The following is a 115,343-nucleotide window of genomic DNA, read 5'->3' on the forward strand; positions in this document are numbered from 1 at the left end:
GTGGCGATACAGGGTAGCTCAGTAAGCCCCGGCCGGAATAATGTTCCCCTAATCAGTGTGCCCGCCGGTAATAGTGGCGGTGAAATCCGCACTAACGCGAACGGTGACCCGATCGGCCGGTTGGTGCCGGGCGGTATCGTAAAACCGGGCCAAACGTGGACCGGGATGGACGCCGGCGGCGTAGGAGAACGCACATATTGGCTAGTCGATCCCACAACCGGCCAAAAAACCAAGATAGGCACGATTAATGGGGCGTGGCCTAAGCGGCATGAAATTAGGTCTCTAGATGGCCGGTATTGCATACCTTTCCGGTGGGAAGGACCGCATAAAGTCGAAGGAGATTTGAAGATTAGCCAAGTATGGCCGGCGGGGGCGGCCTACCCAGTATTGCGCACTAGCGGCGATAGCCCCGCGCAACCGTTTACGGTCCACGCAGTCCCTGAACCAGAGTCGCGCAACGCTTGGATGGAGCTTATTCGCCGCCGCGCCCCGGTCATGATCATCCATTCACGGGCGGCGTGCCACCGGCCCGAATGCCCCCTACTGGAAGATGGTGGGTGTTGGCTTGCGCAAATTGTGGCCGCCCCTCGCGAGATGAGCGCCCGGTTCGATCGGGGCGAAGAAACATACCAACTGGATTGCGTCCCGGTGGACCCCGCCTCACTCGTCGGTTTATCGGGCGGGATTGCCCCGAACGTTTGGCGGGACCTACCCCGGCTAGGGACCGTGGAGCGGCTACGGGCGGCCCGGTCTACATGGCGGGATGTACTCGAACACCCAATTCCGTAAGGAGGTGAAACATGATTTTAGACCCTTCAAGCTCCACGAACGTGGTCACTGAGCTTGTGGTTTGGTCATACCCGGAATACGAGACACACGTTTTCACGCCCACTAAGGGCACTATGACCGCGAAAGCGCTTACCGAGGGGTGGGGCGACTATGTGCTAGATGTGGCCGTGCCTCGCGAAAGCGGTGGGAAAGATTGGCTCCCTACCGGCCCTGAATCACTCCTCGCCACGGGCAATACTGCGACCGTAAGGCAAACGATTTCCCAGGCCGGTAAGCTCATCGTGTTTGAGTCTCCTCATTATCGGCTTGATTCGTGGGAAGAGGACGGCCCGGAAATTCGCCTATCGGGGCACGGTTTCCTATCCTGCTTGCGCGACCACGTTCTAGCAAAACCGGTACAGGTAGCCAGGTCTTCTACGTGCCTCATGGCGCTACGCGTCACGCTGGAACTCGACAACCTCGCGGTGCAAGCCCCCGATGGTGTAGGGAATGATCCGGTTCCTGATGGGTGGGTGATCGGCCAAAAACGAGACCAAGCAGTAGCGGATTTGTGTTCGGCGGGGCGCATGGTCATACGCGAAAAACTCGGGGGCATTGTCGCGCTACCCGCGCCAACCATAAAAACAAGCCCCGACGTGGTTTTGAGAGATGGTACGGGCGGGACCGTGGTTTCAGCCCCTTCAGGCTTTGAGCGAGCGAAACGGCCTAATCATGTGGTGGTGTCGGGTAGTTCGGATGGGGTGGAATTTGCGGCCGAAGCATACGAAACCGATGGGCCTTTTAAGCCGGCCCGCTATGGGTGGGTAAGCGTAGAAGTATCAGGCGATGCAGTTAGTTCCGAGGCTCAGGCGCTGCTTGTGGCGCGTGCAGAGCTACGCAGGCGCGGCGCATACTCGGAGCTAGTGCGCGTCCAGTGCGTAACCGATTGGCGGATAAGCCTCGACCAGACGGTTGCAATTCATGTTGATGGGCGTACGCGTGTGGGCATCGTAACCGGCGTGGAAATGCCTATCGATGGGCTTGGGTTGATGAGCGTGGAGGTGGCTTGCGGATGAGTGTTCTTGACGCATATTCGAATGAGTTTAGGAAACCGGCGGCGCGTCCAATACGCACCGCCGTTTTTATTGGGACTCTCACGGAAGATGAAAGCACGCGCGGCCTGGTCGAGGTGGATTATGCGGGGGCCCAATTACGGCTACCGGCCTTGCCAGGGAAATATATTCCGGGCGGGTTGGTTTATGTCGATGTGGATGGTTCCGGGCGGCCCCGCCGGGTAACGGGGGCCGCGTCGGATAAGGCTGTAGGTGATGAGTCTTTAGAGCGGGCCGGCTTCTCCCCCACTACTGAGACGGTGACCGTTCATAAAACGCTACTCCCTCAAGATTTAACAGCTGATGAAAAGGCTGTGTTGGAGGCGTTTCCTGGTGAGATGGAGGCGGCTAATGCGCGGCTTGAGGCGGCACGGACCGAACTTACGGCGGCCGGTGAAAAGACTGTTGCGCGAGTTGCGGCACTGGAAGGTGAAGTCCGTGCAAATGACATGAGCGTGCGCACCAGCCTATCGGCGTATGTGGGTATGTTGGGTGATGTGCAGGTGCTCGCGTCCCAGGCTAAGGCGGCGGCAGACCGGGCCGAAAACGTAGCCACAAATGTACAAGCAACGCTACCTAAGCACGTAGACAAGGTTGCCGAAAACCTGTTTTCGCGGTCTTCGATGTTCGTGCGCTCAAATACGGCACCTACCACCATGGAAGAACGTACGCTGTGGTTTAACACCGCTGACGGACTTCCCTACATCTACGATAGTGAAGCCAAAAAATGGGTAGTGCTAGAAAATTCGGCGGTCCAAGCGGCCGCTGCGAAAGCCGATGAGGTAGCCAGTTTGGCGGCTACCGCGAAAGAATCTGCTAACGCCGCAAATAATCTTGCTACCCAAGCAAAACAGCTTAGCGAAACCGCGAAGACTGACGCGGATAAGGCGAATGCGGCGGCGGTTGCGGCGCAGTCTAAAGCAGAATCTGCCACGGCGCAGGCGGTTTCTGCGCTCGCGGAAGCACAAGCCGCAAAAACCTTGGGCCAAGATACGGCGCGTGATGTTACGGCGGCGAAGGACCTGGCTGATCGGGCGGCCGCTGACGCACTCTCAGCACGGAATATAGCGGATACGCTCACGGGTCAAATGAGCACAGCTCAAGGCCTGATTACTCTCGCCTACCGCAACCCGAATACGGGTGATGGGGCGGGTAAAAAAGACGGTTCCCTATGGTATGTGTTTTCTGGGTCCACGCCGATGCGGGCCTACGTTTGGCGCAATGGTTCCTGGCAGACCATGAAACTAGGACCGGAATTCATCGGCAATAATGCGATTACGCGGGCGCATATCGCGAGCGCGGCTATCGGGTCAGCTCAGATTGCGGATGCGTCGATTACTAACGCTAAGTTAGGCAAATTGTCGGTGGCTTATGCGAATTTGCAAAAGGGTATCGCTGAAGAGCTGTGGACTAATGACCTGGTGGCTAAGGCCGCGGATTTGGGCCGGGTTACGGTTGCGGGCGGTAATCTCGTTTGGAACGGGGCCGGGGCGTATCAGGAAGACCTGGACGGGTGGCAATATTCGGCTACGGTGCCTCCTACCGACGGGGTGAAAGGCACCTGGTGGAAAAATAACCCTTCGACTTTGTGGGTGCGTGATATTCCGGTTCAGGCGGGCAATCAATACCGGTGGAACTGGTGGGATCGGGATATCTCTGCTAGCGCCACTTTTAATACTGCTGTTGTTTGGCGGGACGCTAACGGCCGGCAAATTTCGTACACGTACGTGGGCTATCACCGGAAATCGGCGGCAAATTGGTGGGAAAAGCGGGGCATAGACTTAACGGCCCCCGATCGGGCGGCTACTGTTTCCCTGCAATGGCGTAATTTTAATGGGGGCACCACGTGCTGGATCGGGGGCATCGAGCTACTCGCTAAGACTGGTGCAACCCTCATCCAAGACGGCGCTATTACTACTCAACATTTGACGGCGGGCGCTGTCACCTCGGACAAAATCACGGCCAATGCGATTACGGGTAAAACTTTTTTGGGTTCGAAGTTTTATGCGGCGTCTAATACGGGCACGTGGGATAACACGGTTTTGGACTCAACCGGGCTTCATGTTTATAAACAGGGTAAAGAGCAAGTACGTGTTTCTGCTGATGTAGAAACCGGGTTATCCGTACGCTCCCCGGTGCGAGATGAAATGATCCCGCTAGGCCACCATGTTTTCGGGCGTGAGTTTTGGGCTGAAGGTGAGGCGAAAGGCCTCAGCTGGCATTGGCAATTCCACGATTTCGAACGCAAGTTCACCCCACTAACCGCCGCAAACCTTGTTGGGTATACGTCGATGGTGAGCGGGGATCGGTATCGGGTGATTATGGGCGTGTATTTCAAGGATTCTCAGACCGGGCAGAAATTAGATGTTGGTTTGGCCCATAGTGTCGGTATTTATGCGACCACTATCCAGCAACCGATCACCCTGGTGCCGGGTAGGGAGTACACGGTCGGTATGCAATTCCGAGTGACCCACATGATCCCGGGATCGGCGCGTCAGCACGATGTGGGTGAGCCGATTGTTTCGCCGCGAATCGTGTGGATCGAACCATTATTTGGGTTTGCTTATCGAAATGGGAAATGGGTAAAAAGCTAAATTTAGGAAGGTGGCACGTTTTTTATGGCTACACAGACTGTTCTTAAACATACTATTCCGGAGTATGGGGATCCGGCGGATATGGTCGCCGCATTCACCGCGTTCAGTAACTCGGTGCACGCGGTTATTCCGGTCAACTCAGTGGCTGAGGCACAAAAAATTGTTTCCTCAGCGCCCGCGTCCGCATTCCCCCTATTTTTCTCAGTAACCCCGAAAAGATCAATATACGCGGCCTATGAAAAGACTGCTGGCCTGGAGCGAATCGCCGGCCGGCCAACCATCTGGGACGGCTCAATGCGCCAAACCAGTATCCCGCGTAATAAATGGCAGAATATCGGGTTGAATGCGCCGGTTAGGATTCGTGGCGATTTCAAGTTATCGGCGGATAATACGACTCTCACGCTCCCAGAGAGCGGGATATGGGCAATCAATACGCGCGCCCGGCTCGTCACATCGGTATCAAGCAATCCCGAACATCGTACGCTTCTGGAAATCCGGGTAGGCAGTGACGGATTCGCTTACCGTACATCTACTTCTGGAGAAGATCAGCTGGTTGTTAATTTTCAGAAATACCAATCGGCCGGGACTCGTATTTCAGTATGGCTTTACCAGAACATGGCCGACACTTTGGGCATTAACGGCGGGGATTTGTCCGCTGTCCTATTGGCCCCCGCATAATAGGTTTTCCAAAAAAATATGAAGAGAAATTTAGGAAAAATGAAGGGGGTCTTGTGGTGGTAAAAATACGCGGCCTGTGGGAACGTTTTCGCAGGTCAATAGCAGAACCCATAGCCGTAACCCTATTAATGGTTGCGGCTTATATTATTTCGCTCGGTATGGCCGCCACGCTCGTAAACGACATGGCCCTAACATTCCGCGCAATCAGCGTGGTGTGCCTAGCCGCGGGCGGGCTACTGGGAGCGGTCACCGCGGGGGGCGGAAAAGCAAAACCCTTCGAGCTAGTCGCCGCGGCCCTATGCGGATGCGGCTGGACCGTCTACGGAATCGGCCTAGCGGTGCTACGGTCTTCGCTTGATTTGCCGCAAGCCCGGGCAATAGTCCCGATCGTGCTGGTAGTGCTGTTTTTTGCGTGCAGGTATGCGCAGGTTTCTTTCCAGATGAGGGGCCGGGCTGAGCCGCAAGACGTGCGGGCGGCGCGTGAGGAAGCAGAACGAGAACGCGCCGAATACCTAACCATCGCATCGCAATTGCGGGCGGCGCAAAATCCGGGGGGCGCGCAAGCCGCATAAAACAATCTTTTTGGCGAATACGAAGGGAGGGTTGTGGCAGAATTCTACTCACAATTAATATTAGCTATCGTTTCCTGCTGTGGCGGGGTGATAGCCAAATCATTTTTGGATGCAATAGCGGCCCGTAAAGCAGAAAAGAAGGCACAACCTTCACCGGTCACGGTGGCGCGTGATGCGGAACGGCTCGCATGGCGAACCGAGGGCGCCTATTGGGAGCTTCGCAATGCGGCCCTACGGGCGGGGGTGAGGGAAAAGAGCCTACCTGCGGTACCGGACTGGCTGGAGACTTCAACATAACCACATCTTCCCCACATCTTCCCCATGTGTGAAGCTGTGGGGATGTTGTGGGAAGGGGATCGCAAAACGCTACCCCCCCTTTTTTCTCACTATTTCTCACTATTTCTCTCATGATTTCTCACTATCGAAAGGACACAAACAATAATGAGACTCACCAACTTAGCGGACATTCTTCGCGGCGCGGGCCTCGAAGTAACCGAAGTGGACGGGTGGCGCAATCGCGGGCACGCCGATTTCCCCACCACTCCTAAAACGATCGTCATGCACCACACCGCCGGGCCGGCGGCATCACGAAACGGCTCAGATTATCCGAGCTTGAGCACCGTACGAGACGGCCGGCCCGGTCTTTCCGGTCCACTCGCTCAGCTCGGTCTAGGTAGATCGGGCCGGTGGTACGTGATTGCCAGCGGCGTCGCCTGGCATACAGGCGTGACCTGGACCCGCGCCCAAAATAATTTTTACGCGATCGGTGTGGAAGCAGAAAACTCCGGTAGTGAGCCATGGCCGGCCGCTCAGCTGGATTCATATCGGCGCGGCGTGAAAGCCCTCGCCGATGCCTACGGGATTCCTTATTCCTCAGTGCTAGGGCATAAGGAGATTTGCAAGCCGGCTAGTCGCAAGCCGGTATGCCCCTCGATTGATATGGCCGCCTTCCGTGCATCCCTCTCATCCGGGGCTACCCCGGCCCCGGCCGCGAGCGCGGCCCCTGCACAGGCCCCGGCGGCTAGTGTTGGTGGGTATTACACGGGCCGCGTAGACGGCGTGCAAAGGGTTATCGATGGTGATCTAGGGCCGATGACCGTAAAAGGCCTACAGCTCTTGCTTCGGGATAAGGGTTATTACACGCAGAAGATCGACGGCACCCCGCGCGAGGTAGATGGCGATTTTGGTGGGCAAACGGTCAAAGCCCTCCAGCGGTGGCTACAGGACCGCGGGTATTACACGGAGAAGATTGATGGGACCCGGCGCGTAGTCGATGGTGAATTCGGGCCAATGACGGTGAAGGCTTTACAGCTTTATCTTCGCGATCGTGGGCACTATACGCAGGCGCTTGATGGTAGCCCGCGCGAGGTAGACGGCGATTTTGGGCCAATGACCGTGAAGGCACTACAGCACTGGCTTCAGCAAGCCAGCTAAACAAAGGAGGCTATTAGTGGAGCAAGTTACTTTGGAATTTGTGGCTTCCGCGGCGGGGGTCCTCGCAGTAACCCAGTGCCTGAAACAGTATTTTCCGGCAATACGGGGCGCATGGACGCTTCTCACGGCCCTGGTTTTGGGCGTGGTGGCTAACGGTGCGCTAGCCGGGTTCGGCGTGGCTAGCGTGCAGGACTGGGTGACCGCCGGCATTTTGGCGGGTCTTTCGGCGAGCGGGGTGGCGGCGACTGCCTCGAAAATCAACCCAGAGAACGCGAGCGTGTCGGAGGTAGATGGTAGCGGCGTACACGCGGCTACCCCGGCCGGGAATGTGGGGCGGCTTGCAAGCGTGGAAGACACTAGCGAGGAAAATACCGCGGTTGCTACGGAGGTCCGTGAGGCCGGAAAACGATCGGGCCGCCGCGCGGCAGAAAAATAACCCTCACAGGGAGGAAAACGAGATGGAAGAAAAAGTAGTGCCAGTAACAGAAAAAACCGAGTTTATCCCGAGCGGTGAAAAGCCGATTGAGAGCGGTGAAAAGCCGATTGGCGAACCTAAAAAACCTTATGAACCTGTGGACCCGATCGGTGAACCGGAAGGTGACCCTACCGGTGACCCGATCGGAGACCCCGCCCCGGCAGAAGTAATAGAGCCAGTGCTCTACCCGGGCGCGCCCGAGGGAGCAACTGTGTACGCCCCCGGTTGGGCGTCCACCGAAGGTGTGGAAGTACCGGAGCCTTCGAAGGAAGAAGCAAAGTTCCTCGATGAACTACCGCCCAATTTGGCGATTCTTTCCGCGCCCGGCCTGGAGCGGGTCCGTCAGGCCGTCATGAACGAGGACAAACGCCGCGAAGGCCTGGCTGAGCGTAAGGCCCGTGAGGCGATTACCCGGGCGGAACAGGCTAGTGCCCATGCCACGCCTGAAACCGCGCCCTACTGGCTCGATGGAGGTTTCTACCCTAAGGGCGGCTTAGTTCGGTGTGATGGGCGTTTGTGGAGGTGCCTGATCGAGGGCGCGCCATGGCGGCCGGGCGGGACCGGTTGGGAAATGATCGGCTAAACCGGCCCTTGCACACCTGGTTTTGGTGGGGTATCGTAGGGTGTATTCCCCGCGCTTGCGGGGGTAACCCAAAACGCGTATTCGCGGTTGGGTAAGGCGCGTGCCTCATATCATGCGCATTTTCCCCGCATGTGCGGGGGCAAACAAAAAGGGGTGTCAGTTTAGGCTTAGGCCTGGCTGACACCCCCATTTTTTGTGCCCAAAAGCGAAGGGACCGGCCCTGCACTCCCACCGAAGGCGGGTAGCGGAACCGGTCATGTTGCCCGTGAAGAGTTTGGTACGTCGTCTACTACGGTTTGGCGGGCCTTGAAAAGGATAGGAGCGCAATACAAGCAGGTAGATTTTCCTGCTAGTGGAGTGTGGAGGCTACCCGGGGGCAGTGAATGCACTGAAATCACTGGAAAAGATAATGAGAGTATTCGGCGAGATACCGCCACTTCGCCAGTGCTTTCACAGTTGTTTCAAACTGAAGAAAATGAAACCACTGGAAAGCACTGGGAAAACGGCCCTAACACGCCGAAAAGTCGAGGTGAAAACACCAGTGGAGTCAAATCTTCCTTAGCCCATTATGCCGCGTCTATGTCCAATCGGCTCGCAAGTCAGGGTTGCCTTCCATGGCTCGCGCTAACGCGGAAACATACCATTTTCGTGGAAGTGCCCGGTACAGGGTTGGGTCGCGGCGAACACTCGCCACACCAGGAGTTGAAGCCAACTCGCGTGCCAGCGCCGCGTGTTTTTCATCCAGGGCGTGTAGCTGTTCTAGCACCCCAGGGGGAATATCCGCCCCGTCAGCTTCCCACCTACGCACCGCCCGCGTGGTCACGTCCAAAATCTTGGCTAGGTCTATGGGGCTGAGATTCATGCGATGCCGAATAGCCGCAAACTCTAACCCGGTCATTTCGGGTAAGTCTTCAGGTTTTTCCATGAGTGCCACCTTCCAGGGGTGAATATGAGTGGAGGGGCCCGCCCTAGAGTGAACCCCTCCGGTAGAATTGGGTTAATCCCATACTGGCTCTTCGTAGTATCGCCAATTGGTATTACGGCCAAGCGACCACCCGCATATGTCGCTAACCGTGCCTACTTCATATTCCACACCTTCGGGGTCTTTTGACCCCCAGCCACTAGGGCCATACCAGTCTAATCTATCGAAGGAAAACGCGCGTTCGTATGCTTCTGCTCGCAGTTCTTCTGCTACTTGATCGCCATTTTCTTCGCTCTCGCGGTAGGCGTCTACGCACCGGTAGAAATTCTCGTTAAGGTAATTATATCCGTCTTTCAAGTATTCGGGTATTTCGAAGTGCGGGTGAGGAAGGTCGTCGGTAAACACTTCGAAAACTACATATCTGATGTCGTCGGCTAGGGTGAGTGCCTGATATGCGGCCGTATAGGGTTGAGTAATGGCCTTGCGGGGATCTACTTGCATTTCATGGCGGAATACCTTTTCACGGTTTTCGGCATCCATCTCTTCAGTAACCTCGGTGATTACATTGCCGTGCACCCTATCGGAGTAGAGGCGTACTTTCTTCCCGAAAAGCTTAGAAAGTAGTTGTTCTTCAGCGCCGCCTAAGTCCTCGATGTAGATGAGCGCGGCGGGGTCTACATCTGGGAAAAGTTTCGTGTACGGCGCGGTGATTTCGCGTAAATAGTCAAGATCGCACTCACCGCCGTGGATCAAGGTATTAATGAACTCGAGGCGGGCCGCCCGGCCCTTGCCGATCACTACCGGAGTGAGTCGCGGAAGAAAATTTTCCATCCAGTAATCGGTATCAAGTAGGTCGTTTTCGGTGAGATTACGGGTTGCAAGTTCCATTGCTTTGCCTTTTCTTGCTTGTGTTTCGAAATTTTTTTGAGGGGGGGGGATGAGGGGAGGAGTCTTTTTCCGGCCCCTCCCCTCGTGACCAATTTTTTCTAGAGTACTTCTAGTACGTCCCAGACGAACCAGTGTCCGAAAGAAGTGCTGTAAGAGCCGGCGTAGATGCTATCGTTGACGAGTTTCATGCCGCTTAGCTGGGCGATCCGCTCGGTAACCTCGTCAAGGTCGATAAAGTTGATTTTCTCAGGGTTAATAATACCGATTTTTTCAGCGGGAATGTCGATTTCCGGATCAAACTCGCCGGTTTCTAGCGTGTTCCCGTATTTGTCGGTAATCACCCAGGTTTCGCCATCGCGATCGATTTCGATACCGTAGTGGCCGCAGATGACCCAGACCTTCCAGGCCATGGTTTTCGCATCGTCGCTGACGTAGGCACCTTCTCCGAGGTTTTCGATTTCGAGGTCGCTCATCTCGCCTACGCGTTCGGTGATTTGGTCGAAGAAGTTCCAGTTTTCGCCGTTGAGGTCAACTTCGGGTTCGAAGGTTCCCTGCGCCCAGATTTCGCCGTCTTCGAATTCGAGCTTCCAAGTGTCGGTAGTAATTACGAGTTCCATTTTTCGGGTTCCTCCCCGGTTGTGGGCTAGGATTCTTTTCCTTGCCTTGTGGTTATAGTCTATCTCCTATCCCCACTTTACGCAACCCTGGTTACGTGAGATGTGTGTCACTCGTCCGTTTTGGTGGTCCTACCTAAAACTCGATCCACCATCTGCCGCGAAACGCCCGCCCGCTCGGCAATCTCACGCAGATAAAACCCCTCCCCGCGTGCCTTACAAAACAGCGCCGTGCGTTCTTCCAAAAGCCGCGAATATGCCGCCTCTGCTTCTCTCACCTTGCTCGCCAGTTCCTCAATTTCGCTAAGCACTGCTTCATCTCGCGCCATTGCTTTTGCTCCTTTCCGCTTTCGGGTCTGCTTGAACCCGCTTCCCGCATCTTTCCTACTGCTATCCATGATACGTAGCGCCCGCCCCGGCCCCCTGGCCCATCGCGCCCCTTTATTCGGTCATTCGGGCCGCGAGCTCACTATCACGATCCCGCCCCGAATGCTGATACACCATCACCGTACTTACGTCCGAATGGCCCGCTCTTGCCATTAGATCGGCTAGCGTAGCCCCGGCCTGACCGTAAAGCGTGAGTCCTGAATGCCGCAAATCGTGAAACCGGCCCACTGGCAAGCCCGCTTTTTTGCAGGCGTCACGATAGGCCCGCAAAAGCGTTTTGCTAGAGACATAGGCCCCGCCCATAGGCCCCCTCCACAGCAACGAGGCCGGTGGGGCGGGCGTGTAGGCCTGCAAGTGTTCTACTACGGTTTTTGCGGCGCGATCTGGGAGCGTGATCGTGCGATACCCAGCCCTGGATTTAGGCGGGCCGATCGTAATTTTCCCGCCCGGGCCGCGCTTCGTCGCCTCATCGACGCAGACCCGGGTCCCGTGTTCGGTGATGTCGTCGCGGCGTAGGGCAGCGATTTCACCAGACCTTAGGCATCCGTAGGAGCCTAGTGCGATAGCGGCCCGATATTCCGGGGCCGCCGCCCCTATCAGCGTGTCGAGTTGGGCCGCGGTATACGTAACCCGGTTGCCAGTGCCGGTAGGTCCTGGTTTGGCTAGAGCACCTTCAGGGAACGCCGGGACCGTGGCAAGAATGCCGGCCTTGCGGGCGGCAGCAAACCCGGATGAGAGAGCGAGCATGACGTTTGCGGCGGTGGCGCGGGCCCGCGTGTGGAGCAGGTGCTCCCACAACCCGGCAATATCGCTTTCTGTAACCTCGTTTAGGAGAGTGCCCGGGCCGAGGTTAGGGAGAATATGGGCCCGCCACTGGGAAATATAGGACCTGACCGTGTTAGGCGAGCGTAGCCCGCTTTCCATAGCCCTAGTGAGGTCTTCTACCCAGATCGTGAACCACTGCTCCAGAGTGGTGGAATATCTTTGCTCGGTGGGGGTAGTGATTTTGCCGCCCCCGGTAGGTTTCGCGCCCGGCTCCCACGTGCCCGCCTCTATCGCGGTTTGGATCGCTGATAGGTCTTTGCGTACGGCGGCCCGGGTAGACCTCGTAGGAGTGTAATAGGTACGACCCTCGATGCGGTAGCGGCCAAGGTATTTGCCGCCGCGTTTTATGAGGCTACCGAAAGTACTTCTTCCTGCTCTGCTCATCGGGTCTCCTTGCTACGGGGCCGGGGTTGCATTCGAAGTTGTAGCCCCGGTTGGTGTCCCCGAATGTATCCCTCACTATGCTACACAAACGCACATAGAGCAATATAGAAGCACATTCACGAATTAGGTGTTTATCCCAAGTTTTCCGCGTCGTCTCGCCGCAAACCGCATGAAAAAGCCACTCCCAGAAAATCTAGGAGCGGCTAACGCGGAGGGTGGGGGATTCGAACCCCCGGTGCGGGTTCACCACACAACGGTTTTCAAGACCGTCTCATTCGGCCGCTCTGACAACCCTCCCGGGCTCATACATACTATCTGTTTCACCGCGCGTGCAGGAAACCGCTCGGCACACACCACATTTGCGGCTAGTTTTCGAGGAGCGTTTCCAATGCGATGGCCAGCCCATCTTCCCAGATCGTGCCGGTAGAAACATCGGCAGCTTCCTGCACGAAATCGGCGGCCTGCCCCATTGCTACGCCCAGTCCCGCCCAGCGCAGCATATCGACGTCGTTCCCGCCATCACCCACGGCAACCGTTGCATGCGGCGGAAAACCGTACTCTTCACGCACTACCTCGCCCGCGGTGGCTTTCGTAACGCCGGCGCGCCCGGCATCTACCCACCCGCTATCCCACGACGAAGAAGCGATCACTTCAAGCCCATACAAGTTGAGACGATCCACGCGATCCTGTAACTCTTGCGGCCGCAAACCCGGGGCTACCATGAACATGCGAATACAGTCGTCAATGAACAACTCTTCGTAAGGAACATGCACACCGCGCTGTGGATGCAAAAGCGTAAACGGAAAACCGTCGGCAAGCATACGTTCCCCGAAAGCAGGTTCGACCGCGAAATATGCATCCGGGAACGCTTTGTGCATTTGATGCAAGGCATTTTCCAGGGCTGCTGGTTCGATCGTCGTAATGTTTGCGAGCCGCATGGAAACCTTCTGGCCACCGTCAGTAACCGCTTCATATGCTCTCCCTTCGACGCCGTTTATCGTTGCGCCTCCCGTAAGCACGGTTTCGTTGCCGTTCGAACAGATCATGACGGCGCTATCCAGGCCGAGCATTTCGGCAACCGGGTGGGCAGACATGCGGCCGCGCCCGGTAGCGATCACCACGTGCGTACCCGCATCCACGTGGGCGTGCACGGCCTCGCGCACGCGCTGGCGGATCACGCCGTCGTCCGGCAAAACCGTGCCGTCAAGATCGAGGAGAAGCATCAGGCCCGGGCCCGCCGCCGGAATTCCGGCTTGCTGGGCCGCCGCGCGGATATTGTTGGAAATTTCCGTCATCAACATTCTCACTTTCCATATTCGAGCGGTGCCGGCGCGATCTAAATCTAGAGATGGCCGGCAGTTCGGCATCTAGAAAGGGCCGGCAGTTCGGCATCTTCCGATGCACCACGGTACCCCAGGCCTGCCACCTGCGGCCCGCAAGTGCCAACACCGAATAAATTCGTGCTTGGTCTCACCTCCTCACGATGGAAACGCGCGCCCAAAAACAGGTAAACTCAGAAGGCCTGGCTTGTTAGAGCTGGTGTTCCTGGAGACGTGGGTGAGAGGCCGAAACCGCTTCCCTGCTAAGGAAGTAGTCGCGATGTGCGGCTCGAGGGTTCGAATCCCTCCGTCTCCGCCAGTGGCGCTCTTTTCGCCCCGCTCCTTCTGCGGATTGCCAAATATTATTTCCCACCCGGTACTATGGTCGTTTTACGAGCATAGCGAGGAGGTGGCACATGATCGGTTCAGTAGTGGACTTGGAAATTACAGACGTGGCTTTCGGCGGCGAATTTGTGGCCCGGCACGAAGCTGAGCTGGTTTTTGTGCGGGGCACTATCCTCGGCGAAAAAGTGCGAGCCCGCATCACTCACAAACGAAAACGCGGCTATCTGGCCACCGTTGAAGAAATTCTGCACCCCTCCCCCGCCCGCATCGAACACCCGTGGCCGCTCGGTTCCGTGGCCCAAACCGGGGCCGCTAACTACGGACATATAGAACTCACCGCCCAGCGTGCTATGAAAGCACATATGCTCCGCCGCGAACTCAAACTGGCTGGGCTTACATCTGGCTTAGGCGGTGCCAGCCCCGAGATGTTCACGGTAGATGCCGTTCCTGAGGCTGATCCTGCAGCCCCCGGTTGGCGGTATCGCACCCGCATCTGGGTTGACAAACTGGCCACCGGCGTCGGCATGTATGTACCGAACTTGGGCAAGCACGTTCCCCTTACGGAAATCCCCCTCGCCAGCCGCCGCCTGGAAGCGTTGCAAGTGTGCGGGAACGCGTGGGATGCGCTGGCCACAACAACGGAACCTTTTCACGTGCAACTCGTGGCGCCGAGCGCGAGCCCACCTTTGCTACTCGCCAATGGGCAAGCGTTTTCTGCGCCCGGGCAGCCAGCAGCGCCGGTTGTGCACGAAGTAGTGGAGTTTCAGGGCGAAAAGTTTTGGTACGAATTAGCGGCGGACGGTTTTTGGCAGGTGCATGAATATGCGCCCGCCTTACTCGTAGCGAGTGTGTTCGACGCCGTTAGCGTGACACCTGGCGATACGCTCGTGGATCTTTATTCGGGGGCGGGATTGTTTTCGCAGGTGGCTGCGGAATTGGTGGGGCCGGCCGGCAAGGTGCGGGCCTACGAAGGTAACGAGCTAGCAACCCGCGCCGCCCGTAAAAACCTCGCCGCCCACCCGTGGGCGGAAACATACGCCCTAACGCTTGATGCGCAAACAATTGCTGAGATAGTGCCCGGGGCCGATATTGTGATTGCGGATCCGCCGCGCGCCGGGCTGGGAGCCCAGGCGGCGGCGGAATTGGCACGCAGTTCGGCCACGCAAATTGTTTTAGTATCTTGTGACGCGCGTTCTATGGCACGGGACGTAACCGCTATTTTGCAGGCCGGCCGCCAACTCACCTACGCCCACGCGCTAGACATTTTCCCCAACACACACTTTGTGGAAACCGTCTGCGCCTTTGTGTAGTAGCAGTTGTGCTTTATGTGTTCGCGGTTGGGCCTGTGCCTAGCCACGGTTGCGCTTTACGTATTTGTGGTTGTGCTTTACGCGTTTGCGGTTGCGCTTTTGCGTAGCTGTACCGCGCCTGCCAACTTGCAGAGTCACTCGAGGTACCGAGCTATTCGGCGTAACCGAGTTATTCGACGTAGTTGACCTGCGTCGTCTTCTCCTTCGCTTCCGGCTGGCTTACCGGAATGCCGCACACCAAGGTGTTAATGAGGATGTGGTCGGAAGGAATACCGAGCTGGTCGAGGACGGTGCGGACACCGGCGTCATCACAGGTATCGCGGAGTTGGTTAACCCAGCAGGCACCAAGGCCGAGCGTTTGTGCGGCAAGCAGGATGTTTTGGCTGGCCAAACCTATTTCGCCAGGGCCAGAGTTGTTATCACGCGGCGTGGAGATGAGGATGGCGGCCGGGGCGTTATAAAGGTTGTATTCCTCTGCGCCAAGTGCTTTGCCCATGGCCTGGGCAAGTTCCTGGACTTTCGCGGCAGAATTGACGGCCGTGAACAACGTGAGGCTACGGTTCCGCGCGGTGGGCGCCGTGCGGCCAGCCTCCACGAGAGCGAGGAGCTTATCCTTTTCTACCGGAGTGGCGGCAAATTCACGCACCGAGGCACGTGATTGCATCAGCTTGAACAAATCGTCGTAAGTCATTGTTTTCCTTTCCTACCTATTTTTCTATTTTTTGGCACAAATTTCGTACTCGTAGAGACGGCGGCACCTTTGCCGGAGGAAGCCACCTGCTTATTGGAACCTGGCAGGCGCGCTGCTTCACTGTTTCTAAGCGTATCGATCTTGAGATGCGTGTAACTAGTTTTTTCCCGGGTAACGGAAGCTGCTCGCCAAAAACGTGCTATCGACCGGATAACACGGGTGGACTCTGGGCCCGGCTACAATCGTGAGGGGTTGAAGAGTTCGAGCATTTCTCGGCAAGTTTTCCAGCTTAGGTTTTCACGGTGGGACGTGTGGAGAAGAGTGTGAGATACGGCAAGGCCGCCAAATTAACATTGTCGTCCTTATTACGCTCATACTTTTGCAACAACCAAGCCGCCTGCGGAGTTTCCAACGCCAACTCAGCCGGCCCCAGCTTACGAGAATCCGTAAGCGTTGCAATATCCGTCATCTGATTAGGCCCCGGATCAGCATACAAAGCCTGGATACACCAAATCGGGTAAGCCTCAATCACTTCCCCATTAATCTGCGCCGTCTCCACATAATGCGGCCCTAACCGCAATGGGCCATACTTATTGACCCCCGTCACGTCGATCCCCCGACCAACCGAGGAATCCCAATCCGCCCGCGAACTAACCGGGCCAAGCATCGACGCAAACAACGTCAATACTGCCAATAAAGCGAGAACAACCCCGCTACGCCGGGAAGTACCACCCCCACGGTAAGCCAAATTCGGTATAATTACCCCTTAAGGAGTTGATTTACAATACGAACGCCAACCAAACTGGTTGGAAACAAGAAATCATCTTCTAGGACTGTGCGGCAGCGCCAACTACCGCACAGTCCGCCCTAACTACACAAACGCGTGGACAAACCTCCTCATTCTGTGCACCTAGCACGGCCACGTATTCCCAAACTCATCACCACAGAAGCTTCCCCCTTCGTTGCTTGTTTCTACCCATCCGCCGCTTTGTGCCGGAGCTGGAGCGGGGGCTGGAGCCGGGGCGGGGGCGGGTGGACGTGCTGGGCCGGGCTAGTTTTTAGGACCGGTCGGTTTGAGTGCCTTCCTGGGTTTGGTGCCATTGGTTGGCGTACTCAGTCGGTGGGATAAATCCTAGGCTCGAATGCGGATGATGCGTATTGTAACGCTCTGACCACAGTCGCAGGCAGTGCGACGCGTGGGCAGGGTCGTCGAACATCTCGTCTTCTAGCAGCTCGTCACGTAGCCGGTTGTGGAAGGACTCCACAAACCCGTTATGCCAGGGCATTCCCGGTGGGATGAACGCTTCGATAGTGTCTTGCTTGGCTGCCCATTGAGTCAGCTCATGGCTGATGAACTCCGGGCCGTTATCCATACGCAACACCCGAGGTCTACCACCACGCACAGCGGCTAAATTCTCCAGCAGGTCAATCACCGCAGTAGCGGTAATTGACCGAGCGACCTCGAAACCAACATGCTCACGGGTGAACTCGTCGATCACGTTGCAGATCTTGAAGGTTTTGCCTTGGTAGTCACTATCAAACTGGAAGTCCAGCGCCCACACTTGCCCCGGACACGCCGCTGGCTGCGTGCGGGGTGTTGGCACGGGCAAGCAGCGTCGCTTAGCAGCTTTGCGAGGAAAGACCCGCAGACCCTCCTGGCGCCACAGGCGGCGCACCACATCACGGCCACAGGTAAAGCCGGCCTGTCGGGCTTTCACCCAAGCGCGGCGATAGCCCCAGCGTCGGTACTCACCAGCGAAGGTGACCAGCCAACTGCGCAGAGCGGCGTACTTATCCGCGCTTGGCTCCTGGTGGCGTTTGCGGGCGTTGTAGTACGCCGCTCTGGAAACCCCGACGACCCGGCAGGCAAAGCGCACCGAATAACCCACAGATAGAGCGTAATCGATGGCTTCATACCTGCGTGCCGGGGTCAGAATTTTCCCTCCGCAAGCTCCTTCAGCAGCGCCTTTTCCAACTCGGCTTCCCCGAGTAAGCGCTTGAGCTTGGTGTTTTCTTCCTGCAGCTCTTTAAAGCGGCGGGCTTCGCTGCGGGACATGTTGCCGTACTGCCTGACCCAGCGATGGTAGGTTGCCTCGCTGACGCCAAGTTCACGGCAGACTTCGGCCACAGTACTACCCGAGGCCTTCAAGGCCCGGGCTTTCTCGAGCTTGGCCACAATCTGCTCAGGGGTGTGCTTCGAGAATTTCTTCATGATTACCAGTCTTCCTGCCCAACAGGGGCTGTCACGGAAGACACGCTCAAATCACATGGTCTATTTAATCCAGCCCAGGCCAGCCGTATCCAACCGGAAGGTATCAACCTTCCCGGTGAAAACCTCAGTCTGCTTTACCAACGCCTCAAGATCGCCCCTACGAGTATTCGTCAACGTTTCAAAAGCGTCACATTCCTTACGATTAGCACACTTGACCGGCTCTTCATTCGCGTGAGCAGTAGCCTTATCAAGGGCGGCACTAAGACTCGCAAGGGTTTCCTGACCCTCATCAGACTCTGCAAACCCATCCGTATGCGGGGCCGGCTCATCACCAGTAATAAGCGCAAGCGCACCTTGCGCGGCCGCAATAGCCGTATCAAGCTCACTCTTTTGGGCCGTGAACGTCTCAATCAGCGCCTTATTATCACGCTCAAGCGCATAAGACTGATAAGCAAAGAACCCGCCGGTACCTGCTAGGACAATAGCGAGAACGATGCAGGCCGTAATGGCCTTTGCTTTTTTGGACTAGCGCTTCGGGTTGAAACGACTGGGCTTGCTTTTAATGGTGATCGGGGTTTCCCGATCACGGGGAGCTGTAGCGCCATCAGAACTAACACCATTCACGTCACCAGCGTTCATGAAGGCCCTCCTTTGAGTCTGGATGCATAAGTTTGTTTTTATCGGATTCTATTTTAGCAACGGCTCTGCGCATGCGTAGATAGAGCGCCAGAACCATTCGGCTGATGGTACTACGAAGGAAGCACCTCGCGCGTGCAGAAAAGGTATAAACATTACCTAACTACGAATTTTACGCAAAAATACATCCACGCGTATGGATAAGAGATCCCACTAAGGACACCCCGACAACCCGGGCAGGAAATACCTCCGCGCGTGCGGAGAAGAGGCACGCGTTGCCGATCCGGAAAAGCTTCTGCAGGAAATACCTCCGCGCGTGCGGAGAAGAGACATGACCGGCGATTTTATCGGCCGTCCGCCTGGTTTTCGTTAATTCTACCAGGACGCGAAGCAAAAAGCGTTAAGCCGTCGAAGTCCAGCGTCTGGCATGCCCGCCGCCCACTCGTTTCAATTCCGAATCCCTGCTCACGGGAAGAATCGTTGTAAACCAAAACCGTGGAACCTACTCCGGTTGCACGCTAAGACGTTCCCATAGCCGTTCCACAACACTGAGCGAAATGACGCCCACATAAAGCCCTGGGCTTGCTTCGGAAAGGAATCTGCTCACATACCCATGTATACGCTCGGGTACTGCGACGAGTTGAAGAACCGCAAACATTATTCTTCAGCCTCTTAGCGCGCGGGCCTAGCTTGGATACCTACCGGTCGGATATTCAAACTCCATAACTACATAAATCCATAACTCTGATTCTGCCCACGCCGGGTGGCGTGGGCAGAATTACTTGTTCAACCTTGCTGACCTTGCTAAACTCCTGGGAGGGTTTGGGAAACTGTTTCTAACCCGCAATTTTTTACATCGAGGTTTGCGTTTCATTCGCGTGGGCGTAAGCACGCCCCGGGCGCGATATTTTTCTTCCACACATCTACGCGGCCTTAGCTCGCGTGCCTCGCCGCCATGTACAAAACCAGAAAATCAACTCCTTACATGCGCGTGCACTCATCAAAGAACACATAAACATATCAAGGAGGAACCATGCGGACTTATACCCTTGGGGAATTCTCAACAATGGATGTGGAAAAGATTTACGACCACTTCGGGGTAGACGAATCTGGCGTCACCACCCCGCAGGTCGAACCACTCAGAAAGGAATTCGGGAGCAACACTTTCAGTTCCCAACGCGGCCCCTCCCTATGGAAACTCATTCGCGAGTCCTATTGCGGCCCGTTTTCGATCATTCTCTTCGTCCTCGCTATCATCACATTCCTAACCGATTTCGTATATGCGCCGGCGGGAGAAAAAGACTTTTCTTCTCCCCTGATCATCCTGATTATCCTGATCATCTCGGGGACGATCTCACTAGTACAATCCGTACGCTCCCATAAAGCGACCGCGGAACTAGAAAAACTAGTCCACGTAACCGCAGCCGTCTATCGCGATGGCGAATACCGCGAAATCCCCACCGAAGAAATCGTATGCGGAGATCGCGTCAAACTCGCCGCGGGAGACATCATCCCCGCCGATATGCGGCTCATACACACCAAAGACCTCTTCGTCTCCGAATCGGCACTAACCGGCGAATCCTACCCGGTAGAAAAAGTAGCCGAACCACGGCGAAGCAAAATACGACGTAGCCGTAATAAACTACCCACAAGCGTGGGCGGCCAAAACTCGGCCGAAACCGAGGCACTAGCCAGCCCTGATACCGTTTCCCAGCCGGCTAATGATTCCGGCGCTAATCACCCGGTTCACGCTTCCAGTGCCGACCAGCCGGCGAATAATTCCGGCGCTGACCAGCCGGAAAACATTGCCTATATGGCATCGAATATTGTTTCGGGCGCGGGTATCGGCGTCGTCGTTCGTACTGGGGAAAACACGGAATTTGGGGACATCGCTTCCCGGCTTTCCGGACACTCAGAACCCACCGCCTTCGATATTGGCCTGGACAAAACTTCGCGCCTGCTGGTTAGGTTCATGCTGATAATGACCCCCGCGGTGCTGCTCGTAAACGGGCTCTCCAAAGGGAATTGGACCGATGCCTTTATTTTCGCGGTTTCAGTGGCCGTCGGGCTCACTCCGCAACTGTTGCCGATGGTGGTTACCACGAACCTCGTGAAAGGTTCCGCAACCCTCGCCCGGCGAGGAACGATTGTGCGCAACCTGAACGCCATACAAAACTTCGGCGCCATGGACGTACTTTGTACCGACAAAACTGGCACCCTCACGCAAGATGAAATCGTTCTAGAACGGCACCTGAACTGCCACGGGGAAGAGGACCCACGCGTACTCCGCTACGCCTACCTCAACTCCTACTACCAGACCGGGCTAAAGAACCTGCTGGACAAAGCGGTAATCCGTGCCGCGGAAGATGAGCTAAACATCGACCGGCGCAAATACACCAAAGTTGACGAAGTCCCCTTCGACTTCAACCGGCGGCGCATGTCCGTAGTTATGCGTGATGAGGCCGGCCGGACCGAACTTATTACGAAGGGTGCGGCGGAAGAAATGCTGGCCATTTCCTCCTTTGTGGAACTGGACGGGCAAGTCAAACCGCTTACGGAAGGCATCCGGCAAATGGTGCAGGCAAAAGTACGCCGGCTAAATGAAGACGGTATGCGTGTGCTCGTGCTGGCACGGAAAGACAATCCGCCGCGGGCCGAGGAATTTCAGCTTTCTGATGAGAGGGATATGGTGCTCATCGGGTATCTGGCTTTCCTCGATCCGCCAAAGAAATCCGCGGAAGCAGCGATCGCGGCCCTGCACGAAGCAAACATTGAAGTAAAAGTGGTTACCGGAGACAATCTCGAGGTCACCCGTACAGTTTGCCGCCAAGTAGGTATCCATGACCAGCGGATCATTTCCGGGGAAGAACTGGCCGCTTTGCCGCGTTCCGAATGGGCGGAAGCGGTAGAGAAGCACAATATTTTCGTGAAAATTTCGCCCGGCCAGAAAGCCGATATTGTGGAGCAATTGCGCGAAAATGGCCATGTAACCGGATTCCTGGGGGATGGTATTAACGACTCTCCGGCACTGGCTAAAGCCGATATCGGCATTTCCGTAGACACCGCGGTAGATATCGCGAAAGAATCCGCAGATATTATTTTGCTGGAAAAGGATCTTACAATCCTGGAACGTGGCGTACTTTCCGGCCGGGAAATCTTCGGCAACATTATGAAGTACATCAAGATCTCGGTTTCTTCCAATTTCGGAAACGTATTTTCGATCTTGGTAGCCTCCTTGTTCTTGCCTTTCCTACCGATGTTGCCAACCCAGATTCTGGTACTCAACCTGATTTACGATATTTCGTGCATGTCAATCCCTTGGGATCGCATGGACCGCGAATACTTGGCGCACCCAAAACGTTGGGACGCTTCGGATATCAAGAATTTCATGGTTTATTTCGGGCCGGTCAGCTCGATTTTCGACTGCATTACTTTTGCCGTCCTCTACTTCCTGATCTGCCCGGCAATCATGGGAATGCCCTTCGGCCAAGCCGCCGGCACGCCCGCAGAACTCGGTTTCGAATCCCTATTCCACACGGGCTGGTTTATCGTCTCGCTGTGGACGCAAACCTTCGTGCTGTGGACCTTGCGCACCGAAAAGCTGCCGTTTATTCATTCCTGGCCATCTTTCACAATGTCCGTTATTACCTGCTTGGGAGTAGCCTTCGGCACCGCCCTGCCCTACACGGCGCTCGGCAACTACTTCAAGCTTTCCCCGCTGCCCGGTTTTTACTACTGGTTGCTAGCCGCCGTACTCGTCGGTTACTTCGTGTTGGTTTCCTTAATGAAACCCGCGTACGTGCGTAAACACGGCAAACTCTTGTAGATAGGCATTTCCGGGGTTTTAGGTACCGGCTTGGTCTGTGGAAACACAGCCCGGGCCGGTACCTTTTGTTTTTCTAGCCACTACCCACCGGCGCTTTCGCATAAAAACTGCCGACGCCGCCGCCGATCCTTTCGCTTTACGCCCGCGTCGCGGCGTCGCGGCGTTGCGGCGTCGCGGCGTTGCGGCGCTTTCGCATAAAAACTGCCGACGCCGTCGCCGTCGCTTTGTACCGCCACCGTCACTTTGTGCAGATGCTGATGCTGATGCAGATGGCCTCGCGGCGCCTCGTTTTGTTAGACGGCCCCGCGCGAGATGAGTGCGTCTCCGGTCATTTCGGCGCGGCGGAAAACTTTCACCACGAGGGCGACGCCGAACGGCACCAGCGACCTTGATCCGCGCGCGTTCTGTGCTTCGCGTATTTTGCGGATTTCTGCCAGAGCAATTGGAATCATGCGCATGGCCACGAGCAAGGTTATGCGCACCCGATCCACATCAAACCGGCGCAGCCTGGCTAGCGGCCGCACGTACCACAGGGCACCTTCCGCTAGATCAAGACTTCTGGTAGTCGCATTCACCCAGGTGGCGAGCAGAATAACCGCGGCCAAACGAGCCGCCAAAACATGGGTTTCGGCAAGCGTTGCGCCGAATTCCCGCGCTCCTTCCGCGCCCCCATTCGCCCGCCCGGTTATTAGCAGCGGCACCAACCGCCCCGCGTACGCGCAAGCAATAATAATTGCCAGTAAAACCAGGCCTTTGCGGAGCCGCGCCCACAGTTCCCGCCGGGATTCCCGCCTGCCCGCCACTGCCTGGGCTTTCCTGTTCGCCGTGGCGGCTGCCGGCGTTGATGTTCTTGCCGGTGCCCGCGCACCGCCCTGCTCCGGCCCGGCCTCAGGCTGTCCCCCGGCGCTTCCCTGATCCGACCCGGCCTCGAGCTGCGCCCGCCCCGCCACCAGCGGAAACACCGGGGCCAAAATTGTAGCGGCCCACAGTCCACTGACCAGACCAAACACAATTACGGCCGGAAGCGGCGGCAATAACATGGCCAGTAATGAAACCACTGCCGTGAGGCCGATTACCCAGCTTGCCCGCCTCGCCGCCGCCAGTTCCCGCGCTGCGGATCGTGCTGAACTGGCCGCTCCCCCGCTAGCATTTGCCACTACGCCACCTCATTCACGTAGTAATCGACGGCCCGTGCAGGTTCGGCGTCGTACACGATCTGCCCGGAATTGACCACAAAAACACGTTCGCACACATCCAGCAAATCAAGTTGGTGGGTGGCGAGCACGAAATTTTGGGTGAGAGAACCGAGAAGTTCCCGGAAGCGGCGACGATTGCGCAGGTCAAGCAGCGTGGTGGGTTCGTCGAAGACGATCGTGTGCGGGTCGGTGGCGAGCACCGCCGCGAGCGCGAGTAGTTGTTTTTCGCCGCCGGAAAGTGTGTGGCAGAGGCGGTCGCGCAAATGGGTGATGCCGAGCCGCTCCAAGATTTGCAGGGCGCGCGGGGTGCGTTCGCTTCGTGGCAGGTCACGCAGGGAAAATTCGACGTCTTCTAGCACGGTGGGGAGCAGGATTTGTGCGTCCGGTTCGGAAAAAAGCATCGCTACTCCGCCGCGCATGCCGGTTGTTTGGCTCGCTTGGCTGGCGCTTACCGTTACCGTGCCGACGCCGGGTTTCACGATTCCGGCAAGTAGGCGGCAAAGTGTGGATTTGCCGGAACCATTCGGGCCGATTATGCCGATTCGGCGCGCTTCGGAACGCAAACTAAGCGGGCCCAAAATGCGGGTTTCCGGGCTAGTTGATGAGCCGGCGAAAACTTCCACATTGCATAATTCGATCATTGTGCCCGCCCGCTTTCGTGTTTTTGGCCGCTCTCCTGGTCCTGCTTGTTCTCATGTGCCAGCTTGCTCTCCTGGGCAAGTTTGCTCTCCTGGGCAAGTTTGCTCTCCTGCGCCAGCCCGCTCGCGCCTGGCGCGGCCGTCGCCACGGGCGTGGCCAACGCAGGTATTTTTGCTGAACTTTGCTTCGCATTCTCGAAAAGATCTGGCATGACGCGGTGCACGCCGCGGGCAATCATGGCCGCGAGGACGGCTTTTACGGCGTCGAACGGAACAAAAATTCCGTTCGCAACAAAAGCCGCAACCCACTCCATGCGCAAGATTAGGACCATTCCTACAGTTCCTGTTACGTACATAATGAGTACGCCCACCGCGCCGGCAAGGATGTACCACAGCAGTTCCCTGAAAGCCTCGCCGCGTTTTACTTGTTTCTCGCTTCGTGCGCGGGCTCGCGCGGCTACCCGGGCGCGCGCGAACTGTACGATAAGACCCGTCACGTAGGCGGCGATCACGTATCCGACCAGGTAGCCGGCGGTAGGGCCAGCGAAAACGCCGAGGCCACCGCGCCCGCCGGTGAGTACTGGCAGGCCAATCGCGGCGAGCACCAAGAGTAGAAGCACCGAAGCGGTACCGCGGCGCGGGCCCAGCAACATGCCGGCAAGAATCGGGCCGGCAGCCTGCAAGGTGATTGGAACGGGGATCATGGGTGCGGGAATCGGCGGCATAATGCCGAGGGCTGCGATTATGCCGGTCATGGCCGCGGTTAGCGCGAGAGAGCGTGCATTCATGTGAACCAGGGTAGCCGGTGGAAAACATTGATTAATGTGTCACTCGTTATGGTAACGCCGAACCTTCTGCGAAGTGTGTTACAACCTAAGCGCGCCACCGCCTATGCGCTCCGCATCGCCACTTAGTTTCCGGTGGAAGCTACGGTTTCGGTTCCCCTCTTTTCCAGGGTTTCCCTCTCTTCCCGGGTTTCTGTGGCATCGGCGGGCTTGCTGGGTGTGGTACCCGCGGGCTTGCCAGCTGCAGTAATGGCAGGCTTGCCGATGTGGCCGGCAAGGTATCCGCGCAGGCCATGCGGAGAGCAGACCCAAATAATAAGGAAGACCACGCCCTGCGCCACCACCACGGAAGCGCCCGAAGGCAGGTCGAACCAGTACGAAACATAAAGCCCGCCCAGCGCGCACAAGCAGGCGAACACCGGAGCGATCCATAACATCCGCTGGATCTTCGAGGTCATTAGGAAGGCGGCCGCGCCCGGCACAATCACCAGCGCAATAATCAGAATCGCCCCCACGGCTTGCATTGCAGTTACCACGGTGAGCGCTAAACAGACCAGCAGTAACGCACCAATTGCCCTTGTGGATATCCCGATTGCCCGCAAATGGGTCCGGTCAAAGGCATAAGCCGTAATATCGCGCCGCTTCACTAGCAGTAGCACGAGCGCGAGCGGCGCCAAAATCAGCACCTGCTTCATATCGGAATTCGTGATCCCCAGCAGATCCCCGAAAATCACGTGGTTCAGATCCACATTTGAAGGGTTGATCTTGATTAGAATCAGCCCGAGCGCGAACATGGCCGTAAAAACTGCTCCCATCGACGCATCTTCTTTCACCCGGGAAGTCCCGCGCAACAGGAAAATGAAAAGCACCGCGACGATCGCCGCTGCCAAAGCCCCTACCGAAAACGGCACGCCCGCAATATAGGCAATTACCACACCCGGCAAAATCGCGTGCGAAAGCGCATCCCCCATTAGCGACCAGCCAATCAGAATGAGCCAACATGAAATCACCGCACACACCGCGGCCGCCACCAGCGTCACCGTGGCTCCGCGCACCATGAACGGATGCGTCCACATCTCCCCGAAAAGCCAATACAGGTTCTCCATGCTCACGCCTCCCTACTTCGATTCCCGTGCCGTGCCAGTGGTTTGCGCCGTGCCAGTTGGCTCCGCCGTGGCGATAGCTTGCCTTGCATCGGTTGCCGACGCCGCACTGGTTGCCGACGCCGTAGCGGTTTCCGCCCGGGCCCCACTGGCCTGCAAGGAAGCTAGGCCCTGGGCGGTTCCTTTCCGCCAGGCGGTGGTTTCACTTGGCGTCATGCCAAATGCCGGGCCTAAGTTTTCTGGTAGCAAAGCTTCGGCCACATCGCCGTGGAAAATCACGCGACGGTATAGCAAAAGCGCCTCATGGCATAAGTTCGGAAGCTCATAGAGGTCGTGGGTGGCCACAAATACCGCCCGGCCATCCTGCACGAGCTCACGCAAAATCCGGGTGATCATGAGCTCGGAAGGTTTATCCACACCCGCGAAAGGTTCATCGAGCAAAAGTAGGCGTGCTCCTTGTGCAATAGCCCGGGCAATAAACACGCGTTTGCGTTGCCCGCCCGATAGGGAGCCGATCTGCCGATCCGCAAACTCGCTCATTTCTACGATTTGCAAAGCCTCGGCCACGGCCGCGGCATCTTCGGGCCGGGTACGGCGCAACGGCCCCATGTACCCGTAGCGGCCCATGGTCACTACGTCCTTGACGGAAACGGGAAACATCCAGTCCACGCCTTCGTTTTGCGGCACATAGCCAACCAGGCTTGCTTTGCGTGCTTCCGGGGCGGGCCGGCCAAAAATCCGTACCTGCCCGGAATGCCGCACCGCCCCCATAATTGACTTCATGAGCGTAGATTTCCCGGAGCCATTCATGCCTACTAGCCCGCAAATCTTGCCGGCTTCAAGCTCAAAGCTCACGCCCGTCAGCGCTTGCACTCGCCCGTAGCTCGCCCGCACATCGCGGACCTCTAAGGCCTTCTCCTTCATCAACTCATCCCCACTCGAATAACGCTTTTCTGTGCCCTAGCCGCGCTGGTCACTTCTCGCAGCCCGTTAACTTACTGGTAGTGGAATGCGCTTCCCGCGCTTATTACTTCTCGTGGCCCGTGCCCGTTACTTCTCGCGGCCCGTGCCCGGCGTTTTTTCGCCGCGCAAACCGGCGGTGATTAAATCGGCGTCGTACCGCAGAAGATCAAGGTAGGTAGGTACGGGACCATCGGTCTCAGACAATGAATCCACATAAAGCAAACCGGCTACCGGGACGCCCGTATCTTCAGAAACGGAGGCCATTTTGTCATCAACCGTAGTTTCGCAGAACAGCGCCTTGACGCCCGAATCGCGTACGAAGTTCTCTAGATCGGCCTTCGCACGCGGGCTGGAACCACCCTCAGAATTGACTGCCCACAAGTACTTTTCGGTCAGGCCTTGGTCGCGCGCCAAATAGCTAAAGGCACCCTCACAAGTCACCAAGGCACGCTGCTCGGGCGGCACCGTGGAAAGCTTTTCGTCCATTTCGGTGGAAATCTCACCGATTTTCTGCTTGTACTTTTCGCCGTTCTCCCGATAGGTATTCGCATTGTCCGGATCAAGCTTTACAAATGCCTTGACGATGTTATCCACATAGATTTTTCCGTTTGCGGGGCTCATCCACGCGTGCGGATTAGGGGCACCTGCGTAATCACCATCCCCAATCGGAATCGCTTCCACACCTTCCGAAAGCTCGGCTACTTCCGCCGGCGAGTTTTCCACATATTTATCGAACCAACGCTCTAACCCCAGGCCGTTGGTCAAGATTAGCTGCGCACCTTCCCCGCGCTTTATATCTTCCGGAGAGGGCTGGAAATCATGAATCTCCGCACCCGGCACAGTAATCGATTCCACACGTAACAAATCGCCAGCCACATTCCGGGCCATATCGGCAAGCACCGTAAACGAGGTCAAAACCAGCGGCCGGGAATCTTCCTTATCTCGGCTCGCGCCCATGTTTTTCGGGGAACACGCGGTGAGCGCGCTGGCGAGTACAGCGGCGAGTAAAGCCGCAATGATTGCTTTGATTTGCCTACGCAAAGTTGTGCGCGCAGTGCTGCTAGTTGTGCGCGTGGTTGTACTGGTAGGTGTGCGCGTGGTGCTGGCTGCCTGAAAAGGAGTGCGTGAGTGTAATGCCATGCGCGGAACTATAGTTCGCCTTACCTAAGTATTCAATTACGGGTGCCCGAAATTTTCCACAGGCCACATTCGGAAGGCTTAGGTTGCGGTGGGCGCGCCACCTTTCACCCCATCACCGGGCGGCAGATGGGAAAGCCTCAGTTGCAGTGGGCGCGGGCAACGGCGTCGCCGGAAAACGAAGCTAATGCAACTAACAAAACCTGACACCGGTACGCTAAGGAGTATGGCTGAAGAACCGGATTTCCGAGAGCTTGCTGCCGAAATTGATTCGATTGCACGCAATGCTCGCCTTGACTCCTTACCGGCTACACCCGCGAGCCCGGCGTACATCGTTAACACCTGGCCGCGGCTAGTTAAGGCATGCCAGACGCAACTGGAAACCGACGTACTTTTCCGCCGCCTCGTCTTGCCGATTGCAATCGGGCCGCTCGTGGATGGTGTGGAAGTGCGGCCCGCCCGCGAACCATTTGGGCGCATTTGCTATGGAATTTGGTTCCGTGTTGCACCGGCCAGCCAGGTAGATTTGGGGCGCCTAGCAAAGTGGCTGGGCGAAACTTTCACTTTCGGTTCGGTTCGCGTGCATAACTCCAGCGCTTACCTGTTTGTTGGTTTGCGCGCGGATGATCTTTCTTTCTCCCGCTTTTCTTCGATGGTGAAGTTTGTGCTCGTGGCCGGGCTTGATGCGCGCGCGATTTTCGTGCAGGGACTCGCCGATGTGCCGCCGGTCAAAGGCGAGCATTTTAGCGCCGAATGCATCGCTTTCGCCGCCGATAACCTGGAAACTATTCGCGGGGAAACCGGCGAATCATACGAAACTTCCACCGACTACTACGACGAGTATTACGAAGCTTATGCGGCCGGTTTTTCCTCTACCTCTAACTCCGGGGAAGCTCCCCACAGCTCCAGCAAAGCTCCCCACAGCGCGCCGCACCAGATTAGCTTGCAACCTTTCGCTTATTCGGGAATGGGCGATCTGGATAAACGCGTGATTTCTTGGGAAGACATTATTCATGGCCGCGAGGGCGATCCGAAAGAACTCCAGTTCGGTTTCCAGCTGTACGTAGATGCTTTGAGCCAACAAGTGCCGGTAGCGGTTTCGCGCAATGTTTTGCCTTCTGGCGAGGATTCGATTTACCTGGTGACGCCGCTTGAGGAGGCACATCCGCTGGAAGTGCGTTTCGCGGCGGAAGCGGCAGCGGGGACGGCACTGACCGGCGTCGTAGTATTGCAAGGCCAGATTTTTGCCATGCACGCCCTGGAAATTGCGGGCCTGCCCCTGCGCACAATCGCCGAACAGGTGACCACCTTTGGCGTGGAAAGCGTGCAGATCGCTTCGCGCCTGCGCGAACGCCTCGCGGACTTTGAAGGACATGAAGGACTCGGAAGGAACCATGACCTGGACTAATACCAATAACGACGCCGCCCACGCACGCGGTAACCACGCGGGTGCCCCACTAACCGAAACACCACACTTCGACCCCACCGAAACCAGCACCGCGAAACTGGCGGAATGGTCGGAATTGCGCGCGGCTCTGCATGAAGCCTTTCCGGATGCGGTAGACGACGCCGGGGCGCTACGCCTGCAAGTAGATGGCGTACCCGTGACGGTTTGGCTCGGGGTTTCCGGAATGCGCCATGGCGGCAAGGTAGTACACGCGGCCGCGCCAATTATCAAAAGCATTCTTACAGCTGGCACACCGGAGCCTGGCAGCCTTGACGCAAACGCTGCCGCGCCCGGCGCCGCCACTACTACCGCCACAGAAACTAGTGCTGCGGCCGAAACCAGCAATGCGCCCAAAACCGGCACGGCGGGTGGAACCTGTGCCACGCGCGAAACCGATGCCGCAACCGAAACCGGCACGGCGGGCGCTACCACTAACGAACCCGACGCACGGTCCGGCAGCCAGGCCGCGCATCCCCACGCGAGCAGATTGCTAGAGAAACTTGGCATCGATCCGGAGGGTCCGGACTTGGTGCAGATCGTGCGCCTGGCCGAGAATTTGCCGCTGGGCGGGGTACGGCTTTTGGGCAATCGGCCCCATCTGCATTTTTCGGTGCGGTTCCCGGTATCCGCTCACTGGTTGGCGGCCGCGATTCGGCTGCTAGTTACGCAGACCAAGGCCATATCGAAAGAAGCCTTAGAGTCATAAAACAGCCCTTGTAATGAGACATCCTTAGCAGAGCAACCGGGTAGCAAAACCGCCCGGGCCGCAAACGGCCCTGAGATAAGAAGCCCGGCGGCAAGAGGCCCAGCGGTAAGAAACCCGGCGGCAAAACGGTTTTGGGTAGAGAGAAACGGCCGCAGTGGAAGCACTCGCGGCTGCGCGAGCAAACAGAATACGGAAAGCAAAGACCATAGATGTTTAAAAAATTTAGAGAAAAGCGGCGCCGCGAGCGCGAGGAAAACCGCTCCAATTTCGCGGAATTACCGATCAAGAATGATTCCGACCTGCGCGAATTTCTAGTCACCCGGTTCCGGGCGAAACAACAGGAAGACGGCGTGCACTATGCCTTCCGGGTGGTATGGAAATCTGATGACAAGTCCCAAGCAGTGCTTGCCTCCTACGCGCCCGTTCCCGAGCTCGGCGATCTCGCTTATTTCACGGCGCCGCTGGTCGATGGTCCGACGGAGGGGGTACTTCGCAGAATCATGCAGGAAAACGCCCGCCTACTGGAAGGCGATCTGGTGATGTTCGAATCGATGCTTGCCATGCGTATTACCGTCCCCCTTGGCGAGGTTACGGGCTCGCAGCTGTATAGCCAGTTGCAGCATTTCGCGGCCGGTGCCAACTCGATCCGGGAACAGTTCGCCGATGAAGTCCAGTCACCCTCCCTCACTTTCGGGTACTGATTCTCGATCTTTTGGCGCGGCTGGTGGGTTCGGCATTCGCGCCATCTTCTGGCCAGGGATGTTTCGGATACCGGCCACGCATATCCGCCCGTACATCCGCGTAGGGGCCGGCCCAAAAACTAGCCAGGTCATCCGTGATTGCCACCGGTCGTTTCGCGGGAGATAACAATTCCAAAGTGATCGGCACTTTTCCGCCGGCAATGCACGGCGTTGCTTTCCACCCGAACGCCTCCTGCACCCGCAAACGGACGGTAGGGCGCGCCCGCGAATAATCAATTCGCCGGTTCTCCCCGGTAGGAATCTGGATCGCCGCGGGTGCATATTCGGCGAGCCGCGCGGCTTGCTCCCATGGCACAAGCCGCATCAACTGTGCCGCCGAAATCGACGCAAAGCTCCCGCCACGCACGAACTCATCCAATTCCGGCCCAGCTAATTCGTCTAATCTAGCGGCCAATGTTTCACGTGAAACATTCGGCCACGGATCCCCTAAAGCGTCATGCAAAAATTGCAGACGCTCGCGCAATTCTGCCCCTTCCCGCGAAAACTCAAGCGGCAAAGAACCATCCGCAACCGCTTTTTCCAGCCACGCCCGCGCCGCCTCGCGCGGCACTTTATCCACGGTTCGGCGGCGTAAGTGGATCGCTCCCAACCAGTCGTTTTCTTCCGCGCGCAGGCGTTTGCGTTTACCTTGAGTTAGTTCGACGTCGGTGGTGGTTCGCGCCATGTTTTTCCCGGCTTGCAAGGCATCGGCTTCCGCAATGGGGATCGCGGCGCGAATCATGGCATCAGCCCGGCCTGGTGAAGTGGTCAAAGAAGAAATCGCTAACCATTCCTCGCCGATGAGCGGTGAATCTTCCGGGAGTACCGCGCCCGCCCCGCCCGTGAGCACGTAGCGCGCGGAGGGCCGCGCGGGGTTGCTGCTCGGCCGGGCCCGGGCAATCCGGTCCGGGTAGGCAGCGGCCACGATCAACGCCGTCGCATCTACCTCCGAAAGCGGCGCGGAGCTAGATCTATCCGCAGCCCGGGAGCCGGTCCCACCAGCGCGCTGAATTTCTTTTTCTAAACGGGAGGTTTGCTGCCGCCATTCGCGAGCCAGATGCGCTTGGCTTCCTCCCCGGCTCCCGCCACGGCCGCTGCCTCCGCCTTGCATTACGCGCCGCCAGGAACTTAGATCTGCTCCGGGCAGGCGCGGTTCGAGAGCCAGCATGGCGCCGATTTGGGCGGCGCGGCGCGGGCCGATACGTGGGTCAGCGGCACCCGTGAGCACCCCGCGCGCAATCCGCACATCCATCGGCATGCGTGCATACACCCGGGCTTCGGGCAAAGCCTTACCTTCTGGCCCCAGCAAACCCAGGTCTTGCAATACTCCTTCGGCGGCTGAAAGTGCGGGCGCGGGCGGCGCGGTAAGCAACGTTAGTCCTTCCCCGCGCGGGGTTCCCCACACGGCCATTTGGAGCGCGAAATCGGTGAGGTCCGCCGTCGTTATTTCGGGAGCGGCTTGATCGGCCAGCCGCGCCCAGGTCGATTCGGCCATCACCCGGTACACCGTGCCCGGGCCGAGCCGCGCCGCCCGGCCGGCGCGCTGTTCACCTTCTGCCTGTGACTCCAAAACAGTCACCAAGCCAGAAATACCGCTCGCATAATCCGTGTGCGGGCGGCGAGAAAGCCCGGAATCAACCACCACGGAAACTCCTGGCACCGTCAAAGATGATTCCGCTATAGAAGTGGAAACAATAATCCGCCGCGGCGCTGCCTGCCCGCCGCCGGCCGGCACTTCCTGCTGTTGTTTGCCCGTCACTTGCGATTCTTGCTTGCCCGGATTTTCCGGCGCGGAAAGCACATAGTCTTGCGCGGCCGCATCCAAAGAACCGTGCAATTGTAGAACTTCCACGGCCTTGCTGGCACGCACCTCGCTGGCGAGCACCTCGCTGGCAAGCGCCTTGCCGGCAAGCAATCCGGCCACGGTTTCCACTTCCCGCCGGCCCGGCACAAACACCAAAATATTGCCCGTGGTTTCCGTCAGCGCCCGCCGCGCGGTAGCCGCTACGTGGCCCAAAAACTCGCGCCGCACCCCGATCGCCCCGTCGCGTCCAATCGTGCCCAGTGGTTCTGCACCGCGACCGGGCGCCGCATAACGTACCGCGAGTGGATAAACCTCACCCTGGATTCGCACCGCTCGCACACCGGAATCGCCCGTTTCAGTTTCGACACCAACGTTTCCGCCATCCTCGTTGCTACTAGCTTGCGGCTTCGCTTCTCCTTCGCGCGTTACAGCGCCCTCGCTAGGTACACCGCCCTCGCTGGTTACGCTACCTTCGCTAGGTACACCGCCCTCGCTGGTTACGCTACCTTCGCTAGGTACACCGCCCTCGCTGTGTGTACTGCCCTCACTGGGTGCGCTGCCGGCAGCACTCTCGGTTTGGCCCGCCGCGCTTGCGGCTTCACCCGCCGCACTTGCCAAGCATTTTGTAATTTCGGCGGTATTCAAGGTGGCAGACATAGCTATAAGCGCTAGATCCGGGCGCAAAGCGGCGCGCACGTCGAGTGCAAAGGCCAGCGCAATATCCGCATCGAGGTGGCGTTCGTGGATCTCATCCAAAATTATGGCGTCCACTCCGGGCAGTTCCGGGTCTGCTTGCAAACGCCGTACCAGCACACCCGGAGTAACCATTTCAATCTGTGTCTGCGCGCTAGTACGGTTCTCCCCGCGCACTGCAAACCCCACGGTTTTCCCGATCGGTTCCCCCAAAAGGGCGGCAATCCGCCGAGCCGCGGCCCGCGCGGCCACGCGGCGTGGCTGCATAACTAACACCCGGGTTGCTTCCCGCACCGGTCCCGCTTGCGTCTGGGAAAATGCCGGCGCCGCTTTATCCCCAAAAAGTTCCGCCGCACCCGGATCGCCTGCCACCCAAGTGGCAACCAGCGGGGGAATCAGTGTGGTCTTCCCGGTACCGGGCGGGGCCTCAATAACGGCAAGCCCGCGCGATTCTTCCAGCGCCTGCCACACGTCTGCCAACTGGGTGGCGACCGGCAAAGCAGGAGGTTCACGAAGCAGATCACATAAAGAACGCGGCATTACTCCATGCTATCGGGTAGCGCCCGACTGTCGAGTGGCCGAGTGGCGCCGCTACCGGGTCGCGGTGCACCGTCAGGTGGCGCAGCGCTGTCAGGTGGCGCCGCTGCCGGAGCCGTATTACCGGGTGGGTCGTATTATCGGGTAGCGCCGTGGTCGGTGAGGTAGGCGAGCACGGCCCGCACGCGCCGATTCTCCTCCCCCGGTTCCATGCCGAGTTTCTGGAAAATACTGGCCACGTGCTTGGAAATCGTTGCCCCGGAAAGGTACAGCTTTTCGGCCATTTGCGAGTTGGAAAGCCCCTCGGCCATGAGCGCCAAAATTTCCATTTCCCGTTCCGTCATCTCCGCCAAGCGCGAGCGCGAACCGCGCATTAATTCCCCGGCCACTTCCGGATCGACGACGACGCCGCCCGCCGCCACCACATCCAGGGATCGCATGAAGTCCGCAACCCGGGCCACGCGGTCTTTCAGCAGGTAGGCAAGCCCGCCCGTAGGTTCTTCTCCGCTGGTCGCCACTCCCCCGGTATTTCCGAATCCCCCAGCATTCCTGAAACCGGAGGGGTCAAAAAGTTCGCGTGCATAGGCCGGGGCCACGTATTGGGAGAGGACCACGATGCCAATACTGGGATGGGCGCGGCGGATTTCCACGGCGGCCCGCAAACCGTCGTCGGTCATATTTGGCGGCATTCGCACGTCCGTAATAATCACGTCTACCGGTGTTTCGGCTACGGTGGCGAGCAGTTCGGGCGCGCTTGCCACCTGGGCGCACACCTCGTGTTTGCGCCGTTCCAAAATGCCCACTAAACCTTCGCGGAACAAAGCCGAATCATCTGCCACTATCACCTTCATTATTGCCTCTCCTGCCTGCGCTTTGCGGCGCGGGTTCGCACTTGGACGCACTGGTAACGCGCTTGCCTCAACTATCGCTATTCTCCCGGATTTCGTGCCCTTCTTGGCGGGCGCGAGACTCGCCGGCTACGCCAAACTCGCCGCGTTGTAACAGCAAAGGAATACGGGCGGCAACCACCGTGGGCCCGCCCGGCGGGGAGGAAACCGTGAGAGAACCGCCAAAGGAGGCCAGTCTTTCCGCCAAACCGGCCAGACCGCCACCTTCGCGTAAGACGGCGCCGCCCGGGCCGTCGTCGCTCACCGAGACCACCAAGTTATCCCCGGCCGTCAATAACACCACCACGTGGGCATCGCGCGCGTATTTCGCCGCGTTCGTGAGGGCTTCTGATGCGGCGAAATATCCCGCGGCCGTCACCCCCTCCGTTATTTCCGGCAAGGGTTCGGGAACCACTAATTCCACATCCAAAGGTGAAGTTTCTGCAAGGTCGCGCACGGCAGCTTCCAAACCCAGATCGGACAGCACTTTGGGGTGGATTCCGGCCACGGTACGCCGCAAAGCACGCAAAGCCAGTTCGGTGCGGTCTTGCGCGGAGGCCATTAAACTGCGTGCTTCCGCCAAACTCTCCCTGAAATCCGCCGTCAAATCCGCATCCGAGGCGGGCGCACTCCCAATTGCCGGAGGGTTTTCCAAGACCGCCTGGCCGCCACCCGCTTCAGACTGCGCGACAGGAGTGTTTTGCGCGGCTGCGGTATCCTGTGTGGCCGCTTCAGAATGCGTGCCCGCGGCGGCCCGGGCGGCATCGCTGGCCTGAGCTGCGGCTTTCGCCTGGGTGGCCGCCTTCGCCTGGGTGGCCGCGTCCGCCTGGGTGGCGGCGTCGTCCAAAATGAGCGCGGCTTCGCCCACGTCGATTGATGCGGCCACGAGGAACTGTTGGGCGCCGTCGTGCAGATCGCGTTCGATGCGGCGCCTTTCAATTTCGAAGGCGGCTGCCACCTGGCGCCGCGCGGCGACGTCGTACCCGTATTCGGCAGCGGAAACGCTCCACGTGGAAGTTTCGCGCTGCCGGGAAAACTCGCGCGCACTATTTCGCGCACGCACCACGCACCACACTGCGGCAAGCCAGCTGAGACCGACGAGGATTAGAAACACCGGGTAGCCGTAACTGCGCAATCCAGCGCAGAGCAGCAGAAACCCGAACAGTGAGCAGAACCCGGCTCCCGCCCCGTATAAGAACATGCACCACGACGATTTACGCAGTGCGCACCGAGAATTACGCATGCATCTCCCTCCTCACCCGCGGCGCAAAAGGCACAGGAAGCGCAGAAGGTGACGGCCAAATGGTCATGCCTTTATCTTCTCACTTGCGCGGCACAGATACTGAACGGCGCGGATACTGCGCGGCACAGGTAGACTCAGCTCTACCTTATTGCGATACTCAGGGCCGTTCCGCCGGTCCGGCCCGCGCGCCAGAATCGAAGCATGACAACACAAACATCAACGCTCCACACCGCGAGCCTTATGAAGAATTTTGGGAAGGTGCGCGCCCTGCGCGGGGTGACGCTCGATATCCCCTCCGGCCAAACCGTGGCCATTATGGGGCCTTCCGGTTCCGGTAAGTCCACCTTGTTGCACTGCTTGGCGGGTATCATGGCCCCTTCGAGCGGCACCGTCTTTTTGGGAAATACTGAGATTTCCGCGCTTTCCGATGCGAAACGCTCCAAGTTGCGGCTCGCCCGCATGGGTTTCGTGTTCCAAGACGGCCAGCTCATCCCTGAATTACCGGCGCGCGAAAACGTGGCCGTGCCGCTCATGTTAGGCGGGACGCGGCGCGGGAACGCCCTAAAGGTAGCCGATGAGTGGCTGGCCCGGCTCGGCGTGGATCGCGAGCGCAAGCGCCGGCCCGGGGAAATGTCTGGTGGGCAGATGCAGCGCGTGGCTATCGCCCGTGCCCTGGCCGGCAGTCCCGCCGTCGTTTTCGCGGACGAACCTACCGGCGCGCTCGACCAGTCCACCGGGCACGAGGTCATGCAGATTCTGACGACGACGGTGCGCATGTCCGGTGCCACGCTCGTCATGGTGACGCACGATCCGAAGGTCGCCCAATGGTGTGATCGGCTAGTGGAAATTCGCGATGGTGTGGTTCACGCCGATTCCCAACCGAACGCTGCGAACGCCCCAGAACAACCTGGCCAGCCCGGCCAACCGAACGCGGCGACTCAGCAAGCTGCGGGAGGCCAGCAATGAACACTTTGAAATTAGCGCCCATGCTCACCGCCGGGCGGATCAAAGCTCGGCAAGGTGACGGCTGGCTAGACGTGTTAGCCGTCATTACCTTCGCCATTTCAGCAGCTTTAGCTCTCACGGTGGCGGGTGGCGCATGGATGTTTTACGGCTGGTATACCGATCCGAGCCCGGAGATTGCGCAAGGTTTCTTGGAAATCTCCGGCACGGCAGAGCTTAGTGGAGACATCGCCGCCCAAGCGGACTCCGTAAAACTTTGGGCCCTACAGTACTTTATTCTCGCCGGTTTTGCTTGCGGGCTTTTGGTAGTACCAGTGTTTTCGCTCGGTTCTTCCGCTGCCCAGCTGGGTGCTGCTGGCCGGGCCCGCCGCCTGGCGTCCTTGCGGCTGGTGGGTATGACGGGCGGGCAAACCACTCTCATGACCGTGGCCGAAACCGTAGTGCAATGGGTAATCGGCGCGACTATCGGGAGCGCTGCTTACCTCGCAACTTTGCCGCTATGGCAACACGGCTCCTTTGTGGGGCAAAGAATTATTTGGCAACACATGCTTCTACCCTGGTGGCTATTCGCGCTCATTTTGCTGGCGTTGCTCTTGATCGCTGTGCTTTCCACGGTCTCCGGTCTGCAGAAAGTGCGCATCTCCCCGCTCGGGGTGGCCCGCCACCAAAGCTCGGCGGCTTTGCGCTGGTGGCGTCTGCTCGTTTTGGCTCTCGCTATCATCATATTCATCGCATATATGTTGAAACGCGGAAGCTACCAAGAAATAGGAACCTGGGTAATTATAAGCCTGACGTTAGCGGGCGTAATTGCCGGTATTACAGTTGCCGCGCCTTTCATTATTCAGGTACTGGCCTGGCCTCTCACAAAAGTCAATAGCGTTCCGGTGCTCCTTGCGGCCCGCCACATTCTCGATAACCCGCGTGCCATATGGCGTACGGTCAGCGGTATTATTCTGCTCTGTTTTATCGCTGGTTACACTTCAATAAGTTCCGTAGCTTTCACCAAAGACGGCGTTACCCGGGGCGATCTCTGGTTCCTCCACGATATTCGTTTTGGCGTGCTGATTACCTTGACGGTTGGCTTCGTGGTAGCGGCGATTGGGATTCTTATCAACCAGGCTTCCGATATTTTCGATCGGGGCCGGCAAACCCAAGCTTTGCGTTACTTGGGTTTCCCCACGCGAATCTTCTCTGCCACACGGCTGGTACAAAGCTTCGGACCGCTCCTAGTATGCGCGATTCTATTCACCACCCTGGGCCGCTGGCTCGCTAGCTTTATGATTCCGGCCAGTAAGAGCGACTACATTGAAAGCGATAACCTGGTGGTACTCCTCGCGGTATTAGGTATCGGTTTGGCCATGTGCCTGGTGGCTCTGCTCGTGGTGGCCCCGCTAGAAAAGCGCGTGGTCTTACGCCAAGGGCGACAAAACGACTAGCCACCGACCGCGCATGGTACTTACCACCGACCGCGCATGGTATTTACCGCCGGGCCGCCGGGAGCATAGTACTTACCATCGGGCCGCTGGGAGGAAGTTTTCCTGCCGGCGGCCCGAGTGTACGCCGCTGTTAACGGAGCATTTCTAGAGGCAGATACCACAGGCGCACACCGCCGGTTTACACCCTTAGTCCCACTTTCAAGTGATAATGTGGCTAGAGAATGTTTTGGGTATCGCATCGTCTCGAAGTTGTGACGCGCGTATCCGCCCAAGCAGGACGTGCGGCTAATATGATTGAGGCGTTTAACGCCGAGTTGTGCACTAGGAGTTTCTCGGTGTGTAAATGCAGTTCGCCTGCGATTGAGGAGTAGAGGAATGGACCAAATCCGCGCGGCCCTCGTGTATTTTTCACGGGGCGGGATGTCGATGTGGTTTACCGGGACGGCGGTTCGTCAACCTGGCAATACGGAACGGTTGATGCAGCTTGTCAAGGACGAACTTGAACGCGGCGGGGCTTGTGCAACCCTCGACACTTATCGAATCCTGCCGGCTGATCCTTACCCGGAAGATGTGGACGAAGCAAAAACGCGGAACTTCGCGGAACAGGATGACCACGCCATGCCGGAAATCGCCGAACCGGTACCGAGCTTGGCCGATTATGACGTGATTGTCTTGGGCTTCCCCGTGTGGGGCGATAGCGTGCCGCGGATTATTTCTTCTTACCTCTCCCAAGCTTCAGTAGGAGAGTCCCTAATTTTGCCTTTCGTTACGTGGTCCTTGAGCCCGCTGTGCGTGAACATTACCGGCACGATCGCGCTCGTGGCGCCCGATGCTACCGTTGGCCTGCCCATGTACATCCGCGGTGAAGACGTAGAACGCGAACGCACGCTCGAACACGTGCATGAATGGCTCGAAAGCGCCGACCTAACTTCATAAGCCGCACTGATTTCTAAGTCGGACCAACTTCCTAACGGAAGCTGGCCCGACTTTCTAGCGGAACCTGCCCGGCTCGAACTGCTAGGTGCAAAACTGCTTGGCGCAAACTGCCCGATTCGAACTGCTTAGGCGCAAACTTTAGCGCCGCCCACGCTGGTCCCGATTGCGAGATACCCAGCGCGGGCGGCGCTTTGTTACCTTATTTACGGCGTGCTACTGCTTATTTGCGGCGTGCTACCGATTAAATACGGCGCACTACTTGCTTATTTACGGCTCGCTACAGCCAGTGCTGGCGCAGTTCGGCCGGGTCTGCCGCTACTAGCTGGGCCGGCGGCACATCGAAGAGCGTGATTGCACCCGTGGCACCCGCCGCGGCCATGCGGGCCACGGCCCGCGCGGAAGCAGCGAGTACCGAACCCGTAAATTCTGGGTTCGAATCTAGTTTGAGCTCGCCATGTACCACCTGCGTGGTTCCCGGCGTCGTCTCCCCGATGCGGATCACGTGCCCGCCGTGCGGCATACCCGTATGATCCCGCGCAAATTCGGCTTCCGAAATGAAGTTCACTTCGGTCTCGTAGGGAGCGAAATAGTCGGGCATGGTCACGATCGCTTCGCGCACCGCATCCGCATCGGCACCTTCTTCGAGCACTACGAACACTTGACGGCGATGCTTTTCCGCCGTGCTCAGCTCCAGCTTTTCGCCCGCGAGGATGCGCTGCATATTCTCTTCCACGGGGAGCGTGTACTGTACCGCGTGCTTCACCCCGGAAATCCGCCTTACCGCATCCGAATGCCCTTGCGAAAGGCCCGGCCCCCAGAAAGTGTAGGTTTCCCCGGCCGGCAAGAAAGCCAGACCATAGGCGCGTTGCAGGGAGAAGAACCCAGGATCCCAACCCGAAGAAATCAGGGCGAGCGTGCCATGCTCCTTGGCGGTAGCGTCCACGGCCGCGAAATGCGCGGGGATATGCGCGTGGTTATCGAAAGAATCGACCACGTTGAAATGCTCGGCTACCTGCGGAGTTTGGGTTTCCAGATCGGTTGCGGAACCGCCGCAGTTAATAACGACGTCGATCTTGCCCACCCAGCTGGGTAGCTCGCGCAAAGCCACCACGGGAGCACCAGCGGTGACCACAGTTTCCGGGGCGCGGCGCGTAAATACCGCCAGCAGCTCCATATCTTCGGCATGGGCGAGAGCTTTTTCCACCCCGCGGCCCAAATTGCCGTACCCGTTAATTGCTACTCGGATCTTTCCCATAATGGCAATGCCCCTTTCTTCTGTTTCCGCAAAGCGCGGTGCCGGTGACGAGAAGAGCGTAATGCCTTCACGGGCCAGCGCCCCGGAGGCCAGCATATTTTGAGATATATCCGGAGCATATCTACACTTCGCGCTGCTATCGGCCCGTCACTTTTCTGCTTGCGCCGCCTGTGCCATCTGGAAGACCAATTCCCGGGCCGCGGCACACACTTTCTCGGTTTGCGTGCCCGCACTTACCTGTTTGAAACCGTCGTAAATGATGGCACGGGTGAATGAGGTCCAAATATCCGGATCTGCCGCCCCTATATCTTTCCACGCCATCTTCAGTTGCTCACTGAAGAAATCGTGCACGCGATCGACGTCTTTTTGTGCCTCAGAACGCCGCGCTTCAGAAACCGGTTTGCCGTGCGTGCTACGCATCAAACCCATGAGCCAGCCGTGTGAGGACCGCGTGCCTGATTGCCTAATGCAAGCCACCACGAGCGTAGCTAAACGTTGCGCGGGTTCGGCATCCATGTCCACGTGTTGCATGACTTCCGCCCGCCATTTGGGCACGTTCCGATCCAAAACCATGAGGCGTAAATCATCCACGGAATCCACGTAGCGGTAAATTGAGTTGCGGGCAATCCCCGCTTTGGCAGCTACCGCGCCGGCGGAAAGGGCGCGCGGACCTTGCGTACGCAAAATTTTTTCCGCCGCTTCTACGATGCGGTTTGTCATCATTTCCCGGTGCTCACGCACCGTCGGAGCTTCGATTTTCGGCATCCCTCCTCCTTCCTTCTGGGACCATTGTACGACCTTTTATTTAGCGACGTCGTACGATGAGCCCCGCGAAAGAGGTGGACTTGTTGCCCATTTTGGGTAACACCTGCCGCCCGCCCAAATAATTTCCGGGCCGGAGGTCCTATGCTTCAGGGCGGAGGTCACCCGTCCACTTCAGGGCAGAAGTTACCAGTCCCGCCTGCCCAGCCAGGCCCCAGTCCCGCCCACCGGGCCAACCGCCCTGCCCACAGAGCGACCTATCCCTCCCGCCGGCAAGGCCAAGCCGGTCCGCGCGCCGGGCCAACTGTCCTGCCTCCCGGGAAGGCCATCCCGAACTCCGGCTAGAAATCCCAGTCGTCGTCTTCCGTGGCTTCCACCTCGCCAATCACGTAGGAAGAACCGGAACCAGAGAAGAAATCGTGGTTCTCATCGGCCCCCGGAGAAAGCGCCGCCAAGATCGCCGGATTCACGTTCGTCTGTTCGGCCGGGAAGAGCGCTTCGTAGCCCAAATTCATGAGCGCCTTATTGCCGTTATAGCGGAGGAAGGCACATACATCTTCCGTCAATCCCATTTCGTCATACAGGGAGGAGGTGTATTCCACTTCGTTTTCGTACAGGTCTTGCAGCAGGTTGAAAGTGTATTCCTTGAGCTCCTCGCGCCGCTTTTGGGAAGCCTTGCGCAATGCCACCTGGAACTTGTAACCAATGTAGTAGCCGTGCACGGCCTCATCGCGAATAATCAGGCGAATCAGATCCGCGGTATTGGTGAGCTGGCCGTGCGCGGACCAGTACATGGGCGCATAGAAACCGGAGTAGAAAAGGAAAGATTCGAGCATCGTCGAAGCTACCTTGCGCTTTTCCGGATCGTCCCCGCGATAATAATCGAGCACAATCTGCGCCTTCTTCTGCAAGAACTCGTTATTCTCCGACCATTCGAAAGTCTCGTCGATTTCCTCGGTAGAAATCAGGGTAGAGAAAATCGAAGAATACGACTTCGCGTGCACGGATTCCATAAAGGCAATATTCGTGTACACGGCTTCCTCATGCGGTGTGATCGCATCCGGAATCAGGGAGACCGCACCCACCGTGCCCTGGATCGTATCCAGCAAAGTAAGACCGGTAAATACGCGCGTGGTCATCCGCTGTTCGTGGGGCTGCAAGCTGTTCCACGACTGAATATCGTTCGAAAGCGGCACCTTCTCCGGGAGCCAGAAATTACCCGTCAACCGGTCCCACACCTCGAGGTCCTTTTCATCCTCCAGGCGGTTCCAGTTGATCGCACTGACCGAACTGACCAGCTTGAGCTTCGGCTGGATCATGCTGTTTCCTTCCCGCGGAGCGCCGCGCTCCCGCATGTTTTGGCTCCGCTTGCGCTAGATTTCGGAGCGCCGGTAGTGCCCAAGTTTGCCACGCACGCCCGCCATCTCCAATGCCCCACGTCGCAAAGTTTTCAAATATTTTTTTGTGGGGGTGGTGCGTGCCATGCCGCTTCGTATGGTTTCGTGTCGCCGCAGGCCGCTTCGCGCTACCACTCGCTTACCTACCCGCCAGCTCGGCCGCCCTGTTCTGTTTTTCTTTTCGACGCCGCCGCCCCCGCCCTTTTCGACGCCGCCCCCGCCTCTTCTTTTCGACGCCGCCGCTCGCGCCCCTGCCACGATTTTCGCGGTAATGCGCAGGCACGCCAATAGTTCTAAAATGAGAGAATGGCCGAAAACATACGGGAGCAGATTGCGGCATTGCGTGATGCGCAAATCATCAGCATCGTCGGCGAAACTATGTTTTCCCGCGGGTATCAATATTTCATCAATGAGCACGTGTTACATACCGATGAAGAACCCGAATTGGCGGGCGGCATTTCCGCGGTGGTGCTGGGCAGTGGCCGCTCCTACCGCGTCGTAATTAACTCTCTGCATCCTTTCTACGCTACCTGCGGATGCCCAGTGCGCGTGCGGTGTAAACATATTGCCGCCACCTTGCTGGCCGTGCGTGCCGAAAGCAGTTCTTGGCGTGAGCAGCTATACATGTTAGGTAGCGGCCGCCAGGTAACTAAGGCAAATCAGCACGAGCCGGAATATGAGCGGCTTGGCCTTCGTTTGGCGCGCACTAAAACCGGGATTAAACTGCGGCCTTTGCGTCAGTTGCGAGCCGGTAACTGGACGCCAAACCAGATGAGTTGGAACCAGTTTGCCCAAAGGCAGCGCCCCGGCGCACGTACCGGAAGCCGGCTAGCCGTCCCCGCGCACCGCGCGGCCCTGCAGAATTTTATGCGGCAGGTTTCTTCCGGCTACCGCTCCCCGCACGAAGGCCTAACTTTGCGCGACCTCGGCAGCATGGCGCTGGCTTTACTGGCACAGGCCGCACAGGCCGGAGTGGAACTATTTTGGCAAGACACTTCGCATCCCCTCGAGATCTCTGCCGATCCGTGGGAAGTTTGCGCAGATGTTACCCTGCTGGATAGCGGAGATTTGCAGGTGCGTATTCTGGCGCTCGGGGCCGATGGGCGGCGGGTGGAAGTATTGGAAAACACCAAGCCTCTGCTTGGTCTGCTGGTCACCGATAATGGGGCGATTCTCGGCGCACTACCGCAAAGTACATCTAAGGCCGTAGCTGCCCTTTTGTGCACAAACCACCCAATTTCCGTGCCGCAAAAAGACCGGCTCGAGTTCGAAACCGCGTTCCTGCCCTCTTTGGAGAAAATTCTTCCGGTTTCTTCCCGCGATGATTCCTACCACCCGTGCCGGGTTTCCCCGCCCCGCCTGTGCCTGGAAGTATCCCGGCCCGAATCAGGCTACTTCGAAATCACGGCCAAACAGCAAGTCAGTCTGGAAGGCGGCGCAGCAGAACTGCGCGGCGCCGCGGAAAACACCGCACCTGAAACCACGCTCGCCGCGGAAGCAAGCACTGCGGCCAGCGAAGAAAGCACCGAAGCAGACGCCGCAGCCGCTATCGAAAGCAGGGAAGACGGCGTCGAACCGCAACGTGAATCACAACCTGAAGCTCAACCTGAACCCCAGATCGCGCCAATTGCGGACTATATGGCTCTCAGAGATGATATCGAGACCTGTTTGCGGCTGTGGGAAAACAGCGCGGTAGGCGGAGTACCAACTTCTTTGCGTTCGGCGCTACTGCTCTCGCAGTTTCACACCAGCGCGGCAGAAATTAACGCTTGGGGTTCTAATACCACTAACCTAAATTTTGAGCAGTTTGCGCGTTTCCAAGGAGAGCTCGCCCCGCGCCTGGAAGAGGCTGGGATCCGCGTCTTCTACGCCGATGGCGCCCAGTTGCATATTTCGCACGAAAAACCCGTGATTGAAACCCGGATCCAGGAGAGCAATGACTGGCTAGACCTAGGGATCGTGGTAACAATCGGGGATTTTGAGGTGCCTTTGCCTGAACTTTATGAGGCCCTCACCAATAACTATGACTATGTGATACGCGGGGACGTAATGATTCCGCTCGGCCCGGATTTTGATCCGCTCCGCGCATTGCTCTCCAGTGCCGCCGCGCTCGGCGAAGTGACACCGAAAACCGTGCGGGTGCCAACCGTGCGCGCGCACGCCCTGTACCTTTCGGAAAGCCAGTTGACGGCGTCGAAAAATATTCGCAAAAAACTGCGGGAACTGGAACGCCTGGGAGATCCGGAACCTTTGCCGGAACACGTTTCGGCTACTTTGCGCGGCTATCAACAAAACGGGTACGCCTGGCTCACGCATTTGGCGCGGGCAAATTTTGGTGGCGTTCTGGCCGACGATATGGGCCTGGGCAAAACCCTACAAATCCTCACGATGATTCAACGCCTGCAGGAAACCGGGGAACGGGAAGGGCCGGTGCTGATCGTGGCCCCCACTTCGGTGGTTTCGAATTGGCAGGCAGAGGCGCAAAAATTCACGCCGCAACTGCGGGTGCAAGTGGTGCGTAATTCGGCAAAACGGCGCCGCGAATCGATCCCGGAACTTGCCAGCTCAGCCGATATCGTGGTCACTTCCTATACTTTGGCACGGATCGACGCCAAGGAATACCGCCGCGTACAGTGGGGTGGCGTGGTTGCCGACGAAGCACAAGCAATCAAAAACCCGGCTACGAATTCCTATAAGGCGATTGCGGATTTGCGGCGGCCGTGGACCTTCGCGGTAACCGGCACCCCGATTGAGAACTCGCTAGGTGATTTGGCGGCGCTCCTATATTTGACGGCGCCCGGGTTGCTTCCTAACCGCACGGTTTTTTGGGAAAAATTCCGCAAACCTATCGAGCGGCGTGGCGATCAGGAAGCTACCAAGCTATTGCAACGCCTGGTGCATCCCTTCATTATGCGACGCCGGAAGAATGACGTAGCTCAAGATTTGCCGGAGAAGGTAGAAAACACCATTTTGGTGGAGCTAACGCCCAAGCATATGCGCCGGTACCGGCAACAATTGGAACGGGAACGCCAAGAAGTGTTGGGGCTGATCGAGGACGTGGATCATAACCGCATCTCAATCTTGGCTTCGCTAACGCGGTTGCGGCGGCTGGCTATTGACCCGGGCTTGTTTGACGAAAAGGCCGGCCTTTCAGAATCTGCGAAGACCGAACGGCTTGTGGAACACTTGCAAGAGCTATTGCCAGAAGGGCACCAGGTGCTCGTCTTTTCCCAGTTCACGAGCTATTTGGAGCGGATTGCGCGGCGCTTGGGTGAAGCTGGGATTAGCTACTCGTACCTGGATGGTTCAACCCGAGACCGTGACGGCGCAATCGCAAGTTTCCGCGAGGGCGAAAACCCCGTATTCTTGATTTCTCTAAAGGCGGGCGGCACCGGCCTCAACCTAGTGGAAGCAGACTACGTTTACATTATGGATCCGTGGTGGAATCCGGCCGCCGAAGAACAAGCGATTGACCGCAGCCACCGCATCGGGCAAGGCAAACAGGTGATGGTGTACCGGCTGGTCTCCCAAGGCACGATCGAAGAAAAAGTGGTAGCCCTGCAGGATCGCAAACGGAGCCTAGCCGGAATCGTCAACTCCGGCGCGGATCGGCCCATCACGGCCGCCGACATGCGGGCCTTGCTCTCTGACGTCGGCTCCTCAGGTGGTTTCTAGTTTCAGCTACGAGTTACTCATAGATACGCGAGCGGTGCCCGACGGCTACCGCAAGGATAATGAAGTTCTCGTGATCAAGCCGCGTGACGACTCTCCAGTCACGCCACCTGTATCTACGTAGACCTGCTAACTTTCCAGAAAGGGGCTTCCCCTGTTTTTCAGGGAATCCAGTACTTGCCAAGTCACGCAAATATGCGGTGATTTCGCGAGCAACCTGTTTGTCTAGTTTCTTGAGATCTTTGAGAGCGCCGGGGAGGTATTCAATCTTCCAGCCCAAGGGCCACCTTGACCTGGGTCTCTGAGTAGCTAATGCCATCGCATTCGTAAGTTTCGAGACGTTCCAGGATCTCTTGTTCTACTAACAAATTATCAACTGTGGTCTCGATGGCTTGCCGGATATATTCGGAAGCAGGTTTTCCCGTAGCAGCTGAAAGTTTTTCGAGTTTTGCTGCCGTTTCTGCGCTTATTTCTACTGTTGTTGGAACCATGCTAACCCCCTTCGCTCCTGTCGTTCGCGGCAACCTCACCACGCGCATATAGTGACATTGTAAGAAAAACTAAGGGCGCCGCGAAAGCTATCCACAACTTCCGCGGCGCCCTTGTTGCGTGTATCCCCCGCACGCGCAACGCCTTCAATTACGCCTCACACGCGAGGTCCCCAGTTCTGACCTCCACCGGCGCCAGCCGCTACACCATGCACCCCGCTACACCATGCATCCCGCTACAACATGCAGGAAACGCAGCCTTCCACTTCGGTGCCGTGCAATGCTTGCTGCCGGATCCGCATGTAATAAAGGGTTTTGATGCCCTTACGCCAGGCGTAAATGTAGTTTCGGTTCACATCCCGCGTGGTCACCGTATCCGGGTAGAACAAGGTCAGGGATAGGCCTTGATCCACGTGCTGGGTGGCCACCGCATAGGTGTCAATAATCTTTTCCGGCCCGATTTCGTAGGCGTCCTCGAAGTATTCGAGGTTATCGTTCGTCATGTACGGCGCCGGGTAGTAGACGCGGCCCAGCTTGCCTTCCTTACGGATTTCGATCTTGGAAACAATCGGGTGAATCGAGGAAGTGGAATGGTTGATGTAGGAGATCGACCCGGTGGGCGGCACCGCCTGCAGGTTCTGGTTGTAGAGCCCGTAGGTGGCTACGTCTGCGGCCAGGGCCCGCCAATCCTCCCGGGTAGGAATATGGTGCCCGGCAAACAGTTCCCGCGTGCGCTCACATTTCGGTTCCCACACTTGGTTGAGGTACTTCTCAAAATACTCACCACTCGCGTAGGCAGAATTTTCAAACCCTTCGAAGCTTTCCCCGCGTTCCTTCGCAATCTCCATGGAGGCACGAATCGCATGGTAAGCCACGGTATAGAAATACATATTCGTAAAGTCCAGGGCTTCTTCCGAACCGTAATGGATCCGTTCCCGGCCCAGGTAGCCGTGCAGGTTCATCTGCCCCAACCCTATAGCGTGCGACATGTCGTTACCGCGTTTTATGGAAGGTACCGATTCGATCGAAGTTTGGGTAGAAACCGCGGTCAATGCCCGCACGGCGGTTTCCACAGTTTTTCCGAGCGAAGGCGAATCCATGGTTTTCGCAATATTTAGCGAGCCAAGGTTGCAAGAAATATCCTTGCCCACGTGCTCATACGAAAGATCCGGGTTATATGTGGAAGCTTCCGAAACCTGCAAAATCTCCGAGCACAGGTTAGACATTGTGATCTTGCCCTTGATGGGGTTTGCCCGGTTCGCGGTGTCCTCAAACAGTAGGTACGGGTATCCGGATTCAAACTGGATCTCCGCTAAGGTTTGGAAGAACTGGCGCGCATCCAAGGGATACTTGTGAATCCGCGTATCTGCGACCATTTCGTAATACTTCTCGGTCACATTTATTTCCGTGAAAGGCACCCCGTACACGCGTTCGACGTCGTATGGGGAAAACAGCCACATCGTTTCCTTTTTCTTCGCTAGTTCGAAAGTAATATCGGGAACGACGACGCCGAGGGAGAGCGTTTTGATGCGGATTTTTTCATCGGCATTTTCCCGCTTCGTATCCAGGAAACGCATAATATCCGGATGGTGTGCATGCAGATACACGGCACCCGCACCTTGCCGCGCTCCCAGCTGATTGGCGTACGAGAAGGCATCTTCGAGGAGTTTCATCACCGGGTTCACACCCGATGATTGGTTTTCGATGCGCTTGATGGGCGCGCCTTGTTCCCGCAGGTTAGAAAGATTGAGCGCCACCCCGCCGCCACGCTTCGAAAGCTGCAGGGAGGAGTTAACGGCCCGCGCAATCGATTCCATATTGTCTTCCACGCGGAGCAGGAAGCAGGAAACCAGTTCCCCACGGGCTTTCTTGCCAGCATTGAGGAAAGTAGGCGTGGCCGGTTGGAAACGCCCGGAAAGGATCTCCTCTACTAGATCCATGGCTAGCTTCTCATCGCCTTCGGCCAGCATGAGAGAAACCATGCACACGCGGTCTTCAAAAGTCTCCAAGTATTTCTTGCCGTCCCAGGTTTTCAAAGTGTAGGAACGGTAGTACTTGTAGGCACCCAGGAAGGTGGAGAAACGGAAATTGTGGGCATAAGCCGCCTGGTAGAGCTGCTTAATGAAATCCTTGCGGTACTGTTCGAGCACTTCTGCTTCGTAGTAGCCTTCCTGCACCAAGTAGGCGAGTTTTTCTTCCAAGGTTTCAAACCGCACGGTATTAGGAATAATGTGCTGGATGAAATACTGGCGGACGGCCTCAATATCGGCGTCGAACTGGATCTGCCCGTTCTCATCATAAAGATTGAGCTTGGCATTCAAAGAGCGATAGTCCAGCGCCGGATCCGGTGCCTGCCGGGGCGCGTGTTGCGGCTGCGGTGCGGGTGCCGGCTGCGGTGCGTGTGCCGGCTGCGGTGCAGGTGCCACCCCGCCCGCGGTGTTACCAGCCGCGGCAGTTGCGGCGGTTTTTTCAGCAGCCGCGGTAGCTTTCCCGGCCTCCGTACCGGCCGAAGTATTTACATCTTTCATTGCTGCTTCTCCCAAAACTCTTGCAAGCCCTGCTGTACTACCGCCACATCGGTAGGGGTGCCCAGGAGCTCAAACTTGTACATGAACGGGACCTTGCATTTCGCGGCGATAATATCGCCCGCCCAGCAGTAGTACTTCCCAAAGTTCGTGTTTCCACCCGCGATCACGCCGCGAATAAAAGAGCGATTGTGCGGGTCGTTCAAGAATTTGATGACGGGGCGCGGCACCGCCCCCTTTTCCCGCCCTCCCCCATAAGTGGGTGTAATCAGCACATACGGTTCATCCACGTGCGGGATGCCTTCCTCTCGCGTGTGAATAGGTATGCGCACTGCCGGCATGCCCAGCTTCTGCACGAACCGATGTGTATTACCCGTGGCCGAGGAGAAATAGACAATCAATCCCATAATCCCTACTTTCCGCAGCTCCTGCCGCCGGCGTAACTAGCCTCTACGCGGCAATCAGCGCCCGCGTAACTAGTTCCTACGCGGCAACCTCCGCCCGCGCGACAGCCTCTGCACGGTCTGTGCGCTGCGCTTCTTCCGCACGTGCATCCCGTGCGGCAACCAGCGCCTTAATCTGATCGGGCCGATAGCCCGACCAGTGCTTGCCATTTGCCACCACGACGGGAGCTTGCGCATACCCGAGGGCCTTAACCGCCGCTAGCGCCACGGCATCTTCCGTGAGGTCAACGGTGGTGTATTCCAGGCCGGCCTTATCCAGGGCCCGCTTCGTGGCATTGCACTGCACGCATGCCGGCTTCGTATAAACCGTGATACTCATCGTTTCTCCTCCGATTACTGAACTGCTGATTTGCTGAACTGCTGATTTGCTGAACTGCAAGAAACTCAGACCCGATCGCGGCCATTACCATCGAGATCCACATTGGCCGCGCCGCGTAGGCTTCAACACTACACCTTGTGATTGAAATTGGAAGTAACCACAAGGTGTTGTGGTTCGCTCGCTAATAACAAAGATGTCATTAACTGTGCATAAGAACCCCACTTCTGTGGATAACTTGTTGACCAGAGCGCCGCCAAAAAACCTCTTTCATGATCTTTATACACAGCCTTTCCACATTCTGTTCCACAGTCACAGACCCTTTAAGTGAATCGTTTATTTCTGCCGCGAAGACCCTTTTCAGGTGGCTGTTTTTCGTTGCAGTACCAATATTTTTGCGTTTCGTTAGCGGTGCGAAAACCGGGGCGATGGCGTCGGCGGCATCCACACTATGAAGCACATAAAGAATCCCCTCTTTGGATACGCGCACCCTGGGGAACAATTTGACCAAAGTTATCCACAGGCTGTGTATCTTTGCGGCAATGTATTAGCTCACCGCAGTCGGGCAGATAACCGGCCGCGCGAGCGGGCAGCCGTCCCGGATTCCTTTGGAAATAGAACACCAGGACAATAGAAAGTAGGTTAAATCGGCTATAATTGGCTCTCGAAGGGTGGCAAGCTGGTTAGTTAGTGCTAACTTCGCACCCGATTCCAGGCCCTCTCACCGATTCTGCCGGGATATGGTAGGTAGAAGGCGCAGAGGCGCTTCGGCAGAGTATTTTTCACACAGTAGGGCATATAGCAGAGGATAGAGCAGAGACGTAGATGGGCACCGATTTCACCAGGATGTTGAGGGACGCGGGCTTGCGAGCCACGGAGCCTCGGCTTGCGGTGCTCCGTGAAGTTGATAAGGGCGGCCATCTTTCCGCGGAGCAACTCCGCGCGGGAGTAATTGAGCAGCTCGGATCTGTTTCTGTGCAAGCGATTTACGATATCGTGCACACGCTCACCGAAAAAGGCATTTTGCGGAAGATGCAGCCTACTTCGAACGTGACGATGTATGAACTGAATCTGCAGGATAATCACCACCATATGATTTGCCGGTCCTGCGGGAAAATTGTGGACGTACCGTGCCCGCGAGCCGCAGCCCCATGCCTCTTACCAGCCGATCCGCGCGGCTGGGAGATTGACGAAGCCGAAATTACCTTCTGGGGTTACTGCCCCGAATGCCAGGAAGCCAGGCACGCGCCGGAAGAATAGGCGGCTACCAGCTCTGACCCAGCACCGATAGGGCCGCACTACGTGCACCCCACACAGGGCCCGCGCTAGCCTCATATTTGCTCGCGCCGGCTTTCCGCATTGCCGAACCGGCGCGCCATCCGCGCGCCATCCGCACGTCACCGTTATATAGCTCGCACAGGCAGAGCCCGGCTACAGGCATCGCATCGAGTTTGCGACTAAATCGAATTTGGGATTAAAGAGTAGGTGGCCGGGGTCCACGCTCCCCGGCCACCTGATCACCGCGCTAGAGCAAACATCGAACCAATGGGCACTGTTCGAGCAAACCAAACGCTCATCATGGCTGCAAGTGATCTCTATATATTTAGAAGGAGGGAACTCCTCCGTTGCGGGACGGGTCCACGCTCCCGTTTTCCCCGCTAACAAGTTCTATATAACTAGACAGCCCTGAGTTATCCATACAATCCGGCTGGGATTTTTCTGGGAAATTTGTTCTCTAGCTTGCCGTTCAGTACTCGCTCCGCGCATATCCGGCGCCTTTCGGTTGCGCCTTTGGGCGCGCCCGGGTAGCGAAACTCGTACCGCGCATATCCGGCGCCTTTCGGGCACTCGCGTAGCTTCTGCACACTTGCACGATTTCCGTATGAGCAGTGCTTTTCGTGCGCCTTAACGTGCTTCCGCGCCCGCGCTCAGGTGAGTCTGAACGTGGACGCGGAAGCGCGAAATAAGCGAGTTTTCTCTATTCTTCTCTAGAACCGCTAGCTCTATTCATCTTTAGAACTGCTTGCTCTAATCATCTTTAGAACTGCTTGCTCTATTCGTCTTTAGAATCGCGCCAGTCTTCTTTGTAAATGCGCCGGTCTTCTTCAAACATGCGGCGCTCCTCAGAAGTTTCCCGGCCCAGTGCGGTATCGCGCATTACCGGACTGACCCATTCCGCCGTCGCGGAAGAACCCCCGGCAGGTACCTTTACACCGGCAGCGGGGTCAACCACTTGCGCATCCTCACTATCGCCTACGAACTTGGAATCCAGATCCGCTTTGCGGCCCGTTGCCTTTTCGCGGCGGCCCCGCAAGGTCAGGTAGTTTTCGTGCACCCGTTGCTTGGTGAGCGGATACCAGAAAGCCATCACTAACCCGGCCAGCAGGTATAGCACTGCCGGCACGATCAGGAAGAGAAGGTACAGGCCATCGAGCACGCTTTGCGTTTGCGTCACGCCCTGTTCTACCGCGTGTTCGTTGTAGCCAATCGCCGTCAGCGACCAACCTCCAATAAATCCTGCCAGGGCCTGGCCGAGCTTACGCGCCCACGAGTAGATCGCGTAAATCGTGGCGTCGTCGCGCTCCCCTACCCGCACTTCCTGGTAGTCGATAACGTCCGTGATGATCGCCCACACCAGAGAATTGAAGGTGGAAAGGCCCAGTGCCATGAAGAAGTACAGCACCAGGAAAATCACCACGTTATCCAGGTGCAGGAAGTACATAACAATACCGACGACGCCGGAGAACAGCAGCGCCACACTAATGGCTTCCTTCTTACCGAAGTGAACGGTGAGCCACGCGCCGGTAATAGCAAGAAGTAGCACCGGAATGTTTTGTACCAGCCCGCCCCAAGACTGCAACTGCCCGTTACCGAAGTAATCCTGGAAGATAAACGGCATCACCTGGCCAGCGACGAAGGAACCTAGTAGCACCAAAATGGCGGCGCAGATGAGGGCGAGCAAAGCCCGGTTGGTGGCCACGGTTTTCAGCATGGCACCAAAGCCGGCCTTCTCGTGGTTCGGATCCACCTGCGGTTCCACACGTTCTTCCACATTGAAGAAGGTGATGTAGTAGGAAATGATCCCGCAAATCGCGCAAATAATCGCGGCAATCGCCATATTGTGCGGGTTCAGCACCTTTTGGCCCGTGGCTTCGTCGTAGGTGTAAACGAAGATCGGGAGGACGGTCTGGATACCCAGCGCGGCGATCATGGCACCGAGGGAACGGAACACGGAAAGGGAAGCCCGGTCCTTCGGATTGTCCGTAATTACCGAAGCCATGGAACCGTACGGGATGTTGATCATCGTGTACAGGAAGTTCCACAGCAGGTAGGTGCAAACCATGTAAACCAGTTTTCCGGTGGTGGAGAAGCTGGAAACGAAGGGTATGTACATGAGGGCGGAAGCCACGCAGATCGGAATCGCGATACGCCCGATCCATGGCCGGAAGCGTCCATGCTTGGTGGGCTTGAGAACATCTACAATGCGGCCGAAAATAACATCCCAGAATGCGTCAAAGAGGCGAACCACAAGCAGCATGGTGCCGATAAATCCGGGATTTACGCCCATGCGGGTGTAGAAGACCATGAAGAAGGCCATCTGCAAAATGAAGGTGAAGTCATTACCAACGTCACCGAACATGTACCCGATCTTGTCGCGTAACCCGAAGGGTCGTTTAGAAGTCACGCTACCGCTTCCTTGCGGTTGCGCCTGCTCGTCTTTCTTAGCCATAACTATTCTTCTTTCAGTTGGTAGATAGCGCGCCACCGCGGTGCGTGCGGGGCAACTATATCGGCATCACTAACTAGCGCGTTTACCTGCCACCGCCCCGAACGCGAGCGAGAGCTCGGGCGGTGGCTTGCGAGTGCGGGCATTCCGCCGGCAGGGGTAATCCGGCCGGCGGAAAGTGAGCCACCCGCGAGATAAACACGAGATGCGGAAGGGCTAGAATCTCTGCCCGTACCCGCAGGTGTAGCGATTCCCGGCACTATCTACATAGGCGTAGGAATCACTGAGATATTTACCGGGCACATCGCGCGGCGAACTATCCACCGCGGCGCTGGAAGCGGGAACCGAGAAAGGCAAAACTCCCTTCGGTCCGCCGTCTTCCCCGGCAAGGGAACGGAGCAGTTGCTCCGGTTGGATTTCGAAAGTGCCGACGACGGCCGCGGCGTCCTTCTCCACTTCGCCAATCACCCACGGGTTCGTGAAATTGACGGCCAAAATGGTGGGGACGGTGTTTTCAATCCGTCGGACCTCTTCCACATCCACCCCGTTGGGGGCGAGTTCTACCGAAAGGGAAACTCCCGGCTTATCGTCCTCAAACAGGGAAATTTCTGGGCGTGCCCAAACCAGCGCGATATCGGCCGCTTCTGGGCTATCAACCAGTTCGGCGCCCACCCACACTTTCCGCACGGCTGCTTCCAGCTTGGTTTGTACGGCGTCGATCTTGGTACGCCCGGTGGCGTACACGTAAACCTTCGCGGGGGCGGCTACGTTCAGGGGAAGTATCGGGCCGGTGCGCAGGAGCGTCACTGAATCACGCTGTTGCTTTTCACCCAGCTGCCAGAACTCGCTATTGCCAACCACCGCGGCGGCGCGATCTTCGTCCACATACGGGTTTTCGAACAATCCGAGTTCGAAAATTTCGCGCAAAGTGCGGGTAACGGCGCGAGTTAGATACTTTTCTTCAAGCAGCCCTTCCCGGCAGGCGGTAATTAGTTGCGCGGGGTCAGACATATCGGAGAAGAGGTCGACGCCGGCGCGCACGGCGCGGGCAAAGCGTTCGGGTTCGCTCAGCTCTTCCACACCCCAGGGCATGGCGTCGATAACGCCCGAATCGGAATTGATATAGCCGCGCAGGCCCATCTTTTCGCGCAACAGCTTTTGCAGAATCTGCTCGCTGTAGGCAAAGGCAACTTCATCGAACTGCTCGGTTTCGCTCATCCACGATTCGCGCGGGAGCTGGGCAGCCGATGTGTTTACCGGTTTGGCGTAGTACGGCATGATCGAGGAAACCCTGGCGTCGATGGCCGCTTGGAAGGGTGGCAAATGATAGGTAGCCAGCGAGTTTTCCGTGGGGTATTCGTTTACTTGCCCCCATTCGAAGTGCGGGTCATGGCCTTCATCGCGCACGCCCCCACCCGGGAAGTGTTTGATCGTGGTGGCCACGGATTCTTCCGAAAGCTGTTCGCCTTGCATGCCGCGTACTACCGCCCGCGTGTAAGCGGTGACGATAGCAACGTCTTCCCCGAAGGTGCCATTGAAGCGTGACCAGCGCGGTTCGGAAGGCGTATCGGCCATATACCCGTAAAGCTTGTGGATACCGGCCGCACGCCATTCGCGGGCCGCTTCCCGGCCAAACTTTTCCACCAGTTCCGGATCGCGCAAGGCGGCCAAGCCTAGCTCGTTCGAGAACTCGGCGAAGATCCCGGCCGATTCATTAACCCCAAATTGGGCTACCAAAGCCACGTGATTGCGCGGGTTAGAAGCAAAAACAACCGGAATGCCGAGCCGCGAATTCTCCGCTACTTCCTGGACGGCATTCGTCCAGATAGCTAGATCGCGCGCCGGCGGATTGTCCCGCACAATGAAGAAATGCTGGTGGCGCTCATTGATAGCTTTTTCGGTTGAGGAAGCTACGAGTACCGGTTCGGGGTAAGGGATCCCCGTGATCGGATGGCTTTCCCGGTAGACGTCGGTATCCGCGAGGATTTTGCCCGGTTCTGGATCAGGCCGGAAAGTGGAGTATCCCGGATAGTGGGAGCCAATAATCATCAAGCCGGCTTTTTCTTCCATGGTGAGCCGGGAAGCAAGATCTGCGGCGCGCTCCGCGGCGGGAAGACGCCAATCTTCGTACGGAGAAAGCTTGCCATCACCATCCAAATCTCGGAACCTGAGGCCATCTTCCTCAATAAAACGCCCGGTTCGAGAACCCAGGCGCGGTTGGGGGTGAACCATATACATCTCCTCCTCGTCTCCATTGACAACTACCGATTAGTTTATAATGCGAGACGTGCCACAAATCGGGATTCCGCGCCGCAGTTTTTTCCGATCCATTTTCTTTGTCAGCACTTTTACACATGCCGGTTTTGCACTGAAAAATTGAAGTTGTGCCATGCGGCTATTTCCGCTGAAATCTAGCGGTTCAGGGCCGCCGCTCTAAAAATTTTTACAGGGCGTTTACCGTGAAATTGCCAGATAATTTGAATCGGTGAATTATTTCACGTGCGGAAACGGTAGTTTCACATTGTAAAACGGGTGGCGGTAGTCAGAAACGAGTAGCGGTAGTTAACTGCCGGCCGCGATGGCGCCTTTGCGGGGCCTTGCGGCGCCTTTGTGGTGTCCAAACGGCTGGGGCCGATAGTCACCGGAAGGATCCGGCGCCCAGGCCGCCTATTCCGCAAGGTTGGCAAAGCGGGCGAAGTGCCCCTGGAAAGCGACTTCCACAGAACCGGTGGGGCCGGAACGCTGCTTGCCAATAATGATCTCTGCCAGGCCGGCCTTTTCCGAATCCTGGTTGTACATATCTTCGCGGTGGATGAGGAGAACGACGTCCGCGTCTTGTTCAAGCGAACCGGATTCGCGCAGGTCGGAAACCTGCGGGCGCTTATCGTTACGTTTTTCCGAATCGCGGTTGAGCTGCGCGACGGCGACTATCGGCAATTCGAGTTCTTTGGCCAAGAGTTTAATCGAGCGGGAGAACTCGGAAACTTCCTGCTGGCGTGATTCCGGGATGCGGCCTCCGGACGAAAGCAGCTGCAAGTAGTCGATCACGATCATTTGAATATCGTATTGCTGCTTGAGCCGGCGCGATTTGGCGCGAATCTCCCCCAAGGTGAGATTCGGTGAATCGTCGATCACGAGCGGAGCGGAAGAAATTCGGTCCAGTGTTTCACCCACGCGCTTCCAGTCTTCGTCCGTCATTTCGCCTTTAATCATGCGGTCTTGGAATACGGAAGATTCGGCAGAAAGTAGGCGCATGGAAAGTTCGGTGCGGTTCATTTCCAGGGAGAAATAGACTACCGCCTTGCCTTCCCGGATGGCGGCCTGCCGGCAAAAGTCGAGGGCCAGCGTGGATTTACCGGCACCGGGGCGGGCGGCCACAATAATCATCTGACCTTCCCGCAAACCATTGAGCCGGCTATCCAAATCGGCAAACCCGGTAGAAATCCCTTCGATTTCGCCGGAACGTTGCGCATTGCGTTCTAGCTCTTCAAACAGGCCGGGCACGATCTCCGAAAGCATCGAATATTCCACGGACTGGCGGTTTTGCCCCAGCGAAAACACTTCCGACTGGGCCATATTGAGCAGGCCTTCCACATCCGCGCCGTCGGTGGTGTAACCCAGCTGGGCGATACGCGTCCCAACTTCCACGAGTCCTCGGAGCTGGGCTTGTTCGCGCACGATGTGTGCATAGTAGGCGGTATTAGCCGCCGTCGGCACGGAAGCGACCAGGGTGTGCACATACGGTAAGCCCCCGATACGTTCGAGTTCGCCCTGCCGTTTCAGCTCCGCACCCACCGTTACCGCATCGGCCGGTTCTCCGCGCCCGAACAGTTCCATAATGGTGGAGAAAATGGTGGCATTCGCCGGCTTGTAGAAATCCTCTACCGCCAGAATTTCGACGACGTCCGCAATCGCGTCCTTGGAAAGCATCATGCCTCCCAGGACGGACTGTTCTGCTTCTAGATTCTGCGGCGGCCGCCGCTCAAAACTCGTATTTGCCGCGTTCACGCTCACCTATTTACACTCCCCCACATTGCCGATCCGTGCTTTCCGCGCCAGCCGACGCCCTGCTTTCACGCGGGCGCACGCCTACGTTCCCGCTTTCACGCGAGCACACGACTACGTTTCCACTTCCGCGCGGGCGCACGCCTACTTTTCTTTCCTTTGCGGGCTAGTGCGCCCTTTCCGCGCGGGCACCCGGCGTCGAAATACCAGCCACCGCACTACCTTATGTGTGGCACTCGGAAAGAATCGAGGTTATTTGTTCTTTCTGGACGAGCACCACGTTTCTGCGGTCCCTCTTCGACCCTTAGTGAAAAACCCGGCAAAGCGCAAGTTAACTGCAACTAAGGAATGTGGAAACACGCCGCACCTCCTGTGCACAACCTGTGGATATCGAATAAAAGATCGGCAATACTATCCACACTTTTCCACTTCTCTATCCACACCTGTGCAAAACTCCGAGAAAATGGCGTCATGTCGTCCCCAGTTTTATCCACAGCTGTGGATTCTCTCCACAGGTTTACACCACGTGATACCTCTCACTTCAGCGTTTCCTCAAGTTAGATTTCCGCAGTTTGGTGCGGAAATCTTGTAATCTTCAAACTTCTTTCGGATCATTTTGCACAATAACCAACTGTTTTTGCCTGCTGCTGCGCGCTGATTTTGCCCGCTACGCCAACCGGGCCACCGCCCATACCGTTTTGTTCCACCGCCCGAGCATCCGCCCGCCACCAAACCGCCACCAACTCCAACCAGCCCGCCACCAAACCGCCACCAACCCGTCACCAACTCCAACCAGCCCACACGGTTCATTGCCGCCATATCCCTTTTTAGGACGGCTTGATAGCCTAAGCCAGTGCACAGCAAAAACCACGACCTAGAGAATAAAAGAACGCAGAATCGACTCATTGATAGGGAGATTTGGCGTTTGGCGATTCCGGCTTTGGGCTCGCTTCTGGCCGAACCGCTTTTGACGGCCACTGATTCGGTAATGGTCGGGCATTTGGGAACCCAAGCGCTAGCGGGGCTTTCCCTTTCTTCCACGATCCTGCTCACCTTGGTGGGGCTTTGCATTTTCCTTGCCTATGCGACCACCGCGGCAACCGCGCGTTACGTGGGTGCCGGGAAGATGGGCCGCGCGCTACGGCACGGGATCGACGGGTTGTGGCTGGGCGGAGGGCTTGGAATCATCCTTGCCTTGGTGCTTTTTGCTGGCGCGCCCCAGGTGCTCACCCTTTTTGGAGCTAGCCCAGAAATTGTGGAAAGCGGCTCTGGCTATTTACGTTTTGCGGCTCTCGGTTTACCGGGCATGCTCATCAATCTGGCAGCCACGGGAACAATCCGCGGGCTTGGTGACACCACGACGCCTTTCAAAGTTTCCTTGGTGGGCACCTTTGTTAATATCCCGCTCAACTACCTCTTTATTTACCCGGTCGGATGGGGGCTGGTAGGAGCCGCCGTCGGCACCGCACTCGCGCAGACCCTCATGGGGGTCTGGCTGGGAGGCGTGGTAGCACGCAAGGCACGCGAGAACGCGGTGAATCTAGGCCCGCGCGGGTCCGGGGTGCTTACCGCACTTCGCGATTCCGTACCGCTCATCGTGCGCACCATCGTGTTGCGCGTTGCCGTCATTTTGCAAATCGCCGCCGCCACTCGGCTGGGCACGGAAGCACTGGCCGCCAACCAAGTAACAATGACGGTGTGGAATTTCGCGATCTACGGGCTCGACGCGCTAGCCATGGCCGCGCAAATCCTAGTTGGCCAAGCCCTCGGGGAAGGAAATGAGCGGCGCGTGCGCCAAGTGTTGGGCCGGTGCTTGTACCGCGGGATTACCGTAGGAGTTGTGGTGGGCGCCGTGCTCGCCGCCTGTTCGCCTTTCCTGCCCCGCCTGATGAGTAGCGACCCGGAAGTTTTGCACCTGGCCTTACTTTCGCTGATCATTATGGGAGTTGCTTCGCCCCTGGCTTCCATTGCCTACATTATCGACGGCGTTCTAATCGGGGCCGGTGATACTCGGGCCTTGGCTTATCTCATGTGCCTCAGCTTGCTCGCCTACGCCCCGGCGGCTCTCGCCGTCCTCTACTGGGGTAGCGGGCCGTCTGGCTTTGCTTGGTTGTGGATCGGCTACGGTGTTATCTTCCACGGGGCCCGCGCCCTCACCACCTGGCTACGTGCCCGCTCCAGCGCCTGGATCCGGCTCGGCGCGGATTCCTAAACGCAGCAGCTTACTTCCGCGGGCCAAGCCTTCGTCATGTAAATAGCAATGGCTCGGTGCAGCTAGTAATGGTGGATCTTCATGCAGGTAGTAATGGTGGATCTTCATGCAGGTAGTAATGGTGGATCTTCATGCAGGTAGTAATGGTGGATCTTCATGCAGGTAGTAATGGTGGATCTTTGTACAGATAGCAATGGTGGGCGCTTCCTAACACACATTGGTTAGGAAGCGCCCACCATTTTCTTGCTATCGCTTTCTAGCTATAGCGCTTACTTGCCTTTGCTGGCAGAAACGACTTCGATCTCCAGATCAGCAACTACATCATCGGCGATCTTGACGCGTGCCTTGTGCTGGCCTACCGACTTGATCGGCTTTGCCAAGTGGATCCAGCGGCGGTCTACCGGCTTGCCCGTCTTCTCCGTTGCAGCTTCCGCAATATCGCGGGTGGAAACCGCACCGAAGAGGCGGCCAGATTCCCCAGCATTCTTTTCGATCCGCAGCGGTTCAGCAACAAGAGCATCGCGCAGGGCATGTGCCTGCTCGAGGTCCGTGATTGCCCGCCGGCGGCGAGCTTCCGCCATCTGATCGATCTGCCGCTGTGCACCCTTGGTCCACGGCGTGGCATAGCCCTGCGGAATGAGGTAGTTACGGCCGTAGCCGGGCTTTACCTCAACCACATCCCCCGCCTGGCCGAGGCGGTCAACATCATGAGTCAAAATGATCTTCATTTGTTTCCCTCCTTAGCGAGCGCTCGAAGTGTAGGGAAGAAGCGCCATTTCCCGGGCATTCTTGATTGCCCGTGCCAACTTGCGCTGTTCCTGAACGGTCACACCGGTCACGCGCCGCGCGCGGATCTTGCCGCGGTCAGAAATGAACTTACGCAGCGTAGCGGTGTCTTTATAGTCAATGTTTTGTACCTTCGGAGCCTTGTGGAATTCGTTCTTACGACGAATCGGCTTCCGAACCTGGCGCCTTGCCATAATGTCTCCTCATCGTGGCGGGCACTAATATGCCCTGCCTAAGAATATTGATATGTGCCTGCGGTTCTAGCCTCTTACCGGTGTAGCAATAAAAGCTTCACGCGGGATCTAAAGCGGGTTTAGAACGGGTTTAGAACGGCGGCATGTCGTCGAAAGCAGAGCCTCCCTGCGGGGGCTGACCCCACGGATCAGCGGGCGAACCGCCTTGCGGGGCGTTATAAGTAGCCTGGTTCTGGCCGCCTTGCTGGCCGTAACCCTGCTGCCCAAAACCGCCGCGGGCTTGCCCACCGCCTTGGCCACCCTGGCCGCCTTGCTGGCTGCCACCAAAGTTTTGGCCGCTATATCCGCCGCCGAAACCGCCCGAACCACCACCGGTGGTCCGTTGCACTTGAGCTTTTGCCCAGCGCAAAGACGGTCCGATTTCGTCTACCTGCATTTCCAAAGATTCGCGCTGCTCACCCGTATTAGAGGTGTAACGGCTTACGGTCAGACGCCCGGTTACGAGTACTCGCATGCCCTTGCTTAGCGATTCGGCACAATTTTCTGCCATATCGCGCCAGGCCGAGCAGCGAACAAACATCGGTTCGCCGTCTTCCCACTCATTGGTCTGCTGGTTGCGCTTCCGCGGCGTCGAAGCAACGGTGAAGCTCGCTACGGGCACACCGGCACCCGTAAAACGCAGCTCCGGATCCGCCGTCAAATTGCCGACGAGTGTCAGAATTGGTTCGTTTGCCATTGGTGTACCTTCCGGTTTGTCTTACTTTTCGTCCCGGCGCAGCAACTTGGTGCGCAGTACGTCTTCCCGGAGCGCGAGCTGCCGGTCCAGTTCCTGCACGGTTGCGGGCTTCGCCTTGATTTCGAGGACGATGTAAATACCTTCCTCGTGCTTCTGAATCGGATAGGCCAACTTACGACGGCCCCACACATCAATCTTCTCGAGCGTGCCACCCTCATCGGGTATTACCTTGAACCACTTCTCGGAGTTGTTCTTGATATTGCGCTCGTCCACGTTGGTGGGATCGAGGATGATCATCATCTCGTATTCACGCATCTATTACCCACCTCCTCTGGTCTCATGCGGCCACGGTACTTCCGTGGCAGGAGGGTTATGCGAATTTAGTGCCAGCCTGCCGGCACCTAACCGGAAAACTATCACTAGCGTTCCATCCTAGCCTTATCGAGGAAGGTATCGCTACGTGATTTTCACGAAAGCTAGCCGCTCCGCGTGGAGCTCTCCCGGCTCGCTAGTGGGCACTGTTATTGCCAGGCGGATTGCCTGGAACCGGATAGCCCGGTTCCGGGTTGGCCGGGGCAGGCGGATCTGCTGGTGCGGAGGGTCGGGGCCGTTCCGGCTGTTGCGGTTGCTGCGGCCGTTGCGGTTCAGGCCGGGCCGGCTGTTGTGGCTCGGCCGGAGCCGGCGGCTGCCCGGGCCGTTCTGGAGCCTCATGCTTGCCATCATCGGCACCCGGCGCGGCCGGCCGCTCCGGTTCGGGAGCCTGGGGAACTTCCGGCTCCGGGCTTTCTTCTGGCTGCGCGCTCGGAGCTTCGATTATCTGCGGTTGCTCTTCCTCAATGCGGTCAGTATCCGGCGTGCGGCCCGCAATCGGCCCCGGCTTGGCAAAGTCCATTACTTCCATGCCGTCGATGGCCTTCGTCATGTAGTCCATCCACATGTCCACCGGGAAGTTATTACCACCAATACCCCACCAGTATTTACCGAAGGGAGTGAGCACTTCTTCTTCCCCATTGGGGCCGATTTGATACATATTGATCGTGGTAATCATCTGCGGGGTATAGCCGATGTACCAGGCAGACCACGGGCCGGAAGAAGTACCGGTTTTCCCGGCTACCGGGCGGCCCAGTTTCGCCACCTTTTCCGCGGTACCACCCGGCCGCGCGGTAGCTTGCAAGATCCAGTTCATATTGTCGGCAATATTTTCGTCGATTTTCCGCTCCCCCTTGGTGGGGGTGGTGTATACGACCTTGCCGTGCGAATCGCGTACTTCCCGCACGATATGCAAGGGCACGTACATGCCGCGGTTAGCCCAGGTGGCATAGGCCTGGGTCATATCAATCGACCGCGGCGAAGCCGAACCGAGCACATTCGTCAACGAGTCATCCAAACCCGGAGTGTTTTCGGGCAGGCCTGCTTGCACTGCCGCCCGGGCCGTATTTGCCGGCCCGATTTTCTGGTTGAGCTGCACAAAATAGGTATTGATGGAGTGCTGGGTACCCGTGAGCATATTGACTCGGCCGCGAGAGACGCCGTCGTAATTCTGGACCTTGATATTGCCGATCTCCAGGGGTGTACGGGAATCGAAATACGTATTTTGCGGCGAATAATCCTGTTCCAAAGCCGCGAGCAAGGTGAAGGGCTTGAAAGTAGACCCAGCCTGCGCGCGATCTTGCGTTACCGCATTACGTTGCCGTTTCTGATAATCCGCACCCCCGTACATGGCGTAGATTTCGCCATTGCGCGGATCGGCGGAAAGGATCCCCACGTAGTTATTTTCCGGCCGGTCATCCGGCAGGTTGTTGACGGTATCTATCGCGGCCTGCTGTTTTTTGGCGTCGATCGTGGTGATGATGTGGAAACCACCTTGGCGTAGCTCTTCATCGGTGAATTTCCCGGTAGCAATCAGCTCTTTCTGGGCCTGATCGAGGAGGTAACCGGAAGGTCCCGAAAAATCACTCGCCGTTTTCGGCGCAATGGTTTCCGGCATTTTTGCGGCCGCCGCCTGCGCCTCCGTAATGTACTTATCGTCAACCATGCGGCGAATTACGCGGTCAAAACGAACTTCTGCTTGGTCCGGATTGATAGCTGGATCCCAGGCGGAAGGCGCCGGAATGATCGCGGTAAGCAGGGCGGCCTGGTCCAAAGTCAGATCAGCCGCTTTCACCCCGAAATATCTTTCCGCGGCGGCTTGGATACCGTAGGCGCCCCGCCCGAAGTAAATCGTATTCAGGTAGTTTTCGAGGATTTCTTGTTTGGTGAGGTGATTATCCACTTTGACGGCGAGCACGGCCTCCCGCAGCTTGCCCAGATAATCCGTGGTTTGGCCCAGGTAGTAGTTTTCCACATACTGCTGGGTCAAAGTGGAACCGCCTTGCCGTGCCCCGCCGCGCAGGTTATTAATCGCGGCACGCGCGATCCCGCCCAGATCAATCCCGTTATTCGTGTAGAAAGTACGGTCTTCGGAAGCGACTACCGCATTACCCACATAATCCGGGAGCGTATCGAGGGAAACCGCGGTGCGATCGTAATCGTAAATGGCCCCCATTTCTTCTTCACCATCTTCGTAGTAGACGGTGGTTCTTTGGGCGGCGGCGATCTGTTCCGGTTTCGGAATGTCTAACAGCATATACAGGGTTACAAAAGCCACGATAATCGCGACGACGCCGATCAGCAGGCAACCGAGTAGGAAGCGCCACGAAGGGAGCCACCGGCGGATCGGCCCGAGCCCGCGGCGCGGGTAATTCCACCGAAAGCCTTTGCGGCCAGATTGGCGCCCTCTACGGGAACCGCCACCTGCTTGCTTGACTTGTTGTTTCCTGTAATGCTGCTTTTTTGCCATGTGTGTAGGTATCTACTTCCTGCTGGCTCGCCGTTTCGCTCGCGAGAGGCGGCTCGCGGAACGACTCGAGTTCACGGATAGTCTGGAAGAGAGTCTAGACCGGGATTCTTGTAAAGGCTGGAAAGGTATAAATACTTCCGCCTCACTTTCCGGTTCATATATGCCGCGTTCTTCCTTCATTTTTGCTTCCTTTTCGGGGATGAGGAAGGAATCAAGCCAGCGACTCTTGGGGGAAGAATCCACCAAAAGTGCCTTGAAGAAGAGCGTGAGCGGAACAGCCAAAATAGAACCGAGCGGGCCTACCACTACCGTCCAGAAGAGCAAGGAAATGAAGGTGACCGTGGGGGAAAGTCCCACCGCTTCCCCGGTGAATTTAGGCTGAATGATTCCTTGAATCACCACGTTGATCAAAGTGAAGATCACGATCACCCAAATAGCGGTAGCCAAGCCGCTATCTACCAGGCCCATCAGCGCTGGCGGGATCACACCGATGATGAAACCGATATTCGGAATGTAATTGGTGATAAAGGTCCACAGTGCCCAGGCCAGCGGCATCGGCACGTCTAGCACCAGGAGCACGAAGTAGTTAATTACCGAAACTCCCAGACCGAAGGCGGTGGCTACCAACCAGTACTGGCGCACGCGGCCTTCGAAGGAAGCGATCGCGCGGTAGAAATCAGAATCGTGATTCTCAAGAATTCGGCTGCGCGATTGCAGCTGGATCGTGTCGATCGTTAAGAACAGCACGCATAGGGCCAGCACCCCAATAAGCGCACCAGTTGACATTATGGAACCGGCTGCTCGCTGGATCCAGGAAATAATCGTGCCTACATCGAACTGCTTGGAAAGCTGCTGAGTTATTTCTTCCGTGGAAAAGCCCCGCTGTTCCGCAAAGTTCATAACATCGTGGAAAAGCTGGGTGAATTTATCCGAATACCGCATGATCGTATCCGGCAGCCCGGCCAGCGACCACGCCACCAGGCCCACCACGGCCCCCAAGAACACGATGAGTACCAAAATAGTTACCGTGGCGGAAAGGAATCCCGGCACCTGGTGTGCCATTAGCCAGCGGTGGATCGGGCGCACGGTCAGCACCAAAGTAAGGGCGAAGAACAGCGGGGCGAAGAAATCCTGAATCATATACAGGCCCGCACATCCCACGGTTATCAAGGCAACGACCAACAAAATTTTGAGCCCGATCGGGGCTTCCCCAGCCGGTGTAAAACCAGCGGTTACCGTAGCGGAGCTAGTTGTGGAGGGGTTGTTCGTGGCGGCGCGAGTTTCCGCGGGGGTATTTTTCTCCGCCCTGGTGGTTTGTGTGTTCCCAGCTGGTTGCGCCGGTTGCGTAGGTTGCGCCGGTTGCGCCGCAGTTCCTTGGCCGGTTGCCGTTTCCGTGGTTCCTGCTTCTCGCCCTTGCTCTTGGGTGGCTGCCTTGATTTTCAGTTCCTTATCGCGAGGGAGGTCTCCCGGCCCCATACGCACCATATTGTGTTTCCGTTCTTTTGTTATGCCTTGGGTAAAGGTCCTCGGTCTACGGTTGGTGGCCACTTGCATGGCGGCCACCGGCAAGTTGTCAGTTGCACCGGCTATTCTCACCCGGTCTGGCCTGCGGCGCCGGCACCGAAATATCATTTTCGGCCCGTTCCGCCCCTCAGACGCGGAGCTTCGGCACCAGCATAAAGGTGCTAGCTGTGGAAATACATAACGACGCCGCAGGGCAAACTCGAGGAGTACACCACTTTATCGGGAGGCTGGCCACTTTAGTGCCAAGCCGCGGCTTTAGTGGCCGGCTGCTTATTTCTATTTAGCCGGCTACCTATTTCTTTTAATAGCCGGCCGCTATTTTACTGGCTGGCCACCGCGCGGACGGGCGCTGGATCTGTACTTTCGCTTGTGGCTTCTTCGGGTAGTACCGGCCGGGGCTGGCCGCCCAGGCGGCGCGTTTCGAAACTGTATAGCGCGGCTACTGCCCACACGAACACAATGAGGCTGATCTGTACCGGCCGAGACCACCCAATATCGGGAAGTACGAGCACACAAACGCCAGCGGCCACACATTCGGCCAGGTTGAACAGAACGTCGTAAATCGAAAAAGCGCGGCCGCGGAAGCGGTCATGCGTATCGGCTTGCACAATAGTATCGACGGCGATTTTCGCGCCCTGTACCCCTACGCCAAAAATGAAAATCCCGGCCAGTACGATTACGTATTCACTACTCGCGGCAATCAGGATTTGCCCGGCGGTACCGCCCAGCAAGCAGCACACAATCCAAGTGGCGGGACGCATGCGTTCATGAGCGAGCGGCGTGAGCACAATAGAAAGGCCGTGGCCAGCCACCATTGCCCCCATGAGGGCCCCAAAACTGGCGATCCCCGCCGTAGCGTCGGCCGGGTCTGCATACAGGTTCCGGCCCGCCAAAATAATCGTGATGAGCTGCATGCCATAAACAAAACGGTGCAGGGACATCGTGGTCAAAGCGGCCGCGGGCGTACCGCGTTTCACCAGGTAGCGCACGCCTTCGCCCAGCTCGCGGGCCGCGGAAACCAGGGCTTTCCCAAACTTTTCCCGCACCGGTTTATCTGGCCCGAGTTCTTGGCGGCCCAGTCGCGAAGCCACCGCGGCCCCGCCGCAATACAGGGCAATAGCGGCGATGAGCGCACCAATTTGCTGGCCGGTTTCCGTGGGCAAAAAGAGGCGCAAAAGGAAACCGAGGACGGCACCTATCGCCGTCGCAGCTCCCCCTAAAGTGGGCACAATCGAATTGGCCACCAACAAACGCTCTTTGGATTCCACCACTTTGGGCAAACCTGCGGAAAGAGTGGAAAGCAGGATGCGGTTGATCCCAAGCGTGATGAGCGCGAGCAAATAAACCAGCCAGTCGATCTGCGCGAAGAGGACGCCGAGGATCGCCGCGGTTAGGCCGGCGCGCAAGATGTTACCCCAGAGCAGGATTTGCCGGCGCGGCCAGCGGTCAATGAAGGGGCCGGTGAACGGGCCGATTAGGGAAAATGGGAGCAACATGACCACTAGGGATAGAGCCACGGTGCCGACGTCGGAGGCGCGAGCCGGGTTGAAGAAGAAAAGGGAAGCGAGCCCCACTTGGAACATGCCGTCGCCGCATTGCGAAACGAGGCGCACGGAGAGCAGTTTCAGAAACCCCGGTGAGGTGGCCAGGGATTTCAGATCCGAGATTAGTTTCATGCTTGTTCCTGTTCTTCCCACCAGGCGCGCAAACGGCGTTCCGCTTCTTCCTTGCCGAGGGCACCTTCATCCAGGCGCAATCCCAACAAGTATTGGTAGGCCTTGCCCACTTGGCGGCCCGGGGCGATGCCAAGGATTTCCATGATCTCGTTACCGTCTAGATCCGGACGCACGGCGTCGAGCTCTTCGCGCCGGCGTAGTTCTACAATGCGGCGTTCTAGCTCATTATTGGCAGCATGTAGCTTGCGCACGCGCCGCTTATTTTGCGAAGTAATATCGGCGCGGATGAGCCGCAGGAGGCGGGAAAGTAGCGGGCCGGCGTCGCGCACGAAACGCCGCACCGCACTGTCGGTCCAATCGGCCTCCGCAAACCCGTAGGCGCGCAAGTGCAGTTCTACGAGGCGGGAAACGTCTTTGATGGTTTGTTTGTCGAAGCGGAGCTGTTTCATGCGGCGCGTGGTCATGCGGGCGCCGACGACGTCGTGGAACCGGAAGGTGACGGTGCCGTCCGCTTCGAATTTACGCGTGGCCGGTTTGCCCACATCGTGCATGAGCGCGGCGAAGCGCAAAACAAAATCTGGGCGGGCCACGGTGCCGATTTCTGCCCGGATCTCCGCCTGGCTCAACTCCGAAATCGGCCTCTCTGTACCGGCAGATGCGGGAGTGGAAGATGCAGGCCCGGCAGATGCGGGAGCAGCGGCATTCGTTTCGGCTGTACTCCCGGAAGCCGCGGATGCGGCGGGTTCAGAGGTAATGGGTTTGGAAGCAGCAGGCTCGGAAGTAGCGAGCTTGGAACCAGCGGACTGCGGCGGCGCGGCGGCGTCTTCTAAGGCAATCGCATTATCGAGGACCTGCAGGGAGTGTTCGTAAACATCTTTGTGGCGGCCGTGTTCATCGTGGGCGCCGCGCAGATTGGAAATTTCGGGGAGCACCACATCGGCTACGCCGGTATAGACCAGGAGTTCAATGCCGCGGCGGGGATGTTCGGCGATGATGAGCCGTTCGAGTTCTGCGCGGATGCGTTCTGCGGAAACGATTTCCAGCCGCGGAGCATAGTCCCGCATGGCTCGCATTACGTCTTCGGAAACGTCAAGGGAAAGCTGCGCCGCAAACCGGGCGGCGCGCATGATCCGCAGGGGGTCGTCGTCGAAAGATTGTGCCGCGGAAACCGGGGTATCCAGTTCGCCGCGCAGTAAAGCATCCAAGCCACCGCACGGATCTACGAGGGCGAGTTCGGGCAAACGCACCGCCATGGCATTGACGGTGAAGTCTCGGCGGGTTAGATCCCCTTCCAGGGTGTCTCCGAAATCGACGGCGGGTTTGCGCGAACCAATATCGTAGTGATCATTGCGATAGGTGGTGACTTCCACGGTAATATCGCCGCGCCGGGCGCCGATGGTCCCAAATTCGCGCCCAATATCCCAAGTGTTACCCCAGGTAGAAAGCAGTTTTTCGGTCTCTTGTGGGCGCGCCGAGGTGGTGAGATCAAAATCGTGGATGGGCAGGCCTAAAAAGGCGTCACGCACCGGGCCGCCCACGAGCGCTAACTCATGGCCGGCTTGCGTGAAAATATGCCCCAGTTCAGTAATTGCCGCGGGTAACGAAGCCAGGCGATGCTGCGCATTTACCAGCAACCGCGCCCGCTCATTCGCAAGACTATTTGCGGGCGGCGTTGTTGCTTGCGCCGGCGGCGTTCCCTTGGAGGCCGCGCCGTTTGCAACCCGTGCCGCGGGAGTACGCGGGGCTCCCGCTCCCCTTTTCTGTCCCATTTCTTTATCTTGACCGCTGCTCAGTGCCACCTCCTAAGACTGCCACATTCCCTTAGCCGCGCGCCGCACTCCGCGAGAAAACTCATGTGAAACGAGGGTTTGCCAGTGGTGAAACGTTGCGGAAACTAACGGGACTTTGCCCGCGGTGAAACGGTGGGAGAACTACAGGGAAGCTGCAAGATAACCACGCCGAACCCGCTAGGAAACCGGAACCGCGCCGGAACACTGGTCACGTCTGCCATTTTTGCGGGAAGTCTGGGAGAATGAAACCAGTTGAAGGGGCACCTTGCGCAGGGGCGGTGGCGCGGCTCGGCCGAACCGGGCGGCAAACATGTTCTACGCCGGGCGCCTAGGCCTGTTGATCAAGTGAAAGTTATGTTTGCATCTGCTCCGCTCCCGTCAGAGTTTGGCGGGCGTCGTTCGTGGCGGCGCGCGGCTGCGGCTCACCAAGCCGGGGCACGCCGGCACACTCAGCCCGTGGTGAATGAAACATCCGCGGGTGGAGTCGTCATTGCCGTCCATGAGGGGCGCGCTTATACCGCGGTAATTGCGCGGCGCAACCGCGGCGGCCGGCTCGAATGGTGTTTACCGAAGGGTCATTTGGAAGGCGACGAAACTCCCGAAGAAGCTGCCGTGCGAGAAATTGCGGAAGAAACCGGTATTACCGGCCGGGTTCTCCTCCACCTCGCCACCATCGACTACTGGTTTTCTGGTACCAACCATCGAGTTCACAAGGTTGTACACCATTTTCTTTTGGAAGCTATTTCCGGTTATCTCACGGTGGAAAACGATCCCGATCACGAGGCTGAAAAAGTGGAGTGGGTGCGGCTAGACCGCGTCTCTTCTCGCCTCGCCTATCCCAATGAGCGGCGGATCGTTGCTTCCGCCCGCTCGATCTTAGCTGGTGATGATTAGGTGCGCCGGGGAATTACGCGTAGATTTACACGCAAACTTGGCGCGACCATGTGTATCCTTGCCGCCACCTTCCAAGGAAGTTTGAGTCTCCTCGCTTCCCCGGAAGCTGCCGCCGCACGCACCGCTACCTCTACCGTTGCCACCGCAACCTCCGCTACTAGCGGGGCAAAGACGGCGTCGTTCCTGCCCTTGGATAATCCGGATACCGAGCACGCCACCGAGCTGGCGGTGCGGATAAGTTCCGTTGGGGAACCGATTTTGGCGCAAAAGGCGGATATTACGGTGACCGCCGAGGTGAAGAATACTTCCGCGAAACCGCTGCGGTTGGAGCATTTATCGCTTTATGCGGAGCGGAGCACTGCGGATACGCGGGAAGCAATTTTGGACTTTATGGGCGGAGCGCCGGCTTCGCTCGGTTTGCTCGCGGAAGAGGAACCTAAACAGGATTTAGCGCCCGGGCAAACGGCGAGTTTCACTTTGCGTTTGGACCGAAAATTCGTGAGTTGGGGCGAAGGTGCGCAGTGGGGGCCGCGCGGGATTCAGGTGACCGCGGAAGCCGGCGGAATCTCGGCAATGGACCGTTCCATGCTGATTATTGGGCCGGATCACGAGCTGGAGAAAGTGCCGGCGGGGATTGTTTTGCCACTAACTGTACGTCCGGAAAATATCGCTAATTTGCCTTCCGTGAGCGAAACCGTGCAACAGGAAGTGATTGCTAACTCGCGTAATGGGGGAAAGTCTCCCGCCAAGGGGGAGAAACCGGAAACTCCCGCGCCGCAAAGCGCTGAAACGCAAAGCGCTGAAACTGGCGCAAATGGCACCGGCACGGAAGGCGCTAACGGTACCGAAAATCAGTCCGGCGCTCCCGCGGATGCTAATAACGACGCCGGAGCGAGCGGGAATGGAACCGGCCCGGCCGCGCGAAATGACGCGGGGGCTCCTGGTGGGAATGAAGGTTCAGGCGGGAACGGAAACCCTGGCGCGAACGGGAACTCCGGCGGGAACGGAACTCCCGGCACGGACGCGAGCCCTAGCGCGAACGGGAACTCCGGCGGGAACGGAAACTCCAACGGGAACGGGACTCCCGGCACGAAGGGGACTGCGAGCCCCGGGCAAGAGGCGGGCAGTAATGGCACCGAGGGCGCTGGAAAGGACGCGGCACGCGGCGCTGCGAATGGCGAAAGGGGCCGGCTCGCCACTGATGCGCAACTTTCGGCCCTGGCTTTCTTGGACCGGCCCGGGGTGACCGTGGCTTTAGATCCACTATTGCGTTCGGATGTGCGTTTCACGCAGGCCCTGCAGGATATGGTGGGCCGGGGCTCGCTGGACTTTGTTTATCTTCCGGCTGGTGATGCGGATGTGGCGGCTTTCGCCCATTCGCCAAGCGGGCAGAACCTGCTGGGGGAAGCCGTGGCCCGCGCTATAAATCTTGCCACCGAGCAGGGGGGCGCTGGTACGGCGGGCACAACTAGGGCTGCTGGAACGGCGGAAACTCCAGCCGCGGAAACGCCAACCGGTCCGGAGGCGCCGACAGCTTCGGATACTCAAAACGCTACAGAAACCCCAAGCGCGCCGGCAGGTCCGCCTACTCCCCTGGGCTTGGTGGACTACGGCGCTGATGCGGCGAGCGTGGCCACGGCAGCAAGTGCCGGTTTGGGGCCGCTACTGGTACATTCCGGGGATATTACGACGACGAGCCGGACGATGCCCGGCGCTCCTATTTCGGTGGTGACCGGAGAAGGCCAAACCGTGCCGGCCCTCATGGTGGACGACGCAATCTCCCATGCTTTGGCCGGCCGCTTGTACAGCTACGACGCCGCGGGCGATGCCGCCGAAAACGGTGCTAACGGCACCGCGGAAACCGCTGCCGGAGGTACCGAAACCGCTGCTGGAGGTGCCGATGGAAGCGATGCCGGCGGCGCCGAAAGTGGCGAGGGCGGCGCCGAAGCCGGCGCAGGTGGCGAAGGCGGCGCCGAAAATAATGCCCCGGCGGGGGTAGGCGAGCTCGATGAGGTGGATTCACGCCAGGTCACGCTCGCGCTCTCCGCGCAAAGCTACCTGGAAAAGCCTGATTCTTCACGTAGCCAACTGCTGGCAGTAGATAGGGCCTGGTTGGATGCGGGAGCAGGTTATGTAAACGCCGAAACCGTGCGGAAAAATGCGGATGCTTTGTTAACCGCGCCGTGGATTACGGCGTCGTCGCCCGCACAACTAAATGCGGCAACCGAACGGACCACCGCGAATATGGCCGAAAAAAATATTGCCGCCGGGGAGGCGAACCCGCGAGAGCTGCGCAGCGCCGCAGAATCTATGCAGGACATTAGTTCGGTGGCGCGCATTACTTCCACTCCGAGCATGATCACTAACCCTTCTTGGGATCGGGCAATGTTGAGCGCCGGAGCTTCCCTGCGCGCACGGCCAGACGTACGCGCAGACTTGGTTGCGGGGCTGGAGGAAACCGCGAATTGGCTACAGGACGCGGTTTCAATCCAAGCTTCCTCTACCATTAACGTAATTTCCGAAACGACGGAGTTGCCGGTGCATGTGCGCAATGATCTGCCCATGCCGATTGGGGTGGTGGTGCGGCTCAGCGCGCCCGATTACCGCATCGTCCCGAAAGAGGAGGTTGCGGCCACTATTCCCGCGGCTTCGACGACGACGGTGAGCGTGCCGATCCGTGCCTCTGGCTCCGGAAATATTGTGCTGTCTGCGGTGGTGACCGATCCACCCGGGCAGGTAACTTCGGCCGTGCAGACGATTCGCGTCCGCGTGCGGGCCGGGTGGGAAACCGCGGGCACCACGATCGCAGCGATCATTTTCGGACTGGTGCTAATTACTGGTTTGGTGCGGTCCGTGCATCGTGGCCGCCGTTCCCGTGCGGTGGCACCCGGTGAACATATGCAAAACGTGAAACAAGATCGGCAACGCCGGCGCAAAGCGCGCGCTAAACATGCCGGCAAGCACGGCGAGAAAGGCGCGGAGGCTGCCGCTACGGCGGAGGCGGGTGCGCGCTGGCCCGGGCCGGGTTGTAGTAATACTGCTGGTAGTGTGGCGGAAAGCGGAAAGGATCCGGATTAGGAAAGCCGGCAAAGCCGCGAATAGCTATTTTCCGCGGCGGGATTGTTACAAATTGGCAAAGATCTCGCGTCTTCCGCTAATTCGGCACGGTTATCTATAGGATTGAGAGCAGGAATTTTGGCGGCCCAACCCACAAGGAGAAACGAAGTGGAAACAATAGGTGCGGTTGGATTAATGCTCGCTGAGCGCTATCGGCTCACGGAGCTGTATCCCGATCAACTAGACATTCCGGGAACGGAACAGTGGTACGGCGTCGACACGGTTCTCGGGACGGCCGTGCGCGTGCTTTTGATCGATCCCGCGCTGCCCACCGCGTCAGCGGGGATTGATGGGGCGCGTAGATCGGCGCTTATTGAAGACGCCCACGTGATTCGCACCCTTTCCGTGGGTTATAATTTCGTAATTACCGAACTTCCGCTGGGGATTTCGCTGGCGCATTTCCCGGAAGGGCAAGGTTTGGAGCCGGAATCGGCGCGAGCAATCGTGGGCGAGCTTTCGGCTGTGCTTTCGCAAACTTCCGCAAAGGGTATGCGGCATGTGCGTTTGCGGCCCTCCCGCGTACGGGTAGGCGATTCCGGGGAAGTTTATATTGACGGTTTAGGGATCGACGCCGCCCTGGCGGGAATTAACACCGATACACTTTCCTTGGCGGATGCCGATAATGCCGAAGCTTTTGGGCTCGCAAATTTCTTGGCTACCTTACTTGAAGGCCACGATGTAGATCCACGCGGGATTGAAGTACTTTCCGAAGACGCTTCGCTTCCGAAGGAAGTTCGGGACGTTTTGCAACGGGCGGGTTCACCGGCCGGTCTGCTCTCCCCCGGCGAGGTTTTGCGCCTGCTCGCGCCCTGGGATCCGATTGATCCGGCTTTGTTGCCACCTCAGGAACGTGGTGCTATGCCCGTGCCCGGCCCGTATGTTCCGGGCTCGATAGTATTTCCGGGCTCACTACGTCCGGGCGACGTAGCGCTCACCACTGCCACCCCGCAAACTCAACCCGGGCAAGGCATTCCCGGTACGAGCGGAAGCGATACCGAAGTCTATTCAATTTGGGGTTCGGCGCCCGACGAATATCCGTCCGACGAATATACGTCCGATGAATATGCGCCAGGCGGATATACGCCAGGTGCCGCGGCAGCTGAATCTACTGTTGGCGGTGTTGATGCTGGTTATGGCACCACTGCGGCTACCGCAGCTTCCGGCGCGGGGGCTACGGTTTCCGGCGCAGAGACTACAGTTTCCGGCGCAGGAGCTGCGGCTGGCGAAGCTGCAGATGTCGTAGCCGGTGGCACGCCCGATCCAGAACTGGGGATTATTGCGCCCGCGGATCCGAACCTAAAGCCGCATTGGAATGCTCCTTCCGGCATGGGCGATGGCGGAATTGGAGATCGTGGTATTGGCGCCGGTACCACGGGCGCGAGTGGCGCTGCTGCTGGCGTAATGGGTGCTGGTGCAAATGTTACGGGGGTGGCTGGTGCCGCGCCCGGCACTCCCCACGTTGGTGCTGTGCCCGAGGGCGATGCTTCCGGACAGCGTATTTTTGCACCCGTAACTTCGGTTCGTCCTGCCGGTTCGAGCCAAGCGGGTAGCGGGTCGCAAGGAACTGGCCGGGGTAGCGATTCGCGCGGTACCGATGCACGCGGGGGCCGCGCTGGCCGCGGCGGAACTGCTGATTCTTCCCGGCCTCGCGTTATTGATCGCGACGGTGCCGGTAAGGTGAGCTGGGCTTCCCAGATTTTCAATTCCTCCACGCTGATCGTAGGTGGCGCTATCTTGGTTTTGGCCTTCGCTGCTTGGTTTGCTGTAAGTAAGCTAACGAGCCCGCCCGGCGCCGTCGAAACTATTGCTCCAACTATTTCCGCACCACCAGCGCAAACAGCACCCGCAGAAAACGGAAGTGCACAGCAGGCATCCCCATCGCCAACACCCACGCCTTCCCCCACTCCTGCGGCGCCGCCGCAAATTGCTTCCTACACGCTGGTCAATCCGGACCCGAGTAACGAGCCCGGGCAGGATTTCCCGGACCATTTGCCGCGTGCTTTCGACGGCGATCCGAACACGCTATGGTCCACTTACGAGTATTTGCGGAACCCTGTTTTTGGCGGGCTCAAGGAAGGGATCGGCATCGAGGTTAAGTTGGCAGAGCCCACACAAGTACATAACGTGCATCTCAACGTGCAAGGTAACGGCGGCTCCGTACAGTGGCGAAATACGACGGCGGCCGATCCGGCCGGCGGCACCCTCGTAGCCGAAACCCCGATGAGCGGCAGCACGGTGCTAACCGCTGCGGAACCGGTAGAAACCGATACCGTGATGATTTGGTTCACGAAATTACCGACAAATCCCGAAGGGAAATTCCGTATCGACCTGGTAGACGTAACGATCGACTAATAATGTGACGGTCGTTCAGTAGCTGCGAATGTCGTTTTGTCCAGGGCAAGTGCACGCGAAACCATCGGGCAAACCTTCTGCGCGATTGTTTGTGCCTCTGTCTGTACCATTGTCGGCACCCCGGCCTACCTCATTGTGGTACCTCTGTCTGTATCATCGTCGGCACCCCGGCCTACCTCATTGTGGTACCTCTGTCTGTATCATCGTCGGCACCCCGGCTTACCCCATTGTCGGCACCTCTGCCTGCTCCTTCGGCGCGAATCGGATACCCGGCAGATGCGCTCAAGTTACCATGCGCTATAGCCGCGGGCACGCTGCGCGGAAAACCTAAACGGCATCACAGAAAGGCAAGGCGTAGGCACCGCGTGCGGTAGGCGTAGGCACCGCCTGCGGTAGGCGTAGGCACCGCCTGCGGTAGGCGTAGGCACCGCCTGCGGTAGGCGTAGGCACCGCCTGCGGAATAAGAAGACGTGCGGCGTCGTTTACCGGCATAGAAGCAAAGGCTCCTAAAACGACTCCGGCGGGAACCTGCCCGGTAGCAGTAGAACACTGAACGTGACCGTTACTCCGAGAAGTTTTCAGAAGTGTGTGAAGGCAAGTGGCGGAGAGGTGTAGTTTGCACCCTGGCCGTTTACCCTTCAATCACTTAGACTTGTTAGCCAGTTACGAGGTCAAGGTAAGGGAAAATGGCAGATAATAACATTCGCGATGTGATCGTTGTGGGCTCCGGCCCAGCCGGCTGGACGGCAGCCATGTATGCTGCCCGCGCCGGGCTGAAACCGCTGGTGATTGCGGGTGCCATCGATGCGGGCGGCGCGCTCATGACCACCACCGAAGTGGAGAACTTCCCAGGCTTTCCCGAAGGCGTGCAAGGTCCGGACCTTATGGGACGCATGCAGGAACAGGCCGAAAAGTTCGGTGCGGAAGTCGAATATGACGACGCAATCGAGCTAGAACTAGAAGGCCCCGTGAAGACCATCCGCACCGAAGAATCTGAATTCCAGGCGCGGACAGTTATTTTGGCACTCGGCTCTGCCTACAAAAAACTTGGCTTGGAAGGCGAGACTACGTTCGCGGCGCGCGGCGTTTCCTACTGCGCCACCTGCGACGGCTTTTTCTTTAAGGGTAAGGAAGTGGCAGTCGTCGGTGGTGGTGACTCAGCCGTTACCGAGGCCCTCTTCCTCACCCGTTTCGCTTCCACGGTTCACGTTATCCATCGCCGCGATGAATTGCGTGCTTCAAAGATTATGGCAGACCGCCTACAAGCCGATCCGAAGGTGCAGATACATTGGAACCGGCAAGTTGCCGATATCCAAGGTGAAGAAGGCGGTTCCATGAACAACTTGGTACTGCGGGATACGGTCACTGGTGAAACTGAAGATCTCCCGGTTTCTGCGCTATTTGTAGCTATCGGTCACGAACCACGTACTGCCGTACTTGGCGATCAAATCAAGCTCGACGCCGAAGGGCACATTTGCGTGGATGAACCGCATACCACCACTTCCGTTCCGGGAGTGTTTGCCTGCGGCGATGTGGTAGATAAGCATTACCGGCAGGCAATTTCAGCTGCGGGTACGGGATGCCGGGCCGCGCTCGACGCCGAACGGTACCTAGCCGATCTAGACAGTAGCGCCGAATAGGACAATCAACCTTATGAAAACTCACCCGCCTACCGATCAGCAGAAAACTGACTCCGTAGGCGGGTGGATTTTAACCTTCGTGAGTGCGAAGTGGGTGCCATCCACATCATCTATGCTCCGAATTTTTACCGAAGTTTTATTGGAGACCCATAAGGCCAGACCGGAACTTCCCTTGCTGGGCAAGATATTGGACGCCACCGAACAGATAAAACCGCAGGGTTTCCTCCCCCAAGATTCGCTCGACCTTTCTTTTAGTGCACCGCAACTCAAAGCCTTGGGGTGGGCAGAGAGCGACGCAGCAACAGCTTCACCAGGCACTTTCGAGAAAAACGGGCGACCTTTACTTGAAAGAAGCTCGCGGGATATTAATACCTTCGAACCGCATTTGGCATTTTTGCCGGCTCTGATTCTTGAGTGGGAAGAACCTGACGGACGGGAAGAGTACGAAGCGCAAGAGGACCTAAAAGAGCTAGGGCCGCGAGAGAAACAGGAGGAACCACGTGGCGTCGAATATGCGCGTTTCGAAGGCCAAGTGCCAAAACTTGAGATTAGGCAAAAGCTCCTCCAATGCTTCGATGGTATGGATGGCGAGCCCGTAGCCTGGTAGAGCGGGCCCTATCCCTACACGGAAATGTTTCACGTGAAACATTTCTAGCTAAGATCTTCACTCACTGTTTTTTAAAACCGCGCGATTCTCAACGCACTCCCTCTACAAGTTCGGCCCGTAGAAAGCCCTAATGTTTCACGTGAAACATTCTTGCCAACCCTCATCTTTTTGCCTCGATAATCCGAACTAGTCGTAGGCACGGATAAAGATGCCGCCTACGCATCACTCCCACTCCCCCGAAATGTTTCACGTGAAACATTTCGGTCGCACATTCTGCACGGCTCTGGAAAGTTCCAGATACCTGCCTCGAAATACAAGAAGAATCCTGGGAGTTAGTCCTTATCTGCCTAAAAGAAAATCCCATCCTGTACAAAAGAAGACGAATCGTGATTAGACCTCGCGCACCCCACGCGAGAGTGGATAATGTTAAGTGATTCGCGCTTTATTGAGCGCGACACCCGGGAAAATGCCGCCATCCACTTCAGGTGGTGGCACACTTTCTCCAGGTCATCAAGAAAGGACACAATGAGCGAGCGACAGGATCTATCTGCGCACGGTACACGCCTTGACCCTTGGTATAGCGTGTATGCCGACCGCGCCTTGGGGATGCGCCAATCAGAAGTGCGGCAATTATTCGCCGTAGCAAACCGGCCCGAAGTTGTTTCGCTTGCCGGTGGGATGCCAAATATTAGCGGACTCCCCATCGATTTCTTGTCCGAGATGATCGGACGACTCGTGAGTGAACGCGGCACAAAGATTCTTCAATATGGCGGCGGCCAGGGTGAAGAAGAACTCCGGGAAATGATCGTTGAGGTCATGCGCCCAGATGGCGTGCGTGGACATCCGGATGACATTACGGTAACCACAGGGAGCCAGCAAGCACTCGATCTAATTTCCGAGATTTTCATTAATCCCGGTGATGTGGTTCTAGCGGAGGCACCTTCCTATGTGGGCGCCTTAGGAACCTTCCGCGCTTATCAAGCAAATGTAATTCATGTGGGTATGGATGAGCATGGCCTTATCCCCGAAGACCTCGAAGAGACAATTAGGGAGCTTGAAAAAGCAGGGAGACCCATAAAATTCCTGTATACCATCCCGAATTTCCACAATCCTGCCGGGGTTGTACTCAGCGCTGAGAGACGACCGATCATTGCCGAGATATGCAAACGCCATCACGTTTTAATTGTCGAAGATAACCCCTATGGTTTGCTTGGTTTCAATGGTGATCCTTTGCCCTCCTTGCAGACTTTTAATCCAGACGGCGTCGTCTATCTCGGCTCCTTCTCGAAGACTTTCGCACCCGGATTCCGTGTGGGCTGGGCCTATGCACCGCCCGCCGTTTCTGCACGCATCACCCTCGCCAATGAGAACGCGATTTTGTGCCCCACTACTTTTGGTCAGCTAGTTATTGCTGAATATCTACGCACATATGATTGGTACGACCAAATCGAAAAGTATCGCGCACAGTACGCAGAGCGTGGTGCAGCGATGCAAGATGCGCTCGAAAGATACATGCCGATGTGCACGTGGAACAAACCGGTCGGCGGTTTCTACACGTGGGTCGGTTTACCTGAAGGACTTGACGCGAAGGATATGCTCCCGCGTGCGGTAACAAATCTGGTTGCTTATGTTTCTGGTACCGCCTTCTATGCAGACGGGCAGGGCGGCGATCATATGCGGCTTTCCTTCTGCTACCCCACGCCGGAAGAGATTACCGAGGGTGTGCGCCGGCTCGGAGAAGTTGTGTCCGCCGAAGCGGAACTCGTTGATATGTTCGGAATAGGTTCTGACCAAAACTAGCAATAACGGGCGCGGAACCTCACCGATGAGGAGTCCGATCACTTGGGTACGAATTACAAAGGATGACAAAATAATGAGCAAGGTACTAACGGTAGCTATTTTGGCTGGCGGGCTCACTCATGAACGAGATGTCTCGCTGAGCTCAGGAAGGCGCGTAGCCAGCCTATTGCGTGAGGCCGGTATGAACGCCAAAGTTTTGGATGTGGATGCTTCCCTTTTGCAGCGACTAGATTCTATGAATCCTGATGTTGTGTGGCCACTTGTGCATGGCACCACGGGCGAAGATGGGGCATTACAAGATCTGCTTTCACTCGCCGGATACACTTTCGTGGGCTCCACAGCGAATGCGGCTCGCACCGCTTCATCTAAGGCCGGGGCGCAATCTACTTTGCGGCATGCAGGCTTGCAGGTTCCGTGGTCGGTAACATTCCCGGAGAAGCTTTTCCGGGAGATCGGGGTTGCGCCTATTCTCGATCTGCTCGGCTCGAAGATTGGTTTTCCCCTCGTTGTAAAGCCGAATCTCGGCGGATCTGCACTTGGGGTTTCGATTGTTTCACATGAAGCGGATCTTCCACGCGCGATGGTTGACTGCTTCGCATACGGGGAGGCCGCGCACGTCGAATCCTACGTGGAAGGAACTGAGATTGCAGTTTCGGTTCTAGAGCTCGACGGCGAAGTCATTGCCCTTCCGCCCGTCGAAATAGACACAGATGGTCCCTACGATTACGATGCTCGCTACAACGCCGGCCGTGCCGAATACTTCATTCCAGCTCGCCTACCTGAAGCCGTTATTGACTCGGCAAAGGAAGCTGCTATTCGGGCACATCAGGTTTTGCGGCTCCGGGATATATCTCGTATAGATATGATTGTCTCCGATTCACAGCCAATTATTATTGACGCCAATGTTGCACCCGGAATGACAGAGACTTCTCTACTTCCTCAAGCTGTAGAGGCGTTTTCACGTGAACTACAGGTTCCCGTAGAAGACATTTACCTGCAAATTCTGCGTACCGCGGCGAATCGAGCGAATGGTTGTACAGATCCGGCTGCATCTAAAGATTTGGCACAGCCGGTTGCCACAGACAATGCGGATTCAGTTGCCAAGGCGGCCGATTAGATGTTCTAATACGCCCGCCCGCCAAGCATCGACTTTCTTGTTCTAAGGGACCGCTACCGTATTAGAACTCGAGACCTTGTATCAGTACTGAATAAAAATCTCCCGGGAGAAGAACTTATGGCCTTCTCCCGGGAGATTTTTTGTAATTACAGATCAGGATTTGCTTTCCGGCTCTTCAACAATGAGTGAAGCTTCGCCGGGGGCTAGTACTTCGAGTATGCGATTGAGGTCATCAATGTCCGCAAAATCGATTGTCATTGATCCCTTATTTTGACCAAAGCGCACTTTGACCTTCGTTTCGAAGCGGTCAGATAGATGGCCGGCCAGGGTGTTGAGCTCAGCCTGATAACGGCCGGCCCGGCGGCGCGTCCGCGGTTTTTTCTCCTGCTTATCAATTCCCATCGCCACGATTTCTTCCACCTGGCGAACGGATAGATTCTCGGCCACAATCCTTTGTGCCAAAATCTCCATATCTGCGGGATCTGCTAGGCCTAGCAATGCTCGTGCATGCCCAGCGGAAAGAACACCTGCCGCTACCCTCTTCTGGACTAGTGCTGGTAGGCGCAAAAGCCGCAGGGTGTTCGTAATAACCGGCCGCGACTTTGATATCTTCCGCGATAGTTCTTCCTGAGTCCATCCAAAATCCTCGATAAGCTGCTGGTATGCAGCCGCCTCTTCCAATGGATTAAGTTGTACACGATGCAAATTCTCGAGAAGCGCATCCCGCAGCAGATCATCTTCCTGTGTGCGCCTAACGATTGCAGGAATCGAATCTAAGCCCGCTTTCTGCGATGCGCGCCAGCGCCGCTCCCCCATAATGAGTTCATAACGGGCAGCTGGATTATCTTCCAAAGGCTCTGTAAGCGGGCGAACCACGATTGGCTGCAAGACTCCAACTTGAGAAATAGAGTCTGCTAATTCCTCTAGTTCCTCTTCATCGAAGTACTGCCGGGGCTGGGCTCTATTAGCAACAATCTGTTCGAGCGGAATCTCCGCGAAAGTTGCACCAGGAACCGGAACCAGATCGTCCGAATCAACGTCCTTATCTACTCCCAGGCCTGGTTCTCGATCCGTAGTAACAGGACCCGTTGCGCCTTTATCAGCTACTTGATTGGAAGAGACCTCCTCCGGCAAAGTGGTTTCCTCGACATCAAGCTTTGCCTCCTCCACTGGAGTCTGTTTCTTGGGTTTAGCAGATACCCTAGTTTTTTGCTTAATTGCGTCCTGTGTTTCTACGGGTGCCTCATTCGCGACTTTGGTCGTAGCTTTAGCAGAAAGCTTCGGCCCCTTTGGTGCTGCCTTCCTGGCAGAAGCTTTATTTTCGGAGCTAGTCTTTGGTGTCGTTGATTCTGTTTCAGTCCGCGCGGTCGGGGAGTCATCCCGCAATGAGGCTGTTCCAACTACTTCCTTCGAAGGTGGCAATGTTTCACGTGAAACATTTCCCTCCCCCGGAGCCTGTTTAGTCTGAGCTTCTCCTTTGTCTACTGCTTTTGGTGCATGTGGTGTTCCACCGAAGAAAACATCGATTGGGCTATTAGTTGCTTCTTTTTGCGATTCTGGGATAAGCGCGCCGAGCCCGGCGCCTAGACCACGTCGTTTCTGTTTAGCCATCTCTCCTAATCAGCTCTCTCAGTAATCTCGTGCGCCGCGCTCGTGTATGCGATTGCCGCAGATGATCTCTCGTCATATGTAACCACGGTTTGACCAAAGGAAGGTGACTCCGCTGCTGTCACATTTCGTGGTATTTCTGTATCAAGTGTTTGCTTCGGGAAGTATTCGCGCACATTTTGTGCCACATCTTGCGAAAGTCGGGTGCGGCCGTCATACATGGTAATGAGGATTGTGCTGATGCGTAGATCTGGATTTGCTGAAGACCGTGCCATTTCGATAGTTTCGCGCAGTTGTGCCAGACCTTCCAGGGCGTAATACTCTGCCTGCACCGGAATCAAAACCTCTCCGGCAGCAACAAGGGCGTTCAGTGGGATTAACCCCATAGAAGGTGGGCAGTCAATAAACACATAGTCATAGTGAAGCCCTTGAGATTCGGCGTATTTGAGATACTCCTGCAATACATCGCTGAGCCTAGTTAGTCGATCTGGTTCTGCCGCAATTTGCATATCAAGGGCGGATAATTCGATCGTTGCTGGCACCACCTTGAGCCGGGACAGTTTGTCGTTTTGCTTGACGATGTCCTTGAGCGAAATCTTGCCCATCAGCGCGTGGTACAAGGAATTACCGCGTGTTTCCGGCGCGCATCCTAGGGCGGTAGACGCATTCCCCTGCGGGTCGGCATCTATTACTAAAACATTGAGGCCAGCTTTTGCCATGGCCGCCGCAAGATTTGTAACAGAAGTAGTTTTTCCAACTCCACCCTTCTGATTCGCGACGGCAATAATTCGGGTCTGCTTCGGTCTCTTCCAATTATCTTCCGTAGCACTCTCCAAACGGGCCATATCCCGAGCAAGAGCTGCCCCTACAGGAGTGTCGTCACCTGACCAACCGTCCCAAAATGCGTGTTTACCATTTCGCTCTGAAGACACACGAACCTTCTTCCTCGGATCACTCATGAGCACCTCCCTGACCTTCCCTAAGTCTATCGACGCCCAACGACACTCAAGCACAGACATTCCTGAGTCAATCCCACATATAAGGGACGGCACAGCTTTTACATACCTGCCTCACATCTTCCCTTCACCACAGTACGGATTTCCAGGAGGGTTTCAACTCGACGTCCGGGACTTTCCACAGGTACTTTACGAAATAGGACGCAAAGAAATCTGTTGCTAGGACTATGGTGTTATTCGTGAGCGCGGACAAAACCAAGATACTTGACCAATAGTAGTCTGACGAAATGTTTCACGTGAAACATTTCGAATCGCGTGAGGTTAAGGCACCTAAGAGTGTTCACATTACACAGAGCAGCTCGAATCGAGCGCGTCGCGTGCAGATACGGTTCTCTCTGGGCTTCCTAATGTTTCACGTGAAACATTCAGAGGCCCAGAGTGATTGATTCCCAATTATCCATTCGCTACGAAAACAGCTACTTCTTCGCCACTTCAAGAATACGAGTTACTTCCTGGGTGCCGAAAGGCTTGCGATCATATATATCAGCCCAGGCGGCTCCCTCTTTTTTTCAGCTGAGGAATCGCCTCTCGAATTTCTTGTTCGGCTTTCTTACCCTTCAAGGCAAGTAGTGAGCCTCCCGGTTTAACCAGCGGTAGCGTGATTCGCGTGAGTTTCTTTAATGCCGCCACCGCACGCGCAGTCACAATGTCATAAGTTTGTTTCCCATGAAGATCTTCAGCTCGGCATGCTTTAACGCGAACATTATCTAGAGCCAACTCCGCCGTGACAAACTGCAGCCATTCCACGCGGCGCTCCATTGATTCGACGAGCACTACATTACAGTCGGGACGTTGGATCGCGAGAACTATGCCGGGAAAACCTGCACCTGATCCCACATCAGCAACGCTCGCCTTATTAGGGATAAATTCATCGAGGACGGTCGAGTTTAGAATATGACGTTCCCAGAGTCTTTCGAGTTCGCGAGGTCCGATTAGCCCACGCTTCTCCCCTTCTTCTTCGAGTAATCCAGCAAAGGCCAACAATCGCAACCAAGCTTCATCACCAAAGTGTTCTAATCCTCCTTCTGGAGGAACTTCAACCGAGTTCGCACTCGGTCTATCGTCATGCTGTGATCTAGTTTCATTCCTTGCCGCGGGACCGTCACCGAAGGGATCCGCACGTGCGCGAATCTGGGTTTTCGATTCTCCCGATTCATTCTCTTCTCCGCTGTCGGCATTTTTTTCCGGATCAAAATCTTCGGTCTTCACGCCGTGACCTTTCCGTATGGTTGCATTTTCTGATAGTGCATCGGGCAGAAACGGAGCACATACGCAACTTCGAAACATCCCTATGATGAGTCTAGGGGTTATTCATTACCGTGGTGAGTTTATTTTTATGAAGATCCGGAGCTTTCCGATTCCCGGCTCCCAAGTAGTTTTACAGACTATCAACCGCTTGTTACGGATTATCAAACGCTTGTTACCGGCTATCAACCGTTTACTACGGGCACTTGCCAAATAACGGTCAAGTTATTGCCGACCGGCAACTAGTTGTTCCCGGCTAGGACAGCTTTAGATTTCCTTAGGTCCGCCCAATGTTTCACGTGAAACATTCCCAACATTAAGGCGGGACCAAATTTGCTCTAGAACCGCACTTTCGTCGCGAACATGCGCGCAAAGGTTTATCAAGGCATGCTTCCTAGCCGCAGAGATGCCTACATGAATTCGGCCGTGTAGCGATTGTCTCGCGAAAACTTACCTATTCATCCACGAAGCTGCCGAATGAACAAGTAAATTGCGGATGCTCGGACATCGGATCGCTTCCTATTCGCCTCGCGTCGTCGCAAGTACAGCCGCGCAACACAGGAATCAACCCGCAAAACAGAGACCTGCCCAGATATAAGTTCGCAGCTCCCGCGAAACATATCCTAGTTATATCTTTTCGCGGGAGGCTCTCACTAAATTCGTCTCCGTCTATTCCGGATAACTGTGCAGTGCTTCGATAGCGTTGCTGAAAGCTACGTACCGTAGTTGCCCACTTATTTACACACAGTCGCTTGGCGCATTCTCGTTTAGGTGCGCGCTCGAGTTTTACTATCTACTTTTTAGCGCCAAATACCTCTTTTTTAGCGCCGAATACCACCCTTTAGTGCCGAATACTGCCCTAAAGCGCCAAACACCGCTCTTTAGCGCCAAACACCGCACTAAAGTGCCGAACACCGCCCTTTAGTACCGAACGCTGCTCTTTAGTATTGGATGCAGCTTTCAGCGCTTGGTATTGCTTGTGTTCTTAGTCGGCGCTTTCTGCACTGGCGGCACTATCTTCGTGCTCGTCGTAGTCGTCATATTCGTCATCATCTTCATCCGAGACGATCTCATATTCGCCGTATTCATCATCAGCAGGCTTGATAACGACGTGGCGGTGTGAACCGTATCCTTCAGAATCTGAGAGAAGTCCGGCCGCCGCAACGGCGTCGTGAACCACTTTGCGTTCGAAGGGGTTCATCGGGTCGAGTTCAATCTCGTCACCGGTATCGATTACTTCTTGGATAGCTTGTTCCGCAAGCTCGGAAACCTTCTCGCGCCGCTCCTGCCGATATCCAGCAATATCAACCATGAGTCGGGAGCGTTCGCCGGTTTGTTGCTGCACGGCCAACCGGGTCAAACTCTGCAGGGCATTCACACCCTCGCCATGCTTACCAATGAGCCGGCGCAGCCGCGAATCCGCTTCCCCCTCGATAACAATAGCTACCGTTGCCCGGTCCCGATCCACGGAAATCTCAATATCGCCATCCAAATCGGCAATATCAAGCAGTTCCTCCAAATAGTCTGCGGCTAAATCGCCTTCCTTATCTAGATTCGGTTCCTTCGCAGGTACTTCACTCATTGTCTTACCTTTCTTCGGTCTATATTCCGCGATAGTTCTCGTTAAATTTTACTTCTATATCGACGCCGGATTCTCGCGCTACGTGCTACTACCGGTGTATCTCATACATGTTTGGCACCGATTATCTTTCGGTCCCAATCGTCCGTTACTCCCGAACACCGACTCGGCACTCCCGAAACGGCATGCATTCGTGCCTGCATTCCGCGCCAGCTTACGCACCTGCGCCGCCCCGGGGCAAAGAAACTTCCAGACCGTAGTGTCCGTAGCGCAAGATCCCGCAATGCACGGCCGCGGAGCTGCGAACAGTCCCGCCACTGGCACCGGCTAGGCACTGCCACTGGCACGGGCTAGGCACTGCCACTGGCACGGGCTAGGCACTGCCACTGGCACGGGCTAGGCACTGCCACCGGCACGGGCTAGGCACTGCCAACAGTCCCACCACCGAAACCGCCACTTACTTCCACCACTGCCATTATTACTATCTGGCCCAGTCTAGAAAGCCATCGCTTCTTATCGGCGGCTTAGCGGCGCCGCTTCTTCCGCTTCGACTTGGCGCGGGCGCGTTCGGCTTGCCGGCGTTCGTAGCGCTTGCGCGCCCGCTCTTCGTCCGTCAATCCGTCCTTGCCGCGAGCTTCTCCATCACTTTCGGCGCTATCCGCGTCTGCCGAGGCAGATTCTTCAAGTGCGGCGTCTTCCGTTTCCCCGCCTTCTTCGGTTTCCAGACCTCCGGCGGCAAAGCGATCGGTAACGCCCGCCTTCTTCGCGCGCGCCTTACTCATCGGCTGTTTGCGCTGCCCGCCGGCCGCGCTCTTCTGCTCTAATTCTTCGATTTCTTCTTCCGAAAGTCCCTCTTCCTTGAGGCCCTTGCGGCGCCGTGCGCGTGCCAAACGTTCTTCGCGCTGGCGATAAGCTTTCGAACCTGGGGTCGGGTTATTGCGAATAAACCAAGCCTGCTGGCCCATGTTCCACAGGTTGCCTGCGCACCAATAAATCAGCACGCCCACCGGGAAGGCATAACCGGAGAATACGTAAATGAGCGGCATACCGTACAGCATGTACTTCTGCATCCGCAGCGCCGGGTTGCCTTCGTCTTCGCCTTCTTTATGCTCCGGCATGTTCTTCGTTAGCAACTGGCGTTGGGTCCAGAACATGGAAAGGCACATTACTACCACGAGGATCCCGGCCACTACTCGAATGGTTACCGGCGAATATCCCGGGGCTTTGTTTGCCATCGCGAAGGAGGCAGACATTGGCGCGCCGAAGAAAGTCGAATTCAAGAAATCATCTGCAAGGCTGGCATCCAGCGGCCCAATTGCGGCATGCTCGCCCGATGCAATCATCGGGAACTTATAAAGCACGCGGAATAGAGAGAACAGGATCGGCATTTGTACGAGCATCGGCCAACAGGAAGCCATTGGCGATACCCCGTGCTTGCGGTATAGGGCCTGAATCTCTTCCGCCTGCCGCTGCTGGGAGATCGTATCCTTCTTGTTCTTGTATTTCTCCCTGATCTTCATCATTTTTGGTTGCAAGATCTGGGTAGATCGGCTTGCCTTAATCTGCCGGTTGTACAGAGGAAGAATGACCAGTCGTACCACGACCGTCAAACCGATAATGGAAAGCACCCAGGCTGGGCCGGACCCGTCGGCCATTCCAATTGCAACAAGTCCCTTATGAATCCCGTAGAGGACCCACGAGATAACCCACATGAATGGGCTAAGGATTGTATCCACGCGTTATCTCCTAGCGTTCTGCCCGTTCCGCCTGCGCGGATAAATCGGCATCTTCCTTCTTATAAAGCTCGATGAGTTCATCGTGATCGAGCGGCCGGCGCGGCCACTCACCTTTAGCTGGTACCCGATCTACGCCGCCCTTAGTGAAAGGGTTGCACCGTAGCAGGCGCCAGATACTTAAGAGTGTACCCTTTAACGCTCCGTGTACTTGCAAGCACTCGATAGCGTAGGCACTACAAGTGGGGGCATAGCGGCAACGCGGCGGATTAGCGGCTGAAATATTGCGCTGATACCACCTTATAACGCGGATGAGTGCGCGCCCTATTGCCCCGTTCATTAGTTTCGCCTCGTTCTTTGCCCGGTTTGTTGCTTCCGAGCGCGGTGGAGTGCGCGGTCAAAATCTGCGGTGAGCTGCGCATATGTGCTGCCATTTGCGGCGGGAAAGGCGCGTACGACGACGCACTCGCCGTCGTTCAGTTCCCCCAGCTTCTCTCGCACTATGTGCCGTAGTTGACGCGTAAGGCGATGGCGTACAACTGAGTTCCCAACCTTTTTAGATACCGCAAAACCGACCCGCACAGGGTGAGGGCCGGTTATCTCATCTGCGGCGTGATTCTCCCCGATTGCTACTTGCAACCGGCGAGAATTCCCGCGTACTCCCGAAAATGCCGCTGCGAAATCTTCCGATCTCCGCATACGGTGATCGGAGCTCAGCATTTAAGCGGTTAGCCTGGCGCGGCCCTTACGACGGCGGGCCGCAATAACGGCGCGGCCGGCGCGGGTACGCATACGCTTGCGGAAACCGTGAACCTTGGAACGGTGACGGTTATTCGGCTGGAACGTCCGCTTTGTACTCACGGTGATCCTCCCAAATCTGACGGCGAGCTTTACCCCGGCGGGGCCCTGTCTATCCCAGAAAATCTGAGCACTCTCGAGAGCATCGCCGCGTCAAAGTTCGCATGAAACTTACAATGCGCATAGTTACACCTATGCACGGACTAATCGACTTTACGTGTTATTTGCCCTTCTGGTCAATGATTTCGGTCCCGCGGTGACCGTGATCTCACAGAGATCTAACGGCTTGGCGGCGCGGTTCCTTTATCGCAATTCACCACCCACGCTTACCACGTTTCACTTTCTTGAGATTTTCCAATACTGCGGCTCGCCGCAAAATTCCGCTCCGCGCATCTCACTTTTTTCTGTGTGCACAGATGTGGATTGCGCGCAGACGCCGATCTTTCGGCGTCGTTTACACAAACGCAAACTAAAACACACGCATGTAATTTCCACAGGTGTGGACAGACCTGTGGATAACTCACTCGCAGATTCGCGCGGAATGACCTACCATGAATCCACAGAAACCGGGCCCAGCTCGCGTAAATCTGCGCAAAGTCCTGTATTTACGCCGTTTTGAGAGGGGTGGAAACTTTCGGGAAGTTATCCACAGGTCCTAGTATGAGGGCCGCTAGCCGTGGATAAAATCCTCCAAGGATCCGCTCGCCTTACTGCGGTGGGCGCCCTGTTTCACAGTTTTCGCATCCCGCGGCAACTGGCGTGCAACCTGCTTGTAACACGCTTGCAACTGGCTTGTAACTAGCGTGCAAGTAGCTGGTATTTAGCTCGCGCGCCAGCTCGTGCGTTGCCCGTGTGCTTTCGTAGCACCACAGGTGCCGCCGAAAAATCCGCGGGTGCCTGATTTATCGTCCACGCATTCGTACACCGTAGATAAGGGGAAAGGAACTGATGTCAGATTCGAATCCTGCCCAAGATGCTTGGCTTGCCGCCATGGAGCTATTAAGGGCCGAGGATGCTCTTTCCGATTCCCAGGCTGCCTTTGTGCGGATGGCTCGCCCTCTGGCCATGGCAGACGAAATCTTCATGATCACAGTCGGCTCCGATTTTGTGAAGAACTGGATTGAAGAGCATGTCTCCGCAGCCATGACGGAAAAGCTTTCGGCCATCCTCGGCCGGCAGGTGCGAATCGTCATTTCCGTAGACCCTTCGATTAACGAGACGCCGTTACCCTCCCGCACACCGACCGGTATGGCAAGTGTCACTGACGTTTCCACCCGGGGGATTTCTCGTCCCGCTACCAATACCGGAGCGGTAAATACGGGCAGCACGGGCGGCACGAGCAGCGCGGGCAGCACGGGCGGCACGAGCAGCGCGGGCAGCACGATCGGCGCAGGAAGTCCTAGTAGTTCTGCCCCGCAGGCTTCGCCGCTCTCTCCGGTCGCCAATATTTCTCCTGTTTCTGCTGGTAGTGCCGGTAATTCTGGAGCGGACACCGCGGGCACATTTGCCACTGCGAGTTCTGCGGCCGGCGCGAGTGCCGCTTCTACCGCTGCGCCAGAATATTTGACCGGCAGCTCCGCGGTAGCTTCTGCTTCTGCACCTTCCGCGGCCGCCGCCTCAAACCGCCCGGTTTCGGGTCTTCGTTCCGAAGCTCCGGGAAATATTCCTGCTGGCGCGCGCCCAAACGTTCCTGCGGATGTTTCTTCCAAACTTCCTTCCCGGGTGCCCACGGCAAGCTCCCTGAGTTCTGCACCTTCCACTTTTTCCGCTCCGGGTGTGGCTCGCGATGCCGGCGCCCCGGGCGTCGTGCCCGTTACCGAGGCTACTGCTCCGCTTAGCGACGACGCCGCACCGACCCCCGCACCCGCCCCAGAATTTGCGGCCGATCCGGGCACTAACCAGCTCACTCTTGACCGAGCGATGCGTCCGGCACATAAATCAACTTGGGAACCGCCGGCCGAACCAACCTCATATGTGGATTTGATTGCGGCCCGCGGGCATTTGGATAATGCACCGGCGGCTACCAGTGGGCAGGGCAATTCGCGTTTCCAATACGGTGGTTATCCGGCTGAAGAGGAAACGGTGGCGGCCGCACTCAATGCGACTGCGGCGGCAAGTTCCACCCGTACCAGCCCGGATGAGGCGCAAGATCCGAGTTTTGCGGCCCGCGCCCATAAAGCCGGCCTCAATCCGAAATATACTTTCGACAATTTTGTGATTGGGGATTCGAACCGTTTTCCTTCCGCCACTTCCTTGGCGGTGGCCGAATCTCCCGGCACGAGTTACAACCCGCTGTTCTTGTACTCAGATTCCGGGATGGGAAAAACCCATCTTATGCACGCCATTGGAAATTATGCTTTGGCGCTCTATCCGGAAATCGCGGTACGTTATATCTCGGCAGAAGAATTCACGAATGCTTTCATCAATGCTTTGCGCGATAACAAGCAAAGCGAATTTAAAGATACTTTCCGAAATGTAGACGTGCTACTCATTGATGATATTCAATTCATTGGCGGCCGCGAATCTACCGTGGAAGAGTTCTTCCATACTTTTAACGCTTTGACGAACCAAAACAAACAGATCGTTATTACTTCAGATGTGGCACCGAATCTACTCAACGGGTTTGGGGAACGTATGCTTTCTCGGTTCAATTCCGGAGTTGTAGCTTCGATCGATCGCCCCAATCTGGAAACGCGCGTGGCAATTTTGGAGAAGAAAGCCCATGCGGATCAGATTGATGTGCCGCGGGACGTGCAAGAATATATTGCCACGAACATGACTACAAATATTCGCGAAATGGAAGGGGCCTTGCGCCGCGTCACCGCTTTCGCAGATCTTTCCAAACAGCCGGTTTCCTTGACGCTGGCGGAAATGGTGCTCAAGGATCTGATTTCTGATCCTGAATCGGTGCAGATCCAACCGTCGATGATTATGGCGCAAACCGCAAACTATTTCCGGGTTTCGATAGACGACCTAACCAGCGCGGATCGTTCCCGCCTGCCTACCACAGCCCGGCAAATCGCCATGTATCTGTGCCGCGAACTCACCGATCTTTCCCTGCCAAAAATCGGTGCTATCTTCGGCGGCCGCGACCACACCACGGTCATGCATGCCTGCCGCAAAATCGACAAACAAATCGCCGAGCAGCAAAGTACCTACAACCAGGTCTCTGAACTCTCGGTCCGCATCAAACAGGAAGCCACCGGCCACAATTCCTAAGAACTTCCGCCGTGTTCTCTAGCTACACACTGCTGTTACCTGTAGCTAGAGATCGCTGAGCTGTTATCTGTAGCTAGAGATCGCTGATTCCTGTAGCTAAAGCTTGCTGCTTCCTTATTTTCTTGTAGTGCACGCCGCGCCATAGCCATTTTCGGCTCCTGCGCGGCGCTTTTCCGAGCGCTTATCAATCTTTTACCGTTTACTGGTTGTGTGACTTGGCTACCGTTTTACTGGTTGCGTTACTTGGCTAGCGGTTATTGGCTGCATTTCGTTCCGAGGTTCGACGTCGTACCTCTACTTCCCGGGAAAAGTAGCGTAACGTTACTCTCCGCGCCGAATGCTGCGTACCTAATGCGTACCTAAATCGCTTGCGCACCGTTTTACCCACGCAGCTCGTGGCCGGCCGGGCTGCCAAAAACTAGACCGCCAGTTAACAGAAAAGCCCGCCCGCAACTAACAGAATAAGCCCACCCCACCCCTAACACGCCCAACTAAATTTTCATAAAAAACTAGGCGCGATTCGGATTTACCGCCCAGTTTCTTTCCACATCGGGTGTTGAAGGGCTGTGGAAGGTGGAAGGTTTTAAGGTGATGAATGCACATAGGATTGTGGATACTTTTCTGGCGATTCTAGCCAATCCACAGCAAGCGATTATTTTCCACAGTGAATTCAACAGCTATCTCACCATAGCTTTTGGCTTGATCTCGCGGGTTCGAACACTTATCCACAAGATCCACAGCCCCTATTACTACTACCAACCTTTTAAAACCCGCGAATTACAAGATCATCGCCGAGGCGCTACCGCTTTTCGTCCGCGCCCTCGCGGAGTGTGATTCAGTCCGAAGCGGATCTGCTGCAACCAGCTGCACGTGCCGCGCTCCTTCCGAAGTGTGGTTCAGTGCTACTCCCGGGTTGCAAGTCTGATATTCGCGTAGAGTAGGACCTGAAATATGCCGTTTGAGGTGTTTTCTACCTCCATCGTGGGTGATTTCCCCGGCCTTTTCTCGTAGGCTGGTGCAGTTGTCCATCCAGTTAGTGGTCAGGGCGGCGCAGTACCTAATGGTTAGGGCAGCGCGGTCGCTTAGCCACCGGTAACCGCCGGGTGGTCACCTGTAGCCACCGGGTAGTCACCGCACAAAGTGGTCAGTAGGCACTTCCGGGTGCCGGAAAGGGAAGAATCGTGAAGTTACGGATTGAGCGCGATGTCTTTGCAGAAGCCGTTACCTGGACGGCACGTACCATCCCTACCCGGCCTTCCTTACCAATTCTCTCTGGCATCAAGATTGAAGCCTTGGAAGATGGTCAACTCGCTCTTTCTTCCTATGATCCAGATATTTCTGCACACGCAGTAATCGAAGCCGCGGTAGATCAGCCCGGCGAAATCTTGGTATCTGGCCGCCTGCTTGCCGATTATTTGCGGGCTTTGCCCAATAAGCCGGTTGCGCTGGAAACCCAAGGCGCGAAACTTGATCTCACCTGCGGGGCTTCCCGCATGTCGATGACTTCCATGCCCCTGGAGGATTATCCGGATGCTCCGGAATTGGAAGGCACGAGCGGCACCATCAATGGCGCTGCCTGGCAGCAAGCGGTAAGCCAAGCCGTCACGGCTGCTTCCACAGACGATACTTTGCCGCTCCTGGTTTCCGTCTGCATCGAAATCCACGGTAGCGATATTTCCCTAATGGCTACCGATCGGTACCGTCTCGCGGTAGCAAAGGTCAACTGGGAGCCCGCAGATCCGGAAATTGAAGCCCGGATTTTGGTGCGTGCCTCCCGCCTTTCAGATATCGCGCGTTCGCTAGGAACCGCCGGTGACGTCACCATGACGATCGACAATTCTGGCCGCACCGGCGCCATCGGTTTCGCCGCTGCTGGCCGCAAGAGCATTGCGCGTCTTATCGACGGCGAATACCCGCAAGTCCTCGCCCTCTTCCCGGACGAAGTTGCCGGTTATGCCGTCATCAACCGCGCGGAAATGCTCGACGCCATCAAACGTGCTCGGCTCGTAGTGGAAAAGAACGCGGCCGTGCGCCTCGAGTTCTCGGAAGGCCAAGTAGTGCTCGACGCCGGCCAAAATGACAACGCCCAAACTTCGGAAGCTTTGCAAGTAGCGCTACATGGAGAGCCGATCACCATGGCTTTCAACCCGTCCTTCCTGCAAGATGGGCTTTCGGCTCTTACCACCGATTATTTGCGGCTTTCCTACACCCATCCCACCAAACCGGCAGTCCTTACCGGCCAAGCGGAACCCGAAGGGGAAGATTCCCAAGATTTCCGCCTCCTCCTCATGCCGATTCGGACGTATTCTGCGTAAATGTATATTTCCGATATCGCCCTGGCCGATTTTCGGAACTACGAACGTGAAGTGGTGAGCTTTAGCCCGGGAATAAACATTTTGACCGGGAAAAACGGCCAGGGGAAAACAAATCTAGTGGAAGCCGTTGCCTACCTCGCGACCCTCGGTAGCCACCGCGTGAGTAGCGATAACGCGCTGGTGCGGCAAAGTGCGAACGCCGCCGTCATTCAAGCACGTACCTATCGCGGCACCTCCCCCACCACCGTGCAAGTTGAAATCTATGCGGGCCGGGCCAACCGGGCCCGCATTAACCGCGCGCCGGCCAAACCCGCCGATATCGTCGGTATCGTGCGCTGCGTCCTCTTCGCGCCGGAAGATCTGGGAATTATCCGCGCCGAACCAGCTATCCGCCGCGCTTTCCTGGACGACCTCATGATCCAGCTACGGCCGCGGATGGCCGGCGTACGTGCGGAATACAATAAAGTTCTGCAACAGCGGGCCGCCCTCCTGCGTTCCTTGAGCAGCGCGGCCAAACAAGGGCAAAATGTTTCCCTCGAAAATCCAGTCCTCGATATTTTCGACGCCCAACTAGCTAAACTTGGCGGAGAAATCACGGCCGCCCGCGCCGAAATTGTGCGCCAACTCCGGCCTTTCGTTGCCGAATATTACAACCTCGTCTCCGGCACCCAATCCGGCGCCCGCATAGACTACAAAGCCAGCGCCAACAGCGGTTTCTTCTCCCTGCCCGGGCCGGAAAGAATCAGTGCCGAACCCGAACTTGCCGCCGCGATTACCAATAACGACGCCGAACTTGCCCAGCCCGCCCGGGCCACGCAACGCTTGCAACAACTCCTGCAAGAACGCCGCGCCCAAGAAATTGAACGCGGGCAAAACCTGGTAGGCCCGCAGCGTGACGATCTCCAACTGTCCTTAGGTCAATTGCCCGCCAAAGGCTATGCCAGCCACGGCGAATCGTGGAGTTATGCGCTTGCCTTGCGGCTGGCGGAATGGCAGGTTCTGCGGGCCGATGATTCGGGAGAATGGTCTGGGGACGGCGAACCGATTCTGATTCTCGATGATGTTTTTGCCGAACTGGACGGCCACCGCCGCCGCCGGCTTGCGGAACTGGTAGCCAGCGCCGGCCAAGTAATGATTACGGCCGCCGTCGGTGACGATCTACCAGCTACCCTGCAAGGGAAAACCTTCCGCATCCACGCCGGCCGCGTCCACCCCGAATCGGAAATTGAAACTAACTCAGCACCGGTAACCAACCGAGCGGCAGCACGGAGCGAAGGCACACAGAGCGAAGGCACACGCAGCGAAGGCACACGCAGCGAAGGCACACGCAGCGAAGGCGGCGAATAGCAATGACCACGAACCGGAAAGTGGAGGCGGCGAAGATCAAAGCCGCGCAGGAGAACGGCGATATTTTGGCCCTGCGCGCTTTGGATCGGATGCGTGAAGATGCTTTCCGCCGCGGCAAAATTCGTACCCGCCGGCCCAGTGCCGGTTACGCGGCGCAAAAACTTGCCGATGAGCTCAATGATGCCAAGCCGCTGGGCGCGGAAGTTTTTACGCCGAGCCCGGGCGTGGATGCCGGTTCTGGTGCGCGCCCTTCTTGGCGAGATCCGAAGCCTTTACGCGTGATTTTGGAACGCACAATTTTGGATCGCGGCTGGGGAACCCGCCTCAATGTGGCCTCCGTGGAACGGCGCTGGCCGCAAATCGTGGGCGAAAACGTGGCCCGCAATGCGTGGGTGGAAAGCTTCGACGAAGATACCGGAACCCTTACGATCCGCACCTCATCGACGTCGTGGGCAACCCAAATGCGCGCTTTGCTGGCCACTTTAGCCAGCCGGTTAGATGCCGAACTCGGCCCGGAAATAGTTAAAAATATCGAGGTACGTGGCCCGCAACAACGCAACTGGCGCCACGGCCGCTATTCAGTTCCCGGCCGCGGCCCGCGCGATACTTACGGATAGCCGCGCGCCAGGAAACCCGTACTATCGCGCGCAAAACCCGGGCCAAAACAATTGCAAGTAAAACCTAGGAGGCTCTCATGTTGGAGATCAGCAGCGCCGAGTTTGACGAAGCGGTTGCAGACGCAATTGACCTGCTCCCGCAGCATTTCCTTGATACCCTGCCCAATGTGGTCTTCCTAGTGGAAGAAGAACCGGCCCCCGAAATGCTCGTGGGGGAAGAAGCGTACGACGCCGAAGGAAAGCCCGCTCTGCTAGGAATGTACGACGGCGTGGCCCTAACGGATCGGTATGGCGATTCTGCCGGGCTATTGCCGGATCGGATCTATATTTTCCGCGGGCCTTTGCAACGCTGGTGTAATACTCGTGAAGAACTGGTAGAACAAATTAGGGTCACGATTGTGCATGAGGTCGGGCACTTCTACGGGCTTGATGATGATCAGCTCCACGCACTTGGGTGGGAGTAAACGGGTTGAAATGCACATGTCATCCCAGAAAACCACTCCAAAATGCGCTAGAATAGAAGCTAGTCCTATTCGGGTAGGGTTCCCCCGCTAGAGGTCTTCGCCCGCGAGGGGTCCATTTCTGGCGTTTTGGAAAATAACGTTCAGGATATTCTTCGGCGAAATAAGTGGATGTTAAACCGAGCCTGCTGCATTGTGCATTGCTTGCATATTGTGGCGGGCGGGTCGTGGTGTGCGTAGCGCGCCGCAGATACATCCTCGCACCGCGGCGGGAACCTACCGATCAAGAGCCAAGGAGTTTCCGCGAGTGTCGGATACGAAGAGTAATGTTCCACAGGAATCTGCCGCACCGGCCGTATCTCATGCCGGTACTACAGAATCCCATACCGGTACTACTGATGCGCCCACACCGGCTGCCGAAACGCAACCGCAGGCACATGTCCATCACGTAGGCGAGGTATCAAAAGACCAATCCTATGACGCCTCGAATATTACGGTGCTGGAAGGATTGGAAGCGGTACGCAAACGGCCCGGTATGTACGTGGGGTCTACCGGATCTCGCGGCCTGCATCACCTCGTCTACGAAGTGGTCGATAATTCCGTGGACGAAGCACTCGCTGGCTTCTGCGATCACATAGAAATTACTTTGCGGGCCGATGGCGGCGTGAGCGTTTGCGATAACGGGCGCGGCATTCCCGTAGACGATCACCCCACCGAACACCGGCCGGCAGTAGAAGTTGTAATGACGGTCTTGCACGCCGGCGGTAAATTCGGCCAGGGCGGCTATGCCGTTTCCGGTGGTCTGCACGGCGTCGGCGTCTCCGTCGTCAACGCCCTTTCCACCCGCATGGAAACCGTAATCAAACGTGACGGTTACGTATGGCGCATAAGCTTCGCGAACGGGGTACCTACCGGGCCGCTCACGCGCGGGGAAGAAACCACCGAAACCGGCACCAAACAAACCTTCTGGCCCAATGGCGATATCTTCGAAACCACCGAATTCGATTTCGAAGTGCTCAGCAAACGCTTCCACCAGATGGCTTTCCTCAACAAAAACCTGCGCATCACCCTGATTGATGAACGCGAAGGAATCACCGTGGAAGGTGACGAAGTAACCGGGGAAAGCACCGCGGAAGAAGCCGCCGGTACCGAAGCCACCCCCGAACGGCGTCACGTTACTTACAAATACGCGGGCGGGCTGATTGACTACGTCAAATTCCTCAACGGCATGAAGAAGGCCGAACTGGTCAATGAGGAAATTATCTATTTCGAAACGGAAGACGAAGAACGCCAGATCGAACTGGAAGTGGCCATGCAATGGACTTCGGCTTACACCGAATCCGTGCACACTTTCGCCAATACGATCAACACCACGGAAGGTGGTACCCACGAAGAAGGTTTCCGTTCCGCCCTCACCTCGGTGATAAACAAGTACGCGCGGGATAAGAACCTTTTGCGTGATAGAGATCCGAACCTTTCCGGTGAGGACGTACGCGAAGGCCTAACCGCGGTGATCTCCGTAAAAATTGGCGACCCGCAGTTCGAAGGGCAAACCAAAACCAAACTGGGCAATACTGAGGCCCGCACTTTCGTGCAACAGCAGGCTTATAAGAACCTTTCGGACTGGCTCGATTCCCATCCCAGCGAAGCGCGCGATATCGTTCGCAAAGCCACGCAGGCCTATGCGGCCCGCGCAGCCGCGCGTAAAGCCCGGGAAGCAACCCGCCGCAAGTCCGTGCTGGAATCGGCTTCCATGCCCGGCAAACTCAAGGATTGCACTTCCAATAAACCCGAAGAATGCGAAATCTTTATCGTAGAGGGTGATTCGGCTGGCGGTTCAGCCGTCAACGGGCGCGATCCGAAACACCAGGCGATTATGCCAATCCGCGGCAAGATCCTGAACGTAGAAAAAGCCCGCCTGGATCGAGCGCTTTCCTCCGATACAATCCAGGGCCTGATCACCGCTTTCGGTACGGGTATCGGTGACGAATTCGATATAGATAAGCTCCGCTACCACAAGATCATTTTCATGGCCGACGCCGATGTGGATGGCTCTCATATCGCCACTTTGCTGCTAACTTTGGTCTACCGGTACATGCGGCCCCTGATTGAGGCCGGTCACGTATTCCTGGCCATGCCGCCGCTGTACCGCATCAAGTGGACCAACCACCCGCACTCCTACGTTTTCACCGACCAAGAGCGCGATGAAGAACTCGCGAAAGGCAAAGAAAACGGGTGGCGCCTGCCCAAGGAAGAATCCCAACGCATCCAGCGCTACAAGGGCCTGGGCGAAATGAACGCGGAAGAACTGTGGGATACCACGATGAACCCCGAAAATCGCACCCTCAAACGGGTGGAAATCGGGGAAGCCGCCGCCACGGATGAAACATTCTCCGTCCTCATGGGCGAAGACGTCGAATCGCGGCGCGCGTTCATCCAGCGCAATGCACGTGATGTGCGCTTCCTGGATATTTAGCCGCCGCGCTAGCCGCGCAATACCAGCCCTAAAGCAGTAGCACCCATACCCAAGAGCAACACGAGAAGGTAAAAAGCAGTGACGGAAATGACGCCGGGCGATCAGTCCGAAGTGTACAACCACGGCGAAATCATGGACGTGGATCTCCAACGCGAAATGGAGACCTCATACCTGGATTACGCGATGTCTGTGATTGTGGGGCGCGCCTTGCCAGACGTGCGAGACGGCATGAAACCCGTGCATCGGCGCGTTGTCTACGCCATGTATGACGGCGGTTACCGCCCGGATTCGAGTTTCTCCAAGTCCGCAAAAATCGTTGGCGATGTAATGGGGCATTACCACCCGCACGGTGACTCCGCCATTTACGACACCATGGTTCGCCTCGCCCAACCGTGGGCAATGCGTTACCCGCTGGTAGCCGGCCAAGGTAACTTCGGAACGCCCGGGGATCTGGGTGCCGCTGCCCCGCGTTACACCGAAGCCCGCATGGCCCCGCTCGCCATGGAAATGGTGCGGGACATCAAAGAAGACACCGTCGATTTCATGCCGAACTACGACGGCTCCCTACAAGAACCGGCAGTACTACCCGCCCGCTTCCCGAACCTTCTAGTGAACGGATCGGAAGGGATCGCGGTAGGCATGGCCACCCGCATCCCGCCGCATAACCTGCGCGAAGTCAATGATGGCGTGCAGTGGTACCTCGCCCACCCGGAAGCGAGCCGGGAAGAACTACTGGGCGAACTCATGCTGCGGATCAAGGGCCCCGATTTCCCCACCGGCGCACAAATTCTGGGCACCCGCGGAATCGAAGACACCTACCGCACCGGCCGCGGCTCGATCACCATGCGAGCAATCGTAGAAGTAGAAGAAATCAACGGCCGCACCTGCCTGGTTATCTCCGACCTTCCCTACCAAGTCAACCCGGACCGCCTGCTCGACCGCATGGTCGAAGCAATTAAAGACGGCCGGATTAGCGGAGTTGCCGATATCCGCGATGAAACCTCCGGCCGTGCGGGCCAACGCATCGTCGTCGTCCTCAAACGCGACGCCGTAGCCAAGGTAGTGCTCAATAATCTCTATAAGCACACCCAGCTCCAAACCAGCTTCCCGGCAAATATGCTCGCCCTGGTAGACGGCGTACCGCGCACGCTTTCCCTGGACGGCTTCGTGCGCCACTGGGTAAACCACCAGATGGAAGTAATCCAGCGCCGCACCCAATACCGGCTCAATGAAGCCCTGAAGCGGATGCATATCCTCGAGGGATATCTGAAGGCCCTGGATGCTCTAGACGAAGTTATCCAGCTGATTCGCCGTTCCGCAACCGTAGACATCGCACGCACCGAACTCATGGCTTTCCTCGATATTGATGAAGCCCAAGCCAATGCGATCCTAGAAATGCAGTTGCGCCGCCTGGCCGCCCTGGAACGCCAAAAGATCACGGACGAATACAACGAAAAGAAGGCGCTCGTAGCCGATTACCGCGATATTATCGCCAAGCCGGAACGCCAGCGCACGATCATTTCCGAAGAACTTCAAGAAATCGTTGATAAATACGGAGATGAGCGGCGTACCGCAATTCTTCCCTACGACGGCGATGTGTCCGTCGAAGATCTCATTCCGGAAGAAGACGTCGTCGTAACCATTACCCGCGGCGGCTATGCGAAACGGACCAAGGTAACCGAATACCGCTCCCAGCACCGCGGCGGCAAAGGCATCCGCGGCGCTAGTCTGCGCGAAGACGACGTAGTAGAACACTTCGGCGTAGGATCCACACACGATTGGCATTTGTTCTTCACAAACTTTGGGCGCGTGTACCGGATCAAGGGATACGAAATTCCAGAAGGTAGCCGGGACGCGAAAGGCCAACACGTGGCCAACCTGGTGGCCTTCGAACCCGAAGAACAAATCGCAGCCGTACGTTCCATCCCGAACTACGAAATCGCTGACTACTTGGTGATTGCCACGAAATCCGGGTTAGTGAAGAAAACTCGGCTCACCGATTACGATTCTCCGCGCTCTTCCGGCCTCATCGCGATCAAACTGCGCGAACTAGAAGCAGGCGTAACAGACGAAGTAGTAGCGGTGACCTTCGCGAACGACGGCGATGATCTCTTCCTCGTTTCCAAGCAAGGCATGTGCTTGCGGTTCACCGTCACGCCGGAAAGCTTGCGCCCAATGGGCCGGGCCACCAGCGGCGTGATGGGAATGCGTTTCCGGGAAGGTGACTACCTGCTTTCCATGGATACCGTGCGGCCCGAATCGGACGTGTTCACCGTAACCACCGGCGGATTTGCCAAACGTACCCAGATTGAGGAATACCGGGTGCAAGGCCGCGGCGGGCTTGGAATTAAGGTAGCGAACCTGCCAGAAAACCGTGGCGATCTGGTAGACGCCCTCGTCACCCAAGGTGATGAAGAAGTGCTCGTGATCATGGCCTCCGGCAAGGTAATGCGCACCACCGTGGGTGAGGTTTCCATCACCGGCCGCAACACCCAAGGTGTCACTTTCGTCCGCCCCGATGAAGGCGATGAAATCATTGCAATAGCCCGCAATATCGAAGACGAAATGGAAGAAGACGAAGAAGCCGAGGCAGCTGAAGAAGCGGCGGTTGTGACCGAAGAACCGGAGGCAACAGCCGAAGAAGCAGCTGCTGGCGAAGGCACAGATGAAGGCACAGGTGAAGGCGCAGGTGAAGCTGGTGAAAGTCGCGATGAATAAAAGTAGCGGCGCTGCAGGCGAAGCTGAAAATGATATAGCTAACAATGATGGTATTACGGGCGTCTAAAACTAATTTCGCGGGCGCCGCGCGGGACATCCGGGGCTTTTGCGCGGTACTCTCTATTGACGGGATACTTTTCAGATAAGGAGAAGGCCGAACAGGTATCGGCCAAGCGGGGAGAACTATGAGCGAACATACTCGTCAAGGAAAAACGCCACCGCCGTCTGTGCCGCCGCAGCGCGGGAACGGGAAAACCGCAGCCGCTCCGGCACGGGTATCCGTGACCGCGCGCACCCCGGTAGCAGACCAAAACACGCCGGCCACTCCAGGTGCCTTGCCAGCCGGCGCGCGCCAACACGGGGCCGGCGGGCAAGGGCAAGCACGCCCCGCCGGGCGGGGACGCGGCAACGGGCGAGGCCGCAACCAGCCAGATGCCCGGCCCGCGCAAACCGTAGGAATCCGGCGCATTCGGATGACGATCTCAAAAATTGAGCCGCTTTCCGCGATGAAACTCGGATTCCTCCTGTCATTTGCCTTCGGCATCGTTCTCATTATTGCGATGGCCCTGGTGTGGCTGGTGCTTGACGGTATGCACGTGTGGTCTTCCCTGAACGATTTCCTGCTTACCCTAAACTCGAAAGAACTCTTGCAGTTCGCCCAATACCTCGAGTTTGGCAGGTGGATGAGCTTCGCCGTGATCATCGCCATTATTGATATTGCGCTCCTCACGGCCCTTTCAGCCATAGGCGCGCTCATCTACAACCTGTGCGCGGCACTCGTTGGCGGGCTACGGCTCACCGTTACCGACGAATAAAACCGCGCCAAACCCCGCATAAACAACAAAGCACCCGCTAATACACCGCGGACGTGTGCTTACCTAGGCACACATCAGCACGGTAGTAGAAATGTTACCGAACGCACGATGCGCGAAGTTTGGTTTCTGCTCATCCTGATGTAAACTAATCCAGTCCGCAAAGGTGTAAGGGCGTATAGCTCAGTTGGTTAGAGCGCAGTCCTGATAAGACTGAGGTCGGTGGTTCGAGTCCACCTACGCCCACGAAAGCGAGGAGGGGAAATGAAACGTTTTCTCCTCTTTTCTTTTGTGCTAATTGGCGGATACGTAGCCGCGGTGGAATTACAAAAACACCTGCAGGTTTACGCACACTGGCAAAAGATCCCAGATCCAAGCTAGGATGCAACAGGCACATAACTTCATACGGGGCTGTGGCGCAGCTGGTAGCGCATCTGCTTTGCAAGCAGAGGGTCAGGGGTTCGAGTCCCCTCAGCTCCACCACCAGGACGCTCATTTTGATACAAAATGGGCGTCTTTTTGTTTTGCCTCGGTGGGTGGCGTATAGCGTGGTGAATCGGCCGCAAGGATCATAATCTGGCCGGTAAGCGTATTGGGATTAGCCTTGTTTTGTTACCGCTGGATTAGTCAGGTTCTGAGCGAACACGCAATAAATCTTGCCGAATATCCACCATTTCTTTAGGTGTGAACCGGGCATACCGATGCGCGTGCAGCGCTGGCAAAAAGCTGAAAAACCGGGAAAATCATACCCGGCAGTGCTTATACAACGTACGATAGGTATCACACGTAAATAGGTGATTCTTGGAGGCATACATATATGACGAAAATGAATGTGGAGTCTTTTAACCTCGACCACACGAAGGTGGTAGCTCCCTATATTCGGGTAGCTGATGTGAAGACTTTACCCGCGGGAGATCAGCTAACGAAGTACGACGTTAGGTTCTGCCAGCCCAATAAAGAACATCTGACAATGCCGGTAATTCACTCCATCGAGCATTCCTTCGCCGAATATTCACGCAATCATTCGCCGCACGTTATTGACTTTTCGCCCATGGGTTGCCAGACGGGTTTCTACCTCCTCATGGCCGAAGCCCCGAATGTGCCGGCCATTTGCGAACTGGTAGAAACTACTTTCCGCGATATTATGGCCGCCACCGAAGTTCCGGCCGCCAATGAAATCCAATGCGGATGGGCCGCAAGCCACAATTTACAAGCCGCGCAGGAAGCTATTGCTGGCATGTTGGCACAGCGCGATAGCTGGGAAAAGGTGGAAACTGCATGAGCCAATCCCCGGAAATGCCGCCGCTTCCCGAACCGAAAAAAATCGAGCCCGGCCCGCCTTCCGCGCTCGGCCTGATTATTGCCGCCCAGCGGGAAGAAATCGCGCCGGTTATCGGCGCCTTCGCCAAACCAGAGGAAGTACAAGCCTTCCCCACGCCCTTCGGTCAGGCCTGGGTTTTCCCTGGCCCCAAAATTCCGATTATTGCTGCCCAAACCGGTATCGGTCTGGTAGCAACCGCCACGTTCCTTGGCTGGGCCGCCGAAATCTTGCGTCCACTTTTCGTTATTTCCGCGGGTACTGCAGGCGGCTTGGGGGCCAGTATTAACGTCGGCGACGTCGTTATCGGCACCACGTACGCCTACACGCGCGCCGACGCCACCGCTTTCGGTTACCAAATCGGGCAGGTACCGGGCCAACCGGCTACTTTCCCGGCAGATTCAGACCTGCTCGACGCCGCACCGGAAGGTACCTTGCGCGGCCAGATTCTTTCTTCGGATGCTTTCGTGACGGCGAAAAATGTGGGGGAGACACGCGAACTGTTCCCGGAAGCTTTGCTCACGGATATGGAATCGGCGGCCGCGGCGCAAAGCTGTGCCATGGCACAGATTCCGTTCGCTGCTATCCGCTGTGCTTCCGACTTGGCCGGGCCTTCCGCCGAACAGGTGTATCACATGGAACTGGACCGGGCAGCTGAACTTTCCGCTGCTTGTGTGGCATCCACGGTCCGCACTTTGCTGGATAAATTCGAGGAAACGGGAAAACTGGATGCCTGCCTAAGCCTCGCCTCGAAACGGCCGCCGGCGGGAGCAGGTAGTTTGGCGAAGGACGGCGGCACGGGGAGCACGGCGGGCAGCCGTACCAGTGGGGAAACTAGCCACGCCCGGGCCCACGCGCCGCGATTCTCTCTGGACGCTTTGCAAGCCGGGCTGCTCTATATGTTCGGGAAAATCAACGATATTACGCCGGATCTGAGTGAGGCCACGCCGGCAGACCATGCAGCTTTGGCGGAAGAACCCCTAGACCAAGAAGAAGTTTTGGGGATCATTGGCGGGGTGCGTGCGGCTTTGCGGGAAGATCCAAGTCTGACGATAACGGCCCGGCAATACGATGAAGAACGGGCGGCGCTCGCCCAGGCGGCATCGGTTTCCGGGCGCGGCAAACTCGTGTGGCCGCCAACTTCGCAGACGGTCACAAAACGTTTCGGCGGGTATTGGAATGACGCGCTTTCGGCGGCCGGTTTCGCGGTAAAACGCGGCCGGGAACGCGGATCCTTGAAGTTTACTGACGCCGATTACGATGAGGCGCTCGAACGGTTCATCGAATGGGTGCAGGCCGAAGGCCGCCGCGTGAGTTTCAAAAACTACACGCTCTGGCTACAAGAAACCGGCCTGCGAGGCATCTATCCTTCGGGCGCGGCAGTACGCCAGCATTACGGTTCTTGGTCGGCGGCCCTGCACGGCCGCGGGGAAGCGGTTGCGGATAGCCCCGCCACCAAGCCCGCAGAGTCCGCCGAGTCCGCCGGGCACGCTGAGTCCGCCGGGCACGCCGGGCCCACCGAGTTCACCGGGCATGCCGAGTCCGCCGGGTCTACCGGGTCCACCGGGCATGCCGAGTCCGCCGGGTCTACCGGGTCCACCGGGCTCGCCGAGTCCACCGAGCTCGCAGAAAACTAAAAACGCGGCTCCGGCCGGCAACAAACCCAGTCAGATCTGGTGCCAGCCGGAGCCGCCCTTTTTGTGCAAAACACGTACGATCTCACGGATTACTTGCGTGCTTTACGATCCTGCAGTTTATGTTCTTGCAGTTTACGTTTCTGCGGTTTACGTTCCCGCGTTCCCGCGTTTTATTCCCGTGCTTTACTCGCCTGCGTTCGGCGCGCTATTTTCCGCACCGGCTACGGGCAGTAGCGTTCCCGCATCTATTTGGTCCAACAGCCAGGCCTGCTCGAAGGCACGCTGTTCCCAAGCGCCATAGCGGCCGCTCTTCCCCGCATGGCCGGCAACCATTTCGATCTTCAAAAGGATCGGCCGGTCCGGGTCATTCGCGGTTTGCTCGCGCAGTACTTGCACCCATTTCGCGGCTTCTACATAAAACACGCGCACGTCATTGAGCGAAGTTGTGGCCAAAACCGAAGGGTATTGCACCTGGCGCACATTCTCCACCGGAGAGTAGCTCTTCATATAGGCATAAACATCCGGATCTTCTACCGGATTGCCCCACTCTTCCCACTCCCCCACGGTGAGCGGTAGTTCCGGCTGCAAAATCGTGGTCAGTGCGTCTACGAAAGGCACTCCGGCCACCACCGTCCGGAACAGTTCCGGTGCTTCATTAATCGCTGCCCCAATGAGCAATCCGCCCGCAGAAGCCCCTTCGGCGGCCAGCCGGCCCGGAGCTACCCATCCCGATTCGAGTAACCATTTCCCACAATCCACGAAATCGTGGAAAGTGTTCTTCTTCTTATCAAGTTTGCCATCCTCATACCAGGCCCGGCCCAGCTCCCCGCCCCCGCGCAAATGCGTCCACGCGATCACTACGCCGCGGTCCAAGAATGAAGCCCACGAAACCGAGAAATACGGGTCTAGCGAAATTTCGTAGGAACCATAACCGTAGATATAGCCCGGATTCGTCCCATCTGGTTGCAGCCCCTTGCGGTACACAATCGTCATCGGTACCTGCACGCCATCACGGGCCGTCACCCACACATTTTGTTGTTCGTAGCGCGTGTGGTCATAGCCCGGCACCTGGCGCTGTTTGAGAGTGTGTTGCCGGCGCGTAGCAGGTTCGAAAACTCGCTGGGTGGGCGGTTCCAAAAGCGACTGCTCGGTGTAAACCACCTCGCTCGCCTCCCAATAAGCATCGGGTTGGGTGGTCACCGTGGAACCCGGAACGCGCGGGATAACTACCGGCGTCTCCCATTCTGTAGCGGGGGTGTTCGCTGCGCTTTCCGTTTCCGTTTCCGTTTCCGAAGCGGTTTGCGCTGCCTCGCCAGTTTCCCCAGTCACCGGTACCGCACCGGAAGCCGCAGCAATTTGCGATGCCGCGGTATTCGGCGTCGTACTTGCTGGCGACGCCGCAGCGCTACTTTCCGGCGCGCTAGCGGTAGCCCCCGCCTCCGGCGCTGGCGCAGATTCGGCCAGCTGCGGCGTCGGTAGTGCAATTGCGGGTGCATCCAGGAGCACGCGGGGCGGGCGGGTAGCGCGGTGCATCACCCGCAGTTCGGTTTCCCCGCCGGAACGCATGGAAATTACCGCGAAATCTCGGTAGGCCTCCACGGCGTCGATCCTTTCCCCAGCTTGTGGGGAAAACACGGTGACCCACTCTGCCAGGTTGGAAGTGTGCATGGGTGCGCTGGCAATCTCAAAATCCGGATTATTGAGATTATGGGTAATGAGTAGTTGGTTTCCGGCAGGTTCCACCTGGTATTCGAGCCCGTCTTGGCGTGGTAAAACCACGTAATGGGTAGATTGATCGGCCGGGGAAGCCGTGGGAATAAGCCGCACTTCGGTAGTGGTGCGCGATTCGGAAGTGACCGTCGCCCACTTGTTATTGCGAGAAGCTTCCAGAGAAACCTCAAAACGTTCATCGTCTTCCTGGAAGAGCAAAATATCGGTTTGTGCAGCTAGCGGATGCAGCCACACTTGGTAGCTGCGCCACGCCGCATTCGTCCGCGTGTAAAACACCCCGGAAGAATCCGCGGCCCAGGCCAAACCATAGCCAATATTCGTTACCGAATCGTCAACCACCAGCCCGGTTTCGATTTCGAAAACGCGGAGCGTGAAAGTTTCCCCGCCCTGGAAATCCACGCCCATGGCGCCCAACTTGCCATCCGGGGAAGGCATAAACCCGGAGACGCGGAAAAACTCTTCTCCCGCTGCCAAAGAGTTGCCGTCCCACACGAGTTGTTCGTAGGGCCCGCCGGGCTGTGGCCGTTCTTCGCCCGTTGCGGGGATGCGGTAGACGGCCGGGTATTGGCGGCCTTCCCAGGTACGTTCGTAGTACCACCAATCACCACAGCGTTGCGGCACCGTGGTATCAGCTTCGACCGTGCGTGCTTTATATTCCGCGTACAGGTTTTGCCGTAAGGGTTCTAGCGGGGCGAGTAAAGCGTCTGTATAAGCATTTTCTGCCCCCAGTAATTCCAGCACCTCCGGGTCTTCCTTATTGCGTAACCACTCGTAGTTATCGATGTAGGTATCCCCGTGGAAAACGCGTTCGGTGGGAATCTTTTTTGCCACCGGCGGGTGCGGCGCGGTGGCAGGTGCGGCGCTTACATCTTCCGGGTTCGACGACGCCGATACTGGCTCCTCGGTGGGCCCGGCCGGCAAGGTCGGATCATCCTTAGCAGGATGCCGCTTATTGGAAAGGAAATTCTCCTCGCTATCGCGGCTGCTATCGAGGGTTTCGCGTAGGTTTACCATGTCCGAAGCATAGCCGCGCTAACCTGCCCGCCGGTAGCCTTTCGAAGAATCAGAACACTGTGCTTCGCGCCAGAAAACACTTTGCTTGCTGTAGAAAAATTGCGGGCTTCGCGCAAGAAACCCGGGCTGTGCCGGCAAAATAACCGCGGGGCTAGGCAGGGCAAGTTGGGAAGGCTGGGCAAAAGCCGGGAAGGCTGGGCAAGCCTGGGGTTAGGAATACTTACGGGTTTCGGCCGTGGCCAAGGAATCCACGAACTCATTGCCAGCATCGCCGGTGTGCCCGCGCACCCACTCCACTTCGGTATAGCCCGTCCGGCTTTCATAAGCTTCTAACAGGGCGGCTACGAGTTCTTGGTTGGCTACCGGTTTGCCATCGGCTTTACGCCAGCCTTTCTTCCGCCAGCCCGGTGCCCACTTGGTAACCGTATTGATTACGTATTGGGAATCGCAGCGGATTAGTAGCCGCGCGGCCGGGTCGATGAAACGCAATCCCTCCAGTAGGGCGGTGAGCTCCATAATGTTGTTTGTAGTGTGGTGAGCACCGCCCGAATTATAAGCGCCACTCTTTTGTTCGACCCAAGCCCACCCGCCCGGGCCGGGATTACCCGAACAAGAGCCATCGGTGGCGAGTACCGCATCGAATTCCGGATAAGACTTACCTACGGGGTTGCCGTGCTGAAATGTCATGGGAGCATCATAGCCGGGACCACTTTCTCCACACTGAGAGCGCGCGGGCCGGTAACCTAGAACTCGAGAATAATAGTGAGGAGAACTCATGCTTTCACTTTCTGACTACCGCGAAGCCATCAAGCTCGACGAACCGTGGCCGGTACCGGGAAACGATCCCCGGTCTAATCGCGAGCTTTTCACCGTGGCTCTCGGGGGACTCACCGAACGTCAGGAAAAGATGACGGATCGGCAGCTTTTTGACGAACTCGAAAATCACCTTATTCACCGCGAACCGGGACCGATTGCGGAAAGCTACGGACGCGCCGTCGACCAGTTGTTGTACCGGAAATCGGCACTTTTGGGCCGTACCGAAGGTAAACATCTCATGCGGATCTCGGACATGATGCCCACCTCCGAATACGGGCAGGCACGGCACGCGGCAATCTGGCGGGGAGACATTCGCGAACTCGTAGTGGATGCAGTAGTAGAAGGGGCACGGCCCAATCTGCTCGGCTACCGAGAAAGCGGAGTATCTTCCGCCGATCAAGCTATTCATTCCCAGGCCGGCCCGTGGCTGCGTAATGATACGGCGAAGATCAGGGAAATGCAGGGGAAAGATGAAGAACCGGGTGGGGCGAAAATTACGCGCGGCTACCGGCTTCCCGCGCGGTATGTGATTCATACCCTGCCGCCTACCGTGGAAGGTACACGCCAACCGACGGAGCAGGAATGTGAACAGCTCCGTTCCTGTTATCATTCTTCTCTTGATCTAGCAGCCGAAGTGGGAGACATTGAAAGTATTGCCTTCGTGGCTCTGGCAACCGGGCGCGGAAATTTTGATCGTGAGATTGCAACGAAGATTGCGATGGGAGCGGTTGATGAGTGGATGTCAACTCACCGCGGCAAGATCAAGCTGGTGATTTTCGATATCTTTGGTGATGAAGACGCCGAGGTATACGTGAATACGATTGATAGGTGGATCGAGGATTGAGCGAAACGCAGAGTGGGTCCGAAGAACGTTACGAGACGGTAGAAAGCACCCCGAAAAGGAACGCGCTCGGCGGTAAGGGATACCGCATTTTGGTGATCGTGCTGGTGATTATCGCCCTCGTCGTCAGCGCCTTGGTGTTGATATTCACTTCGGACCCCTCGAGGTTGCCGGTAAATCAGGCTTCGCCGAGTGATCGGCCCACTTCCGTGTGGACGGATCCGCAAACCGAATGGGATGCGGATAGTAGCCCAAGCCCGGATGCTAATGCTTCCCCTACTCCCAATATGGAAGAGGTGCAGGCACAAAATCCGATCGCCGCGCGGTACACGGAAATCGCCGAACAAAAGGGCCTCTCTGCGAAAAACTACGAAATTGTGCCCACGATGTACGATTCGGTGCGCGGTCAGCTCATGGCGAACCCGGCTTTGCCGGAAGGTACCCCGGAAGCGCTCGGCCCGGCCGATGCTCCGGTACGGGTGATCGTATTTTCCGACTATTTGTGCCATTACTGCCAGAAGCTTCACGAAGAATCCTGGCCCGTTTTGGAAGAAAAGGCGCGGCGGGGCGAGATTCGCCTCGAGTTCTACCACTACACGATTTTCTCCCAGCTCGGTTCGGATAAGGCTGCCTTCGCCGCGCATGCCGCAGGTTTGCAAGGAAAGTTCTGGGAGTATTCAGATCTCTTGTTCACCGAAGGGGCGACGACGCCGGACGCTCACGGCAAGGCCCGTATCGCGGAAGATAAACTCGATGCCCTGGCCCAAAAACTGGGCTTGGATATGAATAAGTTCCACGCGGATATGAATTCTGCAGATACGCAGAACTTTGTTTCCGGGCAAACCGGTTATGCCAGCTCTTTGGGCATAAATGCCACGCCGGCCGTAATCATCAATGGCACCTATATTAGCGGGGCCTATCCGTCACAACTCTTCGAGAATGTGATCATGGTGGAAAAGGAACTCCTGCAGGATTACCCGGCCGCAGAGCAAAAAGCGGCCGCGGCCAATAACACCGCGCCAGCAAACTAACTGGCACCCGGAAGAACCAAAACGCGGGTCGGTAGCTAGCAAGCTACCGACCCGCGTTCTGTTGGTGCTCGAGGGGGGAGTTGAACCCCCACGCCCTCGCGGGCACACGGACCTGAACCGTGCGCGTCTGCCTATTCCGCCACTCGAGCTAGGTGCTGAAGAATTATCAGCGCACACCAGCTTATAGCTAAAACCCGGCAAAACCAAGCTGTGAAGTTGTGTTGCCGATCGCAACAAAGCCGCGGGTGGGTATAAACTCACGGTTTCGCGGAGCAATGAGAGAAGCTCATCCCGTGCCTGCGCCCCGGAATCCAGCCGCGTTCGCTAATATCGAGGCTGTAGAAGAGATGTCTAGGAAAGGTGTTAGCCATGGCGGGGGCGTTTGGCAAATTTGAGAAAGGTGTTGAAAACGCGGTTGCCAGCGCGTTTCGGGCGTTCCGCTCGGAATTGAAGCCCGTAGAGATCCTCACGGAGATGAAAAAATCCATGGATCGCGATGTGGCACGCCTTTCCCGCGACCGTTCTGTTTCCCCCAATGATTTCGCGGTGCACCTGTCACCCGAGGATTTCGAACGGGTAGAAAACTGGGGGCGGGAAGCTCTGAGTGAAGAATTCGCCCAGGAGCTCACTAATCACGCCGCCGAACAAGATTACATTTTCGTGGGTCCGATCACCATTGATTTTGCGGTGGATAGTTCTGTGCGGGAGGGCACCGTAGAGGTGGAAACCCGCGCTACGCGCGGCGCCGTCGCCCCTGCTACCACCAGCGCGGCAAATGCCAGTAACCCGATGATCCAAATCGGGAAAGATCGCTATATTCTCACCGGGCCCACCACCGTTATTGGGCGGGGGTCGGATTGTGATATTACAATTGACGACGCCGGTATTTCTCGGCACCATTTGGAATTACAAATTACTCCCAATGGCGTGATAGCCACCGATTTGGGCTCCACCAATGGCACCTACGTGGAAGGTCACCGAGTTCCGGCGGCCACGCTAGTTGACGGGAACACCATCACCATCGGCCGCACGCACATTATGTTCTGGACGGGTGAGGGTGCACGCTCATGAATCTATTGCTAACACTGCTCCGCTTCGGCTTCCTGATTTTCCTGTGGCTGTTCGTACTCGGCGTGGTTCTCGTGGTGCGCAATGATACTTCCGGGTTGGCGATCCGTAGCAAGAAGCCTTCCCGGCGGGGGCGGCGTGCTGCCCGGCAAACCGAAAACGCTACCAGTGACCTAGCAGCAGGCGCCGCGGGTGCCGCAGGAGTAGCCGCAGGTGCCGGAGCAGCAGCAGGAGCCGCAGCAACAGCAGGAGCCGCAGCCGGCGCGGCCGGGGTCGCTGCCGACGCGGCGACGGGGGCTCACGCCGGTGCCAGAGCCGGAGCACGCGGCGGTGCGAGCGGGCACGGCCCGGCGAGGGCCGGCGGAGGTGGGGCCGGTACTCGCGGCGCTGGATCGCGGCCGGTACTCGCGGTTATTGAAGGCCCTCTCACCGGCATGGTGCTACCCCTTGGCCAGGCCCAGATAATCATTGGCCGCTCCCCCGATTCGTCACTGGTCCTTGACGATTCTTATGCTTCTTCGCGCCATGCACGGGTTTTCTTCCAAGACGGCTACTGGTGGATCGAGGACCTACAATCGACCAACGGTACTTACATCGGTAATTCCGCAATCACCGAACCGGTAGCACTGGTGCCCGGAACGCGCGTGCGGATCGGGAAGACGACGATGGAGCTGCAGATTTGAGCGATATTCGACTGAAATATGCGGCGTTCTCGGACGTCGGGTTAGTGCGTAGTAATAATCAAGACGCCGGATATGCCTCCCCGCACCTAATTGCCGTAGCTGACGGCATGGGTGGGGCGGCGGCGGGCGACGTCGCCTCCTCCGTGGCAATTTCGCATCTTGCCCAAATTGACGATTCGCACGCTGCTGATGATCTGCTTCCGCTCCTGCGGCAAGCAATGACGGACGCGCATGACGATATGCTCGCCCGCGTAGCTGCCGACCCAAAACTGGCGGGCCTGGGCACCACGTGCATCGCCATTTTACGTTCCTCCAATAAGCTCGGCATGGTCCATATTGGGGATTCGCGAGCATATTTGATGCGGGGCGGCACCATGCAACAGGTGACGCACGATCACACCCTCGTCCAATACCTGGTAGATCGCGGCCAGCTCACCCCGGAAGAAGCCGAACACCACCCGCAACGCAATGTGATTATGCGGGCCCTGGGGGATACTCCCGGCCAGGTAGAACTAGACGAGTCCATCCGCGAAGCCCGGCCTGGAGATCGTTGGCTACTGTGCTCGGATGGCCTGTTCGGCGTCGTCGCCAACGATACGATTCGGCACGCCATGGCCACCATTGAGGACCTGGAAGAACTTGGCGAGCATCTGATCGAACTTGCTTTGGCGGCCGGTGCACCCGATAACGTTACGGTGGTGCTAGCCGATGTGGTAGCCGATTCCGACGGCGAACACGGCCCCAACCAGCCCGTAATTGTTGGTAGTGCGGCCCTTGACTATCAGCGGCCCACCCGCGGGGGCACTTCCGCCGCGGCCCGGGCGGCACTGCTCGGCCAAGGCGCGGCCGGTAATGCAGGTATGGCCGGTATAGCCGGCGTAGCGAAGACGCCAAACAGTGCCGGTAGCGCCGCAGAAGGATATGGCGAGGGTGCAGATAACAGCGCCGGATACGGTGCGGGAGAATACGCCGGCGGGTCCGCGGGGAGCGGTGTCTACGGTAAAGACGGAGCTACTATGGCCGGCGCGGAGGAAGGCGCGGAGGAAGACGCTACTTCGCGAACCCGCAGGTTCCGCTTAGCTCGTTTCTTTGCAATTCTGGCCGTGCTCGCGATCCTGGTGGGCGGCATTATTGGCGGCTACCAGTGGACGCAAACCCGCTACTACGTGGCCGCCGAATCTGGAAAAGTGTGGATTTACCGGGGGGTACCGCAAGTGATTGGATCTTTGCGGCTGTCTTCCCCGGTAGAAGAAACCGATATTAATCTTGCCGATCTTGCGCCGATTGCCCAAGAACGTTTGCAACATCCGATTACGCGCGATTCTTTGGACGGCGCGCGCGAGGTAGTGGACAACCTGCGCACCCAGGTGCGGGAGGACAAACGCAATACCACCGGCACCGGCCCGGAAGCAAGCAACCCTGGCACGCCTGCGCCTGCCCCTTCGTCTGCACCTGCTTCCCCGGCCCCGCCCGCCCCAGCGCCTTCACCTGCCGCGCCTGCTCCGGGAGGTGAATAGTCATGAGTGTTGTACTTACTGCTCCTGCCCGGAAAGGGCGCGTGCCCGAATTATTGCTT

General features: G+C 57.2%; 93 protein-coding genes, 5 tRNA genes and 1 pseudogene (1 of these 99 running past the window's edge). 48 read left to right on the top strand and 51 right to left on the bottom strand.

Annotated features, from left to right (window positions below; translation table 11 throughout):
• The 9 genes from H8274_RS00005 to H8274_RS00045 form a co-directional block, all read left to right on the top strand.
• The coding region (locus H8274_RS00005) for a hypothetical protein (protein ID WP_185933491.1) at positions 1-789 on the top strand (789 nt) is incomplete at its 5' end.
• An 11-nt stretch (positions 790-800) separates the two neighbouring features.
• Positions 801-1,844, top strand: a complete 1,044-nt coding sequence (locus H8274_RS00010; RefSeq protein WP_185933492.1) for a hypothetical protein — start codon at positions 801-803, stop codon at positions 1,842-1,844.
• Positions 1,841-4,474, top strand: coding sequence for a hypothetical protein (locus H8274_RS00015; RefSeq protein WP_185933493.1), 2,634 nt, complete (start codon positions 1,841-1,843; stop codon positions 4,472-4,474). The genes H8274_RS00010 and H8274_RS00015 overlap by 4 nt, the downstream gene beginning before the upstream one ends.
• Positions 4,475-4,498: 24 nt before the next feature.
• A complete protein-coding gene (locus tag H8274_RS00020) occupies positions 4,499-5,152 on the top strand; it encodes a hypothetical protein (protein ID WP_185933494.1) in 654 nt (217 codons plus the stop codon).
• Between the two features lie 53 nt (positions 5,153-5,205).
• Positions 5,206-5,724, top strand: coding sequence for a hypothetical protein (locus H8274_RS00025; protein WP_185933495.1), 519 nt, complete (start codon positions 5,206-5,208; stop codon positions 5,722-5,724).
• A gap of 33 nt (positions 5,725-5,757) precedes the next feature.
• Positions 5,758-6,021: a hypothetical protein gene (locus tag H8274_RS00030; RefSeq protein WP_185933496.1), complete on the top strand. Its 264-nt coding sequence runs from the start codon at positions 5,758-5,760 to the stop codon at positions 6,019-6,021.
• A gap of 144 nt (positions 6,022-6,165) precedes the next feature.
• Positions 6,166-7,158, top strand: coding sequence for a peptidoglycan recognition protein family protein (locus H8274_RS00035; RefSeq protein ID WP_185933497.1), 993 nt, complete (start codon positions 6,166-6,168; stop codon positions 7,156-7,158).
• A gap of 16 nt (positions 7,159-7,174) precedes the next feature.
• The gene (locus H8274_RS00040) at positions 7,175-7,594 is read left to right on the top strand and encodes a hypothetical protein (protein ID WP_185933498.1); all 420 of its coding nucleotides are present in this window, start codon (positions 7,175-7,177) and stop codon (positions 7,592-7,594) included.
• Positions 7,595-7,616: 22 nt separating this feature from the next.
• A complete protein-coding gene (locus H8274_RS00045) occupies positions 7,617-8,216 on the top strand; it encodes a hypothetical protein (protein WP_185933499.1) in 600 nt (199 codons plus the stop codon).
• A gap of 577 nt (positions 8,217-8,793) precedes the next feature.
• Here the strand turns inward: H8274_RS00045 and H8274_RS00050 are convergent.
• From H8274_RS00050 to H8274_RS00080, 7 genes are all read right to left on the bottom strand, one after another.
• Positions 8,794-9,141, bottom strand: a complete 348-nt coding sequence (locus H8274_RS00050; protein ID WP_185933500.1) for a helix-turn-helix domain-containing protein — start codon at positions 9,139-9,141, stop codon at positions 8,794-8,796.
• Positions 9,142-9,213: 72 nt separating this feature from the next.
• Positions 9,214-10,026: a hypothetical protein gene (locus tag H8274_RS00055; protein WP_185933501.1), complete on the bottom strand. Its 813-nt coding sequence runs from the start codon at positions 10,024-10,026 to the stop codon at positions 9,214-9,216.
• A 98-nt stretch (positions 10,027-10,124) separates the two neighbouring features.
• A complete protein-coding gene (locus tag H8274_RS00060) occupies positions 10,125-10,643 on the bottom strand; it encodes a hypothetical protein (protein ID WP_185933502.1) in 519 nt (172 codons plus the stop codon).
• A gap of 107 nt (positions 10,644-10,750) precedes the next feature.
• A complete protein-coding gene (locus tag H8274_RS00065; RefSeq protein WP_185933503.1) occupies positions 10,751-10,969 on the bottom strand; it encodes a hypothetical protein in 219 nt (72 codons plus the stop codon).
• A gap of 112 nt (positions 10,970-11,081) precedes the next feature.
• Positions 11,082-12,236, bottom strand: coding sequence for a tyrosine-type recombinase/integrase (locus H8274_RS00070; RefSeq protein WP_185933504.1), 1,155 nt, complete (start codon positions 12,234-12,236; stop codon positions 11,082-11,084).
• Between the two features lie 209 nt (positions 12,237-12,445).
• Positions 12,446-12,533 (bottom strand) — tRNA-Ser (locus H8274_RS00075).
• 68 nt (positions 12,534-12,601) lie between these two features.
• Positions 12,602-13,531, bottom strand: coding sequence for an HAD family hydrolase (locus H8274_RS00080; protein WP_185933505.1), 930 nt, complete (start codon positions 13,529-13,531; stop codon positions 12,602-12,604).
• A 252-nt stretch (positions 13,532-13,783) separates the two neighbouring features.
• On the opposite strand from H8274_RS00080, the gene H8274_RS00085 reads away from it, so the two are divergent.
• Together H8274_RS00085 and H8274_RS00090 are read left to right on the top strand one after the other, a co-directional pair.
• Positions 13,784-13,874 (top strand) — tRNA-Ser (locus H8274_RS00085).
• A gap of 97 nt (positions 13,875-13,971) precedes the next feature.
• On the top strand, positions 13,972-15,210 hold the full coding sequence (locus H8274_RS00090; protein ID WP_185933506.1) for a class I SAM-dependent RNA methyltransferase: 1,239 nt from the start codon (positions 13,972-13,974) through the stop codon (positions 15,208-15,210).
• 169 nt (positions 15,211-15,379) lie between these two features.
• Here the strand turns inward: H8274_RS00090 and H8274_RS00095 are convergent, their stop codons facing one another.
• The 3 genes from H8274_RS00095 to H8274_RS00105 form a co-directional block, all read right to left on the bottom strand.
• Positions 15,380-15,901: a nitroreductase family protein gene (locus H8274_RS00095; protein WP_185933507.1), complete on the bottom strand. Its 522-nt coding sequence runs from the start codon at positions 15,899-15,901 to the stop codon at positions 15,380-15,382.
• 289 nt (positions 15,902-16,190) lie between these two features.
• Positions 16,191-16,649: a hypothetical protein gene (locus H8274_RS00100; protein ID WP_185933508.1), complete on the bottom strand. Its 459-nt coding sequence runs from the start codon at positions 16,647-16,649 to the stop codon at positions 16,191-16,193.
• 310 nt (positions 16,650-16,959) lie between these two features.
• A protein-coding gene (locus H8274_RS00105; protein ID WP_420807973.1) for an IS3 family transposase occupies positions 16,960-18,116 on the bottom strand; the annotation gives its coding sequence in 2 pieces (ribosomal slippage) (positions 16,960-17,837 and positions 17,837-18,116; 1,158 coding nt in all).
• On the opposite strand from H8274_RS00105, the gene H8274_RS00110 reads away from it, so the two are divergent.
• Entirely contained in the window at positions 18,093-18,590 is a 498-nt protein-coding gene (locus H8274_RS00110; RefSeq protein ID WP_185933510.1) for a hypothetical protein, read from the top strand. The genes H8274_RS00105 and H8274_RS00110 overlap by 24 nt on opposite strands.
• Before the next feature lie 503 nt (positions 18,591-19,093).
• Here the strand turns inward: H8274_RS00110 and H8274_RS09930 are convergent.
• Positions 19,094-19,246, bottom strand: a pseudogene (locus tag H8274_RS09930) (type I-E CRISPR-associated endoribonuclease Cas2); the annotation flags it as partial.
• A gap of 5 nt (positions 19,247-19,251) precedes the next feature.
• On the bottom strand, positions 19,252-19,407 hold the full coding sequence (locus tag H8274_RS09935) for a type I-E CRISPR-associated endoribonuclease Cas2 (RefSeq protein WP_185933512.1): 156 nt from the start codon (positions 19,405-19,407) through the stop codon (positions 19,252-19,254).
• 375 nt (positions 19,408-19,782) lie between these two features.
• Between H8274_RS09935 and mgtA the strand changes: the two genes are divergently transcribed.
• Positions 19,783-22,575: a magnesium-translocating P-type ATPase gene (mgtA, locus tag H8274_RS00125; RefSeq protein WP_185933513.1), complete on the top strand. Its 2,793-nt coding sequence runs from the start codon at positions 19,783-19,785 to the stop codon at positions 22,573-22,575.
• Between the two features lie 293 nt (positions 22,576-22,868).
• Here mgtA and H8274_RS00130 read toward each other — a convergent pair whose 3' ends face one another.
• The 6 genes from H8274_RS00130 to H8274_RS00155 all read right to left on the bottom strand — a co-directional run bounded on the left by H8274_RS00130 (position 22,869) and on the right by H8274_RS00155 (position 28,400).
• Entirely contained in the window at positions 22,869-23,732 is an 864-nt protein-coding gene (locus H8274_RS00130) for an energy-coupling factor transporter transmembrane component T (RefSeq protein ID WP_065414669.1), read from the bottom strand.
• A complete protein-coding gene (locus tag H8274_RS00135; protein ID WP_065414670.1) occupies positions 23,732-24,412 on the bottom strand; it encodes an energy-coupling factor ABC transporter ATP-binding protein in 681 nt (226 codons plus the stop codon). The genes H8274_RS00130 and H8274_RS00135 overlap by 1 nt, the downstream gene beginning before the upstream one ends.
• Positions 24,409-25,197, bottom strand: coding sequence for a biotin transporter BioY (locus H8274_RS00140; RefSeq protein ID WP_185933514.1), 789 nt, complete (start codon positions 25,195-25,197; stop codon positions 24,409-24,411). Before H8274_RS00140 ends, H8274_RS00135 begins: the two co-directional genes overlap by 4 nt.
• A 122-nt stretch (positions 25,198-25,319) precedes the next feature.
• On the bottom strand, positions 25,320-26,300 hold the full coding sequence (locus H8274_RS00145; protein ID WP_083329982.1) for a metal ABC transporter permease: 981 nt from the start codon (positions 26,298-26,300) through the stop codon (positions 25,320-25,322).
• 12 nt (positions 26,301-26,312) lie between these two features.
• A complete protein-coding gene (locus H8274_RS00150) occupies positions 26,313-27,221 on the bottom strand; it encodes a metal ABC transporter ATP-binding protein (RefSeq protein ID WP_185934407.1) in 909 nt (302 codons plus the stop codon).
• A 126-nt stretch (positions 27,222-27,347) separates the two neighbouring features.
• A complete protein-coding gene (locus H8274_RS00155) occupies positions 27,348-28,400 on the bottom strand; it encodes a metal ABC transporter substrate-binding protein (RefSeq protein WP_185933515.1) in 1,053 nt (350 codons plus the stop codon).
• Between the two features lie 223 nt (positions 28,401-28,623).
• On the opposite strand from H8274_RS00155, the gene H8274_RS00160 reads away from it, so the two are divergent.
• From H8274_RS00160 to H8274_RS00170, 3 genes are all read left to right on the top strand, one after another.
• Positions 28,624-29,805, top strand: coding sequence for a hypothetical protein (locus H8274_RS00160; protein WP_185933516.1), 1,182 nt, complete (start codon positions 28,624-28,626; stop codon positions 29,803-29,805).
• On the top strand, positions 29,792-30,550 hold the full coding sequence (locus tag H8274_RS00165; RefSeq protein ID WP_065414674.1) for a hypothetical protein: 759 nt from the start codon (positions 29,792-29,794) through the stop codon (positions 30,548-30,550). The genes H8274_RS00160 and H8274_RS00165 overlap by 14 nt, the downstream gene beginning before the upstream one ends.
• Before the next feature lie 209 nt (positions 30,551-30,759).
• Complete coding sequence (locus H8274_RS00170) at positions 30,760-31,251, top strand: hypothetical protein (protein WP_065414675.1); 492 nt, start codon at positions 30,760-30,762, stop codon at positions 31,249-31,251.
• On the opposite strand, the gene H8274_RS00175 is transcribed toward H8274_RS00170, so the two are convergent.
• From H8274_RS00175 to H8274_RS09535, 3 genes are all read right to left on the bottom strand, one after another.
• On the bottom strand, positions 31,235-34,327 hold the full coding sequence (locus H8274_RS00175) for an ATP-dependent RNA helicase (RefSeq protein WP_244924476.1): 3,093 nt from the start codon (positions 34,325-34,327) through the stop codon (positions 31,235-31,237). The two genes, H8274_RS00170 and H8274_RS00175, sit on opposite strands and share 17 nt — an antisense overlap.
• A gap of 134 nt (positions 34,328-34,461) precedes the next feature.
• The gene (locus tag H8274_RS00180; protein WP_065414677.1) at positions 34,462-35,175 is read right to left on the bottom strand and encodes a response regulator transcription factor; all 714 of its coding nucleotides are present in this window, start codon (positions 35,173-35,175) and stop codon (positions 34,462-34,464) included.
• A 67-nt stretch (positions 35,176-35,242) separates the two neighbouring features.
• The gene (locus H8274_RS09535; protein WP_244924477.1) at positions 35,243-36,454 is read right to left on the bottom strand and encodes a sensor histidine kinase; all 1,212 of its coding nucleotides are present in this window, start codon (positions 36,452-36,454) and stop codon (positions 35,243-35,245) included.
• 201 nt (positions 36,455-36,655) lie between these two features.
• On the opposite strand from H8274_RS09535, the gene H8274_RS00190 reads away from it, so the two are divergent.
• The 3 genes from H8274_RS00190 (at position 36,656) to H8274_RS00200 (ending at position 39,789) form a co-directional block, all read left to right on the top strand.
• Complete coding sequence (locus H8274_RS00190; protein WP_082160037.1) at positions 36,656-37,420, top strand: ABC transporter ATP-binding protein; 765 nt, start codon at positions 36,656-36,658, stop codon at positions 37,418-37,420.
• Positions 37,417-38,853: an FtsX-like permease family protein gene (locus H8274_RS00195; RefSeq protein ID WP_185933517.1), complete on the top strand. Its 1,437-nt coding sequence runs from the start codon at positions 37,417-37,419 to the stop codon at positions 38,851-38,853. Before H8274_RS00190 ends, H8274_RS00195 begins: the two co-directional genes overlap by 4 nt.
• Positions 38,854-39,228: 375 nt before the next feature.
• Positions 39,229-39,789, top strand: a complete 561-nt coding sequence (locus H8274_RS00200) for a flavodoxin (protein ID WP_074660927.1) — start codon at positions 39,229-39,231, stop codon at positions 39,787-39,789.
• Between the two features lie 277 nt (positions 39,790-40,066).
• Here the strand turns inward: H8274_RS00200 and H8274_RS00205 are convergent, their stop codons facing one another.
• The 3 genes from H8274_RS00205 to nrdF form a co-directional block, all read right to left on the bottom strand.
• Entirely contained in the window at positions 40,067-41,044 is a 978-nt protein-coding gene (locus H8274_RS00205) for a diaminopimelate dehydrogenase (RefSeq protein WP_065414707.1), read from the bottom strand.
• A 147-nt stretch (positions 41,045-41,191) separates the two neighbouring features.
• Entirely contained in the window at positions 41,192-41,809 is a 618-nt protein-coding gene (locus tag H8274_RS00210) for a TetR/AcrR family transcriptional regulator (protein ID WP_185933518.1), read from the bottom strand.
• Positions 41,810-42,147: 338 nt separating this feature from the next.
• Positions 42,148-43,125, bottom strand: a complete 978-nt coding sequence (gene nrdF / locus H8274_RS00215) for a class 1b ribonucleoside-diphosphate reductase subunit beta (RefSeq protein ID WP_141670078.1) — start codon at positions 43,123-43,125, stop codon at positions 42,148-42,150.
• A 384-nt stretch (positions 43,126-43,509) separates the two neighbouring features.
• Between nrdF and H8274_RS00220 the strand changes: the two genes are divergently transcribed.
• On the top strand, positions 43,510-46,878 hold the full coding sequence (locus H8274_RS00220; protein WP_185933519.1) for a DEAD/DEAH box helicase: 3,369 nt from the start codon (positions 43,510-43,512) through the stop codon (positions 46,876-46,878).
• 13 nt (positions 46,879-46,891) lie between these two features.
• Here the strand turns inward: H8274_RS00220 and H8274_RS09940 are convergent, their stop codons facing one another.
• From H8274_RS09940 to nrdH, 5 genes are all read right to left on the bottom strand, one after another.
• Positions 46,892-47,194, bottom strand: coding sequence for a type II toxin-antitoxin system RelE family toxin (locus H8274_RS09940; RefSeq protein WP_074660933.1), 303 nt, complete (start codon positions 47,192-47,194; stop codon positions 46,892-46,894).
• Positions 47,139-47,366 carry a ribbon-helix-helix protein, CopG family gene (locus H8274_RS00230; RefSeq protein WP_049619571.1) on the bottom strand — a complete coding sequence of 76 codons (228 nt, stop codon included), beginning with the start codon at positions 47,364-47,366 and terminating at the stop codon, positions 47,139-47,141. Before H8274_RS00230 ends, H8274_RS09940 begins: the two co-directional genes overlap by 56 nt.
• A gap of 233 nt (positions 47,367-47,599) precedes the next feature.
• Entirely contained in the window at positions 47,600-49,891 is a 2,292-nt protein-coding gene (nrdE, locus tag H8274_RS00235) for a class 1b ribonucleoside-diphosphate reductase subunit alpha (protein WP_185933520.1), read from the bottom strand.
• On the bottom strand, positions 49,888-50,295 hold the full coding sequence (gene nrdI, locus H8274_RS00240; RefSeq protein ID WP_049619570.1) for a class Ib ribonucleoside-diphosphate reductase assembly flavoprotein NrdI: 408 nt from the start codon (positions 50,293-50,295) through the stop codon (positions 49,888-49,890). Before nrdI ends, nrdE begins: the two co-directional genes overlap by 4 nt.
• A 76-nt stretch (positions 50,296-50,371) precedes the next feature.
• Positions 50,372-50,671, bottom strand: coding sequence for a glutaredoxin-like protein NrdH (nrdH, locus tag H8274_RS00245; protein ID WP_185933521.1), 300 nt, complete (start codon positions 50,669-50,671; stop codon positions 50,372-50,374).
• A gap of 843 nt (positions 50,672-51,514) precedes the next feature.
• Between nrdH and H8274_RS00250 the strand changes: the two genes are divergently transcribed.
• On the top strand, positions 51,515-51,928 hold the full coding sequence (locus tag H8274_RS00250) for a Fur family transcriptional regulator (protein WP_256332498.1): 414 nt from the start codon (positions 51,515-51,517) through the stop codon (positions 51,926-51,928).
• A gap of 793 nt (positions 51,929-52,721) precedes the next feature.
• On the opposite strand, the gene H8274_RS00255 is transcribed toward H8274_RS00250, so the two are convergent.
• The 3 genes from H8274_RS00255 to dnaB all read right to left on the bottom strand — a co-directional run bounded on the left by H8274_RS00255 (position 52,722) and on the right by dnaB (position 58,409).
• Positions 52,722-54,398 (bottom strand): MFS transporter, encoded by a 1,677-nt coding sequence (locus tag H8274_RS00255; protein WP_065414684.1) that lies wholly within the window; start codon positions 54,396-54,398, stop codon positions 52,722-52,724.
• Positions 54,399-54,611: 213 nt separating this feature from the next.
• The gene (locus H8274_RS00260; RefSeq protein ID WP_185933522.1) at positions 54,612-56,627 is read right to left on the bottom strand and encodes a glycoside hydrolase family 3 protein; all 2,016 of its coding nucleotides are present in this window, start codon (positions 56,625-56,627) and stop codon (positions 54,612-54,614) included.
• A gap of 435 nt (positions 56,628-57,062) precedes the next feature.
• Positions 57,063-58,409, bottom strand: coding sequence for a replicative DNA helicase (gene dnaB / locus H8274_RS00265; protein ID WP_049619565.1), 1,347 nt, complete (start codon positions 58,407-58,409; stop codon positions 57,063-57,065).
• A gap of 844 nt (positions 58,410-59,253) precedes the next feature.
• Here dnaB and H8274_RS00270 point away from each other — a divergent pair.
• A complete protein-coding gene (locus tag H8274_RS00270) occupies positions 59,254-60,612 on the top strand; it encodes an MATE family efflux transporter (protein ID WP_185933523.1) in 1,359 nt (452 codons plus the stop codon).
• Between the two features lie 269 nt (positions 60,613-60,881).
• Here the strand turns inward: H8274_RS00270 and rplI are convergent, their stop codons facing one another.
• The 8 genes from rplI to H8274_RS09540 form a co-directional block, all read right to left on the bottom strand.
• The gene (rplI, locus tag H8274_RS00275) at positions 60,882-61,340 is read right to left on the bottom strand and encodes a 50S ribosomal protein L9 (RefSeq protein WP_049620223.1); all 459 of its coding nucleotides are present in this window, start codon (positions 61,338-61,340) and stop codon (positions 60,882-60,884) included.
• A 12-nt stretch (positions 61,341-61,352) separates the two neighbouring features.
• Positions 61,353-61,592: a 30S ribosomal protein S18 gene (gene rpsR, locus H8274_RS00280; RefSeq protein ID WP_049620224.1), complete on the bottom strand. Its 240-nt coding sequence runs from the start codon at positions 61,590-61,592 to the stop codon at positions 61,353-61,355.
• Positions 61,593-61,722: 130 nt separating this feature from the next.
• Positions 61,723-62,328, bottom strand: coding sequence for a single-stranded DNA-binding protein (locus tag H8274_RS00285; protein WP_049620225.1), 606 nt, complete (start codon positions 62,326-62,328; stop codon positions 61,723-61,725).
• Between the two features lie 21 nt (positions 62,329-62,349).
• Positions 62,350-62,643 carry a 30S ribosomal protein S6 gene (rpsF, locus tag H8274_RS00290; RefSeq protein ID WP_049620226.1) on the bottom strand — a complete coding sequence of 98 codons (294 nt, stop codon included), beginning with the start codon at positions 62,641-62,643 and terminating at the stop codon, positions 62,350-62,352.
• Between the two features lie 193 nt (positions 62,644-62,836).
• Positions 62,837-65,167, bottom strand: a complete 2,331-nt coding sequence (locus H8274_RS00295; protein WP_185933524.1) for a transglycosylase domain-containing protein — start codon at positions 65,165-65,167, stop codon at positions 62,837-62,839.
• Positions 65,168-65,179: 12 nt separating this feature from the next.
• Complete coding sequence (locus tag H8274_RS00300; protein ID WP_244924478.1) at positions 65,180-66,652, bottom strand: AI-2E family transporter; 1,473 nt, start codon at positions 66,650-66,652, stop codon at positions 65,180-65,182.
• Between the two features lie 359 nt (positions 66,653-67,011).
• Positions 67,012-68,367 (bottom strand): MFS transporter, encoded by a 1,356-nt coding sequence (locus H8274_RS00305; RefSeq protein WP_185933525.1) that lies wholly within the window; start codon positions 68,365-68,367, stop codon positions 67,012-67,014.
• Positions 68,364-70,136 carry a tRNA nucleotidyltransferase/poly(A) polymerase-related protein gene (locus H8274_RS09540; protein WP_221884744.1) on the bottom strand — a complete coding sequence of 591 codons (1,773 nt, stop codon included), beginning with the start codon at positions 70,134-70,136 and terminating at the stop codon, positions 68,364-68,366. Before H8274_RS09540 ends, H8274_RS00305 begins: the two co-directional genes overlap by 4 nt.
• A 375-nt stretch (positions 70,137-70,511) precedes the next feature.
• Here H8274_RS09540 and H8274_RS00320 point away from each other — a divergent pair, with 375 nt between their 5' ends.
• The 7 genes from H8274_RS00320 (at position 70,512) to H8274_RS00350 (ending at position 81,684) form a co-directional block, all read left to right on the top strand.
• Positions 70,512-71,051 (top strand): NUDIX hydrolase, encoded by a 540-nt coding sequence (locus H8274_RS00320; protein ID WP_185933526.1) that lies wholly within the window; start codon positions 70,512-70,514, stop codon positions 71,049-71,051.
• 48 nt (positions 71,052-71,099) lie between these two features.
• Positions 71,100-74,129 carry a DUF6049 family protein gene (locus H8274_RS00325; protein WP_185933527.1) on the top strand — a complete coding sequence of 1,010 codons (3,030 nt, stop codon included), beginning with the start codon at positions 71,100-71,102 and terminating at the stop codon, positions 74,127-74,129.
• Between the two features lie 147 nt (positions 74,130-74,276).
• Entirely contained in the window at positions 74,277-76,520 is a 2,244-nt protein-coding gene (locus tag H8274_RS00330; RefSeq protein ID WP_185933528.1) for a protein kinase family protein, read from the top strand.
• Between the two features lie 686 nt (positions 76,521-77,206).
• Positions 77,207-78,160, top strand: coding sequence for a thioredoxin-disulfide reductase (gene trxB, locus H8274_RS00335; protein ID WP_185933529.1), 954 nt, complete (start codon positions 77,207-77,209; stop codon positions 78,158-78,160).
• Positions 78,161-78,173: 13 nt separating this feature from the next.
• Entirely contained in the window at positions 78,174-78,767 is a 594-nt protein-coding gene (locus H8274_RS00340; protein ID WP_185933530.1) for a hypothetical protein, read from the top strand.
• A gap of 525 nt (positions 78,768-79,292) precedes the next feature.
• Entirely contained in the window at positions 79,293-80,567 is a 1,275-nt protein-coding gene (locus H8274_RS00345) for an aminotransferase-like domain-containing protein (RefSeq protein WP_049619679.1), read from the top strand.
• A gap of 73 nt (positions 80,568-80,640) precedes the next feature.
• The gene (locus H8274_RS00350; protein ID WP_185933531.1) at positions 80,641-81,684 is read left to right on the top strand and encodes a D-alanine--D-alanine ligase family protein; all 1,044 of its coding nucleotides are present in this window, start codon (positions 80,641-80,643) and stop codon (positions 81,682-81,684) included.
• Positions 81,685-81,837: 153 nt separating this feature from the next.
• Here the strand turns inward: H8274_RS00350 and H8274_RS00355 are convergent, their stop codons facing one another.
• The 8 genes from H8274_RS00355 to rpmH form a co-directional block, all read right to left on the bottom strand.
• The gene (locus H8274_RS00355) at positions 81,838-83,295 is read right to left on the bottom strand and encodes a ParB/RepB/Spo0J family partition protein (RefSeq protein WP_185933532.1); all 1,458 of its coding nucleotides are present in this window, start codon (positions 83,293-83,295) and stop codon (positions 81,838-81,840) included.
• 5 nt (positions 83,296-83,300) lie between these two features.
• Positions 83,301-84,137 (bottom strand): ParA family protein, encoded by an 837-nt coding sequence (locus H8274_RS00360; RefSeq protein WP_476692235.1) that lies wholly within the window; start codon positions 84,135-84,137, stop codon positions 83,301-83,303.
• A gap of 654 nt (positions 84,138-84,791) precedes the next feature.
• Positions 84,792-85,517, bottom strand: a complete 726-nt coding sequence (gene rsmG / locus H8274_RS09625) for a 16S rRNA (guanine(527)-N(7))-methyltransferase RsmG (protein WP_338067688.1) — start codon at positions 85,515-85,517, stop codon at positions 84,792-84,794.
• Positions 85,518-86,538: 1,021 nt separating this feature from the next.
• Positions 86,539-87,135: a Jag family protein gene (locus tag H8274_RS00370; RefSeq protein ID WP_185933535.1), complete on the bottom strand. Its 597-nt coding sequence runs from the start codon at positions 87,133-87,135 to the stop codon at positions 86,539-86,541.
• Positions 87,136-87,656: 521 nt separating this feature from the next.
• Entirely contained in the window at positions 87,657-88,868 is a 1,212-nt protein-coding gene (gene yidC, locus H8274_RS00375; protein ID WP_185933536.1) for a membrane protein insertase YidC, read from the bottom strand.
• Between the two features lie 10 nt (positions 88,869-88,878).
• On the bottom strand, positions 88,879-89,205 hold the full coding sequence (gene yidD, locus H8274_RS00380) for a membrane protein insertion efficiency factor YidD (RefSeq protein WP_049619686.1): 327 nt from the start codon (positions 89,203-89,205) through the stop codon (positions 88,879-88,881).
• Complete coding sequence (gene rnpA, locus H8274_RS09945) at positions 89,205-89,585, bottom strand: ribonuclease P protein component (protein WP_074660965.1); 381 nt, start codon at positions 89,583-89,585, stop codon at positions 89,205-89,207. Before rnpA ends, yidD begins: the two co-directional genes overlap by 1 nt.
• Entirely contained in the window at positions 89,586-89,726 is a 141-nt protein-coding gene (rpmH, locus tag H8274_RS00390) for a 50S ribosomal protein L34 (protein WP_074660967.1), read from the bottom strand.
• Positions 89,727-90,611: 885 nt separating this feature from the next.
• Here rpmH and dnaA point away from each other — a divergent pair.
• The 13 genes from dnaA (at position 90,612) to mtnN (ending at position 106,583) form a co-directional block, all read left to right on the top strand.
• On the top strand, positions 90,612-92,882 hold the full coding sequence (gene dnaA, locus H8274_RS00395; protein ID WP_185933537.1) for a chromosomal replication initiator protein DnaA: 2,271 nt from the start codon (positions 90,612-90,614) through the stop codon (positions 92,880-92,882).
• 588 nt (positions 92,883-93,470) lie between these two features.
• Positions 93,471-93,716 (top strand): hypothetical protein, encoded by a 246-nt coding sequence (locus tag H8274_RS00400; RefSeq protein WP_141670080.1) that lies wholly within the window; start codon positions 93,471-93,473, stop codon positions 93,714-93,716.
• A 347-nt stretch (positions 93,717-94,063) separates the two neighbouring features.
• Positions 94,064-95,197, top strand: a complete 1,134-nt coding sequence (gene dnaN / locus H8274_RS00405; protein ID WP_065419409.1) for a DNA polymerase III subunit beta — start codon at positions 94,064-94,066, stop codon at positions 95,195-95,197.
• Positions 95,198-96,544 carry a DNA replication/repair protein RecF gene (gene recF / locus H8274_RS00410; RefSeq protein WP_185933538.1) on the top strand — a complete coding sequence of 449 codons (1,347 nt, stop codon included), beginning with the start codon at positions 95,198-95,200 and terminating at the stop codon, positions 96,542-96,544.
• 2 nt (positions 96,545-96,546) lie between these two features.
• Positions 96,547-97,161 (top strand): DciA family protein, encoded by a 615-nt coding sequence (locus H8274_RS00415; protein WP_185933539.1) that lies wholly within the window; start codon positions 96,547-96,549, stop codon positions 97,159-97,161.
• A gap of 77 nt (positions 97,162-97,238) precedes the next feature.
• Complete coding sequence (locus tag H8274_RS00420; RefSeq protein WP_049619689.1) at positions 97,239-97,625, top strand: metallopeptidase family protein; 387 nt, start codon at positions 97,239-97,241, stop codon at positions 97,623-97,625.
• Positions 97,626-97,929: 304 nt separating this feature from the next.
• On the top strand, positions 97,930-100,098 hold the full coding sequence (gyrB, locus tag H8274_RS00425) for a DNA topoisomerase (ATP-hydrolyzing) subunit B (protein ID WP_185933540.1): 2,169 nt from the start codon (positions 97,930-97,932) through the stop codon (positions 100,096-100,098).
• Positions 100,099-100,185: 87 nt separating this feature from the next.
• A complete protein-coding gene (gyrA, locus tag H8274_RS00430) occupies positions 100,186-102,816 on the top strand; it encodes a DNA gyrase subunit A (RefSeq protein ID WP_185934410.1) in 2,631 nt (876 codons plus the stop codon).
• A gap of 185 nt (positions 102,817-103,001) precedes the next feature.
• Positions 103,002-103,631, top strand: a complete 630-nt coding sequence (locus H8274_RS09630; protein WP_244924481.1) for a DUF3566 domain-containing protein — start codon at positions 103,002-103,004, stop codon at positions 103,629-103,631.
• Positions 103,632-103,800: 169 nt separating this feature from the next.
• Positions 103,801-103,874 (top strand) — tRNA-Ile (locus tag H8274_RS00440).
• Positions 103,875-104,035: 161 nt separating this feature from the next.
• Positions 104,036-104,111 (top strand) — tRNA-Ala (locus H8274_RS00445).
• A 334-nt stretch (positions 104,112-104,445) separates the two neighbouring features.
• Positions 104,446-104,910: an S-ribosylhomocysteine lyase gene (locus tag H8274_RS00450; RefSeq protein WP_185933541.1), complete on the top strand. Its 465-nt coding sequence runs from the start codon at positions 104,446-104,448 to the stop codon at positions 104,908-104,910.
• Positions 104,907-106,583 (top strand): 5'-methylthioadenosine/S-adenosylhomocysteine nucleosidase, encoded by a 1,677-nt coding sequence (mtnN, locus tag H8274_RS09825; RefSeq protein WP_276330066.1) that lies wholly within the window; start codon positions 104,907-104,909, stop codon positions 106,581-106,583. Before H8274_RS00450 ends, mtnN begins: the two co-directional genes overlap by 4 nt.
• Positions 106,584-106,766: 183 nt before the next feature.
• Here the strand turns inward: mtnN and H8274_RS00460 are convergent, their stop codons facing one another.
• Entirely contained in the window at positions 106,767-109,328 is a 2,562-nt protein-coding gene (locus tag H8274_RS00460; protein ID WP_185933542.1) for a S9 family peptidase, read from the bottom strand.
• Positions 109,329-109,538: 210 nt separating this feature from the next.
• Entirely contained in the window at positions 109,539-110,015 is a 477-nt protein-coding gene (locus H8274_RS00465) for a ribonuclease H family protein (RefSeq protein WP_185933543.1), read from the bottom strand.
• A gap of 88 nt (positions 110,016-110,103) precedes the next feature.
• On the opposite strand from H8274_RS00465, the gene H8274_RS00470 reads away from it, so the two are divergent.
• Positions 110,104-110,988, top strand: coding sequence for a macro domain-containing protein (locus H8274_RS00470; protein ID WP_049619694.1), 885 nt, complete (start codon positions 110,104-110,106; stop codon positions 110,986-110,988).
• Positions 110,973-112,016, top strand: a complete 1,044-nt coding sequence (locus H8274_RS00475; RefSeq protein WP_143021734.1) for a DsbA family protein — start codon at positions 110,973-110,975, stop codon at positions 112,014-112,016. The genes H8274_RS00470 and H8274_RS00475 overlap by 16 nt, the downstream gene beginning before the upstream one ends.
• A gap of 62 nt (positions 112,017-112,078) precedes the next feature.
• Here the strand turns inward: H8274_RS00475 and H8274_RS00480 are convergent.
• Positions 112,079-112,165: transfer RNA gene (locus H8274_RS00480), tRNA-Leu, on the bottom strand.
• A gap of 220 nt (positions 112,166-112,385) precedes the next feature.
• Here H8274_RS00480 and H8274_RS00485 point away from each other — a divergent pair.
• The 4 genes in view from H8274_RS00485 to H8274_RS00500 are tightly spaced (at most 2 nt apart) and all read left to right on the top strand, a layout consistent with a single transcriptional unit that may run on beyond the window.
• Positions 112,386-113,087 carry an FhaA domain-containing protein gene (locus H8274_RS00485; protein ID WP_065414716.1) on the top strand — a complete coding sequence of 234 codons (702 nt, stop codon included), beginning with the start codon at positions 112,386-112,388 and terminating at the stop codon, positions 113,085-113,087.
• Entirely contained in the window at positions 113,084-113,767 is a 684-nt protein-coding gene (locus tag H8274_RS09635) for an FHA domain-containing protein FhaB/FipA (RefSeq protein WP_244924482.1), read from the top strand. The genes H8274_RS00485 and H8274_RS09635 overlap by 4 nt, the downstream gene beginning before the upstream one ends.
• Positions 113,764-115,284, top strand: coding sequence for a PP2C family protein-serine/threonine phosphatase (locus H8274_RS00495; protein WP_185933544.1), 1,521 nt, complete (start codon positions 113,764-113,766; stop codon positions 115,282-115,284). Before H8274_RS09635 ends, H8274_RS00495 begins: the two co-directional genes overlap by 4 nt.
• 2 nt (positions 115,285-115,286) lie before the next feature.
• Positions 115,287-115,343 carry the start of an FtsW/RodA/SpoVE family cell cycle protein gene (locus tag H8274_RS00500; RefSeq protein WP_244924483.1) on the top strand. 1,647 nt of this gene lie beyond the right edge of the window, so the window shows 57 of its 1,704 coding nt (coding positions 1-57); its start codon is at positions 115,287-115,289; the stop codon falls past the right edge of the window.

Origin of the sequence: Actinobaculum suis (assembly GCF_900618115.1) — a bacterium.
In the GTDB taxonomy this organism is placed as follows: Bacteria; Actinomycetota; Actinomycetes; order Actinomycetales; family Actinomycetaceae; genus Actinobaculum; species Actinobaculum suis.

Coding starts and splice junctions, on each gene's coding strand:
- H8274_RS00010 (WP_185933492.1), top strand. CDS start 801: ATGATTTTAGACCCTTCAAGCTCCACGAACGTGGTCACTGAGCTTGTG.
- H8274_RS00015 (WP_185933493.1), top strand. CDS start 1,841: ATGAGTGTTCTTGACGCATATTCGAATGAGTTTAGGAAACCGGCGGCG.
- H8274_RS00020 (WP_185933494.1), top strand. CDS start 4,499: ATGGCTACACAGACTGTTCTTAAACATACTATTCCGGAGTATGGGGAT.
- H8274_RS00035 (WP_185933497.1), top strand. CDS start 6,166: ATGAGACTCACCAACTTAGCGGACATTCTTCGCGGCGCGGGCCTCGAA.
- H8274_RS00045 (WP_185933499.1), top strand. CDS start 7,617: ATGGAAGAAAAAGTAGTGCCAGTAACAGAAAAAACCGAGTTTATCCCG.
- H8274_RS00050 (WP_185933500.1), bottom strand. CDS start 9,141: ATGGAAAAACCTGAAGACTTACCCGAAATGACCGGGTTAGAGTTTGCG.
- H8274_RS00055 (WP_185933501.1), bottom strand. CDS start 10,026: ATGGAACTTGCAACCCGTAATCTCACCGAAAACGACCTACTTGATACC.
- H8274_RS00060 (WP_185933502.1), bottom strand. CDS start 10,643: ATGGAACTCGTAATTACTACCGACACTTGGAAGCTCGAATTCGAAGAC.
- H8274_RS00065 (WP_185933503.1), bottom strand. CDS start 10,969: ATGGCGCGAGATGAAGCAGTGCTTAGCGAAATTGAGGAACTGGCGAGC.
- H8274_RS00070 (WP_185933504.1), bottom strand. CDS start 12,236: ATGAGCAGAGCAGGAAGAAGTACTTTCGGTAGCCTCATAAAACGCGGC.
- H8274_RS00080 (WP_185933505.1), bottom strand. CDS start 13,531: ATGACGGAAATTTCCAACAATATCCGCGCGGCGGCCCAGCAAGCCGGA.
- H8274_RS00090 (WP_185933506.1), top strand. CDS start 13,972: ATGATCGGTTCAGTAGTGGACTTGGAAATTACAGACGTGGCTTTCGGC.
- H8274_RS00095 (WP_185933507.1), bottom strand. CDS start 15,901: ATGACTTACGACGATTTGTTCAAGCTGATGCAATCACGTGCCTCGGTG.
- H8274_RS09935 (WP_185933512.1), bottom strand. CDS start 19,407: ATGTTTGCGGTTCTTCAACTCGTCGCAGTACCCGAGCGTATACATGGG.
- mgtA (WP_185933513.1), top strand. CDS start 19,783: ATGCGGACTTATACCCTTGGGGAATTCTCAACAATGGATGTGGAAAAG.
- H8274_RS00135 (WP_065414670.1), bottom strand. CDS start 24,412: ATGATCGAATTATGCAATGTGGAAGTTTTCGCCGGCTCATCAACTAGC.
- H8274_RS00140 (WP_185933514.1), bottom strand. CDS start 25,197: ATGAATGCACGCTCTCTCGCGCTAACCGCGGCCATGACCGGCATAATC.
- H8274_RS00145 (WP_083329982.1), bottom strand. CDS start 26,300: ATGGAGAACCTGTATTGGCTTTTCGGGGAGATGTGGACGCATCCGTTC.
- H8274_RS00150 (WP_185934407.1), bottom strand. CDS start 27,221: ATGAAGGAGAAGGCCTTAGAGGTCCGCGATGTGCGGGCGAGCTACGGG.
- H8274_RS00155 (WP_185933515.1), bottom strand. CDS start 28,400: ATGGCATTACACTCACGCACTCCTTTTCAGGCAGCCAGCACCACGCGC.
- H8274_RS00160 (WP_185933516.1), top strand. CDS start 28,624: ATGGCTGAAGAACCGGATTTCCGAGAGCTTGCTGCCGAAATTGATTCG.
- H8274_RS00165 (WP_065414674.1), top strand. CDS start 29,792: ATGACCTGGACTAATACCAATAACGACGCCGCCCACGCACGCGGTAAC.
- H8274_RS00170 (WP_065414675.1), top strand. CDS start 30,760: ATGTTTAAAAAATTTAGAGAAAAGCGGCGCCGCGAGCGCGAGGAAAAC.
- H8274_RS00175 (WP_244924476.1), bottom strand. CDS start 34,327: ATGCCGCGTTCTTTATGTGATCTGCTTCGTGAACCTCCTGCTTTGCCG.
- H8274_RS00180 (WP_065414677.1), bottom strand. CDS start 35,175: ATGAAGGTGATAGTGGCAGATGATTCGGCTTTGTTCCGCGAAGGTTTA.
- H8274_RS09535 (WP_244924477.1), bottom strand. CDS start 36,454: ATGCGTAATTCTCGGTGCGCACTGCGTAAATCGTCGTGGTGCATGTTC.
- H8274_RS00190 (WP_082160037.1), top strand. CDS start 36,656: ATGACAACACAAACATCAACGCTCCACACCGCGAGCCTTATGAAGAAT.
- H8274_RS00195 (WP_185933517.1), top strand. CDS start 37,417: ATGAACACTTTGAAATTAGCGCCCATGCTCACCGCCGGGCGGATCAAA.
- H8274_RS00200 (WP_074660927.1), top strand. CDS start 39,229: ATGGACCAAATCCGCGCGGCCCTCGTGTATTTTTCACGGGGCGGGATG.
- H8274_RS00205 (WP_065414707.1), bottom strand. CDS start 41,044: ATGGGAAAGATCCGAGTAGCAATTAACGGGTACGGCAATTTGGGCCGC.
- H8274_RS00210 (WP_185933518.1), bottom strand. CDS start 41,809: ATGCCGAAAATCGAAGCTCCGACGGTGCGTGAGCACCGGGAAATGATG.
- nrdF (WP_141670078.1), bottom strand. CDS start 43,125: ATGATCCAGCCGAAGCTCAAGCTGGTCAGTTCGGTCAGTGCGATCAAC.
- H8274_RS00220 (WP_185933519.1), top strand. CDS start 43,510: ATGGCCGAAAACATACGGGAGCAGATTGCGGCATTGCGTGATGCGCAA.
- H8274_RS09940 (WP_074660933.1), bottom strand. CDS start 47,194: ATGGCATTAGCTACTCAGAGACCCAGGTCAAGGTGGCCCTTGGGCTGG.
- H8274_RS00230 (WP_049619571.1), bottom strand. CDS start 47,366: ATGGTTCCAACAACAGTAGAAATAAGCGCAGAAACGGCAGCAAAACTC.
- nrdE (WP_185933520.1), bottom strand. CDS start 49,891: ATGAAAGATGTAAATACTTCGGCCGGTACGGAGGCCGGGAAAGCTACC.
- nrdI (WP_049619570.1), bottom strand. CDS start 50,295: ATGGGATTGATTGTCTATTTCTCCTCGGCCACGGGTAATACACATCGG.
- nrdH (WP_185933521.1), bottom strand. CDS start 50,671: ATGAGTATCACGGTTTATACGAAGCCGGCATGCGTGCAGTGCAATGCC.
- H8274_RS00250 (WP_256332498.1), top strand. CDS start 51,515: ATGTTGAGGGACGCGGGCTTGCGAGCCACGGAGCCTCGGCTTGCGGTG.
- H8274_RS00255 (WP_065414684.1), bottom strand. CDS start 54,398: ATGGCTAAGAAAGACGAGCAGGCGCAACCGCAAGGAAGCGGTAGCGTG.
- H8274_RS00260 (WP_185933522.1), bottom strand. CDS start 56,627: ATGGTTCACCCCCAACCGCGCCTGGGTTCTCGAACCGGGCGTTTTATT.
- rplI (WP_049620223.1), bottom strand. CDS start 61,340: ATGAAGATCATTTTGACTCATGATGTTGACCGCCTCGGCCAGGCGGGG.
- rpsR (WP_049620224.1), bottom strand. CDS start 61,592: ATGGCAAGGCGCCAGGTTCGGAAGCCGATTCGTCGTAAGAACGAATTC.
- H8274_RS00285 (WP_049620225.1), bottom strand. CDS start 62,328: ATGGCAAACGAACCAATTCTGACACTCGTCGGCAATTTGACGGCGGAT.
- rpsF (WP_049620226.1), bottom strand. CDS start 62,643: ATGCGTGAATACGAGATGATGATCATCCTCGATCCCACCAACGTGGAC.
- H8274_RS00295 (WP_185933524.1), bottom strand. CDS start 65,167: ATGGCAAAAAAGCAGCATTACAGGAAACAACAAGTCAAGCAAGCAGGT.
- H8274_RS00300 (WP_244924478.1), bottom strand. CDS start 66,652: ATGGTGCGTATGGGGCCGGGAGACCTCCCTCGCGATAAGGAACTGAAA.
- H8274_RS00305 (WP_185933525.1), bottom strand. CDS start 68,367: ATGAAACTAATCTCGGATCTGAAATCCCTGGCCACCTCACCGGGGTTT.
- H8274_RS09540 (WP_221884744.1), bottom strand. CDS start 70,136: ATGGGACAGAAAAGGGGAGCGGGAGCCCCGCGTACTCCCGCGGCACGG.
- H8274_RS00320 (WP_185933526.1), top strand. CDS start 70,512: ATGTTTGCATCTGCTCCGCTCCCGTCAGAGTTTGGCGGGCGTCGTTCG.
- H8274_RS00325 (WP_185933527.1), top strand. CDS start 71,100: ATGTGTATCCTTGCCGCCACCTTCCAAGGAAGTTTGAGTCTCCTCGCT.
- trxB (WP_185933529.1), top strand. CDS start 77,207: ATGGCAGATAATAACATTCGCGATGTGATCGTTGTGGGCTCCGGCCCA.
- H8274_RS00340 (WP_185933530.1), top strand. CDS start 78,174: ATGAAAACTCACCCGCCTACCGATCAGCAGAAAACTGACTCCGTAGGC.
- H8274_RS00345 (WP_049619679.1), top strand. CDS start 79,293: ATGAGCGAGCGACAGGATCTATCTGCGCACGGTACACGCCTTGACCCT.
- H8274_RS00350 (WP_185933531.1), top strand. CDS start 80,641: ATGAGCAAGGTACTAACGGTAGCTATTTTGGCTGGCGGGCTCACTCAT.
- H8274_RS00355 (WP_185933532.1), bottom strand. CDS start 83,295: ATGGCTAAACAGAAACGACGTGGTCTAGGCGCCGGGCTCGGCGCGCTT.
- H8274_RS00360 (WP_476692235.1), bottom strand. CDS start 84,137: ATGGCCCGTTTGGAGAGTGCTACGGAAGATAATTGGAAGAGACCGAAG.
- H8274_RS00370 (WP_185933535.1), bottom strand. CDS start 87,135: ATGAGTGAAGTACCTGCGAAGGAACCGAATCTAGATAAGGAAGGCGAT.
- yidD (WP_049619686.1), bottom strand. CDS start 89,205: ATGAACGGGGCAATAGGGCGCGCACTCATCCGCGTTATAAGGTGGTAT.
- rnpA (WP_074660965.1), bottom strand. CDS start 89,585: ATGCTGAGCTCCGATCACCGTATGCGGAGATCGGAAGATTTCGCAGCG.
- dnaA (WP_185933537.1), top strand. CDS start 90,612: ATGTCAGATTCGAATCCTGCCCAAGATGCTTGGCTTGCCGCCATGGAG.
- recF (WP_185933538.1), top strand. CDS start 95,198: ATGTATATTTCCGATATCGCCCTGGCCGATTTTCGGAACTACGAACGT.
- H8274_RS00415 (WP_185933539.1), top strand. CDS start 96,547: ATGACCACGAACCGGAAAGTGGAGGCGGCGAAGATCAAAGCCGCGCAG.
- H8274_RS00420 (WP_049619689.1), top strand. CDS start 97,239: ATGTTGGAGATCAGCAGCGCCGAGTTTGACGAAGCGGTTGCAGACGCA.
- gyrA (WP_185934410.1), top strand. CDS start 100,186: ATGACGCCGGGCGATCAGTCCGAAGTGTACAACCACGGCGAAATCATG.
- H8274_RS09630 (WP_244924481.1), top strand. CDS start 103,002: ATGAGCGAACATACTCGTCAAGGAAAAACGCCACCGCCGTCTGTGCCG.
- H8274_RS00450 (WP_185933541.1), top strand. CDS start 104,446: ATGACGAAAATGAATGTGGAGTCTTTTAACCTCGACCACACGAAGGTG.
- mtnN (WP_276330066.1), top strand. CDS start 104,907: ATGAGCCAATCCCCGGAAATGCCGCCGCTTCCCGAACCGAAAAAAATC.
- H8274_RS00460 (WP_185933542.1), bottom strand. CDS start 109,328: ATGGTAAACCTACGCGAAACCCTCGATAGCAGCCGCGATAGCGAGGAG.
- H8274_RS00465 (WP_185933543.1), bottom strand. CDS start 110,015: ATGACATTTCAGCACGGCAACCCCGTAGGTAAGTCTTATCCGGAATTC.
- H8274_RS00470 (WP_049619694.1), top strand. CDS start 110,104: ATGCTTTCACTTTCTGACTACCGCGAAGCCATCAAGCTCGACGAACCG.
- H8274_RS00485 (WP_065414716.1), top strand. CDS start 112,386: ATGGCGGGGGCGTTTGGCAAATTTGAGAAAGGTGTTGAAAACGCGGTT.
- H8274_RS09635 (WP_244924482.1), top strand. CDS start 113,084: ATGAATCTATTGCTAACACTGCTCCGCTTCGGCTTCCTGATTTTCCTG.